Below are 87,657 nucleotides of genomic sequence, written 5' to 3'. Positions count from 1 at the left end.
GTTCGTTGTTGGCCCGTACCACCGCTTCGACCAGTGCGTCGTCGTCGCAGGGCACCTCACGAACCCGGCCCTCCTCGTCACGCTCACCCCGGCCGCCCCGGTCCTTGCCGGACTGGTCGTCCTTGCCGGGCCGATCGTCCTTGCCGGACGAGTCGTTCTGGCCGGACCACTCGGCATCGCTCCAGTCGTCCTGCTTGCCGGGATCCCGGCCGCCGTTCTCCTTGCCGCGTTCCTCGTCGGCCCGGCCGGCGTCGCTGACGTTCTGCTTCGCGGTGGCCGAGTGCTGATCCGACAGTCGGTTCGCGTCGTCGGACTTGTCGTCGCGGGTGGCCAGTCCGCCGAGCGCCGCCAGACCGACGACGCCGGTCAGGCCGGCAACACCGGTGGCGACCCAGAGAGCCCGCCGTCGTTTCGTCGGCGGGGTGTCGTGCACCCCGCCGCCGGGAGTCGTTTCGTCGTTGGACATCAGAACCTTCCGCCCTCTCCTGCTACCAGACGGGGCCGCACCGCCCGAAGGGGCGCGACCAGCTACAAATCGGTTGCAGCCTTCTGATCCCCACCGTATGAGAGCGTTCCTCACGAGGAGGACGTATCCGAAAAAACCCCGCATTGTTCTCGGATCGGGCGGGAGTCCGCAGTCGGGTGATGCCGTGCACGAAGGTGCCGCAGGGGGAAACGGCGGCGGGCCCCGCCACCGGTGCCGTCGACGGTCGAAACGTCGCGTACCGGCGGCGGAGCCCGCCGTGGTCGTACCTGAGGATCAGCCGGGCAGGCGCGGACCCGCCTCGCGCTGCTCGGCCAGCCACGTCTCCACCTCGTCGGCCCGGCGCGGCAGCCCGGCCGAGAGGTTGACCGCGCCGGTCGCGGTCACCAGCACGTCGTCCTCGATCCGGATGCCGATGCCGTGCAGCTCCTCGGGGACCAGTTCGTCCTCCGGCTGGAAGTACAGCCCCGGCTCGACGGTGAGCACGTAGCCCTCGCCGAGCGCGCCGTCGCGGTACGTCTCCTTGCGGGCGTTCGCGCAGTCGTGCACGTCGATGCCGAGCATGTGGCCGAAGCCGTGCAGCGTCCACCGGCGGTAGACCGTCGACTTCTCGTCCATCGCCTCGTCCACGCTCACCGGCAGCAGGCCCAGGTCGCGCAGGCCCTCGGCCAGCACTCGCATGCACGTCAGCTGGACGTCCTTGAACTGCACCCCCGGCCTGATGAGGTCGATGCCGGCCTGCTGGGAGGCGTACACGATGTCGTAGACCTGCCGCTGCAGCGGGGTGAACCGGCCGTCGACCGGGAGCACCCGGGTCACGTCGGCGGTGTAGAGGTTGCGGTTCTCCACGCCCATGTCCATCAGCAGCAGCTCGCCCGGCCGGGTGACGCCGTGGTTGTGCACCCAGTGCAGGATCGTGGCGTGCTCGCCGGCCCCGACGATCGAGCCGTAGCCGACGTCGTTGCCGTCGTGCCGGGCGCGCAGCGCGAAGATCCCCTCCAGCAGCCGCTCGGAGACCGCCCGGTCGGCCGGCAGCACCCGGGCCACGTCCTCGAAGCCCCGCACGGTGGCGTCGATCGCGTCCTGGAGCTGGGCGATCTCCCACTCGTCCTTGATCAGCTTGGCCTCGGAGATCGCGATCGCCAGCTCCCGGTCCCGGGCGGGCTGCCCCTCCTCGCGCGGCCCGTCGTACGGGCGCACGGCCGAGTCCACCCGGGCGTCGAAGCCACGCAGCACCCGGGTACGCCCCGGCGCCAGCTCGGCCAGCGCCGCGTCCAGCTCGGTCAGGTCGGCGGTGGGCAGGCCCAGCTCGGTCGACTTCTCGGCCAGGGTTTGCCGCCGGCCCACCCACAGCTCGCCGTGCCGGCTGCGGAAGAACTCGTCGGTCTCCCGCGAGGACCGGGGCCGCGTGTACAGGGTGGCGTCGTGGCCCGAGCCGTTCGGGCGCAGCACCAGCACGCCGTCCGGGTCGTGGTCGCCGGTCAGGTACGCGAAGTCGCTGCCCGGTCGGAACCGGTACTCGGTGTCGTTGGCGCGTACCTTCTCCTCGCCGGTGGGGATCACCAGCGTCTCGCCCGGGAAGGCCGCGGAGAGCGCGGCCCGCCGCTTGGCGTGGTTCGGCACCTCCACCCGGGGGCCGACCGGTAGGGCCGTGTCCCGCCAGCCCTGGCGCATGAACGACAGGAACGCCTCCGGGAAGTCCGGGTCGTGTGACTCGGTGCCGTCCACAGGCTCGGTTCCGCCCGTAGGCTGGTCGCCCGCTCGCTTCTCGCTCATGATCCGCTCCCTCCGCCACGCCGCTGGCCCAGACGCTACCCCTCGCGCGCGGATGTGGAGTGCCTGCGGTGCCTGCGACATCGGTCCCGGCCGCGTGGAAAGATGACCGGCATGTGCGGACTCCTGGCCTTCTTCAGCGCGAACGGCAACGCCGCCGCCCACCGCGACCACATCGCGGGGGCGTTGGAGTGCCTGCACCACCGCGGACCGGACGAGACAGGTGTCGAGGTGGTGGGCGACGCGACCGGCCAGTACGCGGACGGGGTGTTCGGGCACAAGCGGCTCGCGATCATCGACGTGGCGTCCAGCCACGAGCCCCTGCCGTACGCGGGCGGACGCTACCTGCTGACCTTCAACGGCGAGATCTACAACTACATCGAGCTGCGCGACGAGCTGGTGCGCACCTACGGGGCCCAGTTCGCAACCGCCGGCGACGGCGAGGTGATCGTCGCCGGCTACCACTTCTGGGGCGAGCAGGTGCTCACCCGGCTGCGCGGCATGTTCGCGTTCGTGATCTGGGACCGGCAGGAGCGCCGCGCGTTCGGCGCCCGCGACTACTTCGGCATCAAGCCGCTGCACTACCTGGAGACCGCCGACGGGCTCTACCTCGCCTCGGAGAAGAAGGCGCTGCTGCCGTTCGCGCAGTCCGCGTACGCCGGGGACGCCGGGATCGACCCGGCGAACCTGAGCCACTACCTGACCCTCCAGTACGTCCCGGAGCCCGGCACCCTGCACCGGGGGATCAACCGGATCGGCTCGGGGGAGTACCTGACCTGGACCCCGGGCGGCCGGATCGACGTGCGCCGGTGGTACCGGCCGGTGTTCCGGCCGGCCCCGGTCAGCGACGAGCAGCGGCTTTACCACGAGATCCGGGAGACGCTGCGCGAGAGCGTCCGGATGCACATGCGCTCGGACGTGCCGGTCGGCTCGTTCCTGTCCAGCGGCATCGACTCCACCGCCGTGGTCGCCCTGGCCCGGGAGTTCAACCCGAACATCCTCACCTTCACCGTCGGCTACGACGTCCCCGGGTACTCGGAGATCGACGTCGCCCAGGAATCGGCCCAGCACCTCGACGTGACCATCATGCCGACCAAGATCGGGCCGCAGGACATGATCGATGCCCTGCCGAAGATCGTCTGGCACCTGGACGACCCGGTGGCCGACCCGGCGCTGGTGCCGCTGTACTTCGTGGCGAAGAAGGCCGCCGAGCACGTCACCGTGGTCCTCTCCGGCGAGGGCGCCGACGAGTTCTTCGGCGGGTACACCATCTACCGGGAGCCGCTCTCCCTCGGCACGGTCAACGGCCTGCCCGGCGGGGTGCAGAAGGGCCTGCGCGCGGTCTCGAAGGCCATCCCGCAGGGGGTGAAGGGCAAGAGCTTCCTGGAACGCGGCACCACCCCGATCGAGCAGCGCTACTACGGCAACGCCCGGATGTTCACCGAGGAGGAGAAGCAGCACCTGATGCGCCGCTACGACCCCTCGGTGCGCTACACCGACGTCACCGCCCCGATCTACGCCGAGTGCGCCGAGCTCGACGACGTCACCAAGATGCAGTACGTCGACCTGTACACCTGGCTGCGCGGCGACATCCTGGTCAAGGCCGACCGGATCTCGATGGCGCACTCGCTGGAGGTCCGGGTGCCGTTCCTGGACCGGGCGGTGTTCGACGTGGCGGCCACCATCCCGGTGGACCTGAAGCTCCCGCCGCGCTCCGATGCCACCAAGTACGCCATGCGCCAGGCCCTCCAGGGCGTGGTGCCCCCGGCCATCGTCAACCGCAGGAAGCTCGGCTTCCCCACCCCGACGCGGGTGTGGCTGCGCGGCGAGATGTACGAGTGGGCCCGCTGGGTGATCTCCAACTCCGGCGCGGGCGAGCTGATCGACCTGTCGTACGCGATGCGGCTGCTGGAGGAGCACAAGCGGGAGGAGGCCGACCACTCCCGCAAGGTGTGGACGGTGCTGATCTTCTGCATCTGGCACGCGATCTTCGTGGCCAAGACGCTCGACCCGGGCATCCAGCGCAACCAGTCCGCGCTGCTGACCAAGCCGGTGGTCGGCTCCATGGTCCGCTGAGCCGGTGAGGAGGCCCCCTGCCGCCGCGTGGCAGGGGGCCCCGGTTCACCCGGGCTGGGTCACGCCCGGGCGCAGCTCACCGTGGGCAGGGCGTTGGCCCCGGGGCTGTTGGCGAGGAAACCGAACGAGGTCGTCCCCTCCGGGGCGACCGTGCCGTTCCAGGCCGCGTTGGTCACCGTCGTGGTCGACCCGGACGTGGTGTACGAGCCGCTCCACAGGCTGTTGACCGTCTGACCGCTGGGCCAGACCAGGGTCGCCTTCCAGCCGGCGAACGGCGTCGCGCCGTGGTTCATGATCGTGACCTCGCCCTGGAATCCGCCGGACCAGGCGCTGACCACCTTGTAGACCGCCATGCAGTCCCCGCTGTGCGGCGGCGGAGTGGTCGGGCTCGGCGGCGGGCTGGTCGGGCTCGGCGGGGGAGTCGTCGGGCTCGGCGGCGGGGTGGTCGGTGCGGGGGTGGTGGGGTTGGGCGAGCCGCCGTTGCCTACCCCGGTGACCTCGCCGTTGCCCCCGTCGAAGGCCACGTCGGAGCAGCCGAAGAAGTTCTCCTGGCTGTCCGAACGGACCCAGCGCGAGTAGATGATGTGCCGGCCGCTCTTGTTCGACGGCAGGTTGCCGCTGAAGTAGTAGTGCCCCTCGTTGGTGCCCACCCCGCCGTTCTGCGGCGGGTTGGTCACCGTGAGGAAGGGCTGCTCCTCCAGGTCGCTCCAGGCCAGCGCCCGGGTCGGGCTCCAGCTGTCCTTCGTCACGTAGAAGTAGAAGGTGCCCGGGTGGTGGGCCCAGTTGCTGTACTTGAAGTTGTGCCGGGCCCCGGCGGTCAGGTGGGTCAGCGGCCAGTCGGTGCGGGCCAGGTCGTACCCGGTGTAGCCGGGGTTGCCGCCGCTGCACAGCTTGCCGTCGGGGATGAAGCCGACGGTCCGGCCGCCGGCGTCGGAGCGCAGCACGCTGAACCAGTTGTACAGCGAGTTCGCCCCGCTCTGGGCGACCGCCGCCGTGCAGGCCGGGTTGATCGGCTTGATCTCACCGGTGGGGCTGAGGCCGTCCTTCCAGCACAGGTAGGTCCGGCTGCCGGGGGTCATCGCGGCGCCGTGCGCGACGGCGGGGTCGGGCCCCGCCGTCAGGGCGACGGCGCCCATGAGAAGAGTGGCGGCCGCGGTGAGCAACGCGGCCGTACGCGAACGGTGGGACACGGGTTCTCCTCACTCGCGGGACGCGGGCGCCCCGCGGGCAACGCGGGGCGGCAGTGCCGCCCGCCCCGCTGTGACGCGGATACGGCGGTCGAGGCGGACGTGCCCCGGCGGATGGCCGGCGTACGTGCGCCGTCGCGGTCCGACTCGCGGACCGGTGCCCTCGCGTGGATGTGAACCCGGCGCCGGCGGCACGGCAGCCCCCGCACCGCCCGGCAAGCGCCATCCCACCACGGACGCCGACGGCGCGCAATAGCTGGTGCTCGATGTGTCAGTTCGGCGAGGTGCTCGCGGCCGGGCGGCGGCTGGGTCTCGCAGCCCCTCGCCTCGCCCGCCCGCCGGTAGGCCAATACGGTGGCTTCAGCGCTCGTCGTGGCGCGTACTGTGCCAGCCTGGTACGACAAGATCGTTCGACGCGCGGCGTGGACGGAGGACCGGAATGGGATACGCGGTGGTGCTCGGCGAGGCACTGGTCGACCTGCTCGACACCGAGTACGCCGGCGAGCCGGTCTACCGGCAGGCCGTCGGCGGCGGGCCGCTGAACGTGGCGGTCGCCGTCGCCCGGCTCGGCGGTGCGGTGCAGTTCGTCGGGTCGCTCGGCGACGACGTCCTGGCCGGGCGGATCCGCGACTTCCTGACCGGGGCGGGCGTCGGCCTGGCCGGGGTGGCGACCGTTCCCGTCCCGACCGCGCTGGCGGTGGCCACCTTCGCCGGTCCCGAGCCCGACTTCCGGTTCTACGGCGAGCCGCCCTCCTACGGCCTGCTCGGTCCCGACGACCTCGACACCGAGCTGGTCGCGGGCGCCGACGTCGTCTACTGCGGGTCGATCGTGCTGCTCCGGCCGCCGGTGCTGGCCGCCGCGCGCCGGGCCTGGGGGATCGCCCCCGGGCTGCGGGTCTTCGACCCGAACGTGCGGCCCCGGCTGCTCGACGGGCCGGCCGCGCTGGCCGGCCTGCGCGAGACGGTGGCCGAGTTCGCCGCCTCCGCCCACCTGGTCAAGCTGAGCACCGCCGACGCCGAGCTGCTCTACCCCGGCGAGCCGGTCGAGGGGGTCGCGGCGTACCTGCGCGAACTGGGGGCTTCGACCGTGGTGGTCACCCTCGGCCCGGCCGGCGCGGTGATCGCCGCCGCGGGCGCCGATCCGGTACGCGTGCCCGCGCCCAGGGTGCGCGCGGTGGACGCCACCGGCGCCGGCGACTCGGTGATGGGGGCGCTCGTCGCCGACCTGCTGGTCGACGGCGAGCCGACCGATCCGGCCGACTGGCACCGGCGGGTCGCGTTCGCGCTGCGGGTCGCCGGGCTGGTCTGCGAGTCCCCCGGCGGCGCGGTGGCCATGCCCACCCGCGCCGAGGTGCTACGCCGCTTCGCCGGCTGATCCCGGCCGGCTCCGGCCCGACCCCGGCTGCCTACGGCCGACCGGACCGGGCCAGGGTGAGCACGGCGGCCAGGGAGAGCGCGGCGGCGCCGGCCAGCACCGCCGCCATCGGCACGGCGCTGCCCTCGCCGCCCAGCCCGACCAGCGGAGCGGCCAGCGCGCCGATCACCGACTGGAGCGCCCCCAGCAGCGCGGCGGCCGTGCCGGCGTGGCCGGCGTGCCGGTCCAGCGCCAGCGCCGTGCTGTTGGGCATCACCATGCCGATCGTGCCGACGAAGACGAACAACGCCACGGCGAGCGGCCACAGGCTGCCGGCCACCGCGCCGGTCAGCACGCCCACGGCGGCCACGGCGCCGACCAGCAGGGTGGCGACCAGCAGGACGCGCGGGCTGAACCGGTCGAGCAGCCGGGCGTTGGCCTGCCCGGCGGCGACCAGGGCGAGCGCGTTGAGGCCGAAGATCAGGCTGAACGTGCCGCTGGAGACGCCGAAGACGTCCTGGAGGACGAACGGCGAGCCGGAGATGTACGCGAACAGGGCGGCGAAGGCCAGCCCCTGGGTCAGCACGTACCCGAGGTAGACCCGGTCGGTCAGCAGCGACCCCATGGTCCGGGCGATGCCGGCCAGGCCCCCGGTGCTGCGCCGCTCGGCGGGAAGTGTCTCGGGCAGCCGCCAGGCCGCCGCGGCGGCGAGCAGCAGGCCGATCACCGCGAGGGTGACGAAGACCGCCCGCCAGGACCCGAACCGCAGCACCAGGCTGCCGACGCCGGGCGCGGCCACCGGGGCCACCCCGAAGATCAGGGTGAGCCGGGAGAAGTACTTCGCGGCGGCCCGGCCGGCGTACAGGTCGCGGACGATCGCCCGGGCCACCACCACGCCGGTGCCGCCGGCGAAGCCCTGCATGAAGCGGGCCGCGGCGAGCGTGCCGGCGTTCGGGGCGACCGCGCAGACCAGGGCCAGCAGCGCGTACCCGACCAGGCCGACGAGCACCGGCCGGCGGCGGCCCCACCGGTCGCTGAGCGGGCCGGTGACGAGCTGGCCGAGGGCCATGCCGATCAGGCAGGTGGTGAGCGAGAGCTGGATCTGCGCCTGGCTGGCCCTCAACTCGTCGGCCATGGCCGGGAACGCCGGCAGGTACATGTCCAGCGAGAGGGGGCCGACGGCGGTGAGCGCCCCGAGCAGCACCAGCAGTCCGATCCCGGTGCCCCGGTCGGCGGCCCCCGATCTCGGTGCCCCGGCGCGCCGGGGCGGCACCCCGGGTGCCGCAGTCCGCCCGCCGGGGGCCGGTACGCCGGAGCCCCGCCGACCGGTGACCGGCGTCGGACTGCCGGTCGACTGCACCACACGCGCCACGGGGCCCCCAGAAGAAGTCGGATCCGGGTAACCTTAGCTCTGTCATCAGAGATATTGCGCTGTGAAGTAGGTGACTCGTGTCCACCGACGAGACCCCCGCGCGGCTCGGCGCCGCCGTGGCGGAGCTGCACCGGCTGCTGCGCCGCTCGACCCTCGGGCGGGCCAACCGGCCGGCGCTGCCGGAGGCGCAGGTGGAGTTGCTGCTGGTGGTCCGCGCCCACCCGGACATCAGCGTCAAGGAGACGGCCCGGCGGCTGGGCACCGCGCCGAACACGGTGAGCACCCTGGTCGGCGACCTGGCCGGCGCCGGGATGCTGCACCGCGAGCGGGACCCGGGTGACCGGCGGCTGGTCCGGTTGCGCCTCACCGACGCCGCGCGGCAGCGGATGGCCGACTACGAGCGGCACCGCGCCGAGCTGCTCGCCGCCGCCCTCGCCGCCCTCGACCCGGCCGCCCGCCGGGCCCTGACGGAGGCCCTGCCCCACCTGACCCGCCTGGCCGCCCTCATCAGCCCCGCCGACTGACCCGGTCGGGTCAGACGGTGCCGTCGAGTTCGGCGTAGCCCCGGCGGGCCGCGAACAGGGCGGCGCGGGCACCGAAGGGGGCCTCGGCGGCCACCCGTTCCGGCGGGGCGCCCCCGGCGTGGCCGACCCGGATCAGCCGGGCCAGCTCGACCAGTTCGCCGTGCTGGGCCCGGACGAACTCCGGGTCGACCAGCTCGCCGTGCCCCGGCACGACGACCGTGCCCGGGGTGGTCAGCCGCAGCAGCTCGGCCACCGCGTCGGGCCACCGCAACGGGTACGACTCCTCGAACGCCGGCGGCCCGCCCTGCTCGACGAGGTCCCCGGCGACCAGCACGTCCGCGTCCGGTACGTGCACCATCAGGTCGGCGTCGGTGTGCCCGTGCCCCGGATGGCGCAGCAGCACCCGCCGGCCCCCGACGTCCAGCACCGTCTCCCCGCGAACGACATTCGTCGGGGCCAGCAGCGCCGTGCCGGCCAGCTCGACGGCCAGCCCCGGCCGCTCGCCGCGCATCTCCTCGTACGCCGCCCGGCGCAGCTCGTCGGGGCGCTCGCGCAGCGCCGCGGCGGCGACCTCGTGCGCGTACACCGGGCGGGGCGGGTCGGCGGCGAGCGTGGCGTTGCCGAAGCAGTGGTCGAAGTGGTGGTGGGTGTTCACCACCGTCCACGGGTGCGGGGTGACCGCACGGGCTGCGGCGGCCAGCTCGGCGGCCTGCCCGGCGGTGGAGAGGGTGTCCACCACCAGCGCCGCGCCGTCGCCGACGACCAGCGTGACGTTGACGTCGAGCAGTGGCTCCCGCAGCACGTGCACCCCGTCGGCGACCTCGACGAACCGCAGCGTCACGACCCGGCCGCCGCCGCGCGGTCACCACCGGGGCGACCGCCGGCCGGAGCGTCGGCGGGCCCCCCGCCGGCCGGCGCGCCGGGCCGGGCCCCGCCGGCCCGTTCGACGAAGCGCTGCCGGTCGACCAGCACGCGGTCCACCAGCCCTCGGGCGACGGTCTCCGCGCCGTCGGTGACGCTCACCTCGAACCGCAGCCGTCGCCCGTCGACCGTGGCGAGCCGGGCGTGCGCCGCCACCGTGCGGCCGACCGGGGTGGGGGCCAGGTGGTCCAGCTCGACCCGGAGCCCGACCGTGGTCCGGCCCGGCGGCATGCCGCCGGCGGTGGCCGCGACCGTGGCCGCCTCGACCAGGGCGAGCACCCGGGGGGTGCCCAGCACCGGCACGTCGCCGGAGCCGAGGGCCCGCGCGGTGTCGGCGTCGGTCACGGTCAGCTCGACCCGGGCCGACAGGCCCGGCGCGAAGGATTGCTCCGACTGCTCCTGCATGCGCCCACCCTAGGTGGTCGCCGTCGGCGGGTCGCGGTGCCGCCGTTAACCTGGACGGCGATGGCCGTCGTGACTGACCCACAGACCCCCGCCCCCGCCGGACCGCCCGCGCCGCCCGCCCCGCCCGACGGCGGTCGCCGCCGGGTGATCGCCATGTCGGTCTGGACCGTCGCCTTCGTGGCCGGCTGGCTCGGCATCGGCCTGCCCACCGACCCGGCGTACGCGTTCCTCTGGATCTGGGCGGGCACCGTCGCCTGGAACTCGCACCGCCCGTGGCGCGCCCACCTGCTGTTCGCCCGGGACTGGGTGCCGGTGGTGCTCCTCCTCGCGGCCTACAACCTGTCCCGGGGGTTCGCCGACAACGGCGCCACCCCGCACGCGATGGAGCTGATCGTCGCCGACCGGTTCATGTTCGGCTGGGCGACCGGCGGCGAGGTGCCGACCGTCTGGTTGCAGGAGCACTTCTACCGGCCCGAGGTGCGCTGGTGGGACGTGCTCGCCAGCTGGGTCTACTTCTCCCACTTCGTGGTGACCCTCGCCGCCGCCGCGGTGCTCTGGATGCGGAATCGGCGCCGGTGGGCCGCGTACATGCGGCGCTTCGGATTCCTCTGCGCGGCCGGGCTGGTCACCTACTTCCTCTACCCGGCCGCCCCGCCCTGGTGGGCGGCGCAGAACGGCCTGCTCACCGAAGTGGCCCGGATCTCCACCCGGGGCTGGAAGGCGTTCGGCATGCACGGCGCGGGCAACCTGCTCAACGCCGGGCAGGTCGCCTCCAACCCGGTGGCCGCGATGCCGTCGCTGCACACCGCGTGGGCGCTGTTCGTGGTGCTGTTCTTCCTGGGGGCGACCCGCCGCCGGTGGTGGCCGCTGCTGCTGGCGTACCCGCTGGCGATGACCTTCACCCTCGTCTACTCCGGGGAGCACTACGTCATCGACGTGCTGGTCGGCTGGGCGTACGTGGGGATGACCTTCCTCGTGGTCGGCCTGGCCGAGCGCTGGTGGGCGGCCCGTCGGTCGCGCCGGTCGCCTGTCGGGCCGGAGCCGACCGGCGACCCCCAGGGCGGTCCGGAGCCGACGGGCGGCCCTCCGGAGCCGGTCGGGACCGCCGCCGGCGATCCTCCTGCGGTCCCGGCCACCCGCTGAGGCCCCTGCACGGGCTGCCGTCGGACCCGTTGCGGCCGGGTGTCCCGGCCGTGCGCTGAGGGTCCTGCGCCGGCTGCCGTCGGACCCGTTGCGGCCGGTGTCCCGGCCGCGCTGGGCCGGCTCAGCCGGGGTTGCGGCTGGCCTGCGCCCGCGCGGTCAGCTCCGCCGCCAGCCACCACGCCTCGGCGAGGTCGCGGTCGAGGGCGGCGGCACCCGCGCCGCCCGCGGTGTCCGCGTGCACGGTCGCCAGCCGCAGCCGCCGCTGCGCCGGGCCCTGGGTCACCCGCACGCTCTGGATCCGCGCGTACGGCACGAGGGTGAGCTGCCGGGTGATCAGCCCGGACCGGGCGGCGAAGACCCGTTCGTCGAGCCCGGCGCCGACGGCCCGGCGGCTCAGCGGGCGCAGCCACCGGGCCCGGGCCGGCGGGAGGCTCGTCGCCAGCCCGCTCAGCCGCACCCCCGGCAGCACCTCCGTCACGATCCGTTCCCCGGTGTGCGCGTCGCCCACCGGCAGCAGCCGGTCGGGCCGGTTCCGGTCGTCCGGTTCGCCGGCCGCGTAGCCGGCCACCTCCAGCCGCAGCCGAAGCCAGCCCTTGGCGCGCCAGAGCAGCGGCCAGGTGACCCCGACCGTCTGCACCCGGCTCAGCGGCACGGTCTGCGCCCGGGTCTCCAGCAGGCCGTTGCGGATCCGCAGGGTGCCCTCGTCCCGGGCCAGCCGGAAGTTCCAGTCGTCGAGGACGCGGCGTACCGGTTGCAGCAGCACGCCGGCCATCGCGGTGAGGGTGCTCGCCACCGCGATGAACGACCAGGAGCCCTCGGAGAGGAACTGGGCCACGACGAAGGCCACGCCGAGGGGGAGCAGGAACGCCTGCGGGGTGAGCAGCTGGCTGACCAGCAGGTCCCGATTCGACACGCCGTGCAGCGCCCGCCCCGGCGGGACCGGCGAGGCCGCGTGCTCCACCCCGGGTCCGTCCGTCGCCGTGGTCGCCGGCTGGGGCCCGGGGGCGGCCCCGGTGCCGGCGAGCGCGAGCAGTCGCTGCCGCAGGGCGGCGGCCTCGGCCACCCCCAGGTACGCCAGTGGCGCCTCGGTCTTCCCGCCGCCGACCACCTCCAACCGCAGCTCGGCCAGCCCGGTGAGCTGGGCGAGCAGCGGGCGGACCACCTCGACGGCCTGGAGGCGCTCCAGCGGGATGGCCCGGGTGCGCCGCCAGAGCAGGCCCTCGTACACCCGCAGCTCGCGGCCGACCACGTGGTAGCCGGTGTTGTACCAGCTGACCACCGCGAGCACGGTCGCGCCGAGGGCCAGCACGACCACCATCGCCGCGAACCAGCTGAAGCCGACCCGGGACAGGGTCGACCAGGACAGCCCGGCGATGACCACGACCAGCGACTTGGCCCCGTGCAGCGCGGGACTCAGCGGATGCAACCGCTGCCGGGGCTCCCCGCCCCCGGCCTGCTGGTCAGGGAGCTGCTGCCCCGGCCCGCCGGGCGGGGCGACGGCCTCCTCGGGCCCGTGCGGGGGGCCGGTGGGCGGCACGGCGGGCGCGGGGGTCGGGAACTGCGGGGGGTGGGGGGCGCCGGTGGGGTCGGTGTGGTGCTGGCCCTGGCTCACAGGCCCTCCGCGCGGTCCTCGCCGAGCGCGGTGAGCCGGTCGCGCAGCCGGGACGCCTCCGCCGGGCGCAGTCCCGGCACCCGGGCGTCGCTGGCCGCGGCGGCGGTGTGCAGCTGCACCGTGGCCAGGTCGAAGGCCCGCTCCAGCGGGCCGGCGCTGACGTCGACGAACTGCATTCGCGAGTACGGCACGATGGACAGCCGGCGGACCAGCAGCCCGTGTCGCACCAGCAGGTCGTTCTCGCGCTCGGCGTACCCCCAGACATGCACCGCGCGCATGATGGCGACGATTCGCCACGCGCCGGCCAGCACGACCGCGCCGAGGGCGGCGCCGAACAGCCAGTGCCCGCTCAACGCCCAACCGACGGCGAGACCCAGCAGCAGCACCCCGAGCAGCCCCGCCAGCCGCAGCAGCTCCACCCAGATCAGGTCGCCGGACACCGGTTGCCACCGCACGGTGTCCGGCCACGGCTCCAGCGGGCCCGGCGGGAACGGCGCCGACCGGGCCGGGGCCGGCGGTGGCGCGGGGTGCGGGCCGGGTGGGACGGCCGGTGGGCCGCCGACCGGGTCGCCGGTCACCGGGAGGGTCCGCTCTGCGCGTTCACCAGTCGAGCGTAGGCGATCCGGCCAGTGGCGTGACCTCCCGAAGGAAGCCGCGTGCGTCGAGGAAGTCGCCGAGTGAGGCCCGGTGGTCGGCGCAGGCGAGCCAGGTCTTGCGCCGGTCGGCGGTGTGCAGGCGGGGATTGTTCCAGCGCAGTGCCCACTCGGCGAGCGCGCGACAGCCTCGGGCCGAGCAGATCGGTGCCGCGTCGGCGGGGAGGGGGAGGCTCATCCGGGCCAGTCTAGGCGCGCGGCGAGAAGACTGAGCGCCGGGCGGCCACGGGGGGAGCCGCCCGGCGACGGGGTGAATGGTACACACGCCGGACCCCCTGGTGTAAACCCGTGATCGGCGATTCGGGACGGTGGGACGGCGTGGCGGAAAACGGCTTCTCCCCGCCTCGGCACTCAGCCGGGCATGCGAGTCTTGACACGCACCACGCCGCGACAATCGATCATGCTGTGGAGGACCGGTGGCCCAGCCGACCACGCCCGACACCCCGACGCCGAACGGCAGCGCGCCGGACACCCCCCCGACATCGGCGCAGCCGACGACCACCCCGGCTCAGGACGCGACGCTGCTGGAGCGCGCGCTGTTCGAGATCAAGCGGGTGATCGTCGGCCAGGACCGGATGGTCGAGCGGATGTTCGTGGCGCTGCTCGCCCGGGGGCACTGCCTGCTGGAGGGGGTGCCCGGGGTGGCGAAGACCCTCGCCGTGGAGACCCTCGCCAAGGTGGTCGGCGGATCCTTCGCCCGGGTGCAGTTCACCCCGGACCTGGTCCCCGCCGACATCATGGGCACCCGGATCTACCGGCAGTCCAGCGAGAAGTTCGACGTCGAGCTGGGCCCGGTCTTCGTCAACTTCCTGCTCGCCGACGAGATCAACCGGGCCCCGGCAAAGGTGCAGTCGGCCCTGCTGGAGGTGATGGGCGAGCGGCAGGTGTCCATCGGCGGCCGGACCCACCGGGTGCCGGACCCGTTCCTCGTGATGGCCACCCAGAACCCGATCGAGCAGGAGGGCGTCTACCCGCTTCCGGAGGCGCAGCGGGACCGCTTCCTGATGAAGATCGTCGTCGGGTATCCGACCGACGCCGAGGAACGGGAGATCGTGTACCGGATGGGGGTGACCCCGCCGCAGTCGACGCGGGTCTTCGACACCGAGGACCTGATCGCGCTGCAGCGCAAGGCCGACCAGGTCTTCGTGCACAACGCGCTGGTCGACTACGCGGTTCGGCTGGTGCTGGCCACCCGCGCCCCCGCCGAGCACGGCATGCCCGACGTCGCGCAACTGATCCAGTACGGCGCCAGCCCGCGCGCCTCGCTCGGACTGGTCCGGGCCGCCCGGGCGCTGGCGCTGCTGCGTGGCCGGGACTACGCCCTCCCGCAGGACGTGCAGGACATCGCGCCGGACATCCTGCGTCACCGGCTGGTGCTCAGCTACGACGCGCTCGCCGACGACGTGCCGGCCGACCACGTGGTGCACCGGGTGATGTCGACCATCCCGCTGCCGTCGGTGGCCCCGCGCCAGCAGGCCACCCCGAACGGCCCGCCGCCGGCCGCCGCCGGGTGGCCCGGGCAGCGGCCGTGACCTCACCCACCCCCACCGGGGGTACGCGGTGGTCGCCCTCACCCGCCGCCCCCCGCAGCGACGCGCTGCTGTCCCGGCTCCAGCTGATGGTCACCCGCAAGCTCGACGGCCTGCTCCAGGGCGACTACGCCGGACTGCTGCCCGGCCCGGGCAGTGAGGCGGGGGAGTCGCGCGAGTACCGCCCGGGCGACGACGTACGCCGGATGGACTGGCCGGTGACCGCGCGCACGACGACGCCGCACGTGCGGCGCACGGTCGCCGACCGGGAGCTGGAGACATGGCTCGCGGTTGACCTGTCCGCGAGCCTGGACTTCGGCACCGGCCAATGGCTGAAGCGGGACGTGGTGGTGGCCGCCGCCGCCGCGCTGACCCACCTGACCGTGCGCGGCGGCAACCGGATCGGGGCGGTGGTCGGCAGTGGCGCCGCTGCGGCAGCCCCGGCCGGACGCCGCCGGGTCGCGCCGCCGCCCGGACCCGGCCGGCTGGTCCGGCTGCCCGCCCGGTCCGGGCGGAAGGAGGCGCAGGGGCTGCTACGGGCGATCGCCGGCACCGAGATCCGGCCCGGGCGCAGCGACCTGGGCGCGCTGGTCGACATGCTGAACCGGCCGCCCCGCCGGCGGGGGGTCGCGGTGGTCATCTCCGACTTCCTCGCGCCGCCGCCGCAGTGGGCGCGGCCGATGCGTAAGCTGCGGGTCCGGCACGACGTGCTGGCGATCGAGGTGGTCGACCCGCGCGAGCTGGAGCTGCCCGACGTGGGGGTGCTGCCGGTGGTCGACCCGGAGACCGGGGAGCTGCACGAGGTGCAGACCGCCGACCCGCGGCTGCGCCGTCGGTACGCCGAGTCGGCCGCCGCCCAGCGCGCGGAGATCTCCGCCCAGCTCCGCGCCGCCGGAGCGGCCCACCTGCGACTGCGGACCGACACCGACTGGCTGCTCGACATGGTGCGCTTCGTCGCCGCTCAGCGGCACGCCCGCACCCGGGGGACGACACGATGATCCGTTTTCTGCAACCGTGGTGGCTGCTGGCCGTGCTGCCGGTGCTCGCCCTCGCCGCGCTGTACGTGTGGCGGCAGCTGCACCGCCGGGCGTACGCGATGCGGTTCACCAACGTGGACCTGCTGCGCACCCTGGCGCCGAAGGGGCTGGGCTGGCGGCGGCACGTGCCGGCGGTGGCGTTCCTGCTCTGCCTGCTGGTGCTGTCCACCGCCCTGGCCCGGCCGGCGATCGACACCAGGGAGCCGCTGGAGCGGGCCACCGTCATGCTGGCCATCGACGTTTCGCTGTCCATGCAGGCCGACGACGTGCCGCCGAACCGGCTGGAGGCCGCCCAGGAGGCGGCCAAGCAGTTCGTCGGCGAACTGCCGGAGAGCTACAACCTCGGCCTGGTCTCGTTCGCCAAGTCGGCGAACGTGCTGGTGCCGCCCGGCAAGGACCGGGGCGCGGTGACCAGCGCGATCGACGGGTTGGTGCTGGCCGAGGCGACGGCGACCGGCGAGGCGGTGTTCACCTGCCTGGAGGCGATCCGGTCGGTGCCGGCCGACGGCGCGGCGGGCATCCCGCCGGCCCGGATCGTGCTGCTCTCCGACGGCTTCCGCACCTCCGGGCGGGCGGTGGAGGAGGCCGCCGCCGCCGCCCAGGCGGCCAACGTGCCGGTCTCCACCATCGCCTTCGGCACCGACGCCGGCCAGGTCGACATCGGCGGGCAGCTCCAGCGGGTGCCGGTGGACCGACTGGCGCTGGCCGACCTGGCGGAGACCACCGACGGGTACTTCTACGAGGCGGCCTCGGTCAGCGAACTCAAGCAGGTCTACCAGGACATGGGCAGCTCGATAGGGTTCCGCACCGAGCCCCGCGAGATCACCCAGTGGTACGCCGGGATCGCGCTGCTGCTGGCCCTCTGCGCGGGCGCCACGAGTCTCCTGTGGTCCTCCCGCCTGATCTGACCGGCCCCGGCCCGCGTCGACCCGTGGGGTCGGCGTGGGGCGGGGTCGGTCAGTGACCGGCGGAGGTGAGGACGAAGACGACGGCAACCCAGACGGCGGCGAGGGTGAAGCCCAGGGGGGCGACGTAACGGCTCATGGGAAGGCTCCGGTGGCGGCTCGACGGTCCGCGTTGTCGCGGGACCGCAGGGGTAGGCAGGACGCGCACACGAAGTCGTGACCGGGCGGCTCCCGGCGCGGCTCGGTCGTCCGGCGCGGGGCCGGTGACCGGGCGGAGGCGGGGAGCGGAGCTGGGTCAGCTCACCTGCTGAGTCGTGGCTCAGCGGGGCTGACGTTCGGCCCGGCCACGACTGGGAGGATCGCTATCTCGCACAGCGATCACCTCCTGCGGTCGGCGGGGCCCGGAACGCGGACCGCACGGCCCGCAAACGTGGATCATCGTACACCGGGATGGTCGCCGGACGGCACTCGGCCGACGGGTCGACCGAGCGGCTCCGCGGCACCGACCGGCGGGCGGTCCGCGACCCGCCGGGGACGCGGCAGCCGGGACCAGGTGGCCGTGCCGCCACGGGGTGATCCGGGTGTCGGACCAGGGGGTTGCCCGGGCGGCGTTAGCGCTTACCTGCCGGTAACGCCTAGGCTCCGACCGACCGGGAGATCATCGAACTGAGGGGGGACCCGTGGCCCGTACCGTCCTGGTGACCGGCGGCAACCGGGGGATCGGCCTGGCCATCGCGCAGGCCTTCGCCAAGCAGGGCGACCGGGTGGCGGTGACGCACCGCAGTGGTGACGCACCCGAGGGGCTGTTCGGGGTGCGGTGCGACGTGACCGACTCCGCCTCCGTCGACGCGGCCTTCGGCGCCATCGAGGCCGAGCTGGGCCCGGTCGAGGTGCTGGTGGCCAACGCCGGCATCACCGACGACACCCTGATCATGCGGATGTCGGAGGAGCAGTTCACCCGGGTGGTGGACACCAACCTCACCGGCGCGTTCCGCTGCGCCAAGCGCGCCTCGACGAAGATGCTCCGGGCCAAGTGGGGCCGGATGATCTTCATCTCCTCGGTCGTCGGCCTGTACGGCGGCCCCGGTCAGGTCAACTACGCGGCGAGCAAGGCCGGCATGGTCGGCGTGGCCCGCTCGATCACCCGGGAGCTGGGCGGACGCAACATCACCGCCAACGTCGTCGCGCCCGGCTTCATCGACACCGACATGACCGCCGCGCTGCCCGAGGACCGCCGGACCGAGTACCTCAAGTCCATCCCCGCCGGCCGGTTCGCCACCCCCGACGAGGTCGCCGCGGTGGTCGCCTGGCTGGCCTCGGACGCCGCCGGCTACATCTCCGGCGCCGTGATCCCGGTCGACGGCGGCCTGGGCATGGGCCACTGACGCTGCCTCATCGCACCGACTCAACGGAGGAACCCCGACATGTCCGGACTGCTGGCCGGTAAGCGGCTGCTGGTCACCGGCGTCATCACCGACGCCTCGATCGCCTTCTCCGTGGCGAAGCTCGCCCAGGAGAACGGCGCGCAGGTCGTGCTCACCGGCTACGGCCGGCTCTCCCTGGTCGAGCGGATCGCCAGGCGGCTGCCCGAGCCGGCCCCGGTGATCGAGCTGGACGTGGCCAACGCCGAGCACCTCGCCGGCCTGGCCGACAAGGTCCGGGAGCACGTCGACGGCCTCGACGGGGTGGTGCACTCGATCGGCTTCGCCCCGCAGAGCTGCCTCGGCGGCGGGTTCCTCGACGCGCCGTGGGAGGACGTGGCCACCGCGCTGCACGTCTCGACGTACTCCTACAAGTCCCTGGCCATGGCGGCGCTGCCGCTGATGCAGCCGGGCGGCGCGGTGGTCGGGCTGACCTTCGACGCCACCAAGGCGTGGCCGGTCTACGACTGGATGGGCGTGGCCAAGGCCGGGCTGGAGTCCGCCTCCCGCTACCTCGCGATGCACCTGGGCAAGCAGGGCATCCGCAGCAACCTGGTCGCCGCCGGCCCGCTGCGCACCATCGCGGCGAAGTCGATCCCCGGCTTCGAGCAGTTCGAGGAGGCCTGGGCCGAGCGCGCCCCGCTGGGCTGGAGCCTCACCGACCAGGAGCCGGCCGCCCGGGCCTGCCTGGCGCTGATGTCGGACTGGTTCCCGGCGACCACCGGCGAGATCGTCCACGTCGACGGCGGCTACCACGCCATCGGTGCCTGACGTCGCGGGCGGGCCCGCCGGCGCGGGGGCCCGCCCCTGCACACCCCGGACCAGGGGGCGTCGCCCGGCCGCCGACGGGGGCGGGGAAGAATAGGCCCATGGCGTACGACGCGTTGGTGCTGGTCTCCTTCGGCGGCCCGGAGCGGCCCGAGGACGTGCTGCCCTTCCTCCAGAACGTGACCCGGGGGCGGGGCGTGCCCCCGGAGCGGCTGGCGGAGGTCGTCGAGCACTACCAGCACTTCGGCGGGGTCTCCCCGATCAACCAGCAGTGCCGTGACCTGCTCGCCGCCATCCGGGCGGACTTCGCCGCCCACGGCGTCGACCTGCCGGTCTACTGGGGCAACCGGAACTGGGACCCGATGCTCGCCGACACCGTGGCCCGGATGCGCGACGACGGGGTCACCAACGCCCTGGCGCTCGTGACCAGCGCGTACGGCGGCTACTCCTCCTGCCGCCAGTACCAGGAGGACATCACGAAGGCCCGCGCGGCGGTCGGCCCGGACGCCCCGGTGATCGAGAAGCTGCGCCAGTTCTGGGACCACCCGGGCTTCGTCGAGCCACACGCCGACGCGGTCAGGGCGGCGCTGGGCCGGCTCGACCCGGCGACGCGGGCCACCACCCGGCTGGTCTTCACCGCCCACTCCGTCCCCGTCTCGGCGGCCGAGAACGCCGGCCCGCACGGCGGCCGGTACACCGCCCAACTCGCGGAGGTGGCCCGGCTGGTGCACGCCGCCGCCGCGCCCGACCTGCCGTACGACCTGGTGTGGCAGAGCCGCTCCGGCCCGCCCCAGGTGCCGTGGCTGGAGCCGGACGTCAACGACCACCTGGCCGCCCTCGCCGAGGCCGGCACCACCACCGCCGTGGTGGTCAGCCCGATCGGGTTCGTCTCCGACCACCTGGAGGTGGTGTGGGACCTCGACACCGAGGCGGCGGAGACGGCCAAACAACTCGGGCTGGACTTCGTCCGGGCCGGCACCCCGGGCACCGACCCGCGTTTCGTGGCCATGGCGCGCGAGCTGGTCGCCGAGCGCACCGAACCGGGCGGGGAGCGGCTGCGCCGCCGCCTCGGCGAGCTGCCGCTGTGGGACACCTGCCCGACGGTGTGCTGCGTGCCGACCCGCCGGCCCTGACCCGCCGACCGCCACCTCCGACACCCGTGCGGGTCACCGTCCGACGGCCCCGCCCCGACATCCCCTGGGACGACGAATGCACGAACGTAAGCCGGTGCAGAGCTGGCTGACCGACATGGACGGCGTGCTGGTGCACGAGGGCCAGCCGGTACCGGGCGCACCGGAGTTCATCAACAAGCTGCGCTCCTCAGGCAAGCCGTTCCTGGTGCTGACCAACAACTCCATCTACACCCCGCGTGACCTTCGGGCCCGGCTGACCCGGATGGGCTTCGAGGTGCCCGAGCACGCCATCTGGACGTCGGCGCTGGCCACCGCCCAGTTCCTGGGCGACCAGCGGCCGGGCGGCACCGCGTACGCGATCGGGGAGGCCGGGCTGACCACGGCGCTGCACGCGGTCGGCTACGTGCTCACCGACTTCGCCCCCGACTACGTGGTGCTGGGGGAGACCCGGACGTACAGCTTCGAGGCGATCACCAAGGCGGTCCGGCTGATCAACGAGGGGGCGCGGTTCATCTGCACCAACCCCGACGTCACCGGCCCGTCGGTCGAGGGCGCGCTGCCGGCCGCCGGCTCGGTCGCGGCGATGATCTCGAAGGCGACCGGGGTGGCGCCGTACTTCGTCGGCAAGCCCAACCCGATGATGATGCGCTCGGCGCTGAACACCATCGACGCGCACTCCGAGACGACCGCCATGATCGGCGACCGGATGGACACCGACGTGCTGTGCGGCCTGGAGGCCGGGCTGGAGACGATCCTGGTGCTGACCGGGATCAGCACCCGGGCCGAGGCCGAGCGGTACCCGTACCGCCCGTCGCGGATCGTCAACTCGGTGGCCGACCTGATGGACGACATCTGACCCCGACGGTCGTCAACTCCCAGGCCGACCCGACCCGGCCGGGGGCCGGGCCAGGCGGGTGCCGGGGCACTGAGGGCCGACGGGGGGTCAGGGGCGCAGCGGGGCGTTGCAGGCGGCGACGAGGGCCTGCCGGCAGGCGGTGGTGAGCGGGCGCAGCGCGGCGTCGCGCTGCTGGGCCTCGTAGTTGTTGATCGCGCCGCCCGGCGCGTTGTGCCCGGCCAGCGCCAGCACCCGGTCCAGCACGGCGGCGCGGGCGAACAGCCGCCGCGCCCGGGGGTCGAAGCCCGGTGGCAGGTCGGTGGTCCCGTCGGGGCGGCGCAGCGCGGCCAGCGCGCCGGCCAGCTCGGGCCGCCACTGGGCCACGTCGAGCCGGGTCAGCGCCGCGGTGGTCTCGGCGAGCGCGCTGGCCAGTTCCGCCTCCGCCTCGGCGGCGCCGGGCGAGGCCAGCGAGGCGGCCGGGGCGTCGGCGGGCAGTGGGTAGCAGCGCCAGAGCACCGTCTCGAAGGTCATCCCCGAGCCGGAGGTGTGCGTGCGCACCTGCGGGATCAGCCCGATCCCGCCGGCCACCACCGCCTCGCCGGTGACCAGCGCGGTGCCCGCGAAGTCGCCCGGCCCGGGCAGCCCCCGAGGATCGCCGGGCGCGGGCAGAACCAGCCGGATCTCGTCCGGGGAGAGCTTCGCCAGGGTGGGCAGCGCGTCCCGCAGTGGGACGTCGGTCCAGGTGCCGGGGGCGTCCGAGACGAGGTGCTCCTCGTCGCCGGCGATCTCCTCGGCGACCTCGTCGTAGGGCACGAGGCCGGCGCGCCACGCGCGCACCCAGGCAACGAACCGGCTCGACCGGCGGGGCGCGAGGGTGACCGCGCCCGCTGCGGGGGAGGACATGCAAGAGAGGGTACGTGGTACGCGCCGCCCCTGTCTCGACTGCCGCGTGCCCCGCTTCGGTTAGCGTCGATCATGGACCCGTGGTGACCGGATATTCCGTTCGTGCGCCTTTTGCGGGGGTGCTTCGACTCAATGATCGGCGCGGCTGACGCGCCCCCGGGGTGGGGCGGGGGTTAGCGTGGCGGGATGGTGGGGCGTTACGGCGAGGACGTGTTGGCGGGGGACTGGCGGCGGCGGAAGACGACCCCCGAGGTGGACGCGGAACCCGATCTCGTGGTCGAGGACGCCGACTCCGGGTTCTGCGGCGCGGTCATCGGCTTCGAGTCCGGGGCGGTGGTGCTGGAGGACCGGCACGGCCGGCGGCGCAACTTCCCGCTGTTGCCGGCGGCGTTCCTGCTCGACGGCCGGCCGGTCACGCTGAGCCGCCCGGCCCGCGCGCCCGTGCCGGCGGCCCGCCGACGTACCGCGTCCGGCTCGATCGCGGTCGACGGGGTGCGGGCGCAGGTGGCCAAGGCCAGCCGGATCTGGGTCGAGGGCGTGCACGACGCCGCCCTCGTCGAGCGCATCTGGGGCGACGACCTGCGCGTCGAGGGCGTGGTGGTGGAGCCGCTGGACGGCATCGACGAGCTTTCCGCGCAGGTGCGCGACTTCGCCCCCGGCCCGTCCCGGCGGCTCGGCGTGCTGGTCGACCATCTGGTGCCCGGCTCGAAGGAGAGCCGGATCGTGGCCCGGGTGAACTCCCCGCACGTGCTGGTCACCGGCCATCCCTACGTCGACGTGTGGCAGGCCGTCAAGCCGGCCGCGCTGGGCATCGCGGCGTGGCCGGTGGTGCCGCCGGGGCGGCCGTGGAAGGAGGGGGTCTGCGCGGCCCTCGGGGTGGCGGAGCCGGCCGACATGTGGCGGCACGTCCTGTCCCGGGTGGACAGCTTCGCCGACGTGGAGACCCCGTTGATCAACGCCATGGAACGGCTGATCGACTTCGTCACCGTCCCCCCGTCCTGACCCCACCCACCCCCCGGCCGCGCACAGTCACGGAAAGCGTGGCCGTTCGCCGAGGCACAACCACGCTTTCCGTGAGTGCACCGGCACCGGCACCGGGGGGTCAGGGTTCTTCGTCGGGGGTGCGGGTCAGGACGAAGGTGGCCACGTCCAGGGCGACGGGGTGGGCCTCGGCGTCGCGGAGCACGGTGAGGATCTCGCCGTCCTGCGGGCCGGAGATGCCCCGCCAGCGGTCCGGGCCCTCCCGGGTGAACCGCATGACCGGGTTGCCGACCGGGCCGGCCCGCAGCTCACCGGTGGCGGCGTCGGCGCTGAACTCGACCTCCGCGCCCATCCACCACCAGCGGCCGGTCAGCTCGGTCAGCTCGGCCGGGGGCGGGGCGTCGGCCGGGCGCCACGGCTCGACCGGGTCCGGCAGCGCGTCCAGGACGGTGGTCAGCACCTCCCGGCCGAGGCCGCCGACGTGGCCGACCCGCAGGCCGTACGAGTTGGCGAAGCCCACCACGGCGGTGCGGGTGGGGCGGTGCACGGCCAGCGCGGCGACGTACCCGGGCATCGACCCGCCGTGGCCGACGTACACCCGGTCGCCGACCCGGTACAGCTCGACGCCGAGGCCGTGCCCGCCGGTCCACGAGTCGAGGTCGCTGATCGCCACCGGCGCGCACATCTCGGTGAGCGTCGCCGGGGCGAGGACGGCCGGGTCGGGGTCGGCCAGGAACGCGGCCCACCGGCCGAGGTCGGTGATCGTGGACCAGAGCTGCCCGGCGGGGGCCATCGCCCCGGTGTCGGTACGCGGCTCCTCCCGCAGCGTGTCGTGCCACGGGTGCACCACGTACCCCCGGGCGAACGGCTCGGCGGCCTGGTACGTGGTGCGGGTCATGCCCAGCGGCTCCAGGACGCGCTGCCGGAGCAGGTCGAACCAGCCCGTCCCGGTGACCGCCTCCAGCACCCCGCCGAGCAGCCCGTACGCCAGGTTGGAGTAGTGGTAGACCCGGTGCGGCGGGTAGGCGATCTTGTGTTCGCCCACGCCGGCCAGCACGGACGCCAGGCCGCCGACCTCGACCCGTTCCCACCAGGTGCCGTCGGGCTCGCGCTGGAGGCCGCTGGCGTGGCCGAGGAGCTGGCGCAGGGTGAGCGCGCCGACCCCGGTGCCGGGCAGGTACGCGTCGAGGGGGTCGTGCAGGGCCAGCGTCCCGGCGTCGCGCTGCTGCATGACCAGCACCGCGGTCATCGTCTTGGTGATCGAGCCGAGTCGGTACTGCCGGTCGGAATCCGGGCGGGGGTGCTCCCCGGCTGCGGCGACGTGGGCCAACTCACCGTCGCGCACCACGCCGAGCACGAGCGACGGGGTACGCCCGGCGGACTGTGCCCGGGCGACTGCGGCGTCGACCCCTCGGACGGTCTCGGATGGCAGTGACACGGCTCCTCCACGGGCTCGCGGGACGGCTGTCACCGTCCTCCCAGAATGGCTCCCCGCCGAGCTTACTGATCTTGTCGAGGGGCCGCGTGTGCTCCGACGTGTCACTCTTGGGTGGTGGACGCGGTGTTCTGGGTCGTACTGGGTGTGGTGTTGGCGGTCGCCGAGATCTTCACGACGACGCTGTTCCTGATCATGTTCTCGGTCGGCGCGTTCGCCGCCGCCGGGGCCGCGGCCCTGGGCGCGCCGACCGCCGTCCAGGCGCTGGTGTTCGCGGTGGTCTCGGCGCTCACCGTGGCGGTGGCCCGGCCGGCGATCCGCCGGCACGCCCGCTCCGCCCAGGAGAGCGGCGAGCAGCCGTTCGGGGTGGAGGCGATCGAGGGGTCCACCGCCCTGGTGCTGGAGCGGGTCGACGCCGACCAGGGCCTCGTCAAGATCGACGGAGAGCTGTGGACCGCCCGGTCGTTCGACGCGACGCAGAGCTTCCTCCCCGGTCGGCGGGTGCGGGTGATCAAGATCCAGGGTGCGACGGCCCTGGTATGGGATGACGACGTTTCCACCTCGGGCGAGCTGCCCGAAGCGAGAGGGTGAAAGGCATGGAATTTGTGACGGTGCTGTTGGTCGCCGTGGCGTTGATCGTCATGGTGACCCTGGTCAAGGCGGTGCGGATCGTGCCGCAGCAGCGCCAGGACGTGGTCGAGCGGCTCGGCAAGTACAAGCGCACCTTGAACCCGGGCCTGAACCTGCTGGTCCCGTTCGTCGACGCGGTCCGCACCAAGGTCGACATGCGGGAGCAGGTGGTCAGCTTCCCGCCGCAGCCGGTGATCACCTCGGACAACCTGGTGGTGTCGATCGACACGGTGCTCTACTTCAAGGTCATCGACGCGGCCCGGGCGACGTACGAGATCTCGAACTTCCTCCAGGCCATCGAGCAGCTCACCGTCACGACCCTGCGTAACGTGATCGGCTCGCTGGACCTGGAGCGGGCGCTGACCAGCCGCGAGGAGATCAACCGGCACCTCTCGGGCGTGCTGGACGAGACCACCGGCCGGTGGGGCATCAAGGTCACCCGGGTGGAGATCAAGGCCATCGAGCCGCCGGCCAGCATCCGCGACTCGATGGAGAAGCAGATGCGCGCCGAGCGGGACCGCCGGGCGGCGATCCTGACCGCCGAGGGCCACAAGCAGTCGCAGATCCTCACCGCCGAGGGCGACAAGCAGTCCGCGGTGCTACGGGCCGACGGTGACCGGCAGGCCCGGATCCTCCAGGCCGAGGGCCAGGCGAAGGCCATCCGGACGGTCTTCGACGCGATCCACCAGGCCAACCCGAGCCAGAAGGTGCTCGCCTACCAGTACCTCCAGGCGCTGCCGCAGATCGCCAACGGCACGGCCAACAAGGTCTGGATCGTCCCGGCCGAGCTGACCAAGGCCCTGGAGGGAATGGGCGGCGCGCTGGGCGGGCTGAGCCAGATGGTCGGCGACCAGCCCGCGCCCGAGGCGGCCGGCCACGCGAGCGCCGTCGAGCGGGAGGCCGCCGAGGCCGCCGAGGCCGCGGCCGCCGCCGCCCAGCAGATCCACGACGAGGTACGCGTCGCCGAGGCGCAGGCCACCGGCGGCCATGGTCCGCAGGGACTGCCGGCCCCCGAGCCGGTGTCCCCGGGGAGCCTGCTGCGCGACCCGGCCGACCAGCGCGAGCGGGGCTGACACCCGCCCGGGCGGGGCCCGGGGCGGAATGCGAATAACCCTCATGCGGCGCTCCGGCACCTGACACGATCGGTCCGAAGGACGGGTGGTGACCAGGAGCCGGGGCGCCGCGGCGCGTCCCCGCCCCGCCGACCAGCGCAGCGAGGTGACGCATGAAGGATCCCGCGGACAAGCTCTTCTCCAGCACCCCGGTGCCCGGCGCGCACGACCCGGCCGGGCCGATCGGCACCCGACGCACCGGGGGCGGGTTCGGGGTGCTGCCGTTCGTCGGCGAGCCGACGCCCGCCCGTCCCGCGACCGACGCCACCTGGGCCTGGTCGCTGCGCCGCTTCGGCCGCGCCGCCGTGTGGCTGCTGCCGGCGTACGCGGTGCTGTACGGCGTGGTCGCGATGGCCAGCGACGGCGGGGTGGGCAACGCCCCGTACCCGGCCGACGGGGGGCAGCTCTACCTGATCGGCTGGGTCGCCGCCGTCTGGCTCGGGCTGCTCGCCCTGCTGGCCCTGACCGGCCTGCTCGCCGCCACCCGCAGCCGCCGGGTGGCCGCCGCGGGGTTGCTGGTCAGCATCGCCGGCACCGTGCTCATGTTGCCCTTCGCCGGGCTGACCGAGCAGGCCCCGGTCTTCGGCACCACGGCCCGCACGCTCGTGCTTCTCGGGGCCACCTGCTACACGGTGGGCTGGTTCCTCACCGGCTGGGCGGTGGCCCGTTCCGGCATGTTCAGCATCGGCGACGGCGCGATGCTGATGATCGCCGCCCCGCTGGTCGGCATCGGCGGCGCGCTGATCGGGTCCCTGCAGACCTTCGGGGCGATCTTCGTGCTGATCGCCGGAATCGGCATCGGGTACCGCTCCGGTCGTCTGGTTCCCGCCGCGATCGCCCGGGACGCGGCCAGCGCCAGCGTCGCCACCGCCACCGCCCCGGGCGGCGGCGCGACCCCGGGTCGCGGCGGCGGCCCGCTCGCCGCGGGCTGACCCGGTTCCCGCCGGTCGGGAGGTTCGTCCCACAACCTGCCGCCCAGGTGGGGAAGCGCCTGGTAGGACGCGGTGAATTACCTGACAATCGTCCCCGGGGCTGGCCGGATCGCGGCTTTCGTGGCAATCCTTGGCTCCATGCCGCCACCCCGGTCGCCGCTGTCGCGGCTGTTCACCGTGCTCCTCGCCGGCGTGCTCGCCGGCCTCGTCCTGGCGGTCGCGGCGCTGCCGGGCAACCTGCTGCTCGGGTACGCCGCGAAGTCGGCGATCGGGTCGTACGCCGTGCTGCCCGAGGCGCTGCGCACCCCGATCACCCCGCAGCGGTCGTACCTCTACGCCAACGACGGCAAGACGCTGATCACCACGTTCTACGACGTCAACCGCACCGACGTGCCGCTGGCCGAGATCGCCCCGGTGATGCGTCAGGCCATCGTGGCGGCCGAGGACCGGCGGTTCTACTCGCACGGGGGTGCCGACCTGCGCGGCCTCGCCCGCGCCCTGGTCGCCAACGTCACCGGCGGCGGCACCGAGCAGGGCGGCTCCACGCTTACCATGCAGTACGTCCGCAACGTGCTCAAGACCGACCCGGACCGCACCGCCGAGGAGCGGCAGGCCGCCACCGAGCAGACCGTCGGGCGCAAGCTCCAGGAGATCCGGTACGCCACGGCGCTGGAGCAGCGGCTCAGCAAGGACGAGATCCTCAACGGCTACCTCAACATCGCGTACTTCGGCTCCGGCGCGTACGGCATCGCGGCGGCCAGCCAGCGCTACTTCGCCAAGTCCCCGGCCGAGCTGACCCTGCCCGAGGCGGCCCTGCTCGCCGGCCTGGTCCAGTCGCCGGACGCGTACAGCCCGATCGACGGCGACGCCGGCGCGGCGCTGGACCGGCGCGGGTACGTGCTCGACGCGATGGCCGGCACCGGCGCGATCACCGCCGAGCAGGCCTCGGCGGCCAAGGCGGAGAAGCCGGCGCTGAGCCCCACCCGGCAGCCCAACGGCTGCACCGCCGTGGCGAAGGGCCACGACGACTGGGGCTTCTTCTGCGACTACCTGCGCCAGTGGTGGCTCACCCAGCCCGCGTTCGGCGACACCGTCGAGGAGCGTGAGCAGGCGCTGCGCCGGGGCGGCTACACCGTGGTCACCTCCCTGGACCCGAAGATCCAGGCCACGGCGCAGCAGCAGGCCACCGCCGTCTACGGGTACGACAACAAGCGCGCCCTGCCGATCGCGGCCGTGCAGCCCGGCACCGGCCGCGTGCTCGCCATGGCGGTCAACCGGCACTACAGCCTCGAGGACAACCCGGGCGGGCAGGCCAACCACCCCAACACCGTCAACCCGCTGGTCTCCGGTGGCGGCGGCGTCGACGGGTACCAGGCCGGGTCGACGTTCAAGTTGTTCACCATGCTCGCCGCGCTGGAGAACGGAAAGCAGCTCGCCACCGGCTTCGACGCGCCCAGCCGGCTGCCCACCCGGTACGCCGCCGAGGGCGAGGCAAGCTGCGACGGCAAGTGGTGCCCGGCGAACGCCAACCCGCAGTGGATGGACGGCTACCGCACCATGTGGGACGGCTTCGGCCGCTCGGTGAACACGTACTTCGTCTGGCTCGCCGAACAGGTCGGCCCGGCGAAGGTGGTGGAGATGGCCCAGCGCCTCGGCATCACCTTCCGGGCCGAATCGGACGCCGCCTTCGCGAAGGACAACGCCGCCAACTGGGGGTCGTTCACCCTCGGCGTGGCCGCCACCACCCCCCTCGACCTCGCGAACGCGTACGCGACCGTGGCCGCCGAGGGCACGTACTGTGCCCCGCTGCCGGTGGTCTCGGTGACCGCCGCCGACGGCGACCGGGTGCCGGTCGGCGACCCGTCCTGCCGCAAGGTGCTCGACGCCGACGTGGCCCGGGCGGCCACCGACGCGGCGCGCTGCCCGGTCGGCCAGCAGACCACGTTCGGCCAGTGCGACGGCGGCACCGCGACCTCGGTGGACCGGATCGTCGGCCGGTCGGTCGCCGGCAAGACCGGCAGCTCGGAGAGGAACGCCACCGAGACGTTCGTCGGCTTCACCCCGCAGGTCGCCGTGGCCGGCATCGCCGCCAACCCGGACGACCCGGGCGACTCGGTCGGCTCGGCCGTGCAGGCAAAGGTGATCGACGCGGTGGCCCGGACCATCCGCACGGCCGTCGCCGGCCAGCCGGTGCGCGACTTCACCCCGCCCAGCCGGGAGTTGGCCGGCGAGGTGCGCCGCCCGGCCCCGGAGCCGAGCCCCCCGCAGCAGCAGCGCCGGCAGCAGGAACGGAACCTGCCGCCGGACGTGCTCCGCTGGCTCAACCGAGGCCGAGGCTGAGGCGCGCGCTCAGCGGCGGCGGGGACGCCAGGTGGCGACGGCGCTGGGCACGCCGCGCCGGATGATCCCCGCCCGGTCGGCGTCGCCGCGCAGCATCGCCGCCGCCGTGTTGCGCGCCTGTTCGCCGGTGAAGTGCGGGGGCAGCATCAGCTCCGCCGGGTCCACCACCGCGTTGATCACCGTCGGCCGGTCGGCGGTCAGGGCGCGCCGCCACACGTCCGGCACCTGGTCGGGGGAGTCGACCAGGACGCCGTGCAGGCCGAGCACCTCCGCCCACCGGTGGTAGTCGACGTCGGGCAGGTCCTGGCTGGCCGGGTACGCCGGCGTGCCCTCGGTGGAGCGCTGCTCCCAGCTGACGAAGGCGAGGTCCCGGTTGTTCAGCACCAGCACCACGAACCGGGGATCCGACCAGCTCCGCCAGTACTTCGCCACGGTGATCAGCTCGTTGACCCCGTTCATCTGCATCGCACCGTCGCCGAGCAGCGCCACCAGCGGCCGGTCCGGGTGGGCGAACTTCGCCGCGATCCCGTACGGCATGCCCCCGCCCATGGACAGCAGGGTGCCCGACAGGCTGGCCAGCATCCCGGGGCGGACCCGTACGTGCCGGGCGTACCAGGCGGTGCTGGTGCCGCAGTCCACCGAGAGCATCACGTCCCCCGGTAGCTGGTCGTCCAGCGCCGTGAACAGCGACTGCGGGTTCACCGGGTCGGCGGGCTGGCCGGCGATCTCCCGCTGGGCACGCCGCCAGGCGGAGGTGGCGTCGGCGATCTTCTGCCGCCAGGCGGTCGGGGCCGGGCCGGGGCCCAGCTCGCGCAGCAGCGCCCGCAGCGTCGGCCCGGCGTCGCCGGTGAGGTTGACCTCGGTGGGGTAGCGCAGCCCCATCCGGCTGCCGTCCACGTCGATCTGCACGGCCCGGGCCTGCCCCTCGGGCGGGTAGAACTCCGAGTACGGCATGTTGCTGCCCACGATCAGCAGCCGGTCGCAGTCGCGCATGAGCTGCCAGCTCGGCCGGGTGCCGAGCAGCCCGATCGCCCCGGTGACCCACGGCTCGCGGTGGTCGACGGCGGCGAACCCGAGCAGGGCGGCGGCCACCCCGGCGCCGAGCCGGTCGGCGATCTGTCGTACCTCGCTCTCGGCGCCCAGCGCGCCCTGGCCGACCAGCATCGCCACCCGCTCGCCGCCGCGCAGCACCTCGGCGGCCCGGCGCACGTCGGCCTCCGGCGGCACGGTGGTGGCGCTGCTCGGCACGGCGCTGGTGTGGTAGTAGCCGTGGGCGTGCGGCGGGTCCGGCACCGCCGGGCGGTCCTGCACGTCCAGGGGGAGCACCAGCGCGGTGACGGTACGCCGGGCCAGCGCCGTCCGGCAGGCCCGGTCCACCAGGTGCCGCGCCTGGGACGGGTCGTCGAGCTGGGCCAGGAACGCCGAGGCGACATCCTTGTAGAGGGCGAGCAGGTCGATCTCCTGGTAATAGCCGCCGCCCTCGGCGGTCAGCGCGGTGTTCCCGACCAGGGCCACCACCGGCTGGTGGTCCAGCTTCGCGTCGTACAGGCCGTTGAGCAGGTGGACCGCCCCGGGGCCGCTGGTGACCAGGGCACAGCCGAGCGGGCCGCCGCCGTACTTCACGTGCGCCGAGGCGGCGAAACCGGCGGTCTCCTCGTGCCGCACCTGGACGAACTCCGCCCGCCCGGCGGCGCGTTGCAGCGCCGAGGTCATGCCGTTGATGCCGTCGCCGGGCAAGCCGAAGTACCGGCGTACGCCCCACTGCGCCAGCCGGGCCACGACGTGATCGGCGACGGTGGCGTTCTTCGGCAGCGTGACCCGCCCGTCCGGTGTCTGGCGTGCGCCCACCTGTCCGTCCCTCCGGTCGAGTCCGAGTTCCCCGGGGCGTCGTTCCCGTTCGTACCGGCGGAAAACGCCGACCCGGTGACCGGCGCGCGGGGCCGGCGGCGCGGTCCGGCAGAATCGCCGGGTGCCCGTCCACCAGATCACCGACCCCGACGACGACCGGATCGCCGACTACCGCGCCCTCACCGACGTGGAGCTGCGCACCCGGTGGGAGCCGCCGCACGGCCTGTTCATCGCCGAGGGGGAGCTGGTGCTGCGCCGGGCGCTGCGGGCCGGCTACCCCGCCCGGTCGTTCCTGGTCGACGCCAAGCGCGTCGACCAGCTCGCCGACCTCGACACCGGCGACGCCCCCGTGTACGCGGCCACCCAGGAGGTGCTGGAGCGGGCCACCGGCTTCCACGTGCACCGGGGGGTGCTCGCCTCGTTCCACCGCAAGCCGCTGCCGGACGCGGCCGAGGTGCTCGCCGACGCCCGGCGGGTGGTGATCCTGGAGGACGTCAACAACCACACCAACCTGGGTGCGATCTTCCGGGCGGTGGCCGCGCTGGGGGTGGACGCCGTGCTGCTCTCCCCGTCCTGCGCCGACCCGCTCTACCGGCGCAGCGTCCGGGTCAGCATGGGGGAGGTCTTCGCCGTGCCGTACGCCCGGCTGGCGCCCTGGCCGGACGCGCTCGCCGACGTCCGCGCGGCCGGCTTCGCGGTGCTGGCGCTGACCCCCGCGCCGGACGCGGTGCCGATCCAACGTCTCGACGCCGCCGCCCGGGCCCGCTCGGCGCTGCTGCTGGGCGCGGAGGGGGCCGGGCTGACCCGGGCCGCGATGGACGCCGGCGACGTGCGGGTGGTGATCCCGATGCGGCGTGGGGTGGACTCGCTCAACGTGGCCGCCGCCACCGCCGTGGCCTGCTGGGAGCTGAGCCGCGACGACCCGGCCTAGTAATGTGTCGCGGTAATGCGGCCCCTTCGGTACTCCATCAACGTCACCCTGGACGGGTGCTGCGATCATCGGGCAATCCCCGCGGACGAAGACCTGCATCGTCACCACATCGGGAACCTCAACCAGGCCGATGCGCTTCTTCTCGGCCGGGTGACCTACGAAATGATGGAGGCAGCGTGGCGGCCGTCGGCGCAGACGGGAGCGAGACCTGATTGGACGGAACCCTTCGCCCGAACGATCGACGCGGCAAAGAAGTACGTCGTGTCGAGCACCCTGGAGCGGGTCGATTGGAACGCGGAACTCGTGCGCGGGGATCTGGGTCAGGCCGTTCAGCAGCTCAAGCGGGAGCCGGGCAAGGGACTGTTCGTGGGAGGTGTGAAGCTCCCGCTGGCGTTGACGGAACTGGGATTGATCGATGAGTACGAGTTCGTGGTGCAGCCCAGGCTCGCGGGCCGCGGGCCGGCGTTGTTCGCGGGGCTGTCGAAGCATGTCGACTTGAAGCTCGTGAGCCGGCTGGAGTTCGGCTCGGGGGCGGTGGCGATGCGGTACGAGCCGAGAAGGTAGCCATCGGGCTGGCCAGCCCGAGCCGGTCGGGTATGGTCCTCGGCATGTACTCAGGTATCGGCATGATGAAGCCCTGGTCCCTCCGCTGACGGCGGCAGGGTTGACCGACTTCCTCTGATGTAGCTCTGCTCCGCCGTCCTGGCGTTCCCGCCGGGCGGTCTCCTTGTGCTGCCCGGCTCCGTGACGAGCCGAAGAGCGCAGAGTGAAAAATCCTGAACAAGCGTCATCGCAGAACCTGACTGCGGGGCCTGACCTCACCTGGAACGGCCGGCTGCCGGCCGGGGACCGGGCACATGTCCGGGCTGACGGCGTACGCGTCGTGCTGGGCGGACGGGTGGTGCTGTCCGATGTCAGCGTGACCGTCTCCGCCGGCACCCGCCTGGCCCTCGTCGGCGAGAACGGCCGCGGCAAGACGACGTTGCTCCACGTGCTGGCCGGCATGCTCCCGCCCGACCAGGGCACGGTGGAACGGATCGGCACGATCGGCGTTGCCCGGCAGGCCCTGGAATCGCGCGGCGGCGAGACGGTGGGCACCCTCCTCGCGGGTGTGACACAGGAGTCCCAGCGCGCCCTGCGGGCGCTCGACGACGCCGCGACCGCGATGACCGAGGGCAGGGCGGGCGCGGACACCGCGTACTCCACCGCGCTCGACGCGGCGACCCGGCTCGACGCCTGGGACGCCGAGCGCCGTGTCGACATGGCGTTGGCCGGACTCGATGCCTGTGCCGACCGGGGACGTGCGCTGTCGACGTTGTCGGTCGGTCAGCGCTACCGGGTCCGCCTGGCGTGCCTCCTGGGGGCGCGCCACGACCTGCTGATGCTGGACGAGCCGACCAATCATCTCGACGCCGACGGCCTGGCGTTCCTCACCGCACGGCTGCGTGAGCACTCGGGCGGGGTGGTGATCGTGACCCACGACCGTGCCCTGCTCAGGGACGTGGCCGCGGAGTTCCTGGACCTCGACCCGAGTGAGGACGGACGACCGCGCCTGTTCGCCGGCGGGTACGCGGGCTGGCAGGACGGGCGTCTGCGTGAACGCGGGCGCTGGGTCCGGGACCACGAGGCGCAACAGGCCGAACAACAGCGGCTGGCCGGCGCGGTGCACGAGGCACAGGGCCGGCTCAGCACCGGCTGGCGACCGGAGAAGGGACACGGCAAACACCAGCGCCAGTCCCGCGCCCCCGGTCTCGTCCAGGCGCTCCGGCGCCGGCAGGAGGCGCTCGACGCCCACCGGATCACCGTGCCGGAGCCGCCACTGCCACTGCGCTGGCCCGGCGTCGGCACCCGTCCCGGCCTGCCCATCCTGCGCTGCCACGACGTCACCGTGACCGGGCGACTCCACCGACCCGTCACGCGCACCCTCGATGGCGGGGACCGCCTGCTGGTGACCGGCCCGAACGGGGCGGGCAAGTCGACGCTGCTCGCGGTGCTGGCGGAAGACCTCGAACCGTCGACCGGGGAGGTCCGTCACCTCTCCCGGGCACGCGTGGCGTACCTCGGGCAGGAAGTTCCGGACTGGCCGGCGACCGTGCTCGCCCACGAGTTGTACGACCAGCACGTCGGCCGGCTCCGGTCCGCAGAACAGCTCGGCGACAGGGACGTCCTGCCCCTGACCGCGACGAACCTGCTCGACAGGGCGGCCCTTCGTACCCCCGTCGGGCGAATGTCCCAGGGCCAGCAACGCAGGTTGAACCTCGCGCTGCGGCTGGCCGAGCTGCCTGACCTGCTGATCCTCGACGAACCCACCAACCACCTGTCGGCCGCCCTGGTCGACGAGCTGACCGCCGCCCTGCTCACGACGCCGGCGGCGGTCGTCGTCGCCACCCACGACCGTCAGCTCCTCAACGACCTCGCGGCATGGCCCACCCTGCCGCTCGCCGCCGACGGCAAGGACCTGCCATGACCACCACGCGCCCCCGCCTCTCCGTCCTCGCCCCGCTGCGACACCGCGACTACCGGCTCCTGTTCGCGGCCATGGTGCTCGAACTGTTCGCCAGTGGGGCCTGGAGCCTCTACCTCGTCCTGGAAGCACTGGCTCTCGACGCCACCGCGGTCGCACTGTCCTCGGTGGTGACCTGGACCGGCATCGGGCTCCTCGCCATGTCGCTCGTCGGCGGCGTCGTCGCGGACCGCATGCCCAAGAAGCTGATCCTGGTCGGCGTGCTGGCCCTCAACCTGGCGACCGCCCTCCTGATCGCGGTCCTCTCGCTCACCGGGCACGTCCACCTGTGGCAGCTCAGCGTCTCCGCCTTCGTCATGGGCGCGACGGCCGCCTTCCTCTTCCCCGCCTACACCGCCCTGGTGCCCCACGTCGTGCCTGCCGGGGACCTCATGGCCGTCAACGGACTGGAGGGCGCCACCCGGCCTACCGTCCAGCAGGCACTGGCCCCCGCCGCCGTCGGAGCCGTCATCGGCGCCGTCGTACCCGGCGCCGGTGCCGCCCTCATCGCCGTCGCGTGCGGCCTCGCCCTGCTGTGCTCGCTCGCCCTCCCCACCGACGCCGTCACCCGCGGGGCGGAACGCGCACATCCTCTCCACGACTTCGTCAGCGGGTTCCGCTGCGCCGTCCGCACCCCGTGGATCCTCGCCAGCGTCGCCTTCGCGTCCGTCATGGGACTCGTCGTCAGCGGCCCTGTCCAGGTGATCCTCCCGACCACCATCCGCAATCAGCACGCCGATGGCGCTTCCGCCTACGGACTCCTCGTCGCCGCGCTGGGCGTCGGTGGCCTCGTGGGCTCACTCGTCGCCGGCTCGATCACCATGCCACGCCGCTACCTCACCACGATGATCGGAAGTTGGGCACTCGGCTGCCTTCCGCTCGTCGCACTGGCCGTCACGAGCTCGCTCTGGGCCATCGGTGCCGCCCTGTTCGTCAACGGCGCACTCACCGGCGTCGGTATGGTCATCTGGGGGACGCTGCTCCAGCAACGCGTACCCCTCGACATGATCGGCCGGATCGCGAGCCTGGACTTCCTCATCTCCATCGCCTTCATGCCCCTGTCGATCGCCCTTGTCGGTGTCCTGTCCGAGCATCTGTCGGCCGGCGTGCTGTTCTCCGTCGCTGGGCTTGCGCCTCTCGCGCTGGCAGCCGTCGCCATCGTCGCCGCCGGTCTGCACCGGGACGAGATCGCCCATCCGCTCAGCGACTCGACGCCGGAACACCAACCCGCACACTGAGGGCCACGGGGTTGCGGGGCGGATTGCCCCGCAACCCCACGCTCGCCGGGCAGGCACGTGCACATCGCCGTGCCCCGGACGCGGCCGGCGTCGCCGACCGGCCGTACGTGTCCGCCCGGTACAGGCATCCCGGCGTCAGCAGCTCGTGAGGACGACGAGCTGCTGGGTCGCTCGGGTCATCGCGACGTAGCGGTCGACCGCTCCTTCGATGCCGTCGCCGAACGCGTCGGGGTCGACGAGGACGACCAGGTCGAACTCGAGCCCCTTCGACAGCTCCGGGGTCAGCGACCGGACCCGGGACGTCGCCCGGAACGTGGGGTCGCCGATGACGCAGGCGGTCCCCTCGGCGTGCGCGGCGAGCCAGGCGTCGAGGACCGAACCCAGATCCGAGGCAGACCCGTGTACGACGGGGACGCCGCCGCTGCGGATGGAGGTCGGCACGTTGGCGTCCGGGAGCACGGCCCGGATGATCGGCTCGGCCTCCGCCATGATCTCTTCCGGCGTCCGGTAGTTGATGCTCAGGGAGGCCAGCTCGATCCGGTCGAGCCCGATCCGTTCGAGCCGTTCCCGCCACGACTCCGTGAACCCGTGCCGGGCCTGGGCGCGGTCCCCGACGATGGTGAAGCTCCGGGACGGGCAGCGGAGCAACAACATCTGCCACTCGGCGTCGGTCAGTTCCTGAGCCTCGTCCACGACGATGTGCGCGAACGGGCCGGCGAGCAGGTCCGGGGCGGTCCCGGGCAGTGCGGCCTCGTCGACCAGGGCGTCCTGGAGATCCAGTTGGCGCAGGCTCGACAGCACACCTTCACCGTCGTCGTAGGCGTGGGCCTCGATCAGTTCGTCGACGACCGTGGCCATCCGCGCGCGTTCGGTGGCGACAGTCGCGTCATGCCGACGCCTACGCCCTGACGCCTCCGGATCGCCGAGCCGCTGCCGTGCCGCGTCCAGGAGCGGCAGGTCGGACACCGTCCAGGCCTGGGCGTCGCCGCGCTGCAGCTTGCGGACCTCGTCGGGGCTGAGCCAGGGAGCGCACCTGCGCAGGTAGGCGGGCACCGACCACAGGTCTCCGACAAGGTCGGCCGGGTCGAGCAGCGGCCAGGCGCGGCTGAAGGTGGTGCGCAGTTCCCGGTTCCGCAGCAGCGACCTGCGGACCAGGTCATCCGGCTCGTCGCCGTGGTACTTGTCCATGAGGATCGTGAGCAGTTCCTCCCAGACCTCGTCACGCGCCTCGTTGTGCGGGGCACCGGGCCCCGGTGCCTTGAACGCCTCGGCCCAGTCGTCGGCGCTCAGCCAGATGTCGGACTCGTCGGTCGTGACCGTCATCGGGTCGGCCGGCGGCTCCTCGTAGAACCGGACGGCCGCCTCGATCGCCTCCACCAGGTTCGCGGACGACTTCAGGAGCGCCACGGTCGGGTCGGTCTCGACGGTTGCCGCGGCGCCCTCGACGACGAGGTCCCGCAGGGTGCAGGTCTGCACCTCCTCCTCACCGAGGCTGGGCAGGACGTCGGCGACGTAGGCCAGGTAGGGCTGGTGCGGGCCGACGAACAGCACGCCACCCTGGCGTTGACCGAGGCGAGGGTCGGAGTAGAGGAGATAGGCGGTGCGGTGCAGGGCCACGACGGTCTTCCCCGTACCCGGGCCACCGTCCACGACGAGAGCGCCGCGCGATCCCGCGCGGATGATGGCATCCTGGTCGGCCTGGATCGTGCCGAGCACGTCCCGCATCCGGGCCGACCGGCTGCCGCCCAGGCTGGCGATGAAGGCGGACTGGTCGTCGAGCGCGGCGTGCCCCTCAAGCCCGTCCGAGGTGAACACCTCATCCCAGTAGTCGCTGATCCGGCCGAGGGTCCAGCGATACCTGCGACGGCTCGCCAGACCCATCGGATTGGCGTGGGTCGCTCCGAAGAACGGCTCAGCCGCGGGAGAGCGCCAGTCGAGCAACAAGCGACGACCCTCGCTGTCGGTGAGGCCACGCCGCCCGACGTACACGGGATCGGGGTTGTCCGCGCTGACCATGCGACCGAGGCACAGGTCCACACCGAAGCGACCCAGCGTGCGGAGGCGAGCCGTCAGCCGGCGGACCTCCGCGTCCCGATCCACCGCCTGCCGACCTTTGCCACCGGGCGCCTTGCGCGCGACGTCGAGGCGACCGGACAGGTCGGCGGACAACTGATCGAGGCTCTCCGCGATGGCCGCGAAGTGGTGCTCGTCGCGCGCTATCAGCGTCGGGTCGGCCTTGGGGGAGAGGCGGTCAGGAAGGTCGAACAGGCTGCTGGCCGACGGGTTCACGGCATCCGCTCCGATCCGGGGTCGCTTGCGACCCACTGCGCGCAGGTTTTCTTGTTCCGGGTCCTGGCCCGACGATTCCGCGTGGCTCTCGCGGGCACCGGCGGCCTCTCTCGGCCGACCGCCACGCGCGGCACGCCGACCCCGGCCAGCCGCTCCGTGAACGTGTCGTGCGGTGGCGCGCACACCAGCGCCTCCGCGCCGCCTGCCCGCCACCGCACGGCGAGTCCCGCCAGCGGCCCGACGCACCCGCGCGAGCCGTACGTCGACAACAACACGCGCATTTAGCGGCTCCCATTTCCCCAGTTCCTGGCCTCGGCCAGCGATTCTGCGGCACGCCCCGGGTCTTGCCGCAAGCCCCCCGGTGCGCTATACGTTAGGAGTGGAAGGAGTGAGTGCTCCCCTTCCCGGCATCGTCGGCGACCACGGCCAGGCTTCAGCCACGTCATACGAGCAGCTATGCATGGTCGTCGACAGCCTCCTGCCCGATGCCTCTTGGCTCCCGCTGGATGGTGATCACGCCTCACCCTGACCCATCGGCCGCTCGACACACCAGCCGATCTCCGGATCTGCCGCTGGAAACGGGCGGCCCCGGCGATCCGGCCAGCGGGGAGGGAATCAGGCGCTGCCCGGGGGCGGGTGGGGGCACTATCGTTCTGGCGTGCACATCCGTTTTGACGTCCCCGCCGATCCCGCCTACCCGGGCCGCGTGGCCGCTGCGCTCAGCAGTGTTCGATTGCGTAGGTACCGCGATATCGGCGCGGTGCTGGCGGCGGTCGGGGCGATCGGCTTCGCTGTCTCGCGGGGGTTCGCGTGGGGCGAGCAGCTCTCGCCGCTGTGGTTGTCAATGGTGGTGGCTGGCCTGCTGTCGATGCTGTACTCGCCGTGGGTGCGGTGGCGCGCTCGGCGCCGCTCCAGTCGCTACGCCGTCGAGGGCGCCTACGACATCACCGACGACAACATCATGATGCGCAGCGGCTCGGAGTCCGGTGGCATCGCCTGGGACGGGGTCGCCGAGGTGAGGGACACCCCTGAGTTCTGGATCGTGTACGTCGGCCGGATGCCGGCGACCGTGATCCCCCGCCGCTTGATGTCCGCCGAGGACGCCGAGACCCTGCACGCCCATATGGCCGAACGTGGGCTGCTCCGGCGTCGGTGAACTCGTCTGCCGCTGGGGACGCGCGAGCCGCTCGCTGCCGTCGACGCACTGTGAGCGGTGGGGGTGTCGTGGGTGGCGCAGCAGCGCTGGTGGTGGCTCGGGTCCGGGCTGCCCTGGTCGGCAGCGGCCCGCCGACCAGGGCCACCGGTCAGCGGCGGCCGGTGGACAGGGCGACGAGGTACTGTCCGCCGCCCGCGTCGACGCTTGCGGTCACCGGCAGTCCGGGCACCAGCCGGGAGAACCGGTCGACCAGCCAGTCCGCCGCCTCCTGGGCGTCCTTCCTGCTCGGACAGCGGGCGACCAGCTCGCGGCCACCCTTGCGTTCGAGCCGCTCGGCGACGGTGATCAGCGGCGCGGGCTCCACCACGTGCAGACGGTCCGGCCAGGCGATGACCACCTTGACAGCGCCCTTGCGGGTGTTGCAGGCACGGTGCGCGAGTCGCTCGGCGACCTTGGCCTTCTTGTCGGCGGTGCGGCTGTCGACGCTGGGACCACGCGGGTCGTTCACCGACATGTCGGCGTCGACCGGCTCGTCACACACCCAGCATCGCCAACTGTCACGCCTCGCGACGTCATCGAGGAGACTCATCCGAGCAAACTAGCCTGTCAGCCCCCGGCGAACGACAGCCCCGGCCGCGGCGAGCGTCGCCAGTCCGTGAAGGGTGCAAGGACTTCGCTCTCCTGCGCGCCGTCCGCCTCGACTCGCGGTGCGATATCGCACCGCCGGTGGCAGCTGTGACTCCGGCAGTTCAGCAGTTCACGAGGCCACCGGGCGGACTGAGTGGCGCGGGCCCGGGACTGAGCGGCGGCCCGTGCGGAATCGACGTCACGGACGGTAGCGTGTCGCCCGTGTTCCCTACCGTCCGTGAGGTCCTCGCGTTGGACCCGGTCCGCCATGGCGCGCCCCGCCTGATCGCCGGGGAGGCCGGCCTGGACCGGCCGGTGCGCTGGGTGCACGTGGCCGAGGTGCCGGACATCGCCACCCTGCTACGCGGCGGCGAACTGGTGCTCACCACCGGCATCGGGCTGCCCGCCGACGACGCCGGCCTGCGCGTGTTCATCGGCGCACTGGCCGACGTCGGCGTCTCCGGTCTGGTGGTCGAGCTGGGCCGCCGGTACGTCACCGGCGTACCCCGGGTGATGGCCGCCGCCGCCGAGCGGCGCGGCCTGCCGCTGGTGGAGCTGCGCCGGGCCACCCCCTTCGTCCGGGTGACCGAGGCCGTGCACGCGCTGATCGTCGACGCCCAGCTCACCGAGCTGCGGGCGACCGAGGAGATCCACCAGCGGTTCACCGAGCTGTCGGTCGAGGGCGCCGGCCCGGCGGAGGTGGTCCGGCAGGCCGCCGAGCTGTCCGGCTGCCCGGTGGTGCTGGAGAACCTGTCCAGGCAGGTGCTCGCGTACGACCCGGCGGGGGAGAGCGCCGAACTGCTGCTGGACGGCTGGGAGCAGCACTCGCGGCGGATCAGCCCGGCCGGTCGCACCGCGTACGACTCGGACAGCGGCTGGCTGGTGACCACCGTCGGGGCCCGGGGGCAGGACTGGGGCCGGCTGCTGCTGCGCTGGCCGGGCGGCGGTGAGCTGACCACCCCCGCGCCGGTCCCTGACGGGGTGCCGGACCCGGAGACGGGTCGGGTCGGGCCGATGCCGGGCGGACCGCCGACCCGGCTGACCATCCTCGTCGAGCGGGCCGCCTCCGCCCTCGCGCTGGGCCGGCTGATCCGCCGCGACGCGGAGGGGTTGGAGCGGCAGATCCACCGCACCCTGCTCACCGCCCTGCTGGACCACTCCCGCCCCGTCGACGAGGTGGCCCTGCGGGCCCGGGCCCTCGGGGTGGTGCTCGAACGCCGGCACCTGGTCGGCGTGGTGGTGCGGTACCGGGCCGACGAGCCGGCCGCCGAGGTCGGCAGCCCGGGCGAGTCCGGCCAGGTCGACCCGGAGGCCGGCCCGGCCCGGCTGCGGGACCTTTCCGAGGCGGTCGGGCAGGCCCTGGGCGAGGCGAAGCTGACCGGGCTGAGCAGCGCCATCGACGACCAGGCCGTCGGCGTGCTGCTCGCCCTGCCCGACGCGGCGGCAGAGGAGCGGGCGCTGGCCGCCTTCGCCGCCGCGCTGCGCCGCAACCGGATGGACGCCGCCCCGGCCCGCCCGCCCGACGCCGCCCCCGCCCGCCCCGGCACATCCGTCCCGGGTGCTACCCCCGCCCGCCCCGGCGCGTCCGTCCCGGGTGCCGGGTCCGCCCGAACCGGCACGACCGTCCCGGGTGCTACCCCCGCCCGAACCGGCACGACCGCTGCGGGTGCGGGGTCCACCCGGCCGGGCGGCACCGGCCCTGCGGCCCCGGCCGTGCTCGGCGCGCCCCCGCACCCCCGGAGCGCCGGGTCCGGCGCGCCGCCGCCGCTGCTGCGGACCGCCGGGCCGGCTGCGGTGATCGTCGCCGCCGGGTCCGGGGTGGGCAGCCTGCGGGAGGCACGCCGCTCGCTGGTCGAGGCGCGGCAGGTCGCCGACGCGGCCCGCCGGGACCGCCGGGAACTGCCGATCTTCCGGCTGCCGCACGTCGGACTGGCCGGCCTGCTGCACCTGCTGCGGGACGAGCCGCGTCTCCAGACCTTCGTCGAGCGCGAGCTGGGTGCACTGCTGGCGTACGACGCCCGGCACCCCCGGGAGCAGTTGCTCGGCACCCTGCGGGCGTACCTGGAGCAGGGCCGGAACAAGTCGGCCGGTGCCGCCGCAGCACACCTGTCCCGGCCCGCCTTCTACGAGCGGCTGGCCCGCATCGCCCGGATCCTCGACGTCGACCTCGACTCCGTGGAGGCGTGCATCTCCCTGCACGTCGCCCTGCTCGCCCTGGACGCCGTCCGCACCCCCTGACCCCCCACCCCGCCCCCGCCCTCCACTCCGTTGATCATGAAGTTATTGCCACGACACGCGGGGCCGGACGGCAATAACTTCATGATCAACGGGGCCGGGCCGGGCCGGGCCGGGCCGGGGCGGGGGGTCAGGTTTGGGTGGGTAGGGCCTTGGCGTAGGGGGTGGGGATGTGGTTGGGGCCGCCCGGGGTGAAGACGTCCGACGATGCCGCCGCCGACCAGGCGGTCTCCGGGACCGCGTCGACCAGGGCGCGGACGACCGGGGCCTCGCGCCACTGGTCCTGCTCGGCCAGCAGGCTGAGCGCCACCACCGACTCCTCGACCTCGCCGACGCACTCGAACGGCTTGTGCCCGTCCACGCCCAGCAGCTCGCGGTACCCGGGGATCTGGGCCTCGTCGGCCAGCAGGTCGCCGCCGAAGATGTGGATGATCCGCTCGCGCGGCATGAAGGGTGCCATGGCCAGGAAGACGAACCGGCACTTCGGGCAGTCGCGGCACCACCGCTCGCTCGCGTCGCGCAGCTTGAACGCGGCGTTGCAGCTCGTCACCACGTCGTCGTACCGGTCGATCGCGGCGAACAGCCGGGCGATGTGCAACTCGGACAGGGAGCGCAGCAGCGAGAAGTACGGCTCGGTGAGCCCCGCGTGCTCGGCCAGCGCCGCCCGCAGCAGCCCCTCCGCCTCGACGCCCTTGGACCACTGGTGGTTGATCTCGTGCCCGTTCCAGACCAGGTTCGGGTCGGACGCGGACCGTTCGTTGGACATCACCACCGGGCCGAGCCCGTTGAGCACCGCCGTGGCGACCGCGATCAGCGAGTTGATCGCGGTGACCGGGATGTGGCCGTTGCGCGCGCCGGCCGCGTTGAGGTCGAACAGCACCGGGTCGAGCCGCCGCCGGGCGGCAAGGGGGGCCAGCCCGGACGCCTCGTTGACGGAGAAGATCACGTGGTTCGGGTTCACCGAGAACGGCACCGGGTCGAGGCCGGCCTGGCGCAGCGCCTCCAGGCTGACGATGGAGTCCTTGCCGCCGCCGACGGCCGACAGCGGGCGCAGGTCGGAGTTGTCGTACTCGCGGGCGGGCGACACCGAGCCCGGGGGGACCTCCGGGACCAGCTCCAGCACGTGCGGGAGCTGGTTGCGGTACGCGTACTCGGCGAGGCCCCTGGTGTAGACGGCGGTGACCAGCTCGGCGGCGGCCGGGCCGAGCGGCGCCGGCAGCACCAGCCGGGGCGGTGCGGCGGCCTTGTAGTAGCTGACCCCGGCGACGACGTGCAGCAGCTCCAGGACGCGGCCCAGGGTGGCCACCGTCTCGTCCGAGGGCGGCCCGGCCGGCAGTGGCAGGGTGATCATCTCGGTGAACCGCTGCTCGCCGTCGGGGCCGGTCAGGGCGTAGTCGAACAACGCCTCTCCGGTGGCGAGGTCGATCGAGTAGGACGGGAAGGTGAAGGCGTCCATCCGCCGGAGCTGCTCGTTGGGCACACGCCATACTAGGCCCTGGTTCGTCCGGCCGTGCCCGGCTGTGCCGGACCGGGCCGTCGACCGTCCCCCAGCCCGAGGAGAACACCTGTGCGCCTGTCTGACCTGCGCGGACGCGCCGTCGCCGTCTGGGGCGCCGGCCGGGAGGGCCAGGCGGCGGTGACCGCGATCGCCGCGCACGGCCCGGCCGGCCTGGTCGCCGTGGACGACAGCACCAACTTCCTCGCCCTGCCGTGGGACGGCCCGCTGGCCGAGGCGGCCCCGCTGGTCACCGGCGACGAGGGCCTCGCCCGACTGGCCGCCGCCGACGTGGTGGTCCGCTCCCCCGGGGTGCCGAACACCCACCCGTGGATGGTCGAGCTGCGCCGCCGGGGCGTCACCGTCACGCAGGGCAGCGCGCTGTGGATGGCCGACCACGCCCGGCGTACGGTCGGGGTGACCGGCAGCAAGGGCAAGTCCACCACGTCCAGCCTGATCAGCCACCTGCTCACCGCGGTCGACCGGCCGAACGTCTTCGGCGGCAACATCGGGGTGCCGCTGCTGGACCTGCCCGAGGCCGACCTGTACGTGCTGGAGCTGTCCAGCTACCAGTGCACCGACCTGACCGACTCGCCCCGGATCGCGGTGGTCACCTCACTCTTTCCCGAGCACCTGGACGCGCACGGCGGCGAACGGGAGTACTACCGGGACAAGCTCAACCTGCTGGCGTACGGGCCGGAGACCGCGGTGGTCAACGGCGCCGACCCGCGGCTCGCCGCCGAGCTGGGAGACCGGTCGGTCGTGCGCGCCGGCTCGCCGGACACCACCCACGTGGCCACCGGCCCGGACGGCGCGCCCTGGTTCCACCTCGCCGATCGCCCACTGTTCCCCCGCGCCGTGCTGCCCCTGGTGGGCCGGCACAACGAGGGCAACCTGTGCGTCGCACTCGCCGTGCTCGACGCCATCGGCGTGGACGTGGTGGCCCGGAAGGACACCCTCGCCGTCGCGGTCGCCGGGTTCCAGGGGCTGGCCCACCGGCTCACCGAGATCGCCGACCCGTCCGGGTTGACCTTCGTCGACGACACCCTGGCCACCAGCCCGTACGCGGCGATGCACGCGATCGACGCGTACGAGGGGCGGCCGTTGACGGTGATCGTCGGGGGCACCGACCGGGGGCTGGACTACACACCGCTGCGCGAGCACCTGGCCGAGCGGGAGCTGACCGTGCTCGGCATCCCGGACAGCGGGGAGCGGATCGTGGGTGCCCTCGCCGGGTTGCCGAAGGTGCGTACCGAGGTGGTCGAGGACCTGGTCGCCGCCGTGCTGCGGGCCCGGGAGCTGACCCCGGCCGACGGGGTGGTGCTGCTCTCCCCGGCCGCGCCCAGCTACGGGCGGTTCCGCAACTTCGAGCACCGCTCCGAGGTCTTCGCCGAGGCGGTCCGGGACACCGCCGCCGGTTAGTCCGCCTCGTCCCGCGACCGCCGCATCTGCCTGGCGCGTTCCCGCAGGTGCTCGGGCACGAGTTCGAGCAGTTGGTCGGGGCGCAGCGGCAGGTCGAGGAGGCTGAGCTTGACGCGGTTGCGTCGCCCGAGGGCGGCGGCGTCGAACCGGACCACGTTGACGACGTTCGGTCGTAGCCGCAGGGTCACGTGGCCCCCGGGCCCGACCCGGCTGACGGCCGCGCCGTCGAGGGACATCCGCAGGGCCTCCCGCTCGGAGGGATTGCGGAGCGTGACGGTTTCCTCGCCGCCGAGGACGATGGTGCGGCTGACGCCCGACATGGGCGCCACCGGCGTCAGCCCGATCGCGGGGATCGCCGGGGAGATGACCGGCCCTCCCGCGGCGTAGTTGTAGGCGGTGGAACCGGTGGGTGTGCACGCGATCACCGCGTCACAACGGTAGTAGCCGTGGCGGACGTCGTTGACCTCCAGGTCCAGGGTCACCGTCGTCCCCGGACGTTCGCAGGTGAGCACGATGTCGTTGAACGCGGTCGCCGGTCCGAGCGAGCCGGTGTACCCGTCGACTTCCAGGCAGCTGTGCGGTTCGAGGCTGAACCGGCCGTGGACCATCTCGTCGAGCGCCGCGGGCAGCTGCGCCGGGGAGACCTCGACGAGGAACCCGAGGTTGCCGTGGTTGACGCCGAGCACGGGAGTCTGCCGTCCCGCCATCAGGCGCATGGCTCCGAGCATGGTGCCGTCCCCGCCGAGGCTGATCACTGCGTCGACGCGCTCGACGAACTCCTGGTCGTCCATGGTCAGCACGCCGTCGCCCAGCCGGGCGGCGTCGCCCGGGCGTGCCACGACGGGTGAGCCGTGACGCGCGGCGGCCCGCGTCACCGTCGCGACCGACTCGCTGACGTCGTTGCGCGGATGAACCACCAGGCCCAGGACGAACGGCTCCCGTCCTGGTTCGGACACGTCGGTCATGCCTCTCCCGTCCCGGGTGGGCCGGCCTGTCCGCAGGGCCACCCGATCAGGGCACAGGTTACGCACCGGACGGCCCGGGGGTCCGCATCAACGGGAAAGCCGTCCCCGGCCGGACCCCGCCGGACCCGGCGCCGTCCGGTGCACCGGACGGCGTGCTACGTCTGGTCGACCCCCCGCCAGTGTCGTCCCTCGGTCACGGGTGTGGGTTCCGGCACGGCGGGAGGCTCCGGGTCGGCGAAAGGCTCCGGGCCGGCGGGGGGCTCCGGGTCGCCCACCGGGGCCACCGCGGTCGGGGCGGCGGGGTGGGTCGCCGGGGCGGTGCCGGGGCGGGGCTTCCTGGCCGGGGTCCAGGCGAACGCCAGGCAGCCGCCGACGAGCGCGAGCAGCAGCCCGACGAAGAACCCGCCCAGGTTGGAGGTCAGCCAGGAGACCAGGGCGAGCACCAGGGAGACCAGCGCGTAGAAGATCCGCTGGGGTGGGTGGGCAATCAGCAGGACGCCGCAGAGCAGCAGGATGACCGGCACGAGGTAGCCGGCCAGCCCCTGCGGCCCGATGTGCAGGATCACCGGCAGCGGGGCGCGCAAGGTCACCAGGATCTCGGCGCCGCCGAGGGCGACCAGCAGCCCGCCCCAGAAGGGGCGGCTGTGCCGCCAGGCCCGCCACCGGCTGCCCCGCACCGCGCCACCGCGCGCCGCTCCGGCCACCCGCGTCCCGCCGCCGCGCCCCGTCCCGGCCACCCGCGCCCCGCCACCGTCGGTCATCTCAGCACCCTTCGGAGGTGAACCGCATCCGCAGGTTCGGCAGGGTGAAGACCGCCGCCGTGGTCGCGTAGTTGTTCTGCCGCAGGTCGGTGATGGTCACCGTGTCGGCCTGCTGGCCGAAGACCCCCGGGTTGCCCCGCACCCCGGGCACCTTGTCCAGCGTGCTGGCGTCCTGCCCGATGTCGATGGACTTGAACGAGGCGTTGCCGGAGAGCTCGTCCGAGTCCACGACCAGGGTGCGGGCGCTGACCGGCTTGCCGCCGTTGCCGGCGGTGAGCTTCATGTACATGCCGCCGAGGTTGATGCTCTGGCACAGGTTGGTCAGCTCGGCCTTGTCGATCGCTGAGACGATCACGACGACCTGGCCGCCCGTGTCCCCCTGGTTGGGGCTGTCCTCGATCATCTGGTCGAGGGTGGCGAACTGCTCGAACCCGGTCCCGCTGAGCTTGTCGGCGGTGACCACGAAGGGCATTCCGGAGATCGCGAACTGCGCGCCGAGCACTCCCTGTGCGGTCAGCACCACCATTCCTGCGGCACCGGCGCCGACGACGGCCAGGCTGGCCGCGAACCGCCGCCAGCGCACGCCGCCCTGGGGCGGGACCGGCTCGATGGGTACGGTGTCGTCCGACATGACGGCTCCTCTTCGAGATCGATTCGTCTGCGACAATGCGATGAGCGCGCCGCGGATCATGGAGGATGATCTGAATTGGTTGCGCGTTGTGCTGTTCGGGTCGCTGCCCCGCGAAGTTACCGCCGAGTAAAGGGCGGGTCAAGATTGGCGTCCGGTGGAATCGACGGATCTGCGAAATGCGGCCAATAGTGAGAAACCGCAGCGGTTTCTGATCGTGGCCGGCGGGTCGGTCAGGTGCCCGGCCTGCGCGAGTGGGCCGGGTCTGCCGCGCAGGGGGCCGTGACGCCGGGGGTGGTGTCCGCGCCGGAGGCCTGGGCGGCCCGCCCGCCGGCGGCCGGGCCGAGGAAGGGTGCCGTCATGGCGTACGTCAGCGCCGGCAGGAGCCGGGGCAACTCCGTCGCGCGGCCCTGGGCGACCCGCTGCCGGACGGTGGTGTGGATGCCGCCGACCACGGCGGTGACCAGCAGCTCGTCGTCCTGTTCGGTCAGCGGGGACCGGGGGCGGGGCGGGCGGAAGAACCGGTGGAACTCCGTCAGCAGCAGGTCCCGCTCGCCCCGGGCGGCCGGGCCGGCGGCGTCGATCTCCACCAGCGCCATCCGGGCGAACGCGGGCACGCTGGCCAGCACCTCCAACAGGGTCCGCAGGGTGGCCCGGGCGGTGTCCGTCCAGTCCGGCCCGGCTGCGGCGTAGGCGTCGTCCATCAGGCGCAGCAGGACGGCGGTGCCGTGCCGGTAGGTGGCGAGGAAGGCGTCCTCCTTGCCGGCGAAGAGGGTGTAGAAGGCGGGGCGGGTCACCCCGGCCGCGCGGCAGATGTCGGTGACCCGGGCGTTGTCGTAGCCCTTCGCCGCCACCTCGTGGACGAGCCCGTCGAACAGCCGGTCGCGCTGGGTCGCCGCCACCACCTCGGCGGACAGGCGGCGCGGGCCGCGTTTGATCGCCCGTTCGGGATCGCGGCCGGGGCGGGCGCCGGGCAGGGGGGTCGCCCCGGCCGCCGGGTGCGGTGCCAGCGACATTGACATCGACCTCCCTGAATCGACGATTGACTTTGCGACCCTCCGGGGTTTATAACTTCACCACGTTGAGTTCCGGTCGTGTCACTCATGGCCATCTTCGCCGGACGGCCGCACCGAGCAGCGCCGAAGGAGGGCTCGATGTTCGCCATTATCGCTGACCGCACCCTCGCACCCAAGGCCGGAAGATCGCAGGTGACGCGGCTGCGCCGCAGTGCACCAGCCCGCACCGTCCGCTGACCGGCCGGAAGCTCTCGGGCCGGTGGTTCACCGGCCGCCCGGCCGCCGATGCGCGCACGTCGCGCCGCCCGGCGGCGTCCGACCCGCCGCCGAAGCTGTCCCCGGCGGTGTCCGATCCGCCGTCGCGGCTGTCCTCGGCGACGGGCACAACCCGCCGTCGCGGCTGTCCCCGGCGACGGGCTCAACCCGCCGCCGAGGCCGTCCCCGGCGACGGGCCCACCGGCCGCGGTGCGCCCCTACGCGGCCGTCCCCCGAGCGGCCGTCCGGTCGTGCCCGGTCCACGCCGGGCACGGTCGACCCCGGCCGGCCGCCACCGCCGCACCACCGTCGAAAGGATCCACCATGCCCAGGTACGGACGCGCCGCCGTCGGCCTCGCCGCCGTCGCGCTGCTCGGCTCCCTCGTCGCGGCGGCCCCCGCTGCCGCCGCCCCGCCCGCCCCCCTCGCCAACACGGTGCTCACCACCGGCAGCGCGGCCGGCACCGCCGTGGCGGTCGGGGACGTCCTGCAGGCCAACCTGAAGGCCACCACCACCGCCAACTTCTACTCCACCGCCACCGGCACCACCGGCGTGAAGTGCGCCGCGTCCGCCTTCACCGCCAAGGTGCTGACCAACCCGGCCGCGCCGGGGACCGCCACCGAGAGCCTCACCGGGCAGACCTTCACCAACTGCACCACGAACGTGGTCGGCACGCTCGGGGTGAACAGCGTGGTCGTCGACAACCTGCCGTACTCCGTCTCCGTCACCAGCGCCGGCGCGGTCACCCTCACCGGGGCGATCCAGAGCACCGTCTCGCTGCGCACCCTGCTCGGCAACATCACCTGCGTCTACAAGGCCAACGGCAACATCATGAAGGGGACGGCGTCCAACGCCACCACCTCGATCGCCTTCGTCAACCAGCCCTTCACCAAGTCCGCCGGGCCGGGCACCTGCTTCTCGACCGCGTACTTCAGCGCCACGTACTCGCCGGTCCGGGACACCACCCAGGCGGGCAGCCCGATCGTCTACGTGAACTGACCCCGCGCACCCGGTCCGGGTCGGCGTCCGACATCCCCGTCGGGCGTCGGCCCGCGCCGCCTCAGCCGGCGGCGAGGCTCGCGTGCAGGGCGCGCATCGACCGGATCGCCGAGCGGATCTCCTGAAGGTGGCGGCCCGGGGTGAGGGCCGGCTCGGGCAGCCGGGCCAGGTCGGGCACCTCCGGGTCGACGCCGACGGTCTCGATCGCGCACCCGTACGGCACGGCGAGGGTGCGCAACGCGTCGCAGTGCTGGAACGGCACGTAGATCGGCGCGGTGACCACCAGCACCGGATCGCCCGGCGACAGCCGCACGTGCTCGGCCCAGAACCGCTGGGTGTCGGCCGTGTGCGCCCGCCGCCGGTCCGGCTCGCTGGACGGGGCGGCGAGCACCCGCACCGGGGGCAGCCCCGCCGGCCGGTAGGTCCGCGAGGACCAGGAGTGGTGCGGGTGCCCGGCGTCCACCCCGTCGGACGTGGCCGGCCCGGCCATCCGGAACGCCAGCCGGACCGCCGCGTCGAGGGCGTCCACCTCGGTGTCGCCGTCCGCCACGCCCGCCTCGGCCAGCGCCCGCCGCTCGGCGTCGGACAGCGGACGGAGACTGCCCAGCACGGCCACCTCGCCGGCCACCCGCGTGCCGGAACGCAGCAGGTGTGCGGCGTACCCGACCCGGCGCAGACAGGCGTGCGCCAGCCCGCCGAGGACCACCAGGTGGGCGTAGCCGGGGCGGACCGGCCGGACCGGGCGGACCAGGCCGAGCGCGGACGCCGCGGCGAGCACCAGCCCGGCGGTGTGCGGGTCGAGGGCCGGCTCCCGGGCCTCGGGGCGCTCCCGGCCGCCCCGGAAGTCCCAGTGCCGGGCGGAGAAGTCGTCCAGCCACGCCAGCACCGCCGTCAGGTTCCCGGCCGGCCAGTCCCCGCCGAAGCGCGCCACCAGCTCCCGAAGCGGCGGCGAGGTCACCCAGGACCGCACGCCGTCGGCGATCTCCTGCGGGGTCGTGCCCGCCCCGCCGCTCGGCAGCGCCACGTGGGCGCCGGTGTGCCGCCGCGGCGCCGACGGGTCGTCCGGGATGATCGGCACCCGCCGGATCGTACCGGCACCCGCCCGCCTACCGGCGCCTCCCGGCCCCTGTTGCGGAATAAGTCGTCCCGGCCGGCTTCGACCACCGGAAACGCTACTCCGATGCCCTGATCATGTCGGAAATCGTGGTGGTCGGTTGACGTGGTGTCAGGCGGTGGCCGGTGGCGCGCTACACAGTGGCAGTTGTCCCCACGCCCGTCCGGATGGGAGCGTGCGGTGACCGCCAACGCCTCGGAGGGTGCGACGAATGACCGACGACCTGCTGGCCCGGCACCGGGCCGTGCTGCCTTCCTGGATGCCGCTCTACTACGCCGAGCCGATCGAGCTGGTCGCGGGCTCCGGCCGCCGGGTCACCGACGCGCGGGGACGCAGCTACCTGGACTTCTTCGGTGGCGTACTGACCAACATGATCGGCTACGACATCCCGGAGATCCGGGAGGCCGTCGAGCGGCAGCTCCGCACGGGCGTCGTGCACAGCTCCACGCTCTACCTGATCCGTCAGCAGGTCGAGCTGGCCGAGAAGATCGCCCGGCTCTCCGGCATCCCCGACGCCCGGGTGTTCTTCACCAACTCCGGCACCGAGGCCAACGAGGCCGCCCTGCTGGCCGCCACCAACCACCGTCGCTCGCACCAGATCCTCGCGGTGCGCAACAGCTACCACGGCCGGTCGTACGCGGCGATGGGCGTCACCGGGAACCGGAGCTGGTCGGCCAGCGCGCTCAACCCCCTCCAGGTGGCCTGGCTGCACTCCGGCGAGCGGCTGCGCGGCCTGCTGTCCCGGCTCGACCCGGCGGACCGGGTCGACGCCGCGGTGGAGGACCTGCGCGAGGTGCTCGCCACCCAGACGGCCGGCGACGTGGCCTGTCTGATCGCCGAGCCGATCCAGGGCGTCGGTGGGTTCGTGCACGGCCCGGACGGCCTGTTCGCCGCCTGGAAGAAGGAACTCGACGCCCACGGCATCCTGCTGATCTCCGACGAGGTGCAGACCGGCTGGGGGCGCACCGGCGAGCACTTCTGGGGGTACCAGGCGCACGGCGTCACCCCGGACCTGCTCACCTTCGCCAAGGGCATCGGCAACGGCTTCGCCCTGGCCGGGCTGGTCGGCCGGGCCGAGATCATGGAGTCGGTGCCGGCGATCAGCTTCTCCACCTTCGGCGGCAACCCGGTCTCCACGGCCGCCGGCAACGCCGTCCTGGACTACCTGCTCGACCACGACCTCCAGGCCAACGCCGCCCGCACCGGGGCGATCCTCGCCGACGGCCTGCGCGCCGCCGTGGGCGGCCTCGACTGCGTCGCCGAGGTACGCGGCAAGGGCCTGATGCTCGGCGTCGAGTTCGTCCACCCCGGCGGCGTCGAGCCCGACCCGACGCTGACCGCGCTCGTGTTCGAGGCGTGCCGGGCCGGCGGCCTGCTGGTCGGCAAGGGCGGCCTGTACGGCAACGTGCTGCGGATGGGCCCGCCGCTGACGCTCACCGAGGACGAGGCCCGCGAGGGGCTGGCCATCCTCGTCGACGCGATCCGCAGCTCGGCGGCGGCGCCCGGGGCGGCGGCGTGAGCGCGACGGGGGACGGGCCGGTGATCGGGCACTTCGTCGACGGCGAGCGGGTCGACGGCACGTCCACCCGGCGCGGCGACGTCTTCGACCCGGCCACCGGCCGGCGTACCGGGCAGGTGGCGTTGGCCTGCGCCGAAGACGTGGCGGTCGCGGTACGGGCCGCGGGGCGGGCCGCGCGGAGCTGGCGGGACGCCTCCCTGGCGAAGCGGACGGCCGTGCTGTTCGCCTTCCGCGAGCTGGTGAACGCCCGCCGGGGCCGGCTCGCCGAGGTGATCACCGCCGAGCACGGCAAGGTGCTCGCCGACGCCGCCGGCGAGGTGCAGCGCGGCCTGGAGGTCATCGAGTACGCCTGCGGCATCCCCTCGGCGCTGCGCGGCGGGTTCAGCGAGAACGTCTCCACGGAGGTCGACTCGTACAGCCTGCGCCAGCCGCTCGGGGTGGTCGCGGTGATCTCCCCGTTCAACTTCCCGGTGATGGTGCCGCTGTGGTTCGTCCCGGTCGCGGTGGCCTGCGGCAACGCGGTGGTGCTCAAGCCGAGCGAGAAGGACCCGGGCGCGGCGCTGCTGCTGGCCGAGTGGTTCGCCGAGGCCGGCCTGCCCGACGGGGTGCTCAACGTGGTCAACGGCGACGCCGAGGCGGTCGACGCCCTGCTCGACCACCCCGACGTGCGGGCGGTGTCGTTCGTCGGCTCCACCCCGGTCGCCCGACACGTGCACCAGCGCGGCACCGCCGCCGGCAAGCGGGTGCAGGCCCTCGGCGGGGCGAAGAACCACATGGTGGTGCTTCCGGACGCCGACCTGGACCTGGCCGCCGACGCGGCGGTCAACGCCGGGTTCGGCTCGGCGGGGGAGCGGTGCATGGCGATCTCCGCGCTGGTCGTGGTGGAGCCGGTCGCCGACGCCCTGGTGGCGCGGATCGCCGAGCGGATGGCCCGGCTGCGCACCGGCGACGGCCGGCGGGGCTGCGACATGGGCCCCCTGGTGACGGCCGCGCACGCGGCCCGGGTGCGCGGGTACGTCGAGGCGGGGGTGGCCGCCGGGGCGGTCCCGGTGGTCGACGGGCGGGACGTCGCCCCGGACGGGGACCCGGCCGGGTTCTGGCTCGGCCCGACCCTGTTCGACCGGGTCACCCCGGACATGTCGATCTACACCGACGAGATCTTCGGCCCGGTGCTCGGCGTCCTGCGGGTGGGCTCGTACGACGAGGCGGTGGACCTGGTCAACGCCAACCCGTACGGCAACGGCACGGCGATCTTCACCAGGGACGGCGGCGCGGCCCGGCGCTACCAGCACGAGGTGGAGGTCGGCATGGTCGGCATCAACGTGCCGATCCCGGTGCCGATGGCGTACTACTCGTTCGGCGGCTGGAAGGCGTCCCTCTTCGGTGACCTGCACGCCCACGGCGCGGACGGGGTGGCGTTCTTCACCCGGGGCAAGGTGGTCACCAGCCGGTGGCCCGATCCCCGGCACGGCGGGGTCAACCTCGGGTTCCCCACCCAGACCTGAGCAGCCGCAGCAGCCCCGCCCCGGCCAGGTACGCGACCAGCGCCGGGGCGGGCAGTCCCAGCGGCGCGGGCGCGCTCTGCGGGGTGACGGTGTTGACCAGCAGCCCGCCGAGCGCGGCGGCGTACCCGGCGACCACCAGCGCGGTCCTGGCCCGCCGGCGGCCTGTCGACCGCCCCCCGGCACGGCGTCGCCGGCCGGCGCGTGCCTCGACCGGCCCGAAGACGGCGACCAGGCCGGCCAGCACCAGGGCGAGCAGCAGCAGCCACGGCACCCGCCAGGCGTACCAGGCCGCGGTCCCCACCGCCGGGGTGGGCAGCAGGCCGACCGCGTCCAGCAGCCCGATCAGCAGCAGGACGGCGGTGAGATGCCAGAGGAACACGGTCAGCACCACGGAGTTGACCGCGATCACCGCCTGCCACGGGCCCGGCCGGCGCAGCCACCGCCGCGCGGGCCGGCGCAGCAGCAGGATCAGCCCGAGCTGGGCGGTGGCCAGGGCGAGCAGCGCCAGGCTGGGCGGGCCGGTGTTCTCCAGCCGCTGGCCGGGCACGTGCAGCATGGAGACCGGGTACGGCCCGATCGTGGTGAGCAGCAGCAGCGCGCCGAACCCGCCGACCAGCAGGGCCGTCGCCGCCCGCCGCGAGGTCGGCAGGGGGTGCCGGGTGCGGTCGCGTCCCGGGTCCCCGGCCGGGCGGGCGTGGGCGTCGTACCAGGCGAAGCCGACCTGGTGCACGGCGAGCCAGCCGGCCAGGTGGTTTCCGGTGGCCAGCGCCCCCGGTCCGACCAGCCGACCCAGGTCGCCGAGGGCAACCAGCCCGACCAGCGCCACCGGCACGGCCAGCCCGAAGCGGCGGTGCAGCGCGTGCATCGGCGGGGTGAGGGCCACGACGGCCAGGTAGGGCACGAGGAACCACAGCGGGACGGTGGCGAACCAGACCACCTGGCGGACCTGGGCCGGGTCGATGCCCCAGAGGTGGGCGCCCGCCGAGCCGGCGGCCAGGACCACCAGCAGGACGGTGGTCGGCGGCACCAGCCGGGCGCTGCGGTCGAGCAGCCAGCCGGTGGCGTCGCCGCCCCGGCCCCGGTGCGCGGTCAGCGAGGCGGCGTTGGCGAACCCGCCGACGAGGAAGAACACCGGCAGCACCTGGGCGACCCAGGTCAGCGGGTACGCCCACGGCAGGTCGCCGAGCGCGGAGTGTCCGGTGGGTCGCCCGGCGGCGTCCCGGCCGATCACGGTGACGCCCCAGTGACCGACGACGACCATCCCGATCGCGACCGCCCGGAGCAGATCCACGTAGCGCTCGCGCCCTGCCGGCGTGCGCTCGGCGAGCTGCCGGAGGCGGCGCATGGGCTCAGGCTATGCGAGCCTGGGCTGCCCGGTGGTGATAACGGTTCGGTGGCCAGGGCTTGAAGTCGACGCGCTCCTGCCGTAGAAATTCTTCAGTCGACTTCAGTGACGTGAAGAGAAAAAACAGATCCGCCCGGGACGATCCGAGGAGCAACGATGGACAGGCGTGACATCCTGCGGCGCAGCGCCGCCGCCGGCCTGCTGGCCACCCCCGCCGCCGGCCTGCTCGCCGGCTGCGCCAGCTCCGGCGGTGACGACTCCGCCGACGCCGAGGTGTACAAGGGCACCAAGTCCGCGCAGAACCCGCTCGGGGTCGCCGAGGACGCCCCGCTGGAGGTCGTCATCTTCAACGGCGGCTTCGGCGAGGACTACGCCAAGGCCCACGAGGCGATGTACACCGCGAAGTACCCGAAGGCCAAGATCAAGCACTCGGCCACCGCGGAGATCAGCAAGACCCTCCAGCCGCGCTTCGTCGACGGCACCCCGCCGGACGTGGTGAACAACTCCGGTGCCGGGCAGATCGACTTCAACGGACTGGTCTCCCAGAACGCCCTCGCCGACCTGGGCGAGCTGCTCGCCGCCCCGAGCCTCGACGTCCCCGGCAAGACCGTCAAGGACACCCTGCTGCCGGGCGCGGTCGAGGTCGGCTCGTACGACGGCCGGTTCCTGGTGATGAACTACACCTACACCGTCTACGGCATCTGGCACTCCACCAAGCTCTTCGCCGACCGGGGCTGGGAGTACGCGAAGACCTGGGACGAGCACATCGCCCTGTGCAAGAAGATCAAGGCCGCGGGCATCGCCCCCTGGACGTACGCCGGCAAGCACCCCCGCTACATGAGCTGGCCGCTGATCTCCACCGCGATCAAGTTCGGCGGCGCCTCGGTCGCCACCGCGATCGACAACCTGGAGCCGAACGCCTGGAAGTCCGACGGGATGAAGGCCGCGGCCGACGCCTGGCACCAGATCGTCAAGGACAAGTTCATCCTCGACGGCACGCCCGGCCTGGACCACGTCCAGTCGCAGACCGCGTGGTGCCAGGGCAAGGCGGCGTTCATCTCCTGCGGCTCCTGGCTGGAGAGCGAGCAGAAGGCGGTCACCCCGGCCGGGTTCAACATGACCGTCGCGCCCACCCCGAGCCTGGGCGCCGGCGACAAGCTGCCGTTCGAGGCGGTCCGGGGCACCGCCGGCGAGCCGTTCATGGTGCCGGCCAAGGCGAAGAACGTCGCCGGTGGCCTGGAGTACTTCCGCACCATGCTGTCGAAGCAGGGGGCCCAGGACTTCACGAAGAAGGTCGCCAGCCTGACCGTGGTCGCCGGGGCCACCGAGGGCGTCGAGCTGCCGTTCGGGCTGACCACCGTGGTCAAGGCCCTGGCGGCGTCCGGCGACAACGGCTTCAACTGGGTCTACAACAACTACTACCGCAAGCTGGAGCGCAACCTGGTCGACGCCGCCTGCGGCGAGTTCTTCAGCGGGCGGATCGGCCCGGCGGAGTTCCTCGACCAGTGCCAGAAGCACGCCGACTCGATCGCCCAGGACACCTCGATCAAGAAGTACAAGCGGTCGGCGTGAAGCACGGCAGGCTCCCGCTGATCGTCACCTTCCTGGTGCCGCCACTGCTGCTCTACATCGTCTTCGTCGTGTCGCCGTACCTGCAGGCGTTCCAGATCTCCACCACCGACTGGCTCGGCTACTCGGCCGAGGCCAACCCGGTGGGCCTGGCCAACTTCAAGGCCCTGTGGCACGACGACTACGTGTGGAACGCGCTGAAGAACAACGCGATCCTGCTCGCCCTGGTGCCCGTGTTCACCATCGCGTTCGGGCTGTTCTTCGCCACCATGCTCAGCATGGGCGGGCGCCGGGGCCGGGCCGGGGTCACCGGGGTACGCGGCGGCGCGTTCTACCGCACCGTCTACTTCTTCCCGCAGGTGCTGTCGGTGGTGATCATCGCGGCGCTGTGGAAGGAGGCCTACCACCCCACGAGCGGGCTGCTCAACGGCATCCTGGGGACGGTGGGGGTGTCCGGGCCGGTCTGGCTGGGCGACCCGGACGTCGCCTTCTGGTGCGTGCTGGCGGTGATGGTGTGGTCCAACGTCGGGTTCTACGTGGTGCTCTTCGGGGCCGCCATGTCGGCGATCCCGAGGGAGATCTACGAGGCGGTGCTGCTCGACGGGGCGTCCCGGTGGGCCACCCTGCGCCGGATCACCATCCCGCTGCTCTGGGACACCGTGCAGGTCGCCTGGATCTACCTGGCCGTCGCGGCCCTGGACGGGTTCATCCTGGTGCAGCTCATGACCAACGGCGGCCCCAACTTCTCCTCGGACGTGATCGGGGTGCGGATGTACGACACGGCGTTCGGCAGCGAGAACAAGTTCGGCTACGCGTCGGCGATCGGCGTGGTGATGTTCTTCCTGACCCTGTCGGTGGCCGTGCTGGCGCTGCGGGTCAGCCGGCGGGAACGGATCGAGCTGTCATGACCGCTCTGGACAGGCCCGTCGGCGTGCTCGTCGACGGCGACCGGAACCCCCGGGAACTCCGGCCGGTGCGCCGCGAGCGGGGGGTCGTGAACTTCCTCTCGCACGGCTTCCTGCTGTTCTGGGGCGCGCTGACCGTGCTGCCGCTGCTGTGGATGTTCATCAGCTCGTTCAAGACCAACGCCGAGATCATCGCCGACCCGTGGGGCCTGCCCGACGCGCTGCGGTTCGACAACTGGGCGCGGGCCTGGACCGGGGCGCACATCGGCCGGTACTTCCTCAACAGCGCCGTGGTGGTCACCGGCTCGGTCGCCCTCACCATGCTGATGGGGGCCACCGCCGCGTACGTCTTCGCCCGGTACGAGTTCCGGGGCCGCCAGCTCGCCTACTACCTGTTCGTCGGCGGGCTGATGTTCCCGGTCTTCCTGGCCCTGGTGCCGCTGTTCTTCGTGGTCCGCAGCGCCGGGCTGTTCGGCACCTGGACCGGGCTGGTGCTGGTCTACGCGGCGTACTCACTGCCGTTCACGGTCTTCTTCCTCACCGCCTTCTTCCGGACCCTGCCGACCTCGGTGGCGGAGGCGGCGCTGGTCGACGGGTGCGGCCACTTCCGGCTGTTCTTCCGCGTGATGCTGCCGATGGCCCGGCCGGGACTGATCAGCGTCGCCATCTTCAACTTCCTCAGCCACTGGAACCAGTTCCTGCTGCCGCAGGTGCTGCTCCAGGGCGACGAGTCGAAGTGGATGCTCGCCCAGGGCCTGGCCGCCCTGTCGATCAGCCAGGGATACGCCGGCGACTACGCCCAGCTCTTCGCCGGCCTCACCATCGCGGTGATCCCGGTGCTGGTGGTGTACCTGCTCTTCCAGCGTCAGGTGCAGTCCGGGCTCACGGCCGGCCAGCTCAAGTAGCTGACCCGGTAGCGGTTCCGGTGCGGCGTCGCCACCGACCGCGCGGCGGGTCGGCCCGGTCGGCGTGGTTCCGGCCGACCCCGCCGCCGGTCGGCTCACCCGGACTGCCGTCGCCGCCGGCCGGTTCGGGGGCCGTCCGGGTCCAGCTCGGCGCAGACCAACTCGTCGAGGCTGGCCCGGACCCTTTCGGCCTTCGGGTCGTCGACGTCGTCGAGGATGGCCAGGGCGTGCCGCCACGCGGCGGCGGCCCTCTCGGGGTCGCCGGCCTCGCGCAGGGTGTCGCCGAGGTTCGCCCCTGCCTCGGCCTCGCCGGGCCGGTCACCGAGCGCCACGAAGATCTCCTGGGCCCGGCGGTACAGCTCGGCGGCCCGGGCGTGCTCGCCGAGCAGCCGGTGGACGTAGCCGAGACTGTCCAGCGTCATGGCGACGCCGTCCCGGTCGCCCTGCTCGTCGAGCAGGACCAGCGCCCGCTCGCAGTCCGCGATCGCCTGCCGGTGGTCGCCGAGCTGGGCGTGGCACCAGCCGACCGAGTTGAGGGTCCTCGCCTCCCCGCTGCGGTGGCCGGCACGCCGGAACAGCTCCAGGGCCCGCAGGTCGTGCCGCAGCGCGGTGGCGTGCTGGCCCGACCGTTCGGCGATCCAGCCCAGGCTGCGGTGCGTGAACGCCTGGTTGAGCTGGTCGCCCAGCTCGCCGAACAGCTCCAGCGCGCGCGACTGGTGGGCGCGGGCGTCCACGAACCGGCCGAGCCGGGTCGCGGCGCCGCCGAGGAAGCGGTGCGCGTGGGCCTCGGCGGCCCGGTCGCCGAGCCGGCGGGCGGCGCCCAGGGCGATCTCCTGGGTGCCGGTCCAGTCGTGCCAGTGCCCACGCAGGTCGAAGAAGCTGACGCAGGCGGCGGCGAGCTGCCAGGCGTGCCCGTCGTGGCCGGTGTCGGCCGCGTGCTCGACGGCGGCGACGAGCACCCGGTGCTCCGCGGCGAACCAGACCAGCGCGGCGGCCCGGTCGTCGAATCGTTCCGGGGCCGCCCCCGGCGTCGGGTCGGCGAGCGCGATCGGACCCCGGGGCGGCTGCAGCGGCCGCTCGGCGGCGTGCGCGCTGTGCAGGTAGTGGTCCAGCACCCGGCGGGTCGCCGCCCGCCGGTCGGGCTCCGGGTCCGCCTCGGCCAGCTCCCCGGCGTACGCGCGCAACAGGTCGTGGCAGGTGAACCGGCCGGGCTTGTGCTCGGTGACCAGGTGCGCGTCGACCAACTCGGCGAGCAGCGGCCGGACCTCGGGCACCGCTGCGCCGGCGAGGCTGGCCACCGCGGTGATTCCGATGTCCGGCCCGGGGGCGAGCCCGAGCAGCCGGAACAACCGGGCGGCCGGCGTGCCGACCTGCGCGTACGACCAGGACAGGACGGCCCGGACGTCGATGCTGGGTTCGGCGCCGGCGAGCGGGTCGAGATGGCGGGGAGCGTCGCGCAGCTCGGCGGCGATGGTGGCCAGCGGGAAGCGCGGGCGGGTGGCGGCGCGGGCGGCGACGATCGCCAGGGCCAGTGGCAGGCCGGCGCAGTGCCGCACGACCTCGTCGACCGCCGTCGGTTCCGCCGCGACCCGGCGGGCGCCGAGCCGGCCGACCAGCAGCGCTGTCGACTCCTCGGTGGCGAGCAGCTCCAGGGCGATCGGCCGGGCGCCCTCCACCGCGATCAGGCCGGGTAGCTGGCTGCGGCTGGTGACCAGCGCCATGCAGCCGGAGGAGCCCGGCAGCAACGGGCGGACCTGGTCGGCGTCCCGGGCGTTGTCGAGGAGCAGGAGCATCCGCCGGCCGGTCAGCAGGCTTCGGAACAGGTTGATCTGCGCGTCCGTGCCGGTCGGGACCCGGTGCCGGGGGACGTCGAAGGCGTCCAGGAAGCCGCGTACCGCCTCGGCGGGCGGGACCGGATCCTTCGACGCATCGAAGCCCCGGAGGTTGACGTGGAGCTGACCGTCCGGAAAGTGGTCGCGGACCCGCTGGGCCCAGTGGGTCGCCAGGGTCGTCTTGCCCACCCCGGCGGCCCCGGTGACGACCGCGATCACCGGGGCGCCCGGCTTCACGTCGGCCTCGGCGAGCAACTCGTCGAGGCACGCCAGGGCGTCCTGCCGGCCGGTGAACGCGGTCGAGGCGGGTGGGAGTTGGGCGGGCACCGGCAGCGACGGACCGGGCCGGTCCGGGGTGCGGGGTGCCGTCGCCTCCGGGCCGTGCGCCGGCTCGTCGTCCCGTACCTCGGTGGTCCCGTCGCCGCTCAGGCCGCTGTCGGCTGTCGGGCCGCCCAGCCGCTCCCCGGTGAGTCGCTCCCAGCGCGTCGCCCAGGCCCCCGCGTCGATCGGAGCCACCCCGAGGGCGAGCAGCAGCCGGTCGAGGACGTCGAGGGGCATCGCGGTGCGCCCGGTCAGATAGTTCGCCAGGCTGCTCTTGGGCACCCCGGTGGCCGCCGTCAGGTCCTGGAGCGACAGCCTGGCCTTGCCGCGCTGACGGGCCGCGCGGACCCGTAGCAAGTTCAGCTCCGCCAACAACTCCTGCTCCGTCCCAGGGCTGTCCACTCCGGATCGATCCTGGGAGTTGTCGCTCACCCGCGCATCGTGCCAGGCGCCGTCCACGGTCGTCCACGGACGTCCAGAAACCCAGGCGCGGCCTTTCCCGGGTGCCACCATCGGCGGATCGCCACCCCACCCGACGGCCGGCATTCGGCGTCGGCGGCGGTCACCTGTTCAGCCCGAACCGGCGAAAGGAAGAACATGTCGAGAAGCCGTCGTCGTTTGCTGTCCGCCGGCGTACTGGCCGGTCTCACCATGGCGCTGCTGCCCCAGGCCCCGCAGGCGCAGGCGGCGCTGGTACCGCCGCCGCAGTCGTGCACCTGGGAGAGCCACTGCTACGGCCAGATCAGCTGGAGCCACGCCGATGTGTCCGGCGCCGAGGCCGAGATCGGCACCTACTCCATGTATGTGCCGGACACCGGCAGCCAGTTCGCCACCTCCGAGATGTGGGTCAACTTCGACCACCCGACGGCTTCGTCCTGGGTGGAGTTCGGGGTCATCCGGTTCGCCGGGTACCCGTGCGGCAACGGTGCCCCGCACTGGTTCAGCGCCGCCGGCCGGCCGGGATACGCCTGGGAGATGCGCTGCCACGGAAGCGCGGCCCTGAACACCAAGTCCGTCCTGCGCGCCGAGGAGCCCTCCAACGGCACCTGGGACCTGTACCGCAACGGTGCCTACGTGACGCGCTGGTCCGGCACCCCGGCGTCGACGGGCCGTCTCGACGTCGGCGTGGAGGTCACCAGCCCGTCGGTCGTCATGAGCATGACCGCCGGCAAGTTGAAGTACCGCACGGCGGCCGACAAGGTGTGGAAGACCGGCTGGGCCAGCCCGAGTTACCCGGCCGGCCAGCCCACCCCCAACGGCACGCCCTGCTACACGCTCTGGGTCGCCAGCCCCACCGACATGCGGGCCCGCTGCAACACGGACGGCACGCTGGCCAGCGGATCCCCGGCGGCGGCTCCGGGGCAGGGCCGCCCGTCGGGCTCCGTGGCGGACAAGGTGCAGCGGATCGCGGCCTGGGCCGGTGACGCCGGGGCGACGAGCGTCCGGTCGGTGCGGAGCAGCGGCACGGAGGCCGCCGCCCGACTGCGGACGGACGTCGGAACGGACCGCGCCGTCACCGTTGTCGAACTCGACGGCGACTTCACCGGTGAGCGCCTGCCGAGGCCGCGCGGAGCGGCGCCGCAAAGCGGGGAACACCTGACCCTCGTCTTCGACGAGGCGGGCGACCTGCTGACCATGCGGCTGGCCCGGCAGCCGTAGCCGCCCCGGCTGCCGGGTGGCAGTCCTCGCGGTGCCCCACCGTGGTCCACCTGTTCACAGGCCCGTGGCGAGCCGACCGGTTCGGCCGCTCAGAGAGGATGAACATGCTGTCCAGATCACGATCAGTGCCGGGGAGGGTTCTCGTCTGCGTGGCGGCCACTGCGGCCGTCGTGGCCCTGGCCCCCGCACCGGCGTCGGCCGACCTCAGCCACTTCAACCAGAACGCCCAGGACGGCGGGAACGTCTCCTACTGCTTCACGTCCAGCGTCACGTCCTACATCCGGGACAACATGACCGGGGCGATGAACTACATGGACACCCGCCTGTCGGCCATCCCGGCGGTCACCTACCACTCGACCTGCGACGTGTCGGTGGGGGACGGGACCCCCCGCACCGACATCGCCTGGTTCGACGCGTGGCGCGACGGCGTGTACGGCGAGGCGTTCTGCAAGTACGCGTGGCCCAACGACGGTTCGTCCAACCAGGGCGAGTGCGACCAGAACCACGTGTATCTGGTCGGTTCGGCCATCGCCCGGGACGCCCCCGACGACGAGCACGGCTACTCGTCGGTCGCCTGTCACGAGGCGGGGCACACGCTCGGGTTCAAGGGCCACCAGGATCCTCCACCAGCCGGCCAGCGCGACTGCATGGCGGGCGGGGACATCGGCACCGTCCGGTCGACCGACGCCATCTACAGCGCCCACAACACGTCCGACTTCGACGCCTACTACGACTGAGGGGCCCACCCATGCGACAGCGAAACTCACGCGTACTGGGCGTCGTCCTGGCCGCCGGGTGTGTGCTCGCCCTGGTGCCGGGCTGCGGTGACGGCGCGGCCCGCACGTCGGACGAGGCCGTGGTCAGCGCATCCGCGGTGGATCCCCGGGCGCTGCGGTTCAAGGAGTACTCCTACACCCCCCAGCGGACGCCGGAGGCGTTGGCGGCGGCGGACTACATCAAAGTCACCGCTGTCGGGACCGTCGAGGGTTTCCGGGAGGGCGTGACGTACCTGACGGAGCCGGCCGACACCCCCTGTCCCCGGGTCTACATGGTGGTGCGGGTGGATCGGACGTTCAAGGGCGCTGCCGACCGCAGTGTGCTGTCGGACGGACGACTGTTCGTCGAGTTCGACCGGGGGCCGATCAACACGCTGGACGGAAAGACGCCGTTGAATTCAATGGACGTTTTCGAGCGTGAGGTCCCGAGGGGGACCAGGGTCGCCCTGTTCCTCACCGATGCGCCGACGATTTCCGGCCGGGTGGTGAATGCCCAACTCGCTCCCCGGGTGCGGACGTTGGTTCCCCACCCGCAGGGCCTCGTCTTCGAGGACAGGAGTCGATCCGGTGCTGAGCGCCTGGTGCCCGGGCTGATCGCTCCTCAGGAGCTCCCTGGGCCATGGCGTGCCATTTCATCGCTGGACGAGCTGACGAATCGCATGGCGAAGGTCCGGCAATAACCGATCGATTCGGAGGAACAATGCGGAAGAGATTGATGGTTGCTCCCCTCGCGTTGGGCGCGGTGCTCGCGATCGGTGGGCTCGCCGCGCCCGCCCAGGCGGTCGCCGGCGTGGGGTCCGGCTCTGCGGCGGCGCCCGCCGCCGGGACCGCCGCGGCCTGCGCGTTGGTCTGGTACGACAAGTACACGGCGGGGATCTCGTGCGACTACGGCCCGTTCAAGGGGTGGGCGAGGTGCAGCAACGGGGCGGTGGCCTTCGGCACCAGAGCGGCCGCCGGGGCGACGTCGTACGCCTACTGCTCGCAGTACGGCACCACTCTCAAGCAGAACCCGGTCGAATGGGGTACGTCGGCCGCGTAGGGACGTTCAGGGGGTGCCGGTCAGGCCGGCACCCCCGCATGCGGATGGAGACGAATTGTGAATCTGATGAGGAAGGCGGGAGCCGCGCTGGTGGCGCTCACGGTCGGCCTGGGTGTCGCCACGTCGTGGGCGAGCCCGGCTCTGGCGGCGGTCGCCTGGGAAAAGAATGTCGCCACCGGCGGGGACGTCGACAACGGACATCCAAAGAACTGCACCGATGACGATCCCTTCAGCCATTCCGTCGCCTGCTGGCAGCCGTACGGTGACGTGCTCTGGATCTCCAACAACAGCACGATCGGCAGCACGCCCACCGCGGTCTGGTGGAACTACTACCCGAGCGACAGCACGCTCTACCGGCAGGGCACCTGCACCTTCACCTTCACCTTCACGGGTTGGGGGTACTGCAACAAGGACATGCACGAGGGCAGCCTGATCAAGCTCCGGGTCTGCGACAGCCCCGATTCGGATCGGCAGTGCTGGACGTCGATCATCAGCACCCGGGCGTGATCGGCGCCCCGCGTCCGCCGGTGGGGTGGGTCGTTCCGGCTGCTCGGGGGGAACGGGGGAGCAGCCGGGGCGTCGGCGGGCGTGGGTCGTGCTCGACCGGCGTCGTCATGTCGTCGGCGGCACCAGCAGCGGATGAAGGTCCGCCGGGTCGGTGACCTCGGGCAGGTCCCGGGCGGCGAGCCAGGCCGCCGCCGCGGCACCGTCGCCGGCGGTGCGCAGCGGCGCGTCCGGCCATCGCCGGCCCAGCTCCGCCCGGACCGCCGCGGCCAGCGGGGTGTCGCCGGTGAGCAGGCCGCCACCGAGGACCACCGGGTCGACAGCGCCGGGCGGACGGATCCGCCCGGCGCTTTCCGCCAGTTGCCCGGCGGCCTCGTCGAGCAGCCCGGTGGCGACCGGGTCGCCCGCGAGGGCGGCGGCCACCACCAGCGGCGCGAGCCGGGCCAGCTCCACCGGCGGCCGGCGGGTGACGACCTGGATCACCGCGCTGACCGTGTCCCGAGAGCGGGCGGAGACCCCGTCGCCGCCCAGCAGTTCGCCGAGCACCCGGCGGCCCAGCGGGCCCGGCTCCCGTCCGGCGTCCAGGGCGACCAGGAGCCGACGGACCGCCTCGCGGCCCAGCCAGAAGCCCGAGCCCGCGTCGCCGAGCAGCCAGCCGTGCCCGTCGGCCACGCGATCCAGCCGCAGGTCGCAGACCTGTGCGGCGATCGCGCCGGTGCCGGCGATGAGCACCGTGCCGTCCGGGCTGGCGGTGCCCGAGGCGTACGCCACCAGCGCGTCGCCGTGCACCGTGCAGGGGCAGCGCAGCCCGGCGTCCCGCCAGGCCCGGTCGAAGGCGGCCTTTCCGGCCGGGTCGGCGAGCAGCCGGCCGGCGCCGGCCAGCCCGATGGTGCCGGCCCGGACCCGGGCCGGGTCCGTTCCCGCCAGCGCCCCGCGCAGGGCGGTCAGCACCTCCCCGGCGGCCCGCTCAGCGCCGTGGCTGGTCGGGTTGCCCCCGCCACCCCGCCCGGCGCCGAGGCGTTCCCCGGCCAGGGTGAGGGCGACCGCCCGGGTGGAGGTACCCCCGACGTCGAGACCGACCACGACAGTGTCGGACATCGTTTGGGCCTCCCCGGGACTACGTTGCGGGCGGGTTTCATGTTGGCCGGGCCCGGCTGTCGGAGGCAAGCCCTCGGGGCTCGGTCAGGGGCGGTGGTTCAGGTAACGGTTTGAAAACTTCGCCCACAGGCTTGACACCGAGGGGTCTTTAGTAAGAAATTTTACCACTAACAGTTAAGACTCTTTCCGGAAAGGCGTCCGCATGGTGGATCACGAGGTGGAGACCCCCGGGGGCACCGCCGTGGTCGACGCCGACACGGCCGACCGGCGGGGCTCGCTCCCCACCGACGGCGTGCTCGCCCGGGTCCGGGCCGGCGCGGGCGAGCTGACCGGCGCCCTGCGCCGGGTCGCCGAGCACGTGCTCAGCGACCCGGAGGCCGCGGCCCGCGCGACCATCGTCGAGCTGGCCGAGCGCAGCGGCACCTCCCCGGCCACCATCACCCGGTTCTGCCGGGCGATGGGCTTCGAAGGGTACGCGGATCTGCGGCTCGGCATCGCCGCCGAGACCGGCCGGGCCCGCTCCGCCGGCTGGACCGTCGACATCGGCCGGGAGATCCAGCCCGGCGACCCCCTGGAGCGGGTGCTCGGCCAGATCATGGCGGCCGACACCCGGGCCATGCACGACACCGCGGCGCTGCTCGACCTGACCGAGGTCGAGCGGGCGGCGGTGGCCATCGCCGGCGCCAGCCGGGTCAACATCTTCGGCGCCTCCGGCAGCGCCCTGGTCGGCGCGGAGATGCAGCTCAGCCTGCACCGCATCGGGGTGGCCGCCTGGGCCTGGAGCGACGTGCACGAGGGTCTGGCCAGCGCCGCGCTGCTGGGCCCCGGTGACGTGGCGCTGGGCATCTCGCACACCGGGCAGACCCGGGAGACCATCGAGATGCTCGCCGAGGCGGGCAGCCGGGGCGCGACCACCGTCGCCCTCACCGGCTTCCCCCGCTCGCCGCTGGCCGAACTGGCGGACATCGTGCTGCTCACCGCCAGCCAGGCCACCACCTTCCGGCCGGACGCGCTGTCCGCCCGGCACCCGCAGCTCGTCGTGCTCGACCTGCTCTACATCGCGGTGGCGCAGCGCACCCACGCCCGCGCCCACGCGGCCTTCCGGCGCACCGCCCAGGCCGTCGACGGGCACAAGGCCGCGAAGGGGGCAGCCGCATGATCAGCGCGCAGGGGTACGCTGACGCTGTCCGTCCCGTCCTCGACCGGCTCGTCGACTCGCAGGCCGAGGCGGTCGGCCGGGCCGCCGACCTGATCGCCGCCAGCCTGCGCACCGACGGGGTGCTCCAGGCGTTCGGCGCCGGCCACTCCGAGGTGTTCGCCGCCGAGCTGGTGGCCCGGGCCGGCGGGCTGGTCCCGACCAACCGGATCACCCTGCACGACCTGGTGCTGCACGGCGACGCTCCCCGCGACGTGCTCGCCGATCCGTTGCTGGAACGCGACCCGGCCGTCGCCCACCAGCTCTACGCCCTGGCCGCCCCGCGCCCGCGGGACGTCTTCCTGGTCGCGTCCCAGTCCGGCATCAACGGCTCGGTGGTCGAGCTGGCGATGCTGGCCAGGGGCAACGGCCATCCGCTGATCGCGGTCACCTCCGTCGAGCACACCGCGCGGGTCGCCCCTCGGCACCCGTCGGGGCACCGGCTCGCCGACCTCGCCGACGTCGTGCTGGACAACGGCGCGCCGTACGGTGACGCACTGCTGCCGCTCGAGGGCGGCGGCGCGGTCTGTGCGGTCTCCTCGGTCACCGCCGCGCTGCTGGCGCAGCTGCTGACCGCCGAGGTCGTACGACGGTTCCACCAGGCCGGAGAGGTACCCCCTATCTACCTCTCCACCAACGTCCCCGGAGGGGACGAGCACAACCTCGCCCTTGAGTCGCGGTACGCCGGGCGTCTCCGGCGGACCGCCTGATTCGACACCACAAGGAGAGACAACGATGTCCGTTACCCCCGAGCACCCGGCCGATCTGAACCGCCGGACCCTGCTGCGCCGCGCCGCCGCCGCGGGCCTGCTCGCCATCCCGGCCGCCGGCCTGCTCGGCGCCTGTGCGACCAGCAGCTCCGACAAGGAGAGCAACACCAACGCCGAGACCGGCACCAAGAGCGCCACCAACCCGCTCGGTGTCAAGGACGACGCCCCGCTGGAGGTGGTCATCTTCAACGGCGGTTACGGCGAGAAGTACGCCACCGACGTGCACGAGCCGCTCTACAAGAAGGCGTTCCCCAAGGCGGAGGTCAAGCACCAGGCGACCCAGGCGGTTTCCACGGTGCTCCAGCCCCGGTTCGCCTCCGGCAACCCGCCGGAGTTCGTCAACAACTCGGGCGAGAAGCTGATGGACTTCGGCGCCCTGGTCGCCGACGGGCAGCTTCAGGACCTCACCGAGCTGTGGGACGCCCCGTCGGTGGACGACCCGAGCAAGAAGGTCCGCGACACCGTGGTCCCCGGCACCGTCGACGTCGGCTCGTTCAACGGCAAGCCGTACGTGCTCTACTACGTCTCCACCGTCTTCGGCATCTGGTACTCCGGCAAGCTGTTCAAGGACAACGGCTGGGCGCCCGCGAAGAACTGGAGCGAGTTCACCGCTCTGCTCGACAAGATCAAGGCCAAGGGCATCACCCCCTACGGCTACGCCGGTGCGAACGCCGCGTACTACCAGTGGAACGTGATCCTCACCCAGGCCGCGAAGATCGGCGGCGCGGACGTGCTGAAGAACATCGACAACCTGGAGGACGGCGCCTGGCAGCAGGACGCCGTCAAGCAGGCGGCCACGGCGTGGGCCGAGATCGGTGCCAAGTACGTGGACAAGAGCTTCGAGGGGCTCAAGCACACCGACGTCCAGCTCCGGCAGAACCAGTACAAGTTGGCCTTCTACCCCAGCGGCGACTGGCTGGAGGGCGAGCAGAAGAAGGACACGCCGGCCGGCTTCGAGTACCAGCTCATGCCGGTGCCGAGCCTGTCGGCGTCCGACAAGCTGCCGGCCACCGCGCTGCGGGCCACGGCCGGTGAGGGCTACTTCGTCTCGGCCAAGAGCAAGAACCCGCGCGGCGGCCTGGAGTACATGCGTCAGATGCTGTCCACGGCCGGCGCGAAGGGCTTCACCGAGGTGGTCAAGGCCCCGACGGTCGTCACCGCCGGCTCCGAGGGATACGCCTTCCCGCCCGGCGTGGCCAGCTCCCAGGCCGCGCTCAAGGCAGCCGGCCAGGACGTGTTCAACATCTACTTCGACGGCTGGTACAAGGAGCTGGACACCGAGGTCCGCACCGCCACCAACGAGTTGATGTTCGGCCGCATCAAGGCCGACGCCTTCGTCGAGCGGGTGCAGAAGCGCGCCGACGCCATCAAGAAGGACAGCTCCATCACCAAGTTCAAGCGCTGATCGGAGCGGGGTCATGCGGCACGGCAAGTATCCATTCGTGATCGGGTTCCTCTTCGCCCCGGTCACGCTGTACGTGGTCTTCGTCATCGCACCGTACGCCCAGGCGTTCCAGATTTCGATGACCAACTGGCGGGGCCTGTCCGCCCCCCAGTGGGTGGGCTTCGACAACTACCGCAGGCTGCTGGACGACGGCAACTTCTGGAAGGCGGTCCAGCACCACGGCGTACTGCTGCTTGCCCTGCCGCTGATCACGATCGCCATTGCGCTGTTCTTCTCCTTCCAGCTCAACGTGGGCGGCCGGAGCGTCGGCGGTCAGCGTCAGGGGGTCTGGGGGGCGAAGTTCTACCGGGTGGTGTTCTTCTTCCCCCAGGTCCTGGCCGTGGCGATCATCGCGGTGCTGTTCCAGATGGTCTACCGGCCCAACGAGTCCGGCCTGATCAACGGCGTGCTGATGGAGTTCGGGTTCGACCCGGTGCTGTTCCTGGTCAGGCCGAACCTGGCGCTCTGGTCGATCATCGCGGTGCTGGTCTGGCAGGCCGTCGGCTTCTACGTGGTGCTCTTCTCGGCCGGGATGGCCTCCATCCCGGGCGAGATCTACGAGGCCGCCGAGATGGACGGGGCGACCCGGGTCACCCTCTTCTTCCGGGTCACCCTGCCGCTGCTCTGGGACACCCTCCAGGTGGCCTGGGTCTACCTCGGCATCGCCGCGTTCGACGCGTTCGCCATCGTCGCGGTGCTCTCGGTGGACAGCGGGGGTCCCGACGGGGCGACCACGGTGCTGGCGAACGAGATCTACCGCAACGCGTTCGTCTACTCGAAGTACGGCTACGCCTCGGCGATGGGCGTGGCGCTGTTCTTCCTCACCCTCACGTTCGCGGCGCTGACGCTGCGGCTGACCAAGCGGGAAAGCGTGGAGTACTGACATGAAGACCACGTTGCCGTCGGCGCCGTCGGCGCTGCCACCCCGTACCGCGAAGTCCACCACCGGGCCCGACCCGAAGAGCCGTCGCTCACAGGTGCGACTGTTCTCCAGCCTCGGCCACATCGCGCTCGCAGTCTGGGCAGTGATCGTCATCGTGCCGATCCTGTGGACGTTCCTCGCGGCGTTCAAGAACACCAGCGAGATCTTCAGCAGCCCGTGGACGCTGCCGGCCGAGTTGCGCTGGGAGAACTTCAGCCGGGCCTGGACCAAGGCGCGCGTCGGCCGGTACTTCGTCAACAGCGTCATCGTGGTCGGGTGCAGCACCTTCGCCACCATGCTGCTCGGCTCGATGGCCGCGTACGTGCTGGCCCGCTACAAGTTCTGGGGCAACCGGGCGGTGTACTACCTGTTCGTCTCCGGGTTGGCGTTCCCGGTCTTCCTGGCCCTGGTGCCGCTGTTCTTCGTGGTGAAGAACCTGGGCCTGCTGGACACCCACACCGGCGTGATCCTGGTCTACACCGCGTACTCGCTGCCGTTCACCGTGTTCTTCCTCGCGGCGTTCTTCCGGACGCTGCCGAACTCGGTGGCCGAGGCCGGGATGATCGACGGCTGCTCGCACACCCGGCTGTTCTTCCAGGTGATGGTGCCGATGGCCAAGCCTGGCCTGATCAGCGTTGCGATCTTCAACATCATCGGCCAGTGGGCGCAGTACCAGTTGCCATTGGTGCTGCTGTCCAACGCCAAGGACAAGTGGGTGCTCACCCAGGGCATCGCGGATATCTCGGTCAATGCGGGCTACGAGGCCGACTGGTCCGGCCTCTTTGCCGCCCTCACCATCGCCATCCTGCCGATGATCATCGTGTACGCCGTGTTCCAGCGGCAGATCCAGTCCGGTCTGACCTCCGGCGCGGTGAAGTAGCCCCACCCGCGCCTCGCCGGGCGCACGTACTACGGGAGTGACCAACCCCTTCGAGGGGTTGGTCACTCCCGTACGTCGTGCCCGTGCCCGGCGAGGGAGTGTCACAGGGGCGAGGCAGAATCACATCCGTGCTGGTGGCAGTGGTGTCGGACGACCGGGGCGGGGGAGCGCTGCAACCCCTCGACCCCGCCGGCCGGCCCACGGCCCCGGCCGAGTCGGTGGCCGACCTCGCCGCAGCCGTGGCCGCCCGGGAGGCCGCAGAGCATCCGCGCTGGGTCTGGGCCTGCGGCGCGGCCGTCTACCCGGCGCTGCTGCGCGCCGGGGTCCGGCTCGACCGCTGCCACGACGTCGAGCTGACCGAGTCGCTGCTGCTCGGGCACGCCGGCCGCTGGGGTGAGCCCCGCTCGCTCGCCGCCGCCTGGGCCCGGCTGACCGGCGGGCCGGTGCCGCCGGACCCGCCGCCCCGCGCGGCCGAACCGCCGGGCCACGGGCAGGGCGCGCTCTTCGACGCGCTGCCCGGCCCGCCGGGCCCGGGCGTCGAGGCCCTGACCCGGGTGTACGCCGACCAGCTCGCCCGGACCGCGGCCACCGAGCACCCCGGCCGGTTCCGGCTGCTGGTGGCCGCCGAGTCGGCCGGCGCCCTGATCGCGGGCGAGATGGGCGCGACCGGGCTGCCCTGGCGCGCCGAGGTGCACGACGAGCTCCTCACCGAGCTGCTCGGCGAGCCGTCCCCGGTCGGCGGTCCGCCCCGTCGGCTCGCCGAGTTGGCCGCCGGGATCGCGGCGGCGTTCGGGCTGCGCCAGGTGCACGTCGACTCCCCGGCCGAGCTGCTCAAGGCGTTCGCCAGGGCCGGGGTGGAGCTGCCCAACACCCGGGCCTGGGTGCTGCGCGGGGTCGACCACCCCGCGGTGCCGCTGGTGCTGGAGCACAAGGAGCTCTACCGGATCTGGACGGCGCACGGCTGGGCCTGGCGGGACGCCTGGGTGCGCGGCGGCCGGTTCCACCCGGAGTACGTCCCCGGCGGGGTGGTCTCCGGCCGGTGGGCCACCCGGGGCGGCGGCGCGTTGCAGATCCCGAAGGTGATCCGGCGGGCGGTGGCGGCCGACCCGGGCTGGCGGCTCGTCGTCGCCGACGCCGGTCAGCTCGAACCGAGGGTGCTCGCGGCGGTCTCCGGCGATGCCCGGCTCGCCGCCGCCGGCGGGGCCGGCGACCTCTACGCCGCCCTCGCCCGGGACTCCTTCGGCGGCGACCGCGCCCGGGCCAAGGTGGCCCTGCTCGGCGCGATGTACGGGCAGACCGGCGGGATGGCGGTCCCCGCCCTCGCGGTGCTGCGGCGCAACTACCCGACCGCGTTCGCGTACGTCGAGGCGGCGGCCCGCACCGGCGAGGCGGGCGGGCTGGTCCGGTCCTGGCTGGGCCGGACGTGCCCGCCCGGCACGGCCGGCTTCGCCGACGGTGACGACGCCGGGGTCGACCCTGGCGCGGCGGCCGACCCGCAGGGGCCCAGGGCTCGGGCGGCCCGCTCCCGGGGCCGGTTCACCCGCAACTTCGTCATCCAGGCCACCGCCGCCGAGTGGGCCTCCACCCTGCTGGCCACCCTGCGGGCGGCGCTCGCCGGCACCGATGCCGAGCTGGTCTTCTTCCAGCACGACGAGGTGATCGTGCACTGCCCGGCGGCGCAGGCCGACGCGGTGGCGGAGGCGGTGCGCGCCAGCGGCGAGCGGGCAGCCGCGTTGCTGTTCGGCGACACCCCGGTCCGGTTCCCGCTGGACCTGTCCGTCGTCGACTGCTACGCCGACGCCTGAGGCGCCACCGCCCCGGGGCCGGCGCTGGTCGGGTCCGCGCGCCGGTCAGCCGACGCCCGGTCAGCCGACGCCCGGGCGGGCGCGCCCGCGCAGCAGCGGCAGGTACACCTCGTCGACGATCTCGACGAGCACGTCGTCCGGCGCGCTGGCGATCCCGCGGGTGACGATCTCGTTGCGCAGCAGCGCGAGGGCCACCGTGGCCACCCGGGGGTGCCGGGCCTCGGGTGACGCCTGCCCCCGGGCGACGGCGCGGTCGAGGACCGTCAGCCAGCCGGCCGTCCCGGCGGCGCCGGCCTGCTCCTGCAACTGGGCCAGCAGCTCCGGCTCCTCGCCGACGCCGGACAGCAGGCCGCGCAGCACCTCGCCCAGCGGGGACGTCCAGTGGCAGTTGGCCCGGCGCAGCAGCTCCAGCGCGTCGCCGCGCAGCTCGCCGGTGTCCGGCGGGTCCAGGTTGGCCACGGCGAGCTGCCGGTACGCGGCGACGCCGAGCGCGGCCCGGTTCGGCCAGCGTCGGTAGATCGCGTTCTTGTTGGTGCCGGCCCGCCGGGCGACCCGGTCCATGGTGAGGCCGGCGTAGCCGGACTCCAGCAGCTCGTCGGCGGCGGCGCACAGGATCGCCTGTTCCAGGGCCGCCCCGCGCCGCCGCGTCGCCCCGGTCCGTTCCGCCCCGTCGCCTGCCATGACGGGTACGGATCGTACCCCAGCCCCCGTCTTGCGCCGCGCCACGCCACCGCTTTAACGTACGCTGCGTACCCTAATGAAGGTGGGCAGCTGTGCGCGGCAAGGGAATCACGTACGACACCGGCTTCGTCGACGCCGGCGAGAGCACCCGCGAGCCATTCGACCCGGAGGTCGTGCGGCGTGAGATGCGGGTCATCCGGGAGGACCTGCACTGCACGGCGGTCCGGGTCACCGGCGGCATCCCCGATCGGCTGGAGATCGCCGCCCGGCACGCCGCTGACGTCGGGCTGGAGGTGTGGTTCTCCCCGTTCACCTGCGACCTGACCACCGACGAGCTGCTCGACGTCCTGGCCGACTGCGCCGAGCGTGCCGAGGGGCTGCGCCGGCGGGGCGCGGAGGTCGTCCTCGTCACAGGGGCCGAGCTGACGCTGTTCACGAAGGGGTTCCTGCCCGGCGACACGCTCGCCGAGCGGCTGGACGTGCTGACCCGGCCGGACCTCCTCCGCGAGGTGCTGCCCGAGGTGCCCGCCCGGCTGAACGCCTTCCTCGGCGAGGCCGTCCAGGTCGTCCGCGCGCGGTTCGGCGGGAAGGTCACCTATGCCTCGCTGCCGAGCGAGCGCATCGACTGGACGCCCTTCGACCACGTCTCGTCCGACGCCTACCACTCGGCCGAGGTCGCCGACGCGTACGTCGACGGCATCCGGACCCTCGTCGCCCAGGGCAAGCCGGTGGCGATCACCGAGTTCGGGTGCACGACCCACCGTGGGGCCGCCGACCTCGGGGCGCGCGGCATGTTCATCGTCGAGTGGGACGGCGCCAAAGGCGCCCGGCTGACCGGCGACTACGCCCGCGACGAGGACGAGCAGGCCGGGTACCTGCGGAAGCTGCTCGACATCTTCGCCGCCGAGGGGGTGGACACCGCGTTCTGGTGCACCTTCGCGTCGTACAACCTGCCGCACCGCGAGGACCCGCTGCGCGACGTGGATCGGGCCTCGTACGGCCTGGTGAAGGTGTTGGAGGACCGGCTCGGCGACACGTACCCCGACCTGCCGTGGGAGCCCAAGGCGGCCTTCACCGCGCTGGCCGACGCGTACCGCCGTTGAAGCCGATGCCGGGGCGATGCGTGGCAAATACCCGTTTCGCCCCGACACTGATCTGTCGGGCGCTCGTTGCACCCGGTGTGCGAATCGCAGGAATGATCATCGCGGCGGGCGGGGGACGCCGCCTCGGCGGCCCGGAGGCATTGCTCCACCAGGGCGGGCAACCCCTGGTGGACCGGATGATCGAAACGATGACCGAGGCGGGCTGCGAGCAGCTCGTGGTGGTGCTGGGCGCGGCGGCCGACCAGGTCCGGCAGACCGCCGACCTGGCCCGGGCCACGGTGGTGGTCAACCGCGCGTGGGGGACCGGCGTCGGCTCGTCGATCCGGGCCGGCCTGGCCGCGCTGACCGACGAGACGGTCGAGGCGGTGGTGGTGGTGCCCGTCGACATGCCGGGGCTCACCCCGGCGGCGGTGCGGCGGGTGGCCGCGCTGCCGTACCCCGACGTGCTGGCCTGCGCCACCTACAGCGGGCTGCGCGGGTACCCGATGCTCTTCGGCCGCCGGCACTGGGCCGGCATCGCCACCCTGGCCAGCGCCGACGTCGGCGCCCGGCCCTACCTGCTGGCGCACAAGGACCAGATCGTGGACATCGCCTGCGACTCGGTGGCCGACGGCAGCCGCGTCGACACCCCCGAACTGATGGCCCTGTACGGCCTGACCGTCCCACCCCAACGCGTCGGCGCCTGACCCTGCGCCGGCCGGCCGGATCGGGTCGGCCGGCCCGGTGACCAGGGCGACCGGCGCCCCGGTTGTGGGCCGCTACTTGTCACCGTAGTGGTACCGGCAGGCGATGATCTCGACGTCGTCCTTGGTGATCCGATACACCAGCCGGTGCTCGCGATCGATCCGCCGGGACCAGAACCCGGACAGCTCCCCCCGAAGGGGCTCCGGTTTGCCGATGCCCTCGTATCCGTTGCGCATCACGTCCGCGATGAGGTCGTTGATGCGCTTCACCAGTTTGCGGTCTGTGTGGCTGAGGTACTGGCTCCATGTCGTCGTGGTGAAGACCAGTCTCACGCGACGTCCCGAACGTCGGCCGGGTCGATCAGTTCCCGCTCGGCGGCGTCGCCCTCCTCAAGCTCCGCGATCGATCGACGCAGGGCTGCGGCATTGCTCGGGCTGCGGAGCAGGTACTCGGTTTCCTTCATCGCCTCGTACTCCGCAAGTGGCACGATGACCACCGGCTCATGGCCCGACCGGGTCACCACCACTTCCTCCGCGTCGTTGATGACGCTGTCGAGCTCGGCGGCCAGGTTCTGCCGCAGCTGGGTGAAATTCACGGTCCGCATGATCGCCTCCAGGGTAAGTACAGAAAATTGTACCTGGTTTCGTGCCGCCGGTCGGTGGCGTAGCTCGGCTGGTGCGGGTGGTCGGCGGTCGATCGGCGTCGGCAGGCCGTAGGGTCGAACGGGTGTCGCGTCCCCCCATCGACCTGGTGCCCGCCGACGAGCCGGCCGAGGAGCTGACCCACAACCCGCTCAACGCGGTGACCGGCGGCATCTGGCGGACCCGTCGCCACGGCCGCCCGGCCGTGCTGAAGCTGATCACCCCACCCGGCCGCGAGGGCCCGACGCACTGGGCCGGCAGCGCCGACCCCGGGCACTGGAACTACTGGCGGCGTGAGGTCGAGGCGTACCACGGCGGCCTGGCCGCCCGGGCGTACGCCGACGCCGGGCTGGCCGCGCCCGAGACGCTGGGGGTCGACGAGCGTCCGGACGGCGGCGTGGCGCTCTGGCTGGCCGACGTCGCGGGGCGGCCCGGCACCGCCGCCACGGTCGCCGACCTCGGCGACGTCGCGGCCCGGCTCGGTGCCGGGCATGCCGCCTGGCTCGGCCGGTCGCCCGGCTACGACTGGCTGGCCAGGGACTGGCTGCGCGACTACACCCTGACCCGGCCGGTCGTCGAGCCGGTGCCGTGGGACCACCCGGTCGCCGTGGCCGCGTGGCCCGCGCCGCTGCGCGCCGCCCTGCGCGGGCTCTGGGAACGCCGGCACGCGCTGCTCGCCGCCGCCGACGGGCTGCCGCGCACCCTGTGCCACCACGACTGCTGGCCGATGAACCTGGTGTTCGGCGACGCCGGCCCGGTGCTGCTGGACTGGTCGTTCGTCGGCCCCGGGCCGGTCGGCGAGGACGCCGCCAACCTGGTGCTGGACACCTTCCTCGACGGGCTGGTCGATGTCGCACTGCTCGACGAGGTGGCGACCACGGTCGTCGACCGGTACGCCGACGGCCTGCGCGGCACCCTCGACCGGACCGAGGTCGCCCGCGCGGTGCGGCTCACCGGGGCGGCGAAGTACTTCTGGCTGGCCCCGCTGATGCTCGGTCGGGCCGGCGGCGGCACCGCGCAGACCTACGACCTGCGCGGCGAGGCCGAGATGTTCGCCGGCCGCCGACCGGTGCTGGAGCTGCTCGCCCGCTGGGCGGACGAGCAGCTCCGCTGAGCGCGCCGGCCGGCTCTCGGAGGGGGAGCAGCCGGGTCCGGGCCGCCCGGGCGAACGGGGCCGGTCAGGAGCCGGCCGGCGGCTCCAGCCGGCCCGTGGTGACCAGACCCCGGTACCAGTGCGCGCTGTCCTTCCAGGTCCGGGCCTGGGTGTCGTAGTCGACCCGGATGATGCCGAACCGCCGGTCGTAGCCGTACGACCACTCGAAGTTGTCCAGCAGCGACCACGCGAAATAGCCGCGGACGTCCGCGCCCGCGTCCATCGCCGTTCCGACCGCGTCGACGTGCCGGTACAGGTAGTCGACGCGCCGGTCGTCGTGCACCCGGCCGTCGGGGGAGACCACGTCGTCGAACGCGGCGCCGTTCTCGGTGATCATCAGCGGTTGGCCCGGGTGCTCCCGGGACAGCCGCAGCAGCAGCTCGGTCATCCCGCTCGGGTCGATGTTCCAGCCCATCGCGGTGTACGGCCCGGGCTGGGGCAGGAAGTCGACGTTCGCGGCGCCGACCCACGGGGTGTGCGCCGAACTACCGTGCCCGTCGGCGGCGGACCGGGCCGAGACGCCGTCCCACGCCCGGACCAGGGTGGTCGAGTAGTAGTTCACCCCGAGCACGTCCAACGGCACCCCCGCCGCCCGTTCGTCGCCGTCGCGCACGAACGACCAGTCGGTTACGTTCGCGGTGTCGGCGATCAGGTCGGCCGGGTACGCCCCGTCGAGCATCGGCCCGAGGAACGCCCGGTTGGCCAGCGCGTCGATGCGGCGCACCGCGTCGGCGTCGGCGGCCGAGTCCGACGCCGGGCGGATCACGTGCAGGTTCAGCGTCACCGACAACTCCGCCGCCGGGGCCAGCTCCCGCACCGCCCGCCCGGCCAGCCCGTGCGCCAGGTTCAGGTGGTGCACGGCGGCCAGCGCCCCGGCCGGCTCGGTGCGTCCCGGCGCGTGCACCCCGGAGCCGTAGCCGAGGTACGCCGAGCACCACGGCTCGTTGAACGTGGTCCAGGTGTGCACCCGGTCGCCGAGCGCGCCGACGATGCCGGCCGCGTAGTCCCGGAAGCGCAGCGCGGTGTCCCGCGCCGGCCAGCCGCCCGCGTCCTCCAGCTCCTGCGGCAGGTCCCAGTGGTACATGGTGGCCACCGGGCGGATGCCCCGTTCCAGCAGGCCGTCGACGAGGCGGGAGTAGAAGTCCACCCCGGCCCGGTTGAACGCCCCGGAGCCGCCGGGCTGCACCCGGGGCCAGGAGATCGAGAACCGGTACGCCCCGAGCCCCAGCTCCGACAGGTGGCCGAGGTCGTCGGCCCACCGGTGGTAGTGGTCGGCGGCCACGTCGCCGGTGTCCCCGTTCAGGGTGCGGCCGGGGGTGTGGCTGTAGGTGTCCCAGATGGACGGGCCCCGGCCGTCCTCGGTGGCCGCGCCCTCGATCTGGTACGCAGCCGTGGCGGCCCCCCACAGGAACCCCTCGGGAAAACTCCTCGTCACCGGTTCGCCTCCGCTCCCACGACCACCACGCTGTACCCCGATGATTCTCCGCCCACCAGATCGGCGGTGGCCGCCCCGTCGGCGTACCGGATCTCGAACTCCGCCCCGGGGCCGTCGCCGGGCGAGGGCACCCGCACCCGGGTCCGCCGCCCCTCGGTGGGCGCGTACAGGCGCAGCTCGACGCCGTCGGCCCACGCGTAGTCCGGCCGGTCGTGGGTGGACCCGACGGCGAGCACCGAGCCGGGCCGGGCCAGCACCGGCAGGCTGTCGAAGCCGTGCCTCTGGTCCACCCAGGCCGGGCCGGTGAGCTGCTCGCCGGTGACCACGTGGGTCCACGTGCCGGCCGGCACCCAGAACGTCACCCGGCCGTCGGCGCTCAGCACGGGCGCCACCAGCAGGTCGGGGCCGAGCATGTACTGCCGGTCCAGGTACGCCGCGGCCGGGTCGTCCGGGAACTCCACCACCATCGGCCGCATCACCGGCACGCCGTCGCGGTGCGCCTCCTCGGCCGCCGCCGCGAGGTACGGCATCAGGCGCAGCTTGAGCCGGGTGAAGTGGCGCAGCACCTCGACGGCCTCGTCGTCGAACGCCCACGGCACCCGGTACGAGCCGGAGCCGTGCAGCCGGGAGTGCGAGGAGAGCAGCCCGAACGCGATCCACCGCTTGAACACGGCCGGGTCGGGGGTGCCCTCGAAGCCGCCGATGTCGTGGCTCCAGTAGCCGAACCCGGACGCGGACAGCGACAGCCCGCCCCGCAGCGACTCGGCCATCGCCGCGAACGTGGACTCGCAGTCGCCGCCCCAGTGCACCGGGAACTGCTGCCCGCCGGCCGTGGCCGACCGGGCGAACACCACCGCCTCGCCGATCCCGCGCTCGGCCTCCAGCAGCTCGAAGACCGCCCGGTTGTAGAGGTGGGTGTAGTAGTTGTGCATCCGCTGCGGGTCCGACCCGTCGTGCCAGACCACGTCGGTGGGGATGCGCTCGCCGAAGTCGGTCTTGAAGCAGTCCACACCCATGTCGAGCAGCGCCCTGAGCTTGCCGGAGAACCAGGCCACGGCGTCGGGGTCGGTGAAGTCGACCAGCGCCATGCCGGCCTGCCACCTGTCCCACTGCCACACCGAGCCGTCGGGGTTGCGGACCAGGTACCCGGCCTGGCGGCCCTCCTCGAACAGGTAGGAGCGCTGGGCGATGTACGGGTTGATCCAGACGCACACCTTCAGGCCCCGCTCGTGCAGCCGGCGCAGCATGCCCTCCGGGTCGGGGAAGGTCGCCGGGTCCCAGACGAAGTCGACCCAGTGGAACTGCCGCATCCAGAAGCAGTCGAAGTGGAACACCGACAGCGGCAGGTCCCGCTCGGCCATCCCGTCGATGAACTCGGTGACGGTCCTCTCGTCGTACGAGGTGGTGAACGACGTCGACAGCCACAGCCCGTACGACCAGGCCGGGACGCGGGCGGGCCGGCCGGTCAGCGCGGTGTGGCGGCGCAGCACGTCCTTCGGGGTGGGCCCGTCGATCAGGTAGTAGGTCAGCGACTGTCCCTCGACGCTGAACTGGGTCTGCGAGACCACCTCGGAGCCGATCTCGAACGACACGTGCTCGGGGTGGTCGACGAAGACCCCGTACCCGGCGCTGCTGAGGTAGAACGGCACGTTCTTGTACGCCTGCTCGCTGGCGGTGCCGCCGTCGGCGTTCCAGATGTCGACGGTCTGGCCGTTCTTGACGAACGGGCCGAAGCGTTCGCCGAGGCCGTACACCGTCTCGCCGACGCCCAGCGCCAGCCGCTCGTGGACGTACGTGCGGCCCTCGCCGTCGGTGGCGATGCCGACGCTGCGCTCGGTGGACGAGGTGACCAGGCGGTCGCCGTGCAGGAAGTCGACCCGCCACCGGTCGCCGAGCGTGACCCGGGCGGTCAGTTCGCCGGTGGTCAGGGACGCACTGTCCCTGGTGACCTCCACGGTGACCGGGTGGCCGTCGCCGGCCGACAGCGCGAAGCGGGGCTGCTTCGGCAGCCCGCCGCAGTGGTGGCCGACGGTCACCCCGACGACGCCGGGGGCGGGGGAGAAGAACCGGACGGTGACGACCGGCCGGTTGAGGGTGTCTCCCCGCCCGGTGATCCGGCCGGTCGGCGCGAAGACGGTGAAGCCCCTCTCGTCCGGCTCGACCGATTCGACCGCGCCGGGACGCAGCACGCTGACCCCCGGCCGCAGCAGCCAGTACCCGTCGGTGAACTTCACTTCTCGGCTCCTACCGTGATGCCGCGGCAAGTCGACCCGCGTCGAACCCGCGTCGAACCCGCGTCGAAACGCCCTGTCGAAACCAACCGCGTCGAAACGCCATGTCGAAACGCTTCGACATGGCGCTTCGGCAGACCGTAGGACACGTGTCACGAGGGCGTCAATAGTCGACGACGCGGCCGGCCGCCGGACCCACGCGACGCCGAGCGCCTACCCCTGGCCCCGCCGGACGTCCTTGACGAACACGATCCCGTCGGGGCTGGCCAGGTGGGCCGGATCAAGCGGGGCGTAGCCGAACCAGGGGGACACCCGGGGAACGGGCGTCGCGTCGGCGAGGGCCGTGGCCAGTCGGCGGGCGTCGACGACGTATCGCTCCTGCGGGAGCGCGTACAGCAGCCCCTCGACGGTGTCCGGAGGCGGGGCGTCCACCCCCCGGTGGGGGATCGTGCCGAGGGCTGCGGCGAGGAAGGCGTAACCCTCGCCCAGATGGGCGCTGACGATCGCGCCGGCGCTCCACCAGTCCACCGGCAGGCCGCCCATCCGCATCGTGCTCTTGTTCCGCTGGAGGTGGCCGTTGTGCGCGTTCACCAGCGTCGGCCCGCGTTCGGCGAGGGCGAGCAGGTTGGCGGCCATCATCGAGTCCCGCACGCCGAGCAGCCACGCCAGGCGACTCGGTGACGTGTCGGCCATCCAGGAGTGGTAGCGCAACAGCCCGGTGGCGGTACGCCCGTACAGGCGTGCCCGGTGCCGGTCCTCCTCCGGGGAGGCCGCGATCAGGTGGGGTTGCTGCGCGTCGAGCAGGGCCACCAGGTCGTCGGCGAGCAGCCGCAGCTGCCTGGCCTCGGGCGTCCGCCCCACGGACCGGGACGGGTCCATCATCGCGGCGGGGTTCGGCCAGCGGTCGTCGGCCCCGAGCAGGCGGTCGAGCGTCTCGGCGGTGCAGGGGAGCAGGTCGGCGTCGACCCAGGCGGTGAGGTAGGTGTGCAGTGCGGTGAGGGCCTGCCGGGGGCTCGCGGCGCCGGTGATCTCCAGCGGGCCGTCGAAACCGGCGAAGCGGAGCTGCTGCGCCGCGGGCCGACCCTCGTTGTACGCGCGCATCCAGCGCACCAGCTCGCGGTTGCCCGCGAAGACGCCCCACTCGTGGCTGAAGCCGCGCTCCATGACCTCGTCGAGGGTGCCGGTGCCCGAGGTGACGTAGTCGTCCACGACCAGGCCCATCAGGCAATCGCTCTCGATCGCGATCGTCCGGTAGCCCTCCCGCTCGACGAGCTGCCGGAAGAGATCGTTTCGCAGGTCGAGCAGGACGTCCTCGCCGTGGGTGGGCTCGCCCAGGGCGAGGAGCCGTGGCCTGGCCGGGAGCAACCCCATGACGGCAGCAGGGTCGAAGACATGGGCGGCGTCGGTGAAACCAGTTGTCATCCCCTGAACGTTATCGTTGAACCAACGGTGAATACTTCTTGTCGACATCCAGCAGGGCGACGAAACGGAACCCTCAAAGCAGCGGAAATCGCGGGCCGATTCATCCGGTGCGAGCGCAAGCTCTGTCCACACAGGCGGATTGCGCCCGACGGTGCGTGAATGCCCACTCGGTGGGATTCTCTCGGATCGAATCGTGAGGAGGAGGTGAATAACCCTCACGGATGATGGACCCCGACGCTCGGCGACGGCTACGTTGTTACGCCCCGACCACACGGAGTCGCCACAATGTCCCCTGGCGCCGCAACGCCACTGCTCTCCGTCATCATTCCCACCTACAACCGTTCCCGTCTTCTGCGCGGCACGCTGACGGCCCTGGCCGACCAGCGGATATCGTCGGACGCCTTCGAGGTCATCGTCGCCGACGACGGGTCGACCGACGACACCCGCCAGACGGTGGAGGACTTCACCGACCGGCTCCGCCTGCGCTACCACTTCCAGGAGGACCTGGGCTTCCGGGCCGCCGCCGCCCGCAACGCCGGCGCCCGCCTCGCCCGTGGCGAGATCCTGGCCTTCGTGGACAGCGGCATCCTGCCCGGCCCCGACTTCGTCGCCGGGCACCTGGCCGCGCACCGGGAGCCCGGCCCGGCGCGGGCGGTGATCGGCTACACCTACGGCTTCCGTCCCGACTACCCGACCCCCGGTCTGGAGGAGCTCCTCCAGAGGCACACCCCCGAGGAGGTCGTACGCGACCACGGCACCGACCCGGAATTCCAGGACTCCCGGCACTCCCTCTTCGCGACCGCCCGCTTCTACCTCGCCCGCACGGCGCTGCCCTGGCAACTGTTCTGGACGTGCAACTGTTCCGTGCCGGCCGAGGAGTTCTGGGCCGTGGGCGGCTTCGACGAGATCTTCCGCTCCTGGGGCGCCGAGGACACGGAGCTGGGCTTCCGGCTGTACCGGCACGGCCTGTCGTTTGAGGTCAGCCGCGAGGGCTGGGCGGTGGACGCGCCGCACCCGCGCCGGACGGACCCGGACCTCAGCGACAACCGCAGCAACATGCTCACGTTCCTGCACAAGCATCCCGAGCCGTTGGTGGAGCTGCTGTGGGCCTGGTACTCCAAGCACCTGCCCCAGCTTGAGGACACCCGCGACTGGCACGTCAGGCTGGAGCTGCCCGCCATCCGCCGGGGGACCAACCGGGTCCGCGGCCTGGACGTGACGGCGGAGCTGGCCCACCTGCGCGACACCCTGCCCCCGGGCACCCGGGTCGCCGTGTTCGGCTGCGGCGACACCCTGCCGGCCGGGTTCCCGCCCGCCGACCTGTTCGAATACGACGAGACGCTGCTCGAACGGCTGCCCGCCGACCCCGCGCACCCGACCCACCACGCCATCGGCATCCGCACCGTCCTGCCCGATGACGCCGTCGACGTCGTCCTGGTCACCTCCCGGCTCGCCCCGCTGTGGCGACGCTGGCGCACCCACATCCTGGCCGAGGCCCATCGCATCGGCCGGTCCGTGCGAGGGCCGCTGCTGGAGGCCCCCGAGCCCGCGTTGGGCGTCGGGGGCTGACGCCCTCCGGTCGAGGACGTGTCGACGGGAGCGCCGTCCTCGACCGGCCCCGCCGGCCCGGTGGGCGCTCGGTCCGCCGGCGGTGCTCCGGTGGCCGCGACCGGGGCGCGGTCAGATCTCGATGTTGAACTTCCGCAGCACGGAGGGGGCGACCAGGCCCACGGTGGCCAGCACGGCGAGCGCGGTCAGCGCGCCGCGCAGCACGATGACCTCGGCCTTGCTGCCGGTGCGCAGCGCGATGCTGTTCGGCAGGCCGACCATCGTCCACATCCGGCGCTTGATCGGGATCGGCCAGAGGATCGGCACCCCGGCACGGGTGATCATGTCGCCGAGGATGTGCACGAAGCAGCCCACCCCGACGGCCAGCCCGATCAGCGGGTACCCCCGGTCGCCGGGCAGGTTGGCGAAGGTGAACCAGGCGGCGGCGGCCGAGGTCAGGGTCACGATGACCCAGCCCGCGCGCTCCGCCCACCGGTCGAACAGCCCGCGCAGGGCCAGCCCGAACATGAAGAACAGGATGCCGACCACGGCCCACTTGCCGTACGTGGCGCACAGCGCGGTGGTGCCCCAGCCGACCAGCACGGTGAACGGGATGGTGTGGGTCAGCGTGCGGTGGCCGTTGTTGCGGCGCGGGTCCTTGCTCAGCTTGGTGGCGTAGTAGACACCGAGCGAGATCTTCTCCATCACCTCGGCGACGAAGAGGCTGACCACCCCGAAGGTGCGGGCCACGGTGGCGCCGCCCTGGTTGCGGGTAACCTTGCCGGACAGGTCGAGGTCGGGGAAGAGCGCCCCGCCGGCGCAGACCGCGGTGCCGACCGCCAGTGCCAGCGGCGACTGGTGGTAGTCGGCGAACTGGTCGAGCGCCCAGGAGCCGGTCAGCCACACCGCCGCGCCCGACAGCGCGTGGGACGGTCCCATCATGACGCCTCGCCCTCCCCAGGGATCTTGATCCACAAACTATGCCACTCTGGCAGAGCCGCCGCCCGGGGGCAACAACCCGGACGGTCCACAGGGGACGGTGTCGACGCGCGCCGTGTCGGTGGGCGCCGTGCCTCAGCCCGGGGTGCCGGGCCGGAAGCTGACCCGCACCCTGTCCCGCTCGGTCGCGCCGGTCAGCCAGTCCACGTCGGGGGCGCTCCAGGAGAGCGACCACGCCCGGGCGTCCCGCGGGATCAGCTGCACCGCGTGCAGCCGGGCCCCGTACGGGGCGTCCCAGGTGGCCTCCCACTCCGACCCCCGGCTGGACACCGTCTCCAGCCGGATCCTCGCGTACCCGTGCAGGGCGCCCGCGTCCAGCGCGCGCCGTTCGTTCACCCGTAGCCGGGCCAGTGGGGCGGCGCCGGGAACGCCGGCCGGGGCGATGGTCAGCACCCGCCGGGCCGTCGGATCCTGGAAGCAGACCGCGTCCCCCTCCCGGTAGTGCCGCCAGCCCGGCGGCACGGCGAGCCGGAACCCGGTCGGGTCGGCGTACCAACGCCAACCGGCCGGCAGCCGCAGCCGCTCGCCCCGGGCGGGGGAGACAGTGGGAACGGGTTCGCCGGCGGGGTAGGGCCGCAGGCAGGGGAAGGGCGGAGGCGGCACGTGCCTGTCGGGCGGCCCCGCTCCGGGCAGCCCCGCTCCGGGCTCGGCTCCCCGGTTCGGCTCGGCTCCCGTCCCGTCCGGTGCCACTCCCGCCCGCCCGGCCTCGATCCCCGGCGGCGCGCCCCGGTCGTGCTCGCGTTGGCCGATCGCGATCGCGGTGGAGATCGCGGCGAGCGCGGCGAACGCCCCGGCCGCCACTGCCAACGGCCAGCGCCGGCCGTTCGGCCCGGATCCGGCCGGGCGGCCGTGGTCGACCGGGGTGGACGGCCACGGGGCGGCACCCGGGGCGGCACCCGGGTCGAGGACGTCCGGCGGCAGCACCGTGGCCGGCGCGGCGAGGGCCAGGGGGCACGGTTCCCCGCCCCCGGTGGTGGCCGAGGCCAACCGCCGCTGCGTCTCGTCGTGGTCGGTACGGTCGCGCGGGTCGCGGCACAGCAGGCCGGCCAGGACCGGGCGCAGCGGGCCGGCGTGCGGCGCCGGGTCGGGCGGCCGGGTGGCCAGGGCGCTCAGCGTCGCCATCGCGGTGCTGCGGGCGTACGGGGACCGGCCCTCGACGGACGCGTGCAGGGTCGCCCCGAGCGACCACAGGTCCGCCTCCACGCTGGAGGACCCTTCGGCGGCCCGCTCCGGGGCGACGAACTGCGGCGAGCCGAGGATCAGCCCCGGCCGGGTCATCGCCCCGTCCCCGCCGTCGAACACGGCCAGCCCGAAGTCGGTGAGCATCACCCGCCCGTCGTGGGCGATCAGCACGTTGGCCGGCTTCACGTCGCGGTGCAGCACCCCGGCGTGGTGCGCGGCGCGCAGCGCGGCCAGCAGCGCCAGCCCGATCGCCGCGGCCTGCCGGGGCGACACCGGCCCGGACGTGTCCAGCACGTTCTGCAACGACCGGGACGGGACGTACTCCATGATCAACCATGGGTCGCCGCCCACCGACACCACGTCGTAGACCCGCACCACGTTGGGGTGGTTGAGCCGGGCCGCCGTCCGGCCCTCCCGCAGGGTGCGCAGGCGCAGCTCGTCGCGTTCCTCGTCGGACAACCAGGCCGGCGGGACGACCTGCTTGACCGCGACGTCGCGGTGCAACACGTCGTCCCTCGCCCGCCACACCCGGCCCATCCCGCCGCGCCCCACGAGGTCGAGCAGGCGGTACCGGCCGGCGATCACTACCTGCTGCACCGTTCTCCTCACCGCTGGTCGACGTACACCATAGCCAGCGGATCGGTGTGGACCTATCGGATGACAGGCCGGGGAAAGCTGTCAGCAGGCCGGATGGCCGGTCGTCAGCAGGTTCCCCTCCGGAATGGCGATCCGGGTGCGCCCGGTGGCCAGCCGGCTCGCCGCCCGCTGGGCCTGGAACGTGCCGTGCTCGCGGCGGGCCGCGGCGTAGCTGCTCGCGGTGTGCACGGCGATGGTCGCCCAGCCGTACCGCTCGCTGACCATGGTGCGGGCCCGACGGGCCACCCGGCGGGCGAAGACCTCGTCGCCGAGGAGCCGGTCGACCGCGCCGGCGAGCGCGTCCGGGTCGCTGTGCGGGAAGGTCACCCCGGTGACGCCGGGCTCGACGATCTCGGCGAGGCCGCCGGTCGCGGCGACCGCCAGCGGCGCGCCGGCCGCCGCGGCCTCCAGGGCGACCATGCCGAACGGCTCGTAGAGGCTCGGCACCACGGTGGCGTCGGTGGCGGCCAACATGGCCGGGAGTTGGGTGGAGTTCATGAAACCGGCGAAGCGCACCGTGTCGCCGAGGCGCAGCCGGTGCGCCTGGTCCACCAGTTCCTCCTTGTACGGGCCGTCGCCGGCGATCACCACCCGCAGCCCGGGGTGCCGCTCGCGCAGGTACGGCACCGCGTGCATCAGGTGCTGCACGCCCTTCTCGTAGACCAGCCGGCCGGCGTACCCGACCAGGGGCCCGCCCCCGGCGAACCGGGCCCGGGCCGAGGCCACCGCCCGGGGGCGGGCGTGCCAGGCCCGGTCGTCCACCCCGTTGGGCACCACGTCGATCCGGCTGGTCGGCACGCCGAACAGCGCGTTGACCTCGTCGCGCATGTATCCGGAGCAGGCGATCACCCGGTTGGACTCGCCGCTGATCCAGTGTTCGACGGCGTGGATGGTGCGGTTCATCTCTTCGGGGAGCCAGCCTTGGTGTCGGCCGGCTTCGGTGGCGTGGATGGTGGTGATGAGTGGGATGTCGAGGTGGTCGCGGAGGGTGATGGCGGTGTG

74 protein-coding genes and 2 pseudogenes are annotated in these 87,657 nt (G+C 73.2%); 44 read left to right on the top strand and 32 right to left on the bottom strand.

Going from position 1 to position 87,657, the window contains the following annotated elements:
- Positions 1–466, bottom strand: a pseudogene (locus tag ABT023_RS19815) (hypothetical protein); the annotation flags it as partial.
- Positions 467–760: 294 nt separating this feature from the next.
- Entirely contained in the window at positions 761–2,260 is a 1,500-nt protein-coding gene (locus ABT023_RS19810) for an aminopeptidase P family protein (protein ID WP_350887658.1), read from the bottom strand.
- A 111-nt stretch (positions 2,261–2,371) separates the two neighbouring features.
- Between ABT023_RS19810 and asnB the strand changes: the two genes are divergently transcribed.
- Complete coding sequence (asnB, locus tag ABT023_RS19805; RefSeq protein ID WP_350887655.1) at positions 2,372–4,333, top strand: asparagine synthase (glutamine-hydrolyzing); 1,962 nt, start codon at positions 2,372–2,374, stop codon at positions 4,331–4,333.
- A gap of 59 nt (positions 4,334–4,392) precedes the next feature.
- On the opposite strand, the gene ABT023_RS19800 is transcribed toward asnB, so the two are convergent.
- Complete coding sequence (locus ABT023_RS19800) at positions 4,393–5,523, bottom strand: lytic polysaccharide monooxygenase (RefSeq protein WP_350887653.1); 1,131 nt, start codon at positions 5,521–5,523, stop codon at positions 4,393–4,395.
- A 436-nt stretch (positions 5,524–5,959) separates the two neighbouring features.
- On the opposite strand from ABT023_RS19800, the gene ABT023_RS19795 reads away from it, so the two are divergent.
- On the top strand, positions 5,960–6,895 hold the full coding sequence (locus ABT023_RS19795) for a PfkB family carbohydrate kinase (RefSeq protein ID WP_350887650.1): 936 nt from the start codon (positions 5,960–5,962) through the stop codon (positions 6,893–6,895).
- A 31-nt stretch (positions 6,896–6,926) separates the two neighbouring features.
- Here ABT023_RS19795 and ABT023_RS19790 read toward each other — a convergent pair whose 3' ends face one another.
- Complete coding sequence (locus ABT023_RS19790; protein WP_350887675.1) at positions 6,927–8,147, bottom strand: multidrug effflux MFS transporter; 1,221 nt, start codon at positions 8,145–8,147, stop codon at positions 6,927–6,929.
- Between the two features lie 176 nt (positions 8,148–8,323).
- Between ABT023_RS19790 and ABT023_RS19785 the strand changes: the two genes are divergently transcribed.
- Positions 8,324–8,770, top strand: a complete 447-nt coding sequence (locus tag ABT023_RS19785) for a MarR family winged helix-turn-helix transcriptional regulator (RefSeq protein ID WP_350887647.1) — start codon at positions 8,324–8,326, stop codon at positions 8,768–8,770.
- 10 nt (positions 8,771–8,780) lie between these two features.
- Here ABT023_RS19785 and ABT023_RS19780 read toward each other — a convergent pair whose 3' ends face one another.
- Both ABT023_RS19780 and ABT023_RS19775 read right to left on the bottom strand, forming a co-directional pair.
- The gene (locus ABT023_RS19780) at positions 8,781–9,611 is read right to left on the bottom strand and encodes an MBL fold metallo-hydrolase (RefSeq protein WP_350887644.1); all 831 of its coding nucleotides are present in this window, start codon (positions 9,609–9,611) and stop codon (positions 8,781–8,783) included.
- A gap of 86 nt (positions 9,612–9,697) precedes the next feature.
- Positions 9,698–10,096, bottom strand: a pseudogene (locus ABT023_RS19775) (thioesterase family protein); the annotation flags it as partial.
- 60 nt (positions 10,097–10,156) lie between these two features.
- Here ABT023_RS19775 and ABT023_RS19770 point away from each other — a divergent pair.
- Complete coding sequence (locus tag ABT023_RS19770; RefSeq protein ID WP_350887642.1) at positions 10,157–11,239, top strand: phosphatase PAP2 family protein; 1,083 nt, start codon at positions 10,157–10,159, stop codon at positions 11,237–11,239.
- A 121-nt stretch (positions 11,240–11,360) separates the two neighbouring features.
- On the opposite strand, the gene ABT023_RS19765 is transcribed toward ABT023_RS19770, so the two are convergent.
- Genes ABT023_RS19765 through ABT023_RS19755 form a run of 3 tightly spaced genes read right to left on the bottom strand, consistent with a single transcriptional unit; the run spans position 11,361 to position 13,682 of the window.
- A complete protein-coding gene (locus ABT023_RS19765) occupies positions 11,361–12,851 on the bottom strand; it encodes a PH domain-containing protein (protein WP_502890720.1) in 1,491 nt (496 codons plus the stop codon).
- Entirely contained in the window at positions 12,848–13,429 is a 582-nt protein-coding gene (locus ABT023_RS19760; RefSeq protein ID WP_502890719.1) for a PH domain-containing protein, read from the bottom strand. The genes ABT023_RS19765 and ABT023_RS19760 overlap by 4 nt, the downstream gene beginning before the upstream one ends.
- Positions 13,430–13,451: 22 nt before the next feature.
- Positions 13,452–13,682 (bottom strand): hypothetical protein, encoded by a 231-nt coding sequence (locus tag ABT023_RS19755; protein WP_350887640.1) that lies wholly within the window; start codon positions 13,680–13,682, stop codon positions 13,452–13,454.
- Positions 13,683–13,920: 238 nt separating this feature from the next.
- Here ABT023_RS19755 and ABT023_RS19750 point away from each other — a divergent pair, with 238 nt between their 5' ends.
- From ABT023_RS19750 to ABT023_RS19720, 7 genes are all read left to right on the top strand, one after another.
- Positions 13,921–15,036, top strand: a complete 1,116-nt coding sequence (locus tag ABT023_RS19750) for an AAA family ATPase (protein ID WP_350887637.1) — start codon at positions 13,921–13,923, stop codon at positions 15,034–15,036.
- Complete coding sequence (locus tag ABT023_RS19745; protein ID WP_502890718.1) at positions 15,015–16,031, top strand: DUF58 domain-containing protein; 1,017 nt, start codon at positions 15,015–15,017, stop codon at positions 16,029–16,031. The genes ABT023_RS19750 and ABT023_RS19745 overlap by 22 nt, the downstream gene beginning before the upstream one ends.
- Positions 16,028–16,978, top strand: coding sequence for a VWA domain-containing protein (locus ABT023_RS19740; protein WP_350887632.1), 951 nt, complete (start codon positions 16,028–16,030; stop codon positions 16,976–16,978). Before ABT023_RS19745 ends, ABT023_RS19740 begins: the two co-directional genes overlap by 4 nt.
- Before the next feature lie 677 nt (positions 16,979–17,655).
- Positions 17,656–18,360 carry a 3-oxoacyl-ACP reductase FabG gene (gene fabG, locus ABT023_RS19735; protein ID WP_350887630.1) on the top strand — a complete coding sequence of 235 codons (705 nt, stop codon included), beginning with the start codon at positions 17,656–17,658 and terminating at the stop codon, positions 18,358–18,360.
- Positions 18,361–18,399: 39 nt separating this feature from the next.
- Positions 18,400–19,167 (top strand): enoyl-ACP reductase FabI, encoded by a 768-nt coding sequence (fabI, locus tag ABT023_RS19730; protein WP_350887629.1) that lies wholly within the window; start codon positions 18,400–18,402, stop codon positions 19,165–19,167.
- Positions 19,168–19,265: 98 nt separating this feature from the next.
- Positions 19,266–20,297: a ferrochelatase gene (locus ABT023_RS19725; RefSeq protein WP_350887627.1), complete on the top strand. Its 1,032-nt coding sequence runs from the start codon at positions 19,266–19,268 to the stop codon at positions 20,295–20,297.
- Positions 20,298–20,373: 76 nt separating this feature from the next.
- Positions 20,374–21,153, top strand: coding sequence for an HAD-IIA family hydrolase (locus tag ABT023_RS19720; RefSeq protein WP_350887625.1), 780 nt, complete (start codon positions 20,374–20,376; stop codon positions 21,151–21,153).
- Between the two features lie 87 nt (positions 21,154–21,240).
- Here the strand turns inward: ABT023_RS19720 and ABT023_RS19715 are convergent, their stop codons facing one another.
- Positions 21,241–22,035, bottom strand: a complete 795-nt coding sequence (locus tag ABT023_RS19715) for an Rv1486c family protein (protein ID WP_350887622.1) — start codon at positions 22,033–22,035, stop codon at positions 21,241–21,243.
- 186 nt (positions 22,036–22,221) lie between these two features.
- On the opposite strand from ABT023_RS19715, the gene ABT023_RS19710 reads away from it, so the two are divergent.
- The gene (locus tag ABT023_RS19710; protein WP_350887619.1) at positions 22,222–23,037 is read left to right on the top strand and encodes a DUF3097 domain-containing protein; all 816 of its coding nucleotides are present in this window, start codon (positions 22,222–22,224) and stop codon (positions 23,035–23,037) included.
- Between the two features lie 100 nt (positions 23,038–23,137).
- Here the strand turns inward: ABT023_RS19710 and ABT023_RS19705 are convergent, their stop codons facing one another.
- Entirely contained in the window at positions 23,138–24,454 is a 1,317-nt protein-coding gene (locus ABT023_RS19705; RefSeq protein WP_350887617.1) for a serine hydrolase domain-containing protein, read from the bottom strand.
- A gap of 114 nt (positions 24,455–24,568) precedes the next feature.
- Between ABT023_RS19705 and ABT023_RS19700 the strand changes: the two genes are divergently transcribed.
- From ABT023_RS19700 to ABT023_RS19685, 4 genes are all read left to right on the top strand, one after another.
- Positions 24,569–25,042, top strand: a complete 474-nt coding sequence (locus ABT023_RS19700; RefSeq protein ID WP_350887614.1) for an NfeD family protein — start codon at positions 24,569–24,571, stop codon at positions 25,040–25,042.
- A gap of 5 nt (positions 25,043–25,047) precedes the next feature.
- On the top strand, positions 25,048–26,154 hold the full coding sequence (locus ABT023_RS19695; protein WP_350887611.1) for an SPFH domain-containing protein: 1,107 nt from the start codon (positions 25,048–25,050) through the stop codon (positions 26,152–26,154).
- 152 nt (positions 26,155–26,306) lie between these two features.
- Positions 26,307–27,125: a hypothetical protein gene (locus tag ABT023_RS19690; protein WP_350887608.1), complete on the top strand. Its 819-nt coding sequence runs from the start codon at positions 26,307–26,309 to the stop codon at positions 27,123–27,125.
- A gap of 72 nt (positions 27,126–27,197) precedes the next feature.
- Complete coding sequence (locus tag ABT023_RS19685) at positions 27,198–29,465, top strand: transglycosylase domain-containing protein (RefSeq protein WP_350887605.1); 2,268 nt, start codon at positions 27,198–27,200, stop codon at positions 29,463–29,465.
- A gap of 9 nt (positions 29,466–29,474) precedes the next feature.
- Here ABT023_RS19685 and ABT023_RS19680 read toward each other — a convergent pair whose 3' ends face one another.
- A complete protein-coding gene (locus tag ABT023_RS19680) occupies positions 29,475–31,313 on the bottom strand; it encodes a thiamine pyrophosphate-requiring protein (protein ID WP_350887602.1) in 1,839 nt (612 codons plus the stop codon).
- A 121-nt stretch (positions 31,314–31,434) separates the two neighbouring features.
- Between ABT023_RS19680 and ABT023_RS19675 the strand changes: the two genes are divergently transcribed.
- From ABT023_RS19675 to ABT023_RS19660, 4 genes are all read left to right on the top strand, one after another.
- Positions 31,435–32,244 carry a TrmH family RNA methyltransferase gene (locus ABT023_RS19675; RefSeq protein WP_350887600.1) on the top strand — a complete coding sequence of 270 codons (810 nt, stop codon included), beginning with the start codon at positions 31,435–31,437 and terminating at the stop codon, positions 32,242–32,244.
- A 15-nt stretch (positions 32,245–32,259) separates the two neighbouring features.
- The gene (locus ABT023_RS19670; protein WP_350887597.1) at positions 32,260–32,808 is read left to right on the top strand and encodes a dihydrofolate reductase family protein; all 549 of its coding nucleotides are present in this window, start codon (positions 32,260–32,262) and stop codon (positions 32,806–32,808) included.
- Between the two features lie 235 nt (positions 32,809–33,043).
- Positions 33,044–34,711 carry an ABC-F family ATP-binding cassette domain-containing protein gene (locus ABT023_RS19665; protein ID WP_350887667.1) on the top strand — a complete coding sequence of 556 codons (1,668 nt, stop codon included), beginning with the start codon at positions 33,044–33,046 and terminating at the stop codon, positions 34,709–34,711.
- On the top strand, positions 34,708–35,985 hold the full coding sequence (locus tag ABT023_RS19660; protein ID WP_350887594.1) for an MFS transporter: 1,278 nt from the start codon (positions 34,708–34,710) through the stop codon (positions 35,983–35,985). Before ABT023_RS19665 ends, ABT023_RS19660 begins: the two co-directional genes overlap by 4 nt.
- 135 nt (positions 35,986–36,120) lie before the next feature.
- On the opposite strand, the gene helR is transcribed toward ABT023_RS19660, so the two are convergent.
- Positions 36,121–38,310: an RNA polymerase recycling motor ATPase HelR gene (helR, locus tag ABT023_RS19655; protein WP_350887591.1), complete on the bottom strand. Its 2,190-nt coding sequence runs from the start codon at positions 38,308–38,310 to the stop codon at positions 36,121–36,123.
- A 622-nt stretch (positions 38,311–38,932) separates the two neighbouring features.
- On the opposite strand from helR, the gene ABT023_RS19650 reads away from it, so the two are divergent.
- On the top strand, positions 38,933–39,430 hold the full coding sequence (locus ABT023_RS19650; RefSeq protein ID WP_350887588.1) for a YcxB family protein: 498 nt from the start codon (positions 38,933–38,935) through the stop codon (positions 39,428–39,430).
- Positions 39,431–39,578: 148 nt separating this feature from the next.
- On the opposite strand, the gene ABT023_RS19645 is transcribed toward ABT023_RS19650, so the two are convergent.
- A complete protein-coding gene (locus ABT023_RS19645) occupies positions 39,579–40,019 on the bottom strand; it encodes a hypothetical protein (RefSeq protein WP_350887585.1) in 441 nt (146 codons plus the stop codon).
- 260 nt (positions 40,020–40,279) lie between these two features.
- On the opposite strand from ABT023_RS19645, the gene ABT023_RS19640 reads away from it, so the two are divergent.
- Positions 40,280–42,295: a PucR family transcriptional regulator gene (locus tag ABT023_RS19640; protein ID WP_350887582.1), complete on the top strand. Its 2,016-nt coding sequence runs from the start codon at positions 40,280–40,282 to the stop codon at positions 42,293–42,295.
- Between the two features lie 127 nt (positions 42,296–42,422).
- Here ABT023_RS19640 and ABT023_RS19635 read toward each other — a convergent pair whose 3' ends face one another.
- Entirely contained in the window at positions 42,423–43,772 is a 1,350-nt protein-coding gene (locus ABT023_RS19635; protein ID WP_350887580.1) for a MurL-like N-terminal domain-containing, read from the bottom strand.
- Between the two features lie 87 nt (positions 43,773–43,859).
- On the opposite strand from ABT023_RS19635, the gene murD reads away from it, so the two are divergent.
- Positions 43,860–45,209 (top strand): UDP-N-acetylmuramoyl-L-alanine--D-glutamate ligase, encoded by a 1,350-nt coding sequence (murD, locus tag ABT023_RS19630; RefSeq protein WP_350887577.1) that lies wholly within the window; start codon positions 43,860–43,862, stop codon positions 45,207–45,209.
- On the opposite strand, the gene ABT023_RS19625 is transcribed toward murD, so the two are convergent.
- The 4 genes from ABT023_RS19625 to ABT023_RS19610 form a co-directional block, all read right to left on the bottom strand.
- Positions 45,206–46,174: an NAD(+)/NADH kinase gene (locus ABT023_RS19625; RefSeq protein WP_350887575.1), complete on the bottom strand. Its 969-nt coding sequence runs from the start codon at positions 46,172–46,174 to the stop codon at positions 45,206–45,208. The genes murD and ABT023_RS19625 overlap by 4 nt on opposite strands.
- Positions 46,175–46,329: 155 nt before the next feature.
- Positions 46,330–46,935 (bottom strand): DUF6114 domain-containing protein, encoded by a 606-nt coding sequence (locus tag ABT023_RS19620; RefSeq protein ID WP_350887572.1) that lies wholly within the window; start codon positions 46,933–46,935, stop codon positions 46,330–46,332.
- Between the two features lies 1 nt (position 46,936).
- Positions 46,937–47,566 (bottom strand): DUF6230 family protein, encoded by a 630-nt coding sequence (locus ABT023_RS19615; RefSeq protein ID WP_350887569.1) that lies wholly within the window; start codon positions 47,564–47,566, stop codon positions 46,937–46,939.
- Between the two features lie 230 nt (positions 47,567–47,796).
- Positions 47,797–48,579, bottom strand: coding sequence for a TetR/AcrR family transcriptional regulator (locus ABT023_RS19610; RefSeq protein ID WP_350887567.1), 783 nt, complete (start codon positions 48,577–48,579; stop codon positions 47,797–47,799).
- Positions 48,580–49,158: 579 nt separating this feature from the next.
- On the opposite strand from ABT023_RS19610, the gene ABT023_RS19605 reads away from it, so the two are divergent.
- Entirely contained in the window at positions 49,159–49,833 is a 675-nt protein-coding gene (locus tag ABT023_RS19605) for a Tat pathway signal sequence domain protein (RefSeq protein WP_350887565.1), read from the top strand.
- Between the two features lie 61 nt (positions 49,834–49,894).
- On the opposite strand, the gene ABT023_RS19600 is transcribed toward ABT023_RS19605, so the two are convergent.
- Positions 49,895–50,911 carry a hypothetical protein gene (locus ABT023_RS19600; RefSeq protein WP_350887562.1) on the bottom strand — a complete coding sequence of 339 codons (1,017 nt, stop codon included), beginning with the start codon at positions 50,909–50,911 and terminating at the stop codon, positions 49,895–49,897.
- Positions 50,912–51,158: 247 nt separating this feature from the next.
- Between ABT023_RS19600 and ABT023_RS19595 the strand changes: the two genes are divergently transcribed.
- Both ABT023_RS19595 and ABT023_RS19590 read left to right on the top strand, forming a co-directional pair.
- A complete protein-coding gene (locus tag ABT023_RS19595) occupies positions 51,159–52,466 on the top strand; it encodes an aspartate aminotransferase family protein (protein ID WP_350887559.1) in 1,308 nt (435 codons plus the stop codon).
- 20 nt (positions 52,467–52,486) lie between these two features.
- A complete protein-coding gene (locus ABT023_RS19590) occupies positions 52,487–53,971 on the top strand; it encodes a CoA-acylating methylmalonate-semialdehyde dehydrogenase (RefSeq protein ID WP_350887664.1) in 1,485 nt (494 codons plus the stop codon).
- Here the strand turns inward: ABT023_RS19590 and ABT023_RS19585 are convergent.
- Positions 53,943–55,316: an acyltransferase family protein gene (locus tag ABT023_RS19585; RefSeq protein ID WP_350887557.1), complete on the bottom strand. Its 1,374-nt coding sequence runs from the start codon at positions 55,314–55,316 to the stop codon at positions 53,943–53,945. The genes ABT023_RS19590 and ABT023_RS19585 overlap by 29 nt on opposite strands.
- Positions 55,317–55,472: 156 nt before the next feature.
- Here ABT023_RS19585 and ngcE (ABT023_RS19580) point away from each other — a divergent pair, with 156 nt between their 5' ends.
- Genes ngcE (ABT023_RS19580) through ABT023_RS19570 form a run of 3 tightly spaced genes read left to right on the top strand, consistent with a single transcriptional unit; the run spans position 55,473 to position 58,695 of the window.
- Positions 55,473–56,888: an N-acetylglucosamine/diacetylchitobiose ABC transporter substrate-binding protein gene (ngcE, locus tag ABT023_RS19580; RefSeq protein WP_350887554.1), complete on the top strand. Its 1,416-nt coding sequence runs from the start codon at positions 55,473–55,475 to the stop codon at positions 56,886–56,888.
- Positions 56,885–57,793, top strand: a complete 909-nt coding sequence (locus ABT023_RS19575) for a carbohydrate ABC transporter permease (RefSeq protein ID WP_350887551.1) — start codon at positions 56,885–56,887, stop codon at positions 57,791–57,793. Before ngcE (ABT023_RS19580) ends, ABT023_RS19575 begins: the two co-directional genes overlap by 4 nt.
- Positions 57,790–58,695 carry a carbohydrate ABC transporter permease gene (locus ABT023_RS19570; RefSeq protein ID WP_350887549.1) on the top strand — a complete coding sequence of 302 codons (906 nt, stop codon included), beginning with the start codon at positions 57,790–57,792 and terminating at the stop codon, positions 58,693–58,695. Before ABT023_RS19575 ends, ABT023_RS19570 begins: the two co-directional genes overlap by 4 nt.
- Positions 58,696–58,790: 95 nt before the next feature.
- On the opposite strand, the gene ABT023_RS19565 is transcribed toward ABT023_RS19570, so the two are convergent.
- Positions 58,791–61,280 (bottom strand): ATP-binding protein, encoded by a 2,490-nt coding sequence (locus ABT023_RS19565; RefSeq protein WP_350887546.1) that lies wholly within the window; start codon positions 61,278–61,280, stop codon positions 58,791–58,793.
- Between the two features lie 165 nt (positions 61,281–61,445).
- Here ABT023_RS19565 and ABT023_RS19560 point away from each other — a divergent pair, with 165 nt between their 5' ends.
- From ABT023_RS19560 to ABT023_RS19540, 5 genes are all read left to right on the top strand, one after another.
- Positions 61,446–62,507 (top strand): hypothetical protein, encoded by a 1,062-nt coding sequence (locus tag ABT023_RS19560; protein WP_350887543.1) that lies wholly within the window; start codon positions 61,446–61,448, stop codon positions 62,505–62,507.
- A gap of 149 nt (positions 62,508–62,656) precedes the next feature.
- Positions 62,657–63,244 (top strand): hypothetical protein, encoded by a 588-nt coding sequence (locus ABT023_RS19555; RefSeq protein WP_350887541.1) that lies wholly within the window; start codon positions 62,657–62,659, stop codon positions 63,242–63,244.
- Between the two features lie 62 nt (positions 63,245–63,306).
- Entirely contained in the window at positions 63,307–63,963 is a 657-nt protein-coding gene (locus ABT023_RS19550) for a hypothetical protein (protein ID WP_350887539.1), read from the top strand.
- Between the two features lie 35 nt (positions 63,964–63,998).
- Positions 63,999–64,322 (top strand): hypothetical protein, encoded by a 324-nt coding sequence (locus tag ABT023_RS19545; protein WP_350887537.1) that lies wholly within the window; start codon positions 63,999–64,001, stop codon positions 64,320–64,322.
- Positions 64,323–64,388: 66 nt separating this feature from the next.
- Positions 64,389–64,829 (top strand): hypothetical protein, encoded by a 441-nt coding sequence (locus ABT023_RS19540; protein ID WP_350887534.1) that lies wholly within the window; start codon positions 64,389–64,391, stop codon positions 64,827–64,829.
- Positions 64,830–64,934: 105 nt separating this feature from the next.
- On the opposite strand, the gene ABT023_RS19535 is transcribed toward ABT023_RS19540, so the two are convergent.
- A complete protein-coding gene (locus ABT023_RS19535) occupies positions 64,935–65,924 on the bottom strand; it encodes an N-acetylglucosamine kinase (protein ID WP_350887532.1) in 990 nt (329 codons plus the stop codon).
- Positions 65,925–66,126: 202 nt separating this feature from the next.
- Between ABT023_RS19535 and ABT023_RS19530 the strand changes: the two genes are divergently transcribed.
- The 6 genes from ABT023_RS19530 (at position 66,127) to ABT023_RS19505 (ending at position 72,940) form a co-directional block, all read left to right on the top strand.
- Positions 66,127–67,083 carry a MurR/RpiR family transcriptional regulator gene (locus tag ABT023_RS19530; RefSeq protein WP_350887529.1) on the top strand — a complete coding sequence of 319 codons (957 nt, stop codon included), beginning with the start codon at positions 66,127–66,129 and terminating at the stop codon, positions 67,081–67,083.
- The gene (locus tag ABT023_RS19525; protein WP_350887527.1) at positions 67,080–67,829 is read left to right on the top strand and encodes a sugar isomerase domain-containing protein; all 750 of its coding nucleotides are present in this window, start codon (positions 67,080–67,082) and stop codon (positions 67,827–67,829) included. Before ABT023_RS19530 ends, ABT023_RS19525 begins: the two co-directional genes overlap by 4 nt.
- Before the next feature lie 25 nt (positions 67,830–67,854).
- On the top strand, positions 67,855–69,294 hold the full coding sequence (gene ngcE / locus ABT023_RS19520; protein ID WP_350887524.1) for an N-acetylglucosamine/diacetylchitobiose ABC transporter substrate-binding protein: 1,440 nt from the start codon (positions 67,855–67,857) through the stop codon (positions 69,292–69,294).
- 13 nt (positions 69,295–69,307) lie between these two features.
- Complete coding sequence (locus ABT023_RS19515) at positions 69,308–70,216, top strand: carbohydrate ABC transporter permease (RefSeq protein ID WP_350887521.1); 909 nt, start codon at positions 69,308–69,310, stop codon at positions 70,214–70,216.
- A 1-nt stretch (position 70,217) separates the two neighbouring features.
- The gene (locus tag ABT023_RS19510; RefSeq protein ID WP_350887518.1) at positions 70,218–71,135 is read left to right on the top strand and encodes a carbohydrate ABC transporter permease; all 918 of its coding nucleotides are present in this window, start codon (positions 70,218–70,220) and stop codon (positions 71,133–71,135) included.
- Positions 71,136–71,233: 98 nt separating this feature from the next.
- Entirely contained in the window at positions 71,234–72,940 is a 1,707-nt protein-coding gene (locus ABT023_RS19505; protein WP_350887661.1) for a bifunctional 3'-5' exonuclease/DNA polymerase, read from the top strand.
- A gap of 60 nt (positions 72,941–73,000) precedes the next feature.
- On the opposite strand, the gene ABT023_RS19500 is transcribed toward ABT023_RS19505, so the two are convergent.
- Positions 73,001–73,621 (bottom strand): TetR/AcrR family transcriptional regulator, encoded by a 621-nt coding sequence (locus ABT023_RS19500; RefSeq protein ID WP_350887516.1) that lies wholly within the window; start codon positions 73,619–73,621, stop codon positions 73,001–73,003.
- A gap of 92 nt (positions 73,622–73,713) precedes the next feature.
- Between ABT023_RS19500 and ABT023_RS19495 the strand changes: the two genes are divergently transcribed.
- Both ABT023_RS19495 and ABT023_RS19490 read left to right on the top strand, forming a co-directional pair.
- Complete coding sequence (locus ABT023_RS19495; RefSeq protein WP_350887513.1) at positions 73,714–74,724, top strand: glycoside hydrolase family 113 protein; 1,011 nt, start codon at positions 73,714–73,716, stop codon at positions 74,722–74,724.
- A gap of 92 nt (positions 74,725–74,816) precedes the next feature.
- Entirely contained in the window at positions 74,817–75,410 is a 594-nt protein-coding gene (locus ABT023_RS19490; RefSeq protein ID WP_350887511.1) for a nucleotidyltransferase family protein, read from the top strand.
- A 72-nt stretch (positions 75,411–75,482) separates the two neighbouring features.
- Here the strand turns inward: ABT023_RS19490 and ABT023_RS19485 are convergent, their stop codons facing one another.
- Entirely contained in the window at positions 75,483–75,740 is a 258-nt protein-coding gene (locus ABT023_RS19485) for a Txe/YoeB family addiction module toxin (protein ID WP_350887509.1), read from the bottom strand.
- Complete coding sequence (locus ABT023_RS19480; RefSeq protein ID WP_350887507.1) at positions 75,737–76,012, bottom strand: type II toxin-antitoxin system Phd/YefM family antitoxin; 276 nt, start codon at positions 76,010–76,012, stop codon at positions 75,737–75,739. Before ABT023_RS19480 ends, ABT023_RS19485 begins: the two co-directional genes overlap by 4 nt.
- A gap of 122 nt (positions 76,013–76,134) precedes the next feature.
- On the opposite strand from ABT023_RS19480, the gene ABT023_RS19475 reads away from it, so the two are divergent.
- Positions 76,135–77,163 (top strand): phosphotransferase, encoded by a 1,029-nt coding sequence (locus ABT023_RS19475; protein ID WP_350887504.1) that lies wholly within the window; start codon positions 76,135–76,137, stop codon positions 77,161–77,163.
- 64 nt (positions 77,164–77,227) lie between these two features.
- On the opposite strand, the gene ABT023_RS19470 is transcribed toward ABT023_RS19475, so the two are convergent.
- The 3 genes from ABT023_RS19470 to ABT023_RS19460 form a co-directional block, all read right to left on the bottom strand.
- Positions 77,228–78,637, bottom strand: a complete 1,410-nt coding sequence (locus ABT023_RS19470) for a GH1 family beta-glucosidase (protein ID WP_350887502.1) — start codon at positions 78,635–78,637, stop codon at positions 77,228–77,230.
- Positions 78,634–80,871 carry an alpha-xylosidase gene (gene yicI, locus ABT023_RS19465; RefSeq protein WP_350887500.1) on the bottom strand — a complete coding sequence of 746 codons (2,238 nt, stop codon included), beginning with the start codon at positions 80,869–80,871 and terminating at the stop codon, positions 78,634–78,636. Before yicI ends, ABT023_RS19470 begins: the two co-directional genes overlap by 4 nt.
- Before the next feature lie 210 nt (positions 80,872–81,081).
- Positions 81,082–82,290 (bottom strand): erythromycin esterase family protein, encoded by a 1,209-nt coding sequence (locus tag ABT023_RS19460; protein ID WP_350887498.1) that lies wholly within the window; start codon positions 82,288–82,290, stop codon positions 81,082–81,084.
- Positions 82,291–82,575: 285 nt separating this feature from the next.
- On the opposite strand from ABT023_RS19460, the gene ABT023_RS19455 reads away from it, so the two are divergent.
- A complete protein-coding gene (locus tag ABT023_RS19455) occupies positions 82,576–83,859 on the top strand; it encodes a glycosyltransferase (RefSeq protein ID WP_350887496.1) in 1,284 nt (427 codons plus the stop codon).
- Positions 83,860–83,970: 111 nt separating this feature from the next.
- Here the strand turns inward: ABT023_RS19455 and ABT023_RS19450 are convergent, their stop codons facing one another.
- The 3 genes from ABT023_RS19450 to ABT023_RS19440 form a co-directional block, all read right to left on the bottom strand.
- Entirely contained in the window at positions 83,971–84,780 is an 810-nt protein-coding gene (locus ABT023_RS19450; RefSeq protein ID WP_350887494.1) for a metal-dependent hydrolase, read from the bottom strand.
- A 132-nt stretch (positions 84,781–84,912) separates the two neighbouring features.
- A complete protein-coding gene (locus tag ABT023_RS19445) occupies positions 84,913–86,616 on the bottom strand; it encodes a serine/threonine-protein kinase (protein WP_350887491.1) in 1,704 nt (567 codons plus the stop codon).
- An 81-nt stretch (positions 86,617–86,697) separates the two neighbouring features.
- Positions 86,698–87,657: glycosyltransferase family 4 protein (locus ABT023_RS19440; RefSeq protein WP_350887489.1), on the bottom strand; the 960-nt coding region annotated here is incomplete at its 5' end.

This window comes from Micromonospora sp. NPDC002296 (assembly GCF_040296145.1).
GTDB lineage: Bacteria > Actinomycetota > Actinomycetes > Mycobacteriales > Micromonosporaceae > Micromonospora.
This window is presented reverse-complemented; position numbering and strand designations above follow the sequence as displayed.

Excerpts from the sequence above, each read along its gene's own strand:
- ABT023_RS19810 (WP_350887658.1), bottom strand. The coding sequence starts at position 2,260 with ATGAGCGAGAAGCGAGCGGGCGACCAGCCTACGGGCGGAACCGAGCCT.
- asnB (WP_350887655.1), top strand. The coding sequence starts at position 2,372 with ATGTGCGGACTCCTGGCCTTCTTCAGCGCGAACGGCAACGCCGCCGCC.
- ABT023_RS19795 (WP_350887650.1), top strand. The coding sequence starts at position 5,960 with ATGGGATACGCGGTGGTGCTCGGCGAGGCACTGGTCGACCTGCTCGAC.
- ABT023_RS19770 (WP_350887642.1), top strand. The coding sequence starts at position 10,157 with ATGGCCGTCGTGACTGACCCACAGACCCCCGCCCCCGCCGGACCGCCC.
- ABT023_RS19755 (WP_350887640.1), bottom strand. The coding sequence starts at position 13,682 with ATGAGCCTCCCCCTCCCCGCCGACGCGGCACCGATCTGCTCGGCCCGA.
- ABT023_RS19740 (WP_350887632.1), top strand. The coding sequence starts at position 16,028 with ATGATCCGTTTTCTGCAACCGTGGTGGCTGCTGGCCGTGCTGCCGGTG.
- fabI (WP_350887629.1), top strand. The coding sequence starts at position 18,400 with ATGTCCGGACTGCTGGCCGGTAAGCGGCTGCTGGTCACCGGCGTCATC.
- ABT023_RS19725 (WP_350887627.1), top strand. The coding sequence starts at position 19,266 with ATGGCGTACGACGCGTTGGTGCTGGTCTCCTTCGGCGGCCCGGAGCGG.
- ABT023_RS19720 (WP_350887625.1), top strand. The coding sequence starts at position 20,374 with ATGCACGAACGTAAGCCGGTGCAGAGCTGGCTGACCGACATGGACGGC.
- ABT023_RS19715 (WP_350887622.1), bottom strand. The coding sequence starts at position 22,035 with ATGTCCTCCCCCGCAGCGGGCGCGGTCACCCTCGCGCCCCGCCGGTCG.
- ABT023_RS19710 (WP_350887619.1), top strand. The coding sequence starts at position 22,222 with ATGGTGGGGCGTTACGGCGAGGACGTGTTGGCGGGGGACTGGCGGCGG.
- ABT023_RS19695 (WP_350887611.1), top strand. The coding sequence starts at position 25,048 with ATGGAATTTGTGACGGTGCTGTTGGTCGCCGTGGCGTTGATCGTCATG.
- ABT023_RS19690 (WP_350887608.1), top strand. The coding sequence starts at position 26,307 with ATGAAGGATCCCGCGGACAAGCTCTTCTCCAGCACCCCGGTGCCCGGC.
- ABT023_RS19670 (WP_350887597.1), top strand. The coding sequence starts at position 32,260 with ATGCGGCCCCTTCGGTACTCCATCAACGTCACCCTGGACGGGTGCTGC.
- ABT023_RS19660 (WP_350887594.1), top strand. The coding sequence starts at position 34,708 with ATGACCACCACGCGCCCCCGCCTCTCCGTCCTCGCCCCGCTGCGACAC.
- ABT023_RS19645 (WP_350887585.1), bottom strand. The coding sequence starts at position 40,019 with ATGAGTCTCCTCGATGACGTCGCGAGGCGTGACAGTTGGCGATGCTGG.
- ABT023_RS19625 (WP_350887575.1), bottom strand. The coding sequence starts at position 46,174 with ATGACCGACGTGTCCGAACCAGGACGGGAGCCGTTCGTCCTGGGCCTG.
- ABT023_RS19620 (WP_350887572.1), bottom strand. The coding sequence starts at position 46,935 with ATGACCGACGGTGGCGGGGCGCGGGTGGCCGGGACGGGGCGCGGCGGC.
- ABT023_RS19615 (WP_350887569.1), bottom strand. The coding sequence starts at position 47,566 with ATGTCGGACGACACCGTACCCATCGAGCCGGTCCCGCCCCAGGGCGGC.
- ABT023_RS19610 (WP_350887567.1), bottom strand. The coding sequence starts at position 48,579 with ATGTCGCTGGCACCGCACCCGGCGGCCGGGGCGACCCCCCTGCCCGGC.
- ABT023_RS19605 (WP_350887565.1), top strand. The coding sequence starts at position 49,159 with ATGCCCAGGTACGGACGCGCCGCCGTCGGCCTCGCCGCCGTCGCGCTG.
- ABT023_RS19595 (WP_350887559.1), top strand. The coding sequence starts at position 51,159 with ATGACCGACGACCTGCTGGCCCGGCACCGGGCCGTGCTGCCTTCCTGG.
- ABT023_RS19585 (WP_350887557.1), bottom strand. The coding sequence starts at position 55,316 with ATGCGCCGCCTCCGGCAGCTCGCCGAGCGCACGCCGGCAGGGCGCGAG.
- ngcE (WP_350887554.1), top strand. The coding sequence starts at position 55,473 with ATGGACAGGCGTGACATCCTGCGGCGCAGCGCCGCCGCCGGCCTGCTG.
- ABT023_RS19570 (WP_350887549.1), top strand. The coding sequence starts at position 57,790 with ATGACCGCTCTGGACAGGCCCGTCGGCGTGCTCGTCGACGGCGACCGG.
- ABT023_RS19560 (WP_350887543.1), top strand. The coding sequence starts at position 61,446 with ATGTCGAGAAGCCGTCGTCGTTTGCTGTCCGCCGGCGTACTGGCCGGT.
- ABT023_RS19545 (WP_350887537.1), top strand. The coding sequence starts at position 63,999 with ATGGTTGCTCCCCTCGCGTTGGGCGCGGTGCTCGCGATCGGTGGGCTC.
- ABT023_RS19540 (WP_350887534.1), top strand. The coding sequence starts at position 64,389 with ATGAGGAAGGCGGGAGCCGCGCTGGTGGCGCTCACGGTCGGCCTGGGT.
- ABT023_RS19535 (WP_350887532.1), bottom strand. The coding sequence starts at position 65,924 with ATGTCCGACACTGTCGTGGTCGGTCTCGACGTCGGGGGTACCTCCACC.
- ABT023_RS19530 (WP_350887529.1), top strand. The coding sequence starts at position 66,127 with ATGGTGGATCACGAGGTGGAGACCCCCGGGGGCACCGCCGTGGTCGAC.
- ABT023_RS19525 (WP_350887527.1), top strand. The coding sequence starts at position 67,080 with ATGATCAGCGCGCAGGGGTACGCTGACGCTGTCCGTCCCGTCCTCGAC.
- ngcE (WP_350887524.1), top strand. The coding sequence starts at position 67,855 with ATGTCCGTTACCCCCGAGCACCCGGCCGATCTGAACCGCCGGACCCTG.
- ABT023_RS19515 (WP_350887521.1), top strand. The coding sequence starts at position 69,308 with ATGCGGCACGGCAAGTATCCATTCGTGATCGGGTTCCTCTTCGCCCCG.
- ABT023_RS19510 (WP_350887518.1), top strand. The coding sequence starts at position 70,218 with ATGAAGACCACGTTGCCGTCGGCGCCGTCGGCGCTGCCACCCCGTACC.
- ABT023_RS19500 (WP_350887516.1), bottom strand. The coding sequence starts at position 73,621 with ATGGCAGGCGACGGGGCGGAACGGACCGGGGCGACGCGGCGGCGCGGG.
- ABT023_RS19490 (WP_350887511.1), top strand. The coding sequence starts at position 74,817 with ATGATCATCGCGGCGGGCGGGGGACGCCGCCTCGGCGGCCCGGAGGCA.
- ABT023_RS19480 (WP_350887507.1), bottom strand. The coding sequence starts at position 76,012 with ATGCGGACCGTGAATTTCACCCAGCTGCGGCAGAACCTGGCCGCCGAG.
- ABT023_RS19460 (WP_350887498.1), bottom strand. The coding sequence starts at position 82,290 with ATGACAACTGGTTTCACCGACGCCGCCCATGTCTTCGACCCTGCTGCC.
- ABT023_RS19455 (WP_350887496.1), top strand. The coding sequence starts at position 82,576 with ATGTCCCCTGGCGCCGCAACGCCACTGCTCTCCGTCATCATTCCCACC.
- ABT023_RS19450 (WP_350887494.1), bottom strand. The coding sequence starts at position 84,780 with ATGATGGGACCGTCCCACGCGCTGTCGGGCGCGGCGGTGTGGCTGACC.